This is a genomic window from Pseudomonas sp. CCC4.1 (assembly GCF_035019225.1).
Classification (GTDB): Bacteria; Pseudomonadota; Gammaproteobacteria; order Pseudomonadales; family Pseudomonadaceae; genus Aquipseudomonas; species Aquipseudomonas bubulae.
Genome location: NZ_JASJWL010000014.1, coordinates 1 through 88189 on the forward strand (window position 1 = coordinate 1; position 88189 = coordinate 88189).

Here is an 88189-nt window from a genome sequence, read left to right on the forward strand (position 1 = left end):
AGATGTGTATAAGAGACAGGAGCAGGCTCGCTCCCACAGTTGAAGTTTTCCCGTAGCAGCGGGTTACTTGGCCCTTGAGCTGCAGGCGAAGCCGTCGGGGCCAGCCGTTTGCGTGCAGGCGCGTTCGGCGGGCAGGTTTTTCACCGGCTCGCGCAAGTGGTTGCGATTTTTGCCGTCGCGCTCCAGGTCAAAGGCGTCATACAACTTGCCAGCCGCGGTGTAGCTGCGCACCTTCAGCCTTGAGTCCTGTACGTCGACCGTCTGGTACAGCTGGGTTTCTTCAGCACTGCGATCCGGTTGCTGCCGGGCCCGGTCATTGAGGCCATACATCTTCGAACCCGCTACCGAGACCATATACACCGGTCCCTGAATCTTGCCGCCGGCTTGTGCGGCTTTGGACGCAACACGCCCGGCCTCGTTGCTGACACGGCTGTAGCAGTGATCATGGCCCTGCAACACCAGATCCACCGCATAACGCTCGAACAGCGGCTTCCAGGCAGTTTTCAACGGCTCGGTATCTTCGGGGCGGGCGCAGGTGTAGACCGGCTGGTGAGTGACCACGATATTCCAGCGTGCGGGGCTGGTTTTCAGGCTCTGCTCAAGCCAGCGGGTCTGTTGATCAAGGGTGCCCATATCGAGCGCCGAGGTGCCATCAAGGACGATAAACCGCACACCCTGATAGTCGACAAAGTAGGTGGTGTCTTTGAGCCCATCAACACCGTTTTGCGGCAGGGCGAACTGGCGGCTCCAGTGCGGCCCGAGAGTGCGGGTTTCGCTGCCGTCGGGGTTGAGGCCGTCGAGGTATTCGTGGTTGCCGGCGGCCACTAGCTGGGGAATCATCCCGTAATTGAAACCACCTGCCTGGTTCCATTCGCCCCATTGATCGTCGTGTACCAGGTCTTCGCGTTGCGACACCAGGTCCCCGGCATGCACGATCAACGCGGGGTTGGCCACGCTCTGCAAGGCCTGGCGAATGCTGCGCGAGGCCAGTGACAGAATGTCGTTCTGCACATCGCCCATATAAATAAAGTTGAACGGCTTGAAACTCTTGGTCGCAGTGTGGAACTGCAACCACTCACTCCAGCCGTCGCTGCCCTTGACCCGGTACACATAGGCCGTGCCCGGCTGCAGGTCGTGCAGGCGTACCTGGTGGAACAACGCCGCGCCGTTCTCGTTGTCCAGGCTGATGCTTGTGCCCTGGACCTCATGCGCCGCCTTGGCCAGTTGCGGGCCATCGAGGGCAGGAGCCAGTTGCAGCTGGCTGGTCTGCTGGCGGGTATCGGTGCGGAATGTAACGGCCATTTCTCTGGCAGGATCGGCCCCGGGGGTCAGCACGATACGGTCGGCCAGGCCACTGGCGGCATAAGGCGCGCCGGGGGAGTGGGGCAGCGGCGTGTCGGGGGCGGCGCAAGCGCTGTTGATCACGGAAAAAAGCGCGAGGGCCAGTAATGTGGGGCGAATCATGGGGGCTCCTTGAGGGCTGAATGCCCGTCAAGGAAACAAAGCCCCATGACACCGGGATGACGGCGGGGGTCGATTTGGCTCAGTCACAAGTCGCTTTGCGCGTGGCTTGTGGCCCGCAGCGGGGTAAACGTTGAGGCGAAGGGGGTCGTTTGAGATCACCCCTTCTGCGCCATTTCTGTAGATACTCTGTTGCCGGTCAACCCTCCCTGTGGGAGCGAGCCTGCTCGCGAAAGTCGTTCGCGAGCAGGCTCGCTCCCACAGTTAAAATTCCCTTCAGAACTAGCGGCTTGCCTGCATCGCGGGCAAGCCCGGCTCCCACACATTCTCCTCCCGTGATGGTTGTGCCGCGCTGGATGCCGCCACGCGACCAATCACCAGAATCGCCGGGCTCTTGAGTTCAAACGCCTGAGCATCTTTCTCCATCGCCGTCAGGTCGCTGCGGCATTCGCGCTGGTGGGGCAGGGAGGCATTTTCGATCATGGCCACCGGCATGTCCGCCGTCATGCCGCCCGCCAGCAATTGTTCGCGGATCTCGCTCAACTTTGCCACCCCCATATACACCACCAGCGTGGTGCCGCTTTGCGCCAGCGCCTGCCAGTTCACCTGGCTGTCATCCTGGGTGTGTGCCGTCACCAGCGTCACCCCACGGGCCACGCCGCGCAGGGTCAGGGGGATAGCGCATTGCGTCGCGCCAGCCAGGCCGGCCGTGATGCCATTGACCAGTTCCACCTCAATCCCGTGTTCACGCAACCACTGTGCTTCTTCACCGCCACGGCCGAAAATGCATGGGTCGCCGCCCTTGAGTCGAACCACGCATTTGCCGTGGCGGGCATAACGCAGCATCAGGCGATGAATAAACGCCTGTGGAGTCGAACGGCACCCTCCGCGTTTGCCCACCGAAATCACCCGCGCAGCGGGGCAATGCTCCAGCACCGCGTCATTGACCAGATCGTCAATCAATACGACATCTGCTTCGCGCAGGGCGCGCACGGCCTTGAGCGTCAGCAGTTCGGGATCACCCGGCCCTGCGCCCACCAGCCAGACTTTTGCACTCATTGTGATTTCCTCACGGGTTAATGGCGACCGGCTGCGCCTGGGCAGTCAGCAAGCGCTTGATTTGCGGGACACAGGAGCCGCATTGCGTCCCGCAGCCCAACGATCTTTTCAGTCCCTGCAAGTCCAGCCCTTGGGCGATGCCAGCCTCAATCACGCTCTGACTGACGTTCTTGCAATTGCACACAATCGAGTTGCCAGCGGTCGGGGCGTTGGCGTTGCCCGGTGGCGCGCTCAGTGGCGCCAGCAGCCAGCGGCGCAATTGCTCGTCGGCGCGGCCTTCCTGCCACAGGTTTTGCAGCCAGTGCCGTGCCAGGGTTTCGCCCGCCAGACGAATCGCAGTGATGCTTCCGTGCTCGATGCGCACCCGCTTGCCAATGGCGCGGCGCGGGTCGTCGTAAGCCAGTACCGGCCCCTCGTTGAGCCCCAGGCATTGATCAATCTCGCGTAGCAGTTGCGGATCGGGTGCGCTGGCGCTGGCGGCACGGATCAGTAACGCAGGGCGCTCGCGGCCAGTCAGGCTGAAACTGACGTACGAAAATGTTTCGCAGAGCTGGCGCAGTGTCTCGAAGTTCTGTTGAACATCACCCTCGATCAGGGCGAAAAGGTGCCAAGGTAATTGCGCCGGTTCCAGGCGCACGGCGCTGTGTTTGAGTTCCGGTTGTTTGGACAGCGGGTCAAACGCTGGCACGGTCAAGGTGTTGACCCCGCCCTTGAGGAAGCGGTCACCCCAGTGCATCGGCAAAAACGCCTGCCCCGGGCGCACGCTGTCGTCGCTGCTGACTGGAACAATCACGGCGCCGCGCCGACTCTTGAGGCTGACCAGATCTCCGGGCTGCAGGCGATGACGGCGCAACTCGTCCGGGTGCAGGCTCAACACCGCTTCGCTGACGTGACCGAACAATTGCGCGGCCGTGCCGGTGCGGCTCATACCGTGCCATTGGTCGCGCAGGCGACCAGTGATCAGCGTGAGGGGGAAGCGTGCGTCGCGCTGCTCCTTGGCGGCGCGGTAGGGCTCGGCCACGAACTGCGCACGACCGGTGGCGGTAGGGAATACCGCGTCCAGATACAGCCGCGTAGTGCCTTCACGGGCCCCTATCGGGAAAGGCCACTGTTGCGGGCCGATGGCATCGAGCACTGCATGGCTGATACCCGACAGGTCCAGATCACGGCCAGAGGTCAGGTGCTTGTATTCGTCGAACACCTGGGCTTCAGTTTCAAATGCAAACAGGCTGCTGTGCTCGGGACGCAGATGTTTTTCCAGGCGCTGTGCGAAATCCACCGTAATTGCCCAGTCTGAACGGGCTTCGCCTGGTGCCGGGATGGCTTTGCGTACATGGGAAATACGCCGTTCAGAGTTTGTCACTGTGCCGTCCTTTTCTCCCCAACTGGCGGCGGGCAACAGCAGGTCGGCGAAGGCCGCGGTTTCGGTGGTGTGAAACGCCTCTTGCAGCACCACAAACGGGCAGGCCTGCAACGCCGCCCGCACGGCAGTCTGGTCCGGCATGGATTGCGCGGGGTTGGTGCAGGCGATCCACACGGCCTTGACCTTGCCGCTGGCCATTTGCTCAAAGAGTTCGATGGCGCTCAGGCCGGTGTTCTGCGGCAGTTGCTCAACCCCCCAGTAAGCGGCGACTTCGGCCCGGTGTTCGGCATTGGCCGCATCACGATGGCCGGGTAACAAGTTGGACAGGCTACCGGTTTCGCGCCCGCCCATGGCATTGGGCTGACCGGTAAGCGAGAACGGTCCTGCACCCGGGCGGCCGATTTGCCCGGTGGCCAGATGCAGATTGATCAGGGCGCTGTTTTTCGCGCTGCCGGCGGTGGACTGGTTCAGGCCCATGCACCACAGCGATAAAAAACTTGGCGAGGTGCCTACCCATTCGGCGCATTGCTGCAGTTGCTCGACGCTGATGCCGCACAATTGCGAGACCATCTGCGGGGTGTAATCGCGCACCAGGCTTTTCAGCTCGGGCAGGCCCTGAGTGTGGGCCTGGATAAAGTCGCGATCGACCCAGTCTTCCCACAGCAATAAATGCAAAATTCCGTGAAACAACGCGACGTCGGTGCCCGGTAAAATTGCCAGATGCAGGTCGGCCAGATCGCAGGTATCGGTACGCCGCGGGTCGATAACGATGACTTTCATCTGCGGACGTCGGGCTTTTGCCTCCTCCAGGCGGCGAAACAGTACCGGATGTGCGTAGGCCATATTGCTGCCGACGATCATCACGCAATCGCTCAGCTCCAGGTCTTCATAGCTGCAAGGCGGCGCATCGGCGCCCAGGCTTCGTTTGTAGCCGACCACGGCCGAGGACATGCACAGCCGCGAATTGCTGTCGATATTGTTGGTGCCCACCAGCGCCCGGGCCAGTTTGTTGAAGGCGTAGTAATCCTCGGTCAGCAACTGCCCCGAGATATAAAACGCCACGCTGTCGGGGCCGTGCTCGGCGATGGTGGCGGCGAACACATTGGCCGCGTGATCAAGGGCGCTGTCCCAGTCGATGCGACCACGGGCCAGTGCCTTGCCCAGGCGCAGTTGCGGGTACAGCGCGCGGGCATTGAGGTCGCCGGTCAGGTGCAGGGTCGAGCCTTTGCTGCACAGCTTGCCATAGTTGGCCGGATGCGTCGGATCGCCGCTAACGCCGAGAATACGCTCGCCATCATGTTCGATCAGCACGCCGCAGCCGACCCCGCAGTAGCAGCAGGTGGAGGCGGTGATCTGGCGGCTCATCAGCCTGCGTCCCGCAGGGCCAACTGCACACGGCCATTTTCCACCCGCGCCTGATGGTGGTGGGCGCAACCGATGTCCGGAGCCTGGGCTTCGCCGCTTTGCAGATCGATCTGCCAGTTGTGCAGCGGGCAGGCGACGCGCTTGCCGTAGATCAAACCCTGGGACAACGGGCCGCCCTTGTGCGGGCAGCGGTCGTCGAGGGCGAACACTTCGTCGTCGCTTGTGCGAAAAATCGCGATATCACCCTTCGGTCCGCTGATGATCCGTGAGCCCAGGGTGTTGATTTCTTCAAGTGAACAGATATCGAGCCAGTTCATGCCGGCACCTCCAGATTGTTCACGGGGATGACCTCGAACTCCTTTTTCAGCAACGGCTGCACCAGGCGCTCTTTCCACGGGTCTTGCTCAAACGACAGGGAAAACTGCAGGCGATCATTGAGCGCCTTGCGCCGTTCGGGGTCTTCAAGCACAGCCTTTTTGATGTGCTCCATACCGACCCGTTGCAGGTAATGCACGGTGCGCTCGAGGTAGAAGGCCTCTTCGCGATACAACTGTAAAAAGGCACCGTTGTACTCGCGGACTTCTTCAGCCGTTTTGAGCTTGACGAAGAACTCGGCAACCTCGGTTTTGATCCCGCCATTACCGCCGATATACATCTCCCAGCCTGAGTCCACGCCGATAATTCCTACGTCCTTGATGCCTGCTTCCGAACAGTTGCGCGGGCAACCGGACACTGCCAACTTCACCTTGTGCGGCGACCACATATTGAACAGATCGTGTTCCAGTTCGATGCCCAGTTGCGTCGAGTTTTGCGTGCCGAAGCGGCAGAACTCGCTGCCCACACAGGTCTTTACCGTGCGGATGGATTTGCCGTAGGCATGCCCCGAGGGCATGTCCAGATCCTTCCACACGCCCGGCAGGTCGTGTTTTTTTATCCCCAGCAGATCGATGCGCTGCCCGCCGGTAACCTTGACCATCGGCACGTTGTACTTGTCGGCCACATCGGCAATACGCCTCAGCTCGGAGGGGTTGGTGACGCCGCCCCACATCCGCGGAACCACCGAGTAGGTACCGTCTTTTTGAATGTTTGCGTGAGCCCTTTCGTTTATTAGCCGTGATTGCGGATCATCGCGGGCCTCTCCCGGCCAGGTCGAAATCAGGTAGTAGTTGAGCGCCGGGCGGCAGGTGGCGCAGCCGTTGGGCGAGCGCCAGTTCAGGTAGCGCTGGGTGTCGGCGATGGTCAGCAAATGTTGCTCGCGAATGGCCCGGCGGATTTGTCCGTGGTTCAGGTCGCTGCAGCCGCAGATGGCTTTTTCGCTTTTGGGTTTGACGTCTGCCGCGCCCCCCACGGTGTTGATCAGAATCTGCTCCACCAACCCGGCGCATGAACCGCAGGAGCTGGCCGCCTTGGTGTGCTTTTTGACCTCATCAACGCTGAACAGCCCGTGCTCTTGAATAGCCTTGACGATGGTGCCCTTGCACACGCCATTGCAACCGCAGATTTCGGCGGTGTCGGCCATGCTCATGGCCTTGTCCTGGCCCTGATGGCCGACATCGCCTATGGCATTTTCACCAAACATCAAATGATCGCGGATCTCACCGATGGCGTGATTCTCACGGATTTGCCGGAAGTACCAGCCGCCGTCTGCGGTGTCGCCGTACAGGCAGGCACCCACCAGAATGTCGTCCTTGATCACCAGCTTTTTGTAGACCCCGCCGATCGGGTCGCTGAGGGTGATGATTTCAGTGCCTTCACCGCCCATAAAGTCGCCTGCCGAGAACAGATCGATGCCGGTGACCTTCAGTTTGGTCGACGTGACCGAGCCCTGATAGCGGGCAAAACCCAGTTGCGCGAGGTGGTTGGCGCAGACCTTGGCCTGCTCGAACAGTGGCGCCACCAGGCCGTAAGCGATGCCGCGATGGCTGGCGCATTCGCCGATGGCGTAAATGCGCGGGTCGTAGGTTTGCAGGGTGTCGTTGACGAGAATGCCGCGATTGCAGGGGATGCCCGCCTGCTCGGCAAGCTCGGTATTGGGCCGAATACCGGCAGCCATCACCACCAGATCTGCAGGGATGATCTCGCCGTTCTTGAACTCCACCGAGCCCACCCGGCCATTGCCAGCATCGTGCAGGGCATTGGTCTGTTCGCGCAGGCGAAAATGCAGGCCGCGTGCTTCAAGAGCATTTTGCAGCAGTTGGCCGCTGATCGGGTCGAGTTGGCGATCCAGCAGCCATTCGCCGATATGCACCACGGTCACATGCATGCCGCGCAGCATCAGGCCATTGGCTGCCTCCAGCCCCAGCAGTCCGCCGCCGATGACCACCGCGTGTTTATGGGTTTTGGCGGTATCGATCATCGCCTGGGTATCGGCAATATCGCGGTAGCCGATCACACCGTCCAGGGTGTTGCCGGGGATCGGCAGGATAAAGGGCGTAGAGCCGGTGGCAATCAGCAGACGGTCGTACTCGGCTTCGGTACCGTCTTCGGCGATAACCCGGCGCCTGGCCCGGTCGATCTGCACCACCTTGCGGTTGAGCAGCAGCTTGATGTTGTTGTCCAGGTACCAGTCCAGATCGTTGAGCACTATCTCCTCGAAGGTCTGTTCCCCGGCCAGAACGGGCGAGAGCAGGATACGGTTGTAGTTGGCGTGAGGTTCGGCGCCGAAGACCGTAATCTCGTACAGCTCGTTGCTCAGTTTGAGCAACTCTTCCAGGGTGCGAACCCCGGCCATGCCGTTGCCGATCATCACCAGTTTGAGTTTTTTCATCAGGTTCTCCGCGAGCAAGGCCGGCCTTCTGGGGGGGCATTGCGGCCTTGTTCGACACATTGTGCAAAAACAAAAAAAGGCGTCCCGCTAGTTGCCTAGCGAGGACGCCTTTGTCCTTGTCCCGTTCTCTCGGGAAACCTGGTATTCGTCGTTGAAGACCGGGTTTTATGTTTGATGGATTAGCTAATGCAGTGGTTGTGCCAAGTTGACAAGAGCCCGTGTTTACACGATGTCTGGATATTCGCGGGGTGTTTTTGTGCACCGATGCAATGCGCCTCGCCCGTTATTGGGGCGCCGCTTGCCCTGTAGCGAACACCTTTATGGGTGAGACAGCAAAAATATCAGCACCAGATTTATCAACAACGACACTGATGCCACCGTCCGCCATACCTTTAACGGCTCGCGCTCCAGCAAGGGCCGGGGGCGCACGCTCAAGCTCTGGCGCTCACCCTGCTCCAGTTGTAGCAGCCATTCTTCGGCCGTTTCAAAGCGTTGCGCCGGATTGGCGGCAACCCCGCGCTCAAGGTTATGGGCAATCCACTCCGGCAGATCGGGTCGATAACGACTGGCGCTGACAGGCATACCAAAGCGCGGACGCTGAAATGCTTCGATTTCTCCGTAGGGGTAATGCCCGGTCAGCAGGTAATACAACGTCACGCCCACGGCGTAGAGATCCTGTCCGGGGCTGGGTTTTTCGCCGCGAAAGGCTTCCGGGGAGAGATAACTGGGTGTGCCGGGCAACGTTGATGGCAGATCCTCCGACAGACCGGGGCAGTAGGCCAGCCCAAAGTCCAGCAAGCGCAATTCACCGTCGTCACCCAGCAACAGATTGTGCGGTTTGATATCGCGATGAAAAATCTGCCGTCGGTGTAACAGGCCCACAGCTCGCAACAGGCGCTCGGCCAGATCCAGCCATTGTGCCAGGGGCAGAGGCCCGCGCTTGGTATAGAGATTTTCCAGGGTGGTGCCTGGATATTCACGCATCACGTAGTACAAATGCTGACGCTGGCTGGCGGGGTGCACCTCGGGGAAATGACGACCCGCCACGCGCTTGAGGAACCATTCTTCCGATAGCAGCGCTTGCCCTGCCAGGTGATCGTCGTGCAGATGGGCCGGCAGGGTTTTCAGTAGCCAGGGCTGTTGCTGCGCATCCCGCACCCGGTAGAGCAGTGATTGCTGGCTCTGGCCAACATGGCTTTCGACCTGCCAGTTTTCAAAGTGTTGCCCCGGTTTGAGCGCGGGCGGTAGTGGCCATTGCTGCAGTTGCGCCAGGGCGTCGCCGATGGCGCTTTCCCCCAGAGCGTCGACCCTCACCAGCAGAGCGCTGGCATTGTCCTGACTGCCTGCCCGATGCGCGGCATTCACCAGCGTGCTGGCGGCGCTTTGCAGGTCGGGAAGATCACGCAACAGGGCGGCTATGGCGGTATCGCCCAGGGTCGACCATATACCGTCACTAAGCAGCACAAAGGTCTCGCCCTGTTGCAGTTCACCGTCCAGAAAATCCACCACCAGATACTGATCCAGCCCCAGCGCCCGCTTGAGCACATGCTGCATACCCGGCTGGTCCCAGACGTGGTCTTCACTGATGCGCTGCAAGGTTGTGGCGTGCCAGCGGTAGACCCGGCAATCACCCACATGGGCCAACGTAAAACGCCTGCCGCGCATGACCACAGCACTTACCGTGGTCAGCAGCGGTTGCCCGCCGCCATTGGCGCGCAGCCAGCTATTTTGCGCTTGCAGCAAACGCTCCAGTGCCTGGGCGACGCTCCAGGTCTCTGGTGTGGCGTAGTAGTCCAGCGCCAGTGCCTGCAAGGTCGAACGGGCGGCCAGGCCGCCATCGGCGCATTGGCTGACGCCATCGGCAATGGCAAATAAATGCCCCTTGCTTGCCGCCAGCATGGGCACAGGCGTGACCTCGCGCAGTGCGTCCTGATTCTCTGCGCGAGGGCCGATGGCGCTGGCGTGGGCGAAACTCAGTTGCAGACTCATCGCAGTCTCACACTCGGGCAGCGGTCACGGCAGCCGAGCCCCACGTTGTTCTCCAGCGGCGCTTGACCCCGTGCAGGCCGAACCAGGCCAGTACGCCAAGGCTGGCAAATAACCACAAGGCCAATTGATAGCTGCCGGTGCTTTGTTTAATCGCGCCCATGCCTGCTGCGAGGGCGAAACCACCAATGCCGCCTGCCATGCCGATCAAGCCCGTCATAACGCCAATTTCACGACGAAAGCGCTGAGGCACCAATTGGAAAACTGCCCCGTTACCTGCACCCAATCCCAGCATTGTGCAGACGAAAAGCGCCAGTGCTGCATAGGAGCTTGGCAGGTTGAAACCTACGGCGGCGATGCTGATGGTCGCCAGGGTGTACATCCCCAACAGGGTACGAATACCGCCGAAGCGATCCGCCAGCGCACCGCCCAGCGGCCGCATCAAACTACCGCCAAACACACAGGCCGCGGTGTAGTAGCCGGCAGTCACCGGGCTTAGTCCGTATTGATCGTTAAAATAGCCGGGCAGGGCGCTGGCCAGGCCGATAAAGCCGCCGAACGTCACGCTGTAGAAAAACATGAACCACCAACTGTCGCGGTCGCCCAGGGCCTTGAAGTAATCACTCATGGACTTGGCCACGGGCCGTTCCGGGGCGTTTTTGGCCAACCAGGCAAACACGAAAATGCACAGCACCAGCGGGATCAGGGCAAAGCCGAACACATTGCTCCAGCCATAGGCCGCTGCCAGCACCGGGGCCAGTAGCGCAGCGAACACCGTGCCAGAGTTGCCTGCACCGGCGATGCCCATTGCCTTGCCCTGGTGTTGCGGTGGATACCACTGCGAGGCCAGCGGCAACGCAACGGCAAACGAGGCGCCAGCCATGCCCAGAAACAGTCCCAGCAAAAGAGCCTGCTCGTAGCTGTGAATACCGTGCTTCCAGGCCACAAACAGCGCACCAATAACAATGACCTGACCGATCAGCCCGGCGGTTTTGGGAGACAGGCGATCAGCCAGCAGGCCCATCACAAAGCGCAGCACGGCGCCCGCGAGGATCGGCGTGGCCACCACCAGCCCACGCTGTTGCGTGGTCAGGTGCAGGTCGGTGGCGATTTGCACGGCCAGTGGGCCGAGCAGATACCAGACCATAAAACTCAGGTCGAAATACAGAAACGCCGCGAACAGGGTTGGAGTATGGCCGGACTTCCAGAAGCTTGAATTCATCGCGCACCTCAACGGTTGATCGTTTTTAGAAGAAGAGTTGCGATGGGGCGCCGTAACGGCCGCACCACCGGCCCCGGTCGCTGGGGCCAAAACGAAAAAACGCCGCTGCCGGATCCGCCATGGGCGAATCAGGGGAGCGACGTCTCTGTCGTAGATGGGGCAACCGCCGTTGGTTACCGGTAAGGATTGCTTAGCGAAAACTGTGCCAATTGAGGAGGATCATGGGTCAACCCAGAAGCTCACTCATGGCTATGATCTGTTCCGCCACCTGTATCAGTTTTTGTTGGCGGCTCATGGCCTGGCGGCGCATCAGGGTGTAAGCCTCTTCTTCGTTGCAGCTTTTCATCTTCATCAGCAGACCCTTGGCCAGTTCGATGCGCTTGCGCTCGGCCAGTTGCTGGTCGCGGGCATGCAGTTGGGCGCGCAGGGCTTGGTCGCTCTCGAAGCGAGCCATGGCCACATCGAGAATTGGCTGCAAGCGCTGTGCGTGAATGCCTTCGACAATGTAGGCGCTAACCCCTGACTTGATCGCCTGACGCATCACGCCGGGGTCGTGCTCGTCGGTGAACATGACAATCGGTCGTGGTTGGTCCCTAGACACCAACACCACTTGCTCCATCACATCGCGGCTTGGCGACTCGGTATCGATCAGGATCACGTCCGGGCGCACCGTTTCGACGCGAGCAGGCAGGTCGATGGTCAGGCCCGATTCATCGATTACCTCAAATCCGGCTTCACTCAGCGCGGCTTTCAGGCGGCCGACTTTTTTCGCCGTGTCGTTGATCAGCAAGATACGCAGCATGGGGGTGGCTCCGGTCAACGACGGGCAGCAAGAGGAGCGCGGGTGCTCATGGCATGCAGCGCAAAGCTTCGGGCATAGCCTGCGGGATCCGAGCCGTCCCACACCTTGCCATCGAGCAACTGGCTGCTGCGCATGTTTGCGGCACCTGCCGGCACGTTAACGGCGTTGGCCGCGTCGCGGTACAGGGCCAATTGCTGAACCTGACGGGCAACACCGAGGTAGTCCGGGTCTTCGCGCAGCAAGCCCCAGCGGCGGAACTGGGTCATAAACCACATGCCATCGGACAGGTACGGCAGGTTGACCTCGCCGTCACCATAAAAACGCAGGGCGTGCGGGTCTTGCCAGTGCTTGCCCAGGCCGTCGTTGTAGTCGCCGAGCAGACGCGGCGCGATGCACTCTACGGGTGCATTCAGGTACTCGGGGGCGCTCAGCAACTGCGCGGTACTGCGCCGGTTTTCGTCGTTCTGCTCGATAAAGCGGCTGGCTTCCAGGATCGCCATCACCAGCGCCCGGGCGGTATTGGGGTACTGCTCGACAAACGCCCGGGTACAGCCCAGGACTTTTTCCGGGTGATCGGGCCACAGCGCCTGGGTGGTGGCGAGGGTAAACCCCATATTCTGTGCAACCGCGCTGGCAGCCCACGGCTCGCCGACGCAAAAGCCGTCAATGCGACCTGCCAGCAAGTGCGCAACCATCTGTTGCGGTGGTACCACTACGCTGTTGACGTCTTGCAGCGGATGAATGCCCTGACTCGCCAGCCAGTAATACAGCCACATGGCATGAGTGCCCGTGGGAAAAGTCTGGGCGAAGGTCAGTTTCGATCGACTTTGGTGCACGTGTTGTTGCAGCGCCTCAGGACGGGTCACGCCCAGGGCCTGTAAACCGTGGGAGAGGTTGAGGCTCTGGCCGTTTTGGTTAAGCCCCATGAGTACGCTCATGTCGGTGGCCGCCACGCCGCCAATGCCCAGGTGCACGGCGTAGATCAGCCCGTAGAGGCTGTGGGCGGCGTCGAGCTGGCCGTTGACCAGATTGTCCCGCAGGCTGGCCCAGGACGACTGGCGCTTGAGGTTCAGCGTCAGCCCGAAGGGCTGGGCGAACCCTTGAGTGGCGGCCACCACCACCGAGGCACAGTCGCTTAGGGCCATAAAACCAAGGTTGATTTCGGTTTTTTCCGGGGCATCGCTGCCGTTGACCCAGGCCAGAGGGCCGGCGAGTGATTCGTTCATGGGAGGCAGCACCTTGGCAAAAGCATACTGCGAGGGTGCAAGGCATATGCCAGAGGTGTTGACCCAGTTGAAAACCTGGATTTTACAGGGCTTTGGATTTGCGCTTGCCTTTAATGGGGTGGCTTACTTCAAGCGGTCTTGCGCCTTGCGATACGCGGTCTCGTGTTCGCGCTTGTCAACGGCGACGACGAACACCACAACCTCTTGATCAATGACCTGATAGATCAGTCGGTAACCCGCGCTGCGTAACTTGATTTTGTAGCAATCGGGCAGCTTGCGCAGCCGGTTGGCTTCAACGCGGGGGTTGAGCAACACCTCTGACAGTTTGCTCTTGAATTGCTGCCTGACCGGTCTGCGAGCTTGTGCCATTCCTTGAGTGCGCGCTGGTCAAACTCAAACTCAAGATCAAAGGTCATCCAGTGTTACCTTGACCCTTTGTGGTGCCGCCAGGCGTTCGCGCACAGTGTTGATGAGGGCTTCGTCTTCTTCGGTTACCAGCATGGGGCGAAAGGGCAGTTGGCCGCGTTCGGCTACGTACTGAAATGCCTGGCGGACCAGTTCAGAGGGGGTGACACCCAGGCGCTCAAGTTCCTGGTAAGCGCGGGCTTTGAGTTCATCGTCAATGCGAATGTTGATGGAGGCCATGGCTTTGACTCGTGTAATGACGTTTGTCATTACGCTGACCTCTGCCCGTTTCTTTTACAAGTGCCATTGGGCGGTTAAGTGTTCTGCGTTGTTCATATGCGCTCCTGAATTTAAGCCACCAAACCAAAGAAGGGTGGTCAGTTCTGTGAGCCTAGCTAGAGATAATCAGGTGATTCGTACGACGATTCGCTTTCATTCCCGTGAAACATCCGAGCGTAATTCCGCTCGCTTGCGCCTGTCCAAATCGGGGAAGAGTCTCGCTCCACCGCTGCTCAATGGCCGGTTGCCACGTCGTAAAGCGGTTATGCGCGAGCCAGGCAAACAGGTGAATAATTGAAAGGGTTATTAACTTACAACTGAAAAGTTTATAACCATTTAACGCCGCTAACACCGGACATGTTCTATAAAACTGCTCATCTATCGTTAGACTAAAAAGTGATTGGCTGCCCGAGTTTTTATGCCTTTATGATCTGTTCACAACAACTCGTGAAGCAGGAGTGGGGCGATGACTATTCAAGTAAAACCCGTAGCGGGTCGAATTGGTGCACAACTTGAAGGCGTAAAACTGGGCGGTGATATCAGTGGCGAAACATTCGAGTTTATTCATCAGGCCTTGTTGAAATATAAAGTCCTGTTCTTTCGCGACCAGCATTTAAGCGACGCCGAGCACGAAGCATTTTCCCGCCGCTTCGGTGATCAGGTGCCCCACCCGACCGTGCGCTCTGCCGAGCAAAGTTCCGCCATCCTGCACCTGGACGCCAAGGAAACCCGCGCCAACTCCTGGCATACCGATGTGACCTTTGTGGCCAATTACCCGAAAATCTCCATCTTGCGCGGTGTGGTCATTCCACCCTATGGCGGCGACACAGTGTGGGCCAATACCGCATCGGCTTATAACGATTTACCCGAGCCGTTAAAGCAACTTGCGGACAATTTGCGCGCTCTGCACACCAATGTTTATGACTATGCGACGCCTCGCGGTACCGATGAGTCCGGTCTCAAGCGCTATCGCGAACAGTTCACTGCCGAAGTTTATGAAACTGAACATCCGCTGGTTCGCGTTCACCCGGAATCGGGCGAAAGAAGTTTGTTGCTGGGCCACTTTGTCAAAGATATTCAGGGTGTGAGCAGCAACGATTCCAAGCAACTGATTCGCCTGTTCCATGACCGCATTACCCATGTCGACAACACCGTGCGCTGGCGCTGGCAGGAAGGTGATGTGGTGATCTGGGATAACCGCGCCACCCAGCATATTGCGATCAACGACTACGGCGATGCCCCGCGCATCGTACGTCGCACCACCATCGACGGCGATGTGCCGGTGGGTGTCGACGGCCGCCTGAGCCAGGCGCTCAAGCCGACCCCGGACACCCGCTCGCCGAAAACCGAAGCCGACAAAAAACACCTCGCCGCCTGACGGGCCGCGCCTTATTGCTTCAAGGAAGACCTGCCCATGGCCACATTCAAAGTAAATGCCCTGTTGCGCAAGACCCGCATTGCCGCCGTGCTGGCGGCGGTCATGGCTGTTCCGCTGGCCGAGGCCGATGTGTTGCGCGTCGGTGTGGCGAGCGCCGGTGGCGGTGATCCGGTCACGTTCAGTGGCTCGCCGCTGGGCATCGTGCGTAACCAGCAACTGCTGGAAAAAGCCTTCGCCGGCACCGGCACCGAGGTGCAGTGGTTCTTCTTCAAAGGCGCTGGCCCTGCGGTCAACGAAGCGTTGTCCAACCAGCAGCTGGACTTCGCCTATCAGGGTGATCTGCCGGCGGTGGTCGGGCGCTCCAACGGGCTGGACACCAAACTGCTGGCAGCACTGGGGGTGCGGGCCAACCTGTATCTGGCGGTGCCAAAGGGCTCTGACATCAAGACCATCGAAGACCTCAAAGGCAAGAAGGTCGCGGTGTTTCGCGGCACCAACGGTCATCTGGTGTCGATCAACCTGCTGGCAGCGCACGGCATGAGCGAGCGCGATATCAAGGTGATCAACCTCGATGCCGGCAGTACCCAGGCAGCCCTGGTTTCCAATGGCGTGGATGCGGCCTTCGGTGGTCGTGAGCTGTTCAAGCTGCGTGACAAGGGCCTGATCGACATCGTTTACGACAACCCTGCCCAGGATGTGCGCTACACCCGTCAGACCGCCTTGGTGGTGCGCGGTGCCTATGAAAAAGAGCACCCGGGCAATGTGCAAAAAGTCGTCGATACCCTGGTGGATGCGGCGAAATGGGCGTCCGAAGACAGCCATCGTGATGAGGTGTTCAGCGAGTGGGCCAAGAGCAATGACCCGGTGGACTCACTGCGCGCCGACTTTACCGGGGTGAGTTTGCGAGACCGGAATTCGCCGCTGATCGACACCTTTCTGGTGAGTCGCTACCAGGCAGTGGCAGAGCAGGCCAAGGACGAAAAGCTGATCCGCCGCCCGGTGAGTATCGAAGGCTGGTTTGAGCCGAACTATTTGCAGACCGCGTTGAAAGCCAAGGGCCTGGAGAGCTTCTGGACGGCCTATGGCGTGGATGGCAAACAGCCCGCCGGCAATGCGGTAGCGGGCAAGTAACTGCATACCCTTATGGGGATACCCCTGTGGGAGCCCACAGGGACTCCGTTTTTTGTAGTAGCAACAAAGGAGCCAGGCATATGGCCAGGGCACAGACCGTCATACCGCAGCAGTACGCACCGGCGCTACCCAAGGGCAACGTCAAGCGTTTGCCACCGGCCCCGGCACGCCCGGTACGCAAGGTCGAAGTGCCGCGCACCTCGGCCTGGGCCACGACCCTGGGTGACCGGAGCTTGCCCTGGCTCTTGCCGCTGACCCTGCTGGGCCTGTGGTATCTGGGGGTTGAGCAGGGCTGGCTGTCAGAGCAGGTCTTGCCGCCACCAGCCTATGTTTACGAAACCCTGTCGGATCTCTTTGCTTCTGGCGACCTGTGGATAAATGCTGCCGCCAGCCTGCAGCGGGTAGTCGTCGGGTTTGCCCTGGGGGGCGCTATCGGTGTGGCGCTGGGGCTGGCGATGGGGTTGTCGAAAACCGTCGAGGATTATCTGCTGCCCACCTTCAATGCCATTGTGCAAATCCCGGTGTTGGGCTGGTTGCCGTTTGCCTTGTTGCTGTTCGGCATCGGCGAGCCGCTCAAGTACGTGCTGATTGCCAAGGCGGCGATGGTGCCGATCACCCTATGCACCTTGCAGGCTTTCCACCAGGCGCCCAAGGGCTTGCTGGAAGCAGGGCGGGCCTATGGTTTCAGCCGCTGGCAGAGTGTGGTGTTTATCGTGTTGCCGGCGGCTATCCCGACCCTGTTTACCGGCCTGCGCCTGGGCTTCACCAAGGCCTGGCTGTCGCTGGTAGTGGTTGAGCTGGTGGCGTCTAGCGAAGGGCTGGGTTACCTGATTGTCTATGGTCGCCAACTGTTCCAGCTGGATCTGGTGATGGCCGCCGTGGTGGTGGTCGGGGCGATCGGCCTGGTGATCGACCGTGGTTTTGATTATGCCGAGCGCCGCCTTAATCGTGGCCGCGCACCGGTAGCGGGGCGCCTGTCATGAGCAGCGCATTGGCTATCAGTCATGGCAGCAGCCGTCGCTATCGCGGCTGGGTGTTGCCGATCAGTGCCGTCGCCCTGTGGTGGCTGGCTTCGCATATGGGCTGGAGCCAGTCCGGGCTGCTGGTTTCACCGGAGAAAGTGGCGGCCACGGCCTGGGACCAGATCGCTTCGGGCAAGTTCTGGCGGGCCATCAGCGCCAGCCTGACGCGCAACCTGAGCGGCTTTTTTATCGGCACCACCCTGGGCCTGGTGCTGGGTTGCCTGCTGGGCCTGTCGCACTATTTCGAGCGTTTGGTCGGCCCGAGCTTCAACACCTTCAAACAGATTTCGCTGTTCGCCTGGATCCCCCTGATCTCGGTGTGGTTCGGCCTGGGCGATGTGGCCAAGGTGGTGTTTTTGTCACTGGCGGCCCTGGTGCCGGTGGTGGTCAATACCTGCGACGGCCTGCGCAATGTGCCGCCCAACCTGCTGGAAGTGGCGCGGGTCTACCGCTTCAGCCGTTGGCAGACCATCGTCGGAGTCATGCTGCCCGCCGCCTTGCCCTCGATTTTCACCGGGCTGTATCTGGCGCTGGTGTACTCGTGGCTGGCGACCATCGGCGCCGAATATCTGCTGGTGTCGGGGGAGGGCATCGGCAACACGCTGATCGATGGCAGCGAGCATTTCATGATGGACCTGGTGCTGTTCGGCATGGTGGTCATCGGCCTGGTGGGCTGGAGCCTCAATGCCCTGGCCCGAATTTTTGAGCGACGCATGCAACGCCTGTACGGCATTGAACCGCGTTGATCGGCACTTTCAAAAGGATTGCAGCATGCTCAATAACAGCCTGACCCTGGAAAACATCAGCAAGCGCTTTGCTTCGCGCCCCGGTAGCAGCAGCCAGTTGCAAGTGCTGGACAATATCCAGCTGGATATCGCTCCCGGCGAATTTATCAGCATCGTCGGTGCCAGCGGTTGCGGCAAGTCCACCCTGCTGCGCCTGATTCTGGGCCTGGACGAGGAGTACGAGGGGCGCATCCTGCTCAATGGCCAGCCCATCGACGGCACGGGGCTGGAGCGCGGCATCGTGTTTCAGGATCACCGTTTGTTCCCCTGGCTCAACGTTGAACAGAACGTTGCCGTGGCGCTGAAAAACTCGCCGCTGAGCACAAAGGAAAAGCGCGACACCGTGCGCGAACATATCGAACTGGTGGGCCTGCAGGACTTTATCGACGCCTACCCGCACCAGATTTCCGGCGGCATGGCCCAGCGTGTGGCGATTGCCCGGGGGCTGGTCAACCGCCCCAGCGTGCTGTTGCTCGACGAACCCCTTGGCGCCCTCGATGCGCTGACCCGGGCGCGCTTGCAGGGCGAGCTGCAAAACATCTGGGCCAAGGAAAAAATCACCATGATCCTGGTGACCCACGATGTGGATGAGGCTGTGTTTCTCGGTGATCGCGTGGTGGTCATGCAGCCCAACCCTGGGCGTATCCGGCGCATCCTCGATATCGACCTGCCGCGCCCGCGCAACCGCAGTGACAGCCGCTTTATCGCCCTGCGCGACGACGTGCTGAGTGACTTCGCCGAATTGCATTGAACCCCTGCCACCTGAATTCAGAGAACAGAACATGTCCGAACGTCAGCTCAGCCTCAACCTGTTTATCTACCCCAACGGCCATCACGAAGCCGCCTGGCGCCACCCGCAGTCAGTGCCGGAGTCGTCCATGGACATTGGCTACTACCAGCAGCTGGCGTTACGCGCCGAGCGCGAAAAGCTCGATGCGATTTTCTTTGCCGACTCGCCGTCACTGGCCGAAAGCGGCCGCGAAGGCCTGCGCATCCGCTTCGAGCCGGTGACCTGGCTGGCAGCCATTGCGGCGGTTACCCAGCGCATCGGCCTGATTGCCACGGCCAGCACCACCTACAGCGAACCTTACAACCTGGCGCGTTCGTTCAGCGCGCTGGATCACCTGAGCAAGGGCCGTGCGGGCTGGAACATTGTCACCACCTCAATGGCTGCCGCAGCGGCCAACTTTGGGCTTGATGAACACCCTTCGGCCCATGATCGCTACGCCCAGGCCGAAGAGTTCGTACAGGTGGTCGGTGACCTGTGGGACAGCTGGGAAGACGATGCGCTGGTGCTGGATAAAACCGCCGGGGTATTTGCCGACAGCGGCAAGGTGCACTCGATCAACCACGTCGGCGCTTACTATAAGGTCAAGGGCCCGCTGAACTCGCCGCGTTCGCCCCAGGGGCGACCGGTGCAGGTGCAGGCCGGTTCATCCGAGGATGGTCGTGATTTTGCCGCCAGGCATGCTGAAGCCATCTTTACCGCGCACCAGACACTGCAAAGCGCCACGGAATTTGCCAATGACATCCGCGCCCGGGCGAAAGCCGTGGGCCGCGACCCGCGCCAGCTGAAAATTCTTCCGGGCATCAGCCCGTATATCGCCAGCACCGAAGCCGAAGCGCAGCGCAAGTTTGATGAACTCAATGAACTGGTATTGCCCCACGTGTCCCTGGGCCAATTGCGGCGCATGTTGGGTGTGGACTTGTCGGGTCAGGATCTGGACGCCCCGTTTCCGCGCCATCTGATCAACTTCGAAGGCGTCGAAAGCCAGTCCAGCCGCTTCAAGCTGATCATCGATATTGTCGACCGCGAAAACGTTACCTTGCGCCAGCTGATCAACCGCCTGGCGGGGGCGCGCGGGCATTGGGTGCCGGTGGGTACCCCGGTGCAGATTGCCGACTTGATTGAGCAGTGGTTCCGCAGCGGTGCGGCGGATGGTTTCAACGTGATGCCGCCGGCATTCCCCGATGGTTTTGACGTCTTCCTCGATGAAGTGCTGCCGATCTTGCGCCAGCGCGGGTTGTTCCGCGGTGAGTATGCGGGCAGCACCTTGCGCGAACACTACGGCCTGACTCGCCCGGAGTCGCGCTACACCCTGAAAACCGCCTGACTCCCCCCACCCTAGTGGGAGCGAGCCTGCTCGCGAAGCAGGCCTTGATGCCTTCGCGAGCAGGCTCGCTCCCACAATTCAAAACCCACAAGGAGCGGGCATGAACCCGATCAACAACAGAAGAGCATTCCTGCGTAGTTGCGCGGTATTGGGTGCGGTCGGCGCTGCGGGCATTCTGCTGCCCGGCTGCGAAAAAAAGGACAGCGGCGCTAAAAGCGCCGCCGTGATCAAGAGCCGCGCCGATCAGGTGGTGGACTTCAAATACCCCGACAACCCCTCATTCGATCTGGTCTATGTCGCCGACTCCCTCGGCTATTTCGAAGGCTCGCGGGCACGGCCCAAGTACATCGGCCGTATTGCCGCGCCCCAGATCATTCCATTGACCGGCACCGGCGAAATAGACTTCGGCGCGCGCATGGTACCGCTGGTGATTTCAGCCATCGCCAGTGGTCTTGACCTCAAGGTGGTGGCCGCCGGCGGCAAGACCCTGCAAGAGGCTCCGCACATGAAATACTTCGTGCGCGACGACTCCGGCATCGTCAAACCCAAAGACCTGGAAGGCAAGACCGTAGGCTTCAACAGCTTTGGCGCCTGCGCCGAATTTGTCACCAAAAAGTACCTGCGCGAGCAGGGCGTCAATGTCGACAAGATCAACTGGGTGGTGGTGCCGGACAACCAGGCCGAGCAGACCCTGGCCACCGGCAATATCGACATTGCAATCATTCATCCGCCATCGTCCGGCGGTGCCGAGCATAACCCGGCATTGCGCAAGCTGTGGAGCGACTACGATCTGGATGGCGGATTGGGCGGCATGGCGCCCTACAGTGTGTATGGCAAGTTCAGCCGCGAGAACCCGGAGGCTACCCGCGACGTTGTAAACGCGATCGCCCGCGCGGCCAACTGGGTCAATGCCAACCCCGACGACGCGCGCAAAATTACCTCCGAGCGTATCGGCATGAAGCTCGAGCTGGTGGAGCGCTTTGCCTATGTCGATGACCTGGTAGTGACCGAGCCGCCGATTCAGTACTACATCGACATTCTCGAAAACGAAGGCAAGATCAAAAAAGGTTCGATAGGGGTCAAGGATGTCTACACCAACGACTTCAACCCGTTCGCCCGGGGGCATGCCTGATGCCGGAACACAAGATCGTCGCCCGTGACCTGAGCATGGAGTACCGGGCCTTGAATGATGCGGGACGAGAGGAGCGGGTGCCCGTGCTGGAGGGGTTTGACCTGCAGCTACGCGAGGGCGAGTTCCTGTCCATCCTCGGGCCTTCGGGCTGCGGCAAGTCGACCTTTATGAATATCCTTGCAGGGCTTGCGCACAAGACCGGCGGCGACCTTCTGGTCGATGGCCGGCCCCTGCAGGGCATCAACCGTAACCAGGGTGTTGTGTTCCAGGGCTATGCATTGCTGCCCTGGCGCACGGTGCTCGACAACATTGCCGTGGGCCTGGAGATCCGCGGGGTGGCCAAGGCCCGGCGGCTGGAAACTGCCCGCGAATACCTGGAGCTGGTGGGCCTCAATGGCTTCGCCTCGCGCTACCCTCACGAGTTGTCCGGCGGCATGCGCCAGCGCGTAGCGATTGCCCGCTCGCTGGCCTACAACCCGGATGTGCTGCTGATGGACGAACCTTTCGCCGCCCTCGACGCGCAAACCCGCGAGACCCTGCAGAGTGAGTTGCTGCGCATTTGGGATACGCACAAAAAAACCATCGTGTTTATTACCCACAGCCTGGACGAGGCGATTTTCCTGTCGGACCGGGTGGCGGTGATGACCCAGCGCCCGGGGCGGATCAAGGAGATCTTCGACATCGACCTGCCGCGCCCGCGCCAGCCGGAATTGCGTAATACCCAGGCCTTTGTGCACTACCGCCAGCGTGCCTGGGAAGCCCTGCGCGACGAGGTCACAGACGTGGCCCGTGAGCCCGTTGCGGCGCCAGTGCCTCAGAACTGGCAGAGCATCGCGACCCTGGGTGGTTATCGGATTGGAGTGTAAACATGGGCTTTAAATTGACTTCACGGCGGGTGATCGAAAGCTCGGTGGGTATTGTCCTGTTCCTCGCCCTCTGGGAGGCCTTGCCGCAATTGGGCGTGGTCAACCCCGGCTACCTGAGCCCGCCATCGGCGGTGCTGGGTGCGGTGCTGGACCTGGCCAGCAGTGGCGATCTGATCAAGCACTTGCAGGCCAGCCTGTTTCGTTCCTTTGCCGGACTGCTGCTGGCGATTGCCTGCGGTGTCAGCCTGGGGTTGATAATGGGCTGGTTTGCACGGGTCGAGCATGTGCTTGATCCGTTGTTGCAGTTCTTCCGCCAGACCTCGGCGCTGGCATTGTTTCCGGTGTTTATTCTGTTTCTGGGTATCGGTGAACTGTCGAAAATCGCGATCATTTTCTGGGCGTCGTTCTGGCCGATCCTGTTGAGTACCATCAGCGGCGTTAAGCAGGTCGACGGGTTGCTGATCAACTCGGCGCTGTCGATGGGCGCGAACCGCTGGTTTCTGTTTACCAAAATAGTGCTGCCGGCGGCGTCGCCGTCGATCTTTACCGGGATTCGTCTGGCGGGTGCGTATTGCATCACGGCACTGGTGGCCGCCGAGATGATTGGTGCTCATTCCGGGTTGGGCTTCCTCACGCTGAACTCCCAGGAGGTGTTCCAGATTCCCAGCATGTACGCAGGCATTTTGCTGCTGGCGGTGGTGGGTTTGCTGCTCAACTTTTTGCTGGCCTTGCTGGAACGGCGCTTTACCTACTGGCGCCGGGGCTTGCGCCACGGTGGTTAGGTGGCTGGCAGCAGTGGTGGTTGGCGCTGTGTCGCTGGTCGCCTGGCAATGGCCATTGGCACCGGGTGAGATGCCTCGTGGGCCGCTGTTGCAGGCAGCCGAACAGCGCCAGGTCTTGCGTGTGGGCGTACGCAGTTACCCACGGCCGAGCCTGGGGCAAGAGGCGCTGGTGGCTGAGCCGGATGAACTGGACAGTCAGTTGGCCGAGGCCCTGGGGGCTTACCTTGGACTGAAGGTGCAGTTGCAGGCATTGCCGCAGAGTGGCCCGTTGAGTGACGGCCACCTCGACCTGGTCATTGCCGGCAGTCTGAAACTGCCGGTCGAAGCTGACCGGGTGGCGAGCTTGCGGGATTTGCCGGTGCAGTACCGTGCGGGGGCGTTGATTGGCTTGCGCAATGCTCCCGCCCGTCCTGTGCGCGGGCAAAGCGTATGCCTGGCGATGGGTAGCCCGTGGGCGCAAACCCTGCAGCAACAGGGCGCCGAGCTGCGCACTTATGTGTCGTCGATCCGTGCCGCGGTGGCGTTTATGGCGGGCGAGTGCAACCTGCTGGCTGAAGAGCGCAACAGCTTGCAGGCGCTGGCACAGGCGCCGGACTGGCGCTTCTATGCGCTGTTACCGCAAACCTTGAAGGCAAGCAGCGACCTGCGGGTTTACCTGCCCGTAATCGACAAGCAGAGCCGCGCGTTGATCAATGCGGCACTGCGCGACTGGCAGGCCCGTGGCGGCCAGAACCGTGCATGGGAGCTGCGCAGCAATGCGTTGCTGGTGGACAGCCTGAAGATCGGCGACGGGCTGGTGTGTCACTGAGCGATATCACGCCACGGTGGGAGCGGGCTTGCTCGCGATGCAAACGGTGAGGTCTGTCAGGCAAACCGCGTCGATACCATCGCGAGCAAGCCCGCTCCCACAGGGTTTACTCCGCCACACCAATGCGCCATTGCGCCGGTGGCGGTGTGGCGTTCACCGCAAAATCCCCCACGATGCGACTCTTGTAAATACGCGGGTTATGCGACGACAGCGTGCGCGCATTGCGCCAGAAACGGTCCAGTCCCAAGGGCTTGAGGGTGGCCGATGCACTCAGTGCATCAAACAGATCGCCACTGGCCTTGATGATCAAGTCCGAGACTATGGTTTGCGACTGCGCCACTTCCAGTTCGGCAATATTCACGGCGTGGCTCAGGGCGTGTTCATCATTGCTCAAATGGGCCTGATGGACTCGCTCCAGCGCCTGGAAGTTCTGCGCTGCAATAGCGCCGGCGGCATAGGCCGCGCTGCGCAGGTTGCCCACCACTTGCAGCACTTGCGGGTCGTGGGCCACGCGCGGTGCATTGCCGCTGCTGAAGCTGCGGGTGCGCCTGGCCACATGCCCGGCAGTTTCGTCGGCCAGCGCGCGGCCAATCCCGGTCAGGGTTGCCGTGTGCACAGACTGGAAAAAAGCCGGTGAATAGCGAAAGCGGTTTTCAGCCAGAATCACATTGAGCGGATCCACCGGCACTTCGCGAAAATGCGCGGTGCCGCTGGCGGTCAACGTCTGGCCGAAACCGTTCCAGTCGTCGATGATTTCCACCCCCGGATCATTGGTGCGCACCGTCACCGATACGCGCTGTTCATCCGGGTTGTTGGCGCTGACATCGACCCAGTCGGCATACAGCGCACCGGTGGTGTAGAACTTGCTGCCACTCAATTGCCAGTGGCCGCCGTGAAGGCTCAGGCGGGTGCCGAATTCAAGCTGTTTGGCATTGCCCACTTCGCCGGACGCCGGGCTGACGGTTTCGCCACGACCCAGGCGCTCCAGCCACACGCCCTGATACTCAGGGTCGCGACTATTGAGCAGGTTTTCACAAAAACCGAAGTGCCCGCGCAATGATTGCACCAGGTTTGAATCGGCCTCGGCCAGTTCGATCAGCAGGTTGAACAGTTCCGGCAGGCTGGCGCCGGCACCACCATATTCCTTGGGCACGCGCAGGGTGGTGAAGCCTGCCTCCTTGAGCCATTGCAACTCCTGGAGCGGCAAGCGCCGCTCCAGTTCGCGATCTACGGCTCCTTGACGAATCTGCGCAAAGACCGGCCGATAACGGGCCGCCAATGCTTCGTATCGCGCCGACGGGACGGCGCCCCAGGCAGAGTCAATTTGCGACATGTCGTGCTCCTTGGCGTTGAGCGGATTACCAGCCGACGGCAAAGCGCAGGCCGGATACAGGTTGAGGGGCCGGTTCCGGCGCAGCGGCGCCGGGTATCGCCGCCAGCAGGCGACGGGTGTAGGGGGGCCGGGGTGAATGCCAGAGGGTTTGCGGGGTGGCCTGTTCGACGATTTGCCCTTGCTCCATCACCAGAATCCGGTCGGCGAAATAGCGCACTACCGACAGGTCGTGGGAGATAAACAGATAGGACAGGCCCAGCTCTTCGCGCAGCTCCACCAGCAGGTTGAGGATCTGCGCCTGGGTCGAAACATCCAGCGCCGATACCGGTTCGTCGCAGATCACCAGCCGCGGCTTGAGGATCAACGCCCGGGCAATGCCGATGCGCTGGCGCTGGCCACCGGAAAACTGATGGGGCAAGCGCGCCAGGCTGCTGCGCGCCAACCCCACGGCATCGAGCATTGCGAAGCGGGCCTGCTGGCGTTGGCCCGGGTCGGTCTGCCCGTGCAGGCGCTGCACCCGATCGAGAATGCTCTCCACGCTGTGGCGCGGGTTAAGCGCCGCGTAGGGATCCTGAAAAATCATTTGCACCTGACGGCGCCAGCCTAGCAGCGACTCGTCCTTGAGGCTGGCGATATCGCGTCCGTCGAATTCGATTGTGCCACTGCGTGCGGGCAGTAAACGCAGCAGGGTGCGACTGAGGGTCGACTTGCCGCAACCCGACTCGCCCACCAGGCCCACGCTCTCACGCTCGCCCACTTCAAGGCTGATGCGGTCAAGTACGGTGCTGTTGCCATAGCCGGTGGTCAGGTCGCTGACCTTGAGCAGCGCCGGGTTGCCCGTGGGTGCCCTAGGCTGGCGGCCCGGCGCGTAGAGGGTGGACTTGACGCCATAGCGGGTGGCCTGCTCCGACTGGCGCTCGACATTGATTTCAGCCAGACGGTTACTCAAGTAATGCTGCTTATGTTCAGCCCCCAGCGACGCCTGCAGCAGGCCGCGACTGTAGGGGTGTTGCGGGTGCTCGATCAGGTCGCGGGTCGACCGGCTTTCCAGGGCGTGGCCATCGTGCATCACGATGACCCGATCGGCGTGCTGACCGACCACGCCCAGATCATGGGTAATCAGCAGCAGACCCATGCCCAGCTCGCCCCGCAAACGAGCCAGCAACTCAAGGATCTGCGCCTGCACGCTGACATCCAGCGCCGTGGTCGGCTCGTCGGCGATCAACAGTCGGGGCTGGCAGGCAATCGCCATGGCGATCACTACCCGCTGGCGCTGGCCGCCCGACAAGTGCTGTGGGTACTCACGTAAATGCGCTGCCGGGCGCGGCAATTGCACCAGGGCGAACAGTTCTTCGGCCCGCTGCCAGGCCTGGCGCCGGGTCAGGTCAGTGTGGGTCAGCAGGATTTCGCTGACTTGCTCACCCAGGGTGAGTACGGGGTTGAGGCTCGACAGCGGGTCCTGAAAGATCATCCCCAGGGCATTACCCTGCAACTGGCGCATTTGCCGCGGCGCCATGCCTAGCAGGTCGCGACCCTCGAACAGTACCTGACCGCCCAGCCGGGCGTTGTCCGGCAGCAGGCCCATCAGGGCCAGGGCCGTGGTGGATTTACCGCATCCGGACTCACCCACCAGCGCCAGTGTCTCGCCGGCTTGCAGGGTGAAACTCAGGTCTTTGACGGCATCGGCGTTGTCGTAGCTCACGCGCAAACCGCGTACGTCCAGCAGGCTCATGGGATATACCGTCGCAGGCGAGGGTTGAGGGCGTCATTGAGACCGTCGCCCAGAAGATTGAGGGCCAGCACCACGAAGATGATTGCCAGCCCCGGCAGGGCGGTGAGGTACCAGCCGCTGGCGATCTGCTCGCGGCCACTGCCGAGCATGGCGCCCCAACTGGCCTGATTCGGGTCGCTCATACCGAGGAAGGCGAGCCCGGCTTCCACCAGAATCGCCTGGGCAATCAGGATCGAGGTGGTGACCACCAGCGGCGCGAGGGCGTTGGGCAGGATTTCACGCAGGATGATCGAGCTATTGCCGAAGCCCAGGCTGCGCGCGGCAGTCACAAAGTCGGCTTCACGCAGGGTACGGAACTCGGCGCGTACCAGGCGTGCCACCGTGGGCCATGAGGAGATACCGATCGCCAGCGCGATAACCCCCAGCGTTGGGTTGCCGATGGCCACGATCACGATCACCAGCAAAAAAGACGGCACGGTCTGGAACACTTCGCAGAGGCGCATCAGCACATCCCCCAGCTTGCCGCCGTGGTAGCCGGCCAGAGCCCCGACCAGCCCGCCGATCAGCACGCTGATCAGGGTGGCGCTGGCGGCAATCAGTAAAGACCCGCGGGCCCCGTGGGCGATCCCGGCAGCTACGTCGCGGCCCAGTGAGTCGCTGCCCAGAAAGTAGCCCGGATCGTCGCCGGGCCACAGCATCGGCATGGCGACCATATCCAGCGGGTCACCGGGGTAGAGCGTGCCCGCCAGCAGTGCCAGGGTCAGCACCAGTGCCAGCATGGTCGCGCCAATCAGCGCCGAGGGATTGCGCAACAGGGCCGTCCAGACGCTTTCGCTGTAGCCGGTCGGAGCGTTTGGCAGTACGGCAGTGGTCATGGGGCAGCTCCTTTTCAGTCGGCCTGGATACGGGGGTCGAGCCAGGCTTGCAGCAGGTCGACGGCGATATTGATCACCACCACCAGCATCGATGACAGCAGCAGGATGCCCAGCAGCAGGTTGTAGTCACGGGACATCACCGCCTCGAGGGTGAGACGGCCCAGGCCGGGCCAGCCGAACAGGGTTTCGGTGACGGCGGCGCCGCCGAGCAGGGCGGCGAAATGCAGCCCGGCCAGGGTCGAAACCGGCAGCAGGGCATTGCGCAGCACATGCCGCGACACCACTCGCCATGGCGCCAGGCCCTTGGCCCGTGCGGTGCGCACGTAGTCCTGACGTTGCACTTCGAGCATCGCGGCACGGGTCAGGCGGGCATACAGGGCGATATAGAACGTGGCCAGCGCCAGCACTGGCAGCACGGCGTGCTGCAGGCGGTCGAGCAGCCAGGCCGTGCCGTGCAGATCGAGGCCCAGGGTCTGAAAACCGTTGCTGGGCAACCAGCCGAGCTTGACCGAAAACAGCAGCACCGCCATCAAGCCGATCCAGAACCCCGGCGTGGAATACAGCAGCAACACCGCCAGTGACAACACGCGGTCAGGCCAGCGACCGACCCAGGTGGCCATTGCCGTACCGGCGGCGATGCCAATGGCGAGCGCCAGCCCCAATGCGCCGACCATCAGCACCAGGGTATTGGGCAGGCGATCGAGTACCAGGTGGCTGACTGGCAGGTTGAAGCGTGGCGACAGGCCGAGGTCCAGATGGGCCAGTTGGCCGAGGTAGCGTTGCAATTGCTCCAGCAGGCTCAAGTCCAGGCCAAAATGGCTGCGCCACTGCAGCAGGGTTTCGGCACTGGCGCCGCCGGACTCACCGGCCAGCACATCCACGGCGTCACCGGGGATCAGCCGCAGCAGCAAAAAATTCAGCAACAGGATGCCGACTACGGTGGGGATGGCCTGCCACAAGGTGCGCCGTGACAGGCGCCACATTCTGCGCCGTTCAAGCATGGGCGCCTCCGGTGTCAGCCAGGCTGATATTGGCCAGGCTGCTGTCCAGGCCGTTGGCGTCATCTTCGAAACCACTGACCCGGGCGTTGTACACCGAGACCTGTTGCTGCATGACCAGGGTGATCGAAGGCACCTCTTCAATCACGATCTTCTGGAACGCCTTGAACAGCTCGCCGCGTTTTTGTTCGTCGGTCTCGACCGCGGCGCTTTCCAGCAGGCGGTCGACTTCGGGATTGTTGTAGTGGGTGCCATTGGAAAACGGCACGCCCTGGCGAAAATTCTTCGACCAGAACAGGCGTTGCACACCTACCGTGGGGTCATACAGGGTGCCCATGCCGACCACGGCAAAGTCAAAGTCGCGGTCGGTGTAGATACGTTTGATATAGGTGGGAAAATCCTGGGCGCGCAGTTTCACTTCGATGCCAATGCGTGCCAGGGCACTGCGCACATAGGTGGCAGTGCGGCTGTAGCTGTCGCCGTAGGGCAGCGGGTCGAGGGTCAGGCTGAAACGCCAGGTGCCTTTTTTTACCAACCCGGCCTTGTCCAGCAATGCATTGGCTGCCTCGGTGTCGAAGGGATACGGATTGGGGCCCTCGTAGACGTAGTTGGCGAAGCTTTTCGGGATCGGTGAATAGCTGGCTTCGGCGTAGCCGTAGTACACCACCTTGCGGATCACTTCGCGATCGAGGGCATGGGCAATTGCCTGGCGCACCTCGAGGCGAGACAACAGCGGGTTATCGAGGTTGAACTCGAGCATGGTCGGGGTAATGGTGTAGCGATAGCCGCGGGTGGTGGCTTTTAAACGGCCGGATTTGGTCAGGCGCTCCAGCTCGCTTAGCGGCACCGGGCTTTGCCCGCCTGCATCCAGCGTGCCGTTTTCAAACGCGGCCAGGCGCGCGGCACCGTCGGGGATGACTTTGAGGATCAGCGTATCGACCACCGTTGCCGCCGGGTCCCAGTAGTTCGGGTTGCGTTCGTACTCGATAAAACTGCCGCGCTCCCAGCGCTTGAAACGGAAGGGGCCGGTGCCCACCGGGGCGTTGTTGTGCAGATTGCTCAGCGGGTCGCCCGAGGCATACAGGTGCTTGGGCAGGATCGGCGTTTCACCGCCGGCAAAACCGCGAATCAAGTACGGCGCCGGCTTGCTCAAATGAACGATGGCAGTGTGGTCGTCGGGGGTGTCGACCCGCTCCAGGTTGGCAAAGGTACTGGAACCCCGGGGGTGAAAACGCTTGATCAAGTCCAGGGAGAACGCCACGTCGGCCGAGGTGAACGGCTCGCCGTCATGCCATTTGACGCCTTCGCGCAGGATGAAGCGGTAGCTCAAGCCATCGGGCGCGGCCTCCCAGGCGGTGGCCAGTGCAGGGCGGGCATTGAGGGCTTCATCGTAAGTCAGCAGCCCCTCCAGTACCTTGCTGCTGGCGGTGACGCTGGTACCGGCGGTGGTGTTGAAAGAGCTCAGCGAAGGCGGCTCGGGATTGATCAGCAAGTTGAACACCCGGCGTCCGCTGACGGCCTGCCCCGTGGCATCGGCCAGGGCAGTGGGCAGGAACGGCACGCTGGCGCCGAGCGCGGACAGGGCAGACAGGCCAACAACAAATTGACGACGGGTAAAGGGCATGGCGGTCTTCCTGGGGTGGGTTAGCGGCGCAGGCCGGCCTGGCGCAAAAGGGGCAACACGCGCTCGCCAAACTGTTCAAGGTCGGGGGCAAAGTCGAAGAAGCTCAGTTGCAAGCCGTCGATACCGGCCTCTTTGAGGCGGATGATGTCGCGCACCACGGTCTCGGGGCTGCCGACCAGCTGGATATTGCCGCCCACATAACGCTCGGCCGGTTGATGGCCGCGCCAGGCATGGGCATCACTGGCTTCACGGGCATGGCCCTCCAGTGCACCGGGGTCACCTGCGGCCGTGATCGCGGCGTGGACTTCCCAGGCTTCGGCATCGCTGTCGCGGCAAATCACCAGCGGGTTGATCAGGGTGCGCACCTGACGGCCATAGCCACGGGCGGCGTGTTTGATGCGCTGCAAATGCTCGGGCAGTTTCTCCAGCGCGTTTTCGATCTCGGCACTGCCGGGGCTGGTGGTGAACACAATGTCGGAATGCCGTGCCGCGAAGTCGATACCGGCGGGTGAGCCGGTGGCGTTGACCAGCACCGGACGGCCAAAGGACGGTTTGACGCTGACATAGGCCTCTTCGAGCTTGTAATGATCGCCGCTGAAATCGACGTTGTCCGGGCTGTGCCACAGTTCCTGCACCACGCGGATAAATTCGTCGGCCTGGCGGTAACGCTGATCGTGCTCGATGGGGGCCTGACCGAAGCGCCGGTGTTCGCGATGACGATGCCCGGTCACCAGGTTCAGGCCCCAGCGGCCCTTGCTGATATGGTCAAGGGTGGCGCCGAACTTGGCCAGGTGCAGTGGATGCCAGGGGCCATAGAGCACATGCAGGGTAGAGATCAGCAGGATGCGCGAGGTCACCGACGCCAGCGCTGCCTGAGTGATAAAGGCATCCAGTGATTCGTCGTGGTAGCGGATATCGCCCCCGTAGCCGCCCTTGCCCAACCATTCAGCGAGGGCAAACACCAGGTCAAATCCCAACTCTTCGGCGCGCAGGGTCAACTGACGGTTGTAGTCAAAGGTCCAGGTGGTACTGCGTGGCAGTGCCGAAGGGCTCCAGCCACCGGACTGCACCGGCAGGAACAGGCCCAGAAACAACGGTTGTTCAAAGGCACGGGACAGCGGGCTTTGAGGAAAATCCAGAGGGGAGGGCTGACGTGACAAGGCGAAGGCTCCAGGCAGGGGATAGGAAAACGCGGGCTATTCCTGCACTTGCGCAGGGCTGGTCAGCAGGTAGGCGACGGCTTCGCTGTTGTGCGGGTTGCGATACCGGTGGGGCCGTTCGGCGCGAAACAGGATCGAGTCGCCAGCGTGCAGCACAACCAGTTCGTCATTGATTTTCAGCTCCAGAGTGCCCTCGGCCACCAGCAGGTGGTTTTGCACGCCATGGGGGGTGCCGGGCACTCTTTCCTCGGCCTGGGGCCCCAGGCGCAGCTCGTTGAACGTCACCAGGGGGGCGGCGTGCTCAGGGGGCAGGGCGCGGCGTATAACCATGCCGGCGCCGTCGGGGTCGAGGAACTCGGCGATGGACACCTTCAGTGCGGCGGCGACTTTGCTCAGCACCTTGACCGAGGGGAAGCTGCGGCCCGCTTCGATCTGCGCAATCATCGCGCGGCGCACACCACTGGCATGGGCCAGTGCTTCCAGGGACAACTGGCGCTTGTCGCGCAAGCGCTGCAGGTTGTGGCTGATACGTTTGGCGACAGGATCGTCGCCCTGTGGATCACGCTCGGGCAAGCTGAAGGGAACGCTGCCGCTGCTGTCGAGAAAACCGGTAGGGATATTCATGGGCGTGAACCTGCAAGTGAGGTGAATGCAGGTGAATTGTCAGGGCCATGGGGGCGACGGCTCATGATGATTCCTTTTCATGCGGTCCGAAAAGTCATGAGATTACCGAGGGTTTTTTAGATCCATAAATAATTAATTCCGACGTTTAAAGACCCGTTTTGAATAAGAGATACCCTGACAAAACCGCTCTATGGTTATGCCCCGTTGGGCGTTGACCGCCAGAACACGGCTGACTACTGTTTGCGCCACTTGATTTCACGATCACCACGCAGGGAGTCAGCATGAGCGACATTCAATACCGCAACCTGGGCCGCAACGGCGTGAAGGTTTCGCCCATTACCCTGGGCACCATGATGTTCGGCGGGCAGACCCCGGACGACGTCGCCCGGCGCATCACCGACCGCGCTTTCGAGCAGGGCATCAACTCCATCGACACCGCCAACGGCTACAACGACGGTGCCTCGGAAGCCGTGGTGGGCCGTTTGATCGGTGATCGTCGTCAGCACTGGGTACTGGCTACCAAGTTCGTCAATCCCAACCCGGGCGGCAGCGGGCCGAACAACAGCGGGGCCTCGCGCCAGAACGTGATTGCCTCGGTGGACGCCAGCCTCAAGCGCCTCAACACCGACTATATCGACCTGTTCTACCTGCACCGCGAAGACCACGACACCCCGGTGGACGAAACCCTGCGCGCGCTGGATGACGTGATCCGGGCGGGCAAGATCCGTGGCTACGGTTTGTCCAACCACCGCGGCTGGAAACTTGCCGAATTCAGCCGCAGCGCCGACCTGCTGGGCATCCAGCGTCCGAGCGTGAGCCAGCCGCTGTACAACCTGGCCAACCGTCAGATCGAAGTCGAGCACCTGCCGGCGGCGGAGCATTACGGCATTGGCGTGATTTCCTACAGCCCGTTGGCGCGTGGCGTACTGACGGGCAAGTACGACCCCGATCAGGCCCCTGGCCAGGACACCCGCGCCGGGCGCAACGACCCGCGCCTGCAGCAAACCGAATGGCGCCCCGAGTCCCTCAACCTGGCCCAGCGCATTCGTGACTATGCCGAAGGGCAAGGCATTACCGCAGGCCAGTTCGCTTTGGCCTGGGTGCTGAATAACCTGTTGATCACGTCGGCCATTGCCGGGCCGCGAACTGAGCAGCAATGGGAAGACTATGTGCCAGCGTTGAACTACAGGTTCACCGCGCAGGACGAAGCCTTTATCAATGATCTGGTGGTCACCGGGCACTCGACGACACCGGGCTACAACGACCCGAGCCATCCGTTTTTCGGACGCAAGTCGCGGGTGTGAAACCCCGGCTGTCAGATATAAAAACGCCTTCGGGCGTTTTTTTGTGAGCGCGATAAATCCGCCCTCAGCCCAGACCCTTGGGGCTGCGGATTTTAAATAAAACTAATTATTTACCACCTTTGCCCTCGACTTGAGCCATAGCCTTTTTGCTCCATTTCGTTAAACAGGCCAGGCGCCATGACCCATGTGCATCACCACACGCCGTCACTGACGGCGGTTGACCCCAGGGGCTTGAGTGTACGCAGGGTGCAATACCACCGTCTGAGTGCACAGCAGAGCCCCCGGGCGCGGATTCACGAAACTGTCTTTGGCGCCACCGGTTTTGTACTCGGGCAGTGGGACCCGCGATTGGGGGCGTCGCGTCGTCATGGGGCCACAGTCGCGGCCAATCAACGCCAGATTTCCAGCCTTTCAGGGCTGGCGTTGCGCACTGACAGTGTCGATAGCGGATGGCACATCACTCTGTTTGGCGTCGCGCAGCAGATGCGCAAAACCTGGAACGGGCGCGGGCATCAGCAGTGTTTTGACTACGATGCCCAGTCCAGGCTTGTGGCCGTTCATGAACAGCGCAGTGATGAGCCCCACGCCCGATGTCTTGAGCGTTTTACCTACGGGGCGGCCGATTCAGCGGACAGGGCGCGGAACCGATGCGGCCGTCTGGTCCGCCATGATGACCCGGCTGGCAGCGTCATCAACGAACAGTACGATTTGACCGGCGAGGCAAACAGCCAGTCGCGGCGTTTCTGCCAGGCCCCTGAAGCGCTCGACTGGCCTGAGCCGCAAGCGTGGCGCGATCGACAATTGGAGGCTCGGCATTACCTGACGGCCTGGCATCGCAATGCGCTGGGTGAACTGCTCGGGCTGCGTGATGCCAGGGGGAACCGGCAGCGCCTGGAATATAACGTTGCAGGGGAACAGGTAGGTGTTGTCCTGCTTACGGCAGGTGGCAAGTCAAAACTGTTGGTGGATGAGCTGGTCTACAACGCCGCCGGGCAAGTGACGAGCGAGCGGGCAGGCAACGGTGTTGTCACCCGGGCTACTTACGCTGACGATGATGGCAGTTTGCGACGGTTGCAGGCCAGTCGCGGGGGGGCACAGGGTGGCATCTTGCAGGATCTGACCTACACCTACGACCGGGTAGGCAATGTGACCCATGTGGTGGATGGCGCTCAACCGACCACCTGGGCCAGCAACGCGATGATCCAGGCTTCGAGCACTTTTACCTACGACACCCTCTACCAACTGGTCAAAGCCAGCGGACGAGAAAATGCGCGCCACCCCGGTGGCGCCAGTACCCCTGCGGCGGTGCTCTTCGACACAACGGACACGCAGCAATGGCGCAACTACACGCGGCACTATCAGTACGATGCCGGCGCCAACCTGGTACAGATGCAGCATGTACCTTCTGCCGGCCAGGGCTACACCCGGCGTATGTCCGTGCCACAAACCAGTAACCGCAGCCAGATGATTGAGCCCGGTTCTCTGCTGGCTTCAGGCGAGGCGTTTGATGCCTGTGGCAATCAACGGGTGTTGGTGCGTGGTCAGGCCCTGGAGTGGAATGTGCGCAATCAACTGTGCCGTGTCACCAGCGTGCAGCGCACCAACGGTGAGAATGATGAAGAAGCCTACGTCTACGACGGTCAGGGGCAGCGGGTTTTCAAGCGTAGAACGACCCGGGCCGCAAACCTCACCCATGTGGATGAAGTGCGTTATTTGCCGGGGCTGGAGCTGCGCCTCAACCGGGCCACGGGAGAGCGCTCAAGTGCCTTGACGCTGCAAGCAGGCCGCACCGGGGTGCGTTTACTTGCCTGGGAGCAGGGGTTGCCCGATGGGGTCGAGAATGAGCATGTGCGCTTCAGCCTTTGCGATCACCTGGGCAGCGGCGTACTGGAGCTTGATGAGCGCGCGGCACTGCTCAGCCAGGAGGGTTTTTACCCGTTCGGGGCGACGGCATGGTGGGCGGCGAAAAGCGCGCTTGAAGCCACATTCAAGACCCTGCGTTACTCGGGCAAGGAACGCGATGCGTCCGGGCTTTACTACTACGGTTTGCGTTATTACGCGGCCTGGCTCCAGCGTTGGATCAGTGCAGACCCGGCAGGGACCATCGACGGCTTGAATGTTTATGCCATGGTCGGTAACAACCCGATAAATCGGATAGATCCTGATGGGCGGGAAGAAGATCTACCCCAACGCTATCGGGTCGTTGCCGGTCTGAGCCTGATCGTCATTTTTACCGCCCTTGGCTATGCCTTGGGCTGGCTGTTTAATGCTGCTCAAGCCGTTGCAGGACTGGGGGCAGTGGCAGGCTCGGCACTCTTTGCCTTGAACCGGTATCTGGATTTGGCCGAGGCGCAACAGCCAGCACCAGGCCTCACGGATGCGCAGGAATATGAGCTGGCGCAAAGCGTCACGGAAAAAGCCCTGGAGTTTGCCCGGGACATGGCGCTGAGCCCTGAAGAAACAGTCAAGCTGGTCAACTTTTTTTACAGCCAGCACAGTCAGGTTCTGCAGAGCACAGGTGTGGCGTTGGCGGTTTACCCCACCGTGCGTGGTGACCTATACGGATATGTCGTGGGCGTCGAGTATCGGGAGCGTTTGCGCGCTGTAGTGGCATCAGGGCGGCCACCCACCCGTGAGCTGAGGCATCTTGGCGTTCGCAGTCTGTTGCTTCGTGCCCACCGGGAACCACAGGCCGCAGGCCCCTCGAGCGCCACGGGGACACCCGAGGCAACGGCCATGACCCGATTGCCCGGTAAAAGCGCGGCCGCAAAAAAACAGCCCCTGCAAAGCGCGAGGCCGGTCGCCGCTGCGCTCCCGCCCCCTCGTTCGCCTGCCGCCCTGACGATCGATGATTCAGCGGTGACACCTTTGCCAGCGGGCTCTGCGGGAATCAGTATTGCCCTGACCTTGAGCCATTTGCGCGAGGGGCGTTTGCGGTCGATTAACTGGCACCCCCACAGCGATCGATTAATGTCCGCTGACCTTATTGGCTATAACAACAGCCGCAGGCGAGGCGCCTGGCGCCTGATGTTCGAGCGCACGGGGAGCGCTGCCTACCGCGTTGTGGGGATACGAAATCCGCACTGAGGCACATACCCTTTTGAGCGGGTGCTGTGTTTGTCGGCAGCGGGGCTGGCCAGTTGGTTCAACTCGGTTCCTTCAGACAGTACCGGCTTGGCACCTCGCCCAGCACCCGGCGAAAAACGCTGGTGAAAGCGCTCGGGCTGCTATAGCCCAGATCGGTCGCCACTTGCGTAACGGCCTCGCCATGGCCAAGGCGCACCACCGCTGCCAACAGGCAGGCTTGCTGGCGCCATTCGACAAAACTGATGCCGGTTTGCTGGCGAAACAGGCGGGTAAAGGTACGGCGGCTCATGCCAACCTGCCGGGCCATATCATCAATCCCGATATCCAGCGACGGCTGCTCCAGCAGTGTGCGGCAGGCCCGCGCCAGCCTGGGCTCACCCGGTAGCGGCGCATTGAGCGAAAGGGGTGGCATCTCGGCTATTTCGTGGAGCAGCAAATTCATCAGCAGCCCCTCTCTGCGGGTTTCGTCATAGAGCGCCGGAATATCCGTGGCCTGGATCAATAACTGGTGCAGCAGCGGCGATATGCCGAAAACCTGACAATGCGCCGGCAGGCCAAGACGCACAGACGCGGGCTCGCGGATATAGGTGTTCAGCAGGGTCACCGGGCCGTTCATGCTCATTTCGTGGGGTACCCCTGCCGGTACCCAGATGGCCCGTTGCGGCGGTACCACCCAGTTGCCTTGGTCGGTAAACACCGTGATGACACCGCAGGCGGCATAGGCAAACTGCCCGCGGTTATGCCTGTGCAGGGCAAAGCGCTGCCCGTCGGCATAGTCAATGGCCGTGACCACAGCGTCGCGGGGGATATTTTCGCAGGTGTCGGATTCAAATTCGCTCATGGCCCGAATTTAATGATCTTTGACCTGATAGTGCAAGCGGGCCGATACGGCAAGTGTGCATAGTGGCATTTTGGTTGGTGCATGACGCCGCCCGCCTTGCCACTGGAAGCCCCCCACCTATGCAAAAGAAACATCTGATCCTGGCCGTGCTGGTGACGGCCGTTTGGGGGCTGAACTTCCCCATCACTAAACTGGGCCTGGCAGCTATCGATCCGCTGTTGCTAACAGCGCTGCGTTTTACCCTTGCGGCGTTGCCGTGGGTATTTTTCGTCAAACGGCCGCCGATTGCCATCAAGTGGCTGGCTGCTTATGGCTTGATTTTTGGAGTGGCCATGTGGGCCCTGATCAATCTGGGTATTGAATGGGGCGTGCCCCCAGGAACCGCTGCGCTGCTGATCCAGTTCAGTGCTTTTTTCACCTTGGGCTGGGGGGTATTGCTGTTTCGCGAGCGTCTGGGCTTCGGCCAGATACTGGGGATGGGGCTGGCACTGTTGGGGTTGATCAGCATCATTGTGGCCAGCCCCGGCCGGGGCACGACCCTGGGTTATGGCCTGTTGCTGATCAGTGCTCTGAGCTGGAGTATCGGCAACGTCATTATCAAACAGTCGAAAGTGCGGGAGATGTTCGCCTTTGTGGTGTGGGCCAGTGTGTTTGCGCCGCTGCCGCTGTTGGCTCTTACCTGGCTTGCCCACGGATCTGCGCCTTTTACCTCTTTAGTCACCCACTTTGAGTGGGTGGCGTTGTTTTCCCTGTTGTTTCAGGTCTACGCGGCGACGCATTTCTGTTACTGGGGCTGGAATCTGTTACTTCGCGAGTACCCGGTATCCAGGGTGGCGCCGCTGTCCCTGCTGATTCCGGTTTTCGGGATCGCAGGTTCGATGCTGATGCTGGGGCACAAGATTGGGTTCAATGAAGGGCTTGCGATTGTGCTGATATTGGCGGCGCTGGCAGTGGGGTTTGTAAAAGGGCCGGGTCTTAGTCCGAGATTTCAGTTACCGGGATGGCCTGGTCGTCAGAAGTCTGCGCGGCGCTTTTCTTCTCTCGACGATCGTTGATCCATTTGCCGACCTGTGCCGGGAACTCGGCGGGTGATTTACGGCCGACCTTTCGGGCAAGATCAAGAATGGTTTGTTGGGCCAGGGCCTCTTCCATGCGCTTTTGTGCCGTCATCATCGCCGCGTGAACCGAACAGTGGCCGTCCAGCGCCCAGGCAGGCGGCGAGCCTTCGAAGAGTGCGCAGCGGCCACGAATTTCCCGGCAATCGAAAATAAGCTTTTGGCCGTCGATAGCGTTGACGATATCGAGAATGCTGATTTCGTCAGCAGGCCTGGCCAGTTTGAATCCGCCGCGCACGCCTTCCGTGGCCACGACCAGTTTGGCCTTGGCCAGCTTGGTGAAGATCTTCGCCAGATAGTCCTGAGGTACGCCTTGCAACTCTGCAAGATCACGCACGCTCGCCTCACGGCTTTCGCCGCCATCGCCTACCAAAAAGAGCAGGCAGTGAATGCCGTACTCAACGCCCGCGCTGTAAAGAGACATCAAAATCTCCGACTGAATTAGTCGCATATTTTAGCAGTGATCAGTCAGGCGAGCAACGCTCCTTGGGCGTGACAGCAGTGGCATGGACCCCAAATAAAGATTGCTCTCTGTAACTACGACTAATATAGTCGCCGTTATTGAGGTTCGGTGGTGATCGTCATTCGGGGTTGCTTTGCTCGGGCTTCTCATCAGGGGATAAAAAATGAAACAGCAGATTCTGATTATTGGCGCAGGCTTCGGTGGCATGTGGACCGCTTTGAGTGCAACGCGGCTGTTGGATATTCACGGCCACAACCAAGTCGAAGTGACCGTGCTGGCCCCCCAGGCCGAGCTGCGCATACGCCCGCGTTTTTACGAGCCTGAAGCGCACCGGCTGGTCGCGCCCATTGGCGAGCTGCTCGACGCGGTAGGTGTCACCTTTATCAAGGGCGCTGCAGAGACCATCGACGTGCAGCAAAAACATGTGGTTTACACCGATGCTGCAGGCGCCAGACAAATTCATCAGTACGACAAACTGGTCCTGGCTACTGGCAGCGGCCTTGCGCTGCCTGACACCCAAGGTGTGGCGCAATACGCCTTCGACGTGGACCAGATCGAGCAAGCCATACGCCTGGAAAACCACCTCAAATCCCTGGCAGAACTACCACCAAGCCGTGGTCGCAACACGGTGGTTGTGGCGGGCGGAGGCTTCACCGGCATTGAAACGGCAACCGAAATGCCGGCCCGTCTGCGCGCCATACTGGGCGAGCATGCAGACATGGAAGTGATCATCGTGGATCGGGGTGAAAAAGTCGGGGCTTCACTGGGCGCCGAAATCAGCCAGTCGATCGCCGAAGCCAGCGATGAGCTGGGGGTGACCTGGCGCTTGAAATCGTCTGTGGTAGCGGTCGACGAGCAAGGCGTAACCCTGGGTGATGGTCAACGAATCGAAGCGAAAACAGTGATCTGGACCACCGGTGTACGGGCCAGCTCGCTGACGGCGCAAATCCCGGGGGAGCGTGATGGGCTTGGGCGTCTGCATGTGGACGCGCACCTTCAAGTCATAGGCCAGCAAGACATCTTCGCCACCGGCGACGTGGCTTATGCCGCCACGGATGACCTGGGCAACCATGCCCTGATGACCTGCCAGCACGCCATCGTCCTGGGGCGCCATGCGGGCAATAACGTTGCTGCGCAGATACTGGGCGTAGCCCCGGTTGCCTACAGCCAGCCCAAGTACGTTACCTGCCTGGACCTGGGTGGCTGGGGAGCGGTCTACACCGAAGGCTGGGATCGCCAGGTCAAGTTGACCCGCCAGGAAGGCAAATCGTTGAAGACACAGATCAATACGGTGTGGATCTACCCGCCGGCTGCCGATCGCGATGTAGCCTGGGCGGCAGCGGACCCATTGATTCCGATTGCCTGAAATATCAGGGCGCTTAACCCTGCGCGCTTTCGGTGGCCGGGCGCAGGATATCGCGGCACCCCAGCTCGTGGCTGATATCCATGCGCCGATGGGCAATACGCCAGCCGTCTGATGTTGAAACCCAGCGATCCTGATATTCGGCCAGCGATTCATAGGTCAAGCCTTGCATATTGCCGGCGCCGCGATGGGCTGCGCGGACATAGATGCGGCTCACGATAGTTGAATCGCTGGACTCGACCAACAGATTGCCGAGCAAGTGCTGGGAAGGCCCGCAGCCCTCAAGGTGCACGCGGATCATGGCCACAATCGGCCCGCGACCTTGAAGCTGATGCAAACCGCCATAGTCGGCAGTCGCTTCCTTGAGGAACACATCATCCATGGCAGCCCAGTCGCGCTGATCACAAGCCCGTGCATAGCGAGAAAGGACTGCATTGAGCTCGCGCTCAAGCAGCAATTGTTTGATGTCCATCTTGTCCCCTCTATTTCAGTCTGCCGGTTGGGTTGGCGCTGAGCTGATGCTCGGCCTGACTGGGGGAGGGGCTCATCGTTCGTTTGGACTATTTGTGGGGCGGGGTCATGGGGTTGGTCATCGCATGCCTCGATATGCCTAGTACGCCTCGACTGAATGGCTGTGCGAGTTTATCAGGCCATTGCAACATTAATTGATCTGGCATGCAGATAAGCGTCAACGCCTATGGTTGCAGCAGGCGGCGGGAATGAGCTGTTTTACAGCCCTTGAATTCACGATGCTTTATTTCCGTGTGCCCCCTCAGTTTCAATTGTCGGATATGGTACAGGATAGGATACATTGAGGGTGTGGATAGGGGCAGAAAGTGGCGGATAGCCAGAAACAAGAAAGCCCGCACGGGGCGGGCTTCTTGAGGTGTTGCTCAGACTGTCTGGGACAGGTCTGGACAGCTATTTGGTGGAGCCGGGGGGATTTGAACCCCCGTCCGCCAGTACTCCGCTGTCGGTACTACATGCTTAGCCGTTTCTATTAAGTTAACCCTCAGCGACCCGAAGGGCAGGGTGCTTTGGGCGAGTTGTGTAAGTTTTAGCCGATTCGTCCACAACGTACTGCACGGCGATCCTGTTCTATATGACAATCACTTCAGGTTTACAGGCATCCCCTAGTGATTGCTGGACCCGAAGGTACCAGGAGGATGGCTAAGGCAGCTTACGCTGCGAGAGCTTGACCCTCGTAGGTTTCGTCATTGGCAACTATAAGTAGTTGCAACAGTGGATTTACGAGTTCTGTTACCAACTCGGCATGCACCTAGAGTTTCGCAACCGGCGTCGAATCCTAAACGGCCCCGATGCCTGCTGTATATAACCAGCAAGCTAGCGGAGTCTACGCCTTTCTGACGCAGAAGGCCAACCCAAAGGGGTTACTCACCACCTTTGTTGTTGTTGGCAATGTCCTGGAGCACCTGGGTGGTCAGTGAAACGCAGGCCTGAGTGCCTTCTTTGGTGCCTTTGGATTGTTCTTCCTTGGCCTGGGCAACGGTGCTGTCGATGTTGTCTTGTAAGTCGGAGCTGATTTCGCCAGAGCTGGCTACGGCGTCGTTGATCTTTTGCAGGTTGATCTGGCAAAGGTCGTCTGCCGCAAACACCGGGGAGGCCAACATCACTGCGGATATAAACAGACCAGCAAGAGCGGTACGCTTCATGGGGAAAACTCCTTGTGCACAGGGTAGGCCCGGTGTTTCCAGGCTCGGTTTTATGCCCCAAACATTGGGGCCTTAAGCCAATTGACTATAGCCACGCTCGGGAGTTCTGCCTGGGTCAGGCCATTAATTTCTGGTTTTTTTTGTGCCCGAAAGTAGAGCGAATATTTGATTTGGTGGGAGCGGGCTTGCTCGCGATGGCATCGACGCGGTGTATGGGTCACACCGCAGCGATCCTGTCGCGAGCAAGCCCGCTCCCACATTTTCAGGCCTGGGCGCTGGTGACGCGGTCTACCAGATACACCAGGCCGTGATAATCAATCCCGCCATGCTGGCTCAAGCCAATTTCACAGGTTCGGCTGGTGGAGATCCCTTCGCTGCAATATTGCACCGCGTCTTTCAAAGTGCGCAGTGAGTGGGCGTTCAGCTCCGGGGTGGTAAAGCCTTTGTCACCGGCAAAGCCGCAGCAATGGATACCCTCGGGGATCACCACGTCGGTGCTGCACAGCCGCGCAATATCGATCAGGGCCTGGCTTTCGCCCAGGTGCTGGGTGCTGCAGGTGACATGCACGGCAATCGGTGCGGTTTGCGGGGTAAAGGTCAACTTGTCCACAAGGTGGGTGCGGATAAAGCGGACCGGGTCGTACAGGTCGAGGCGACTTTCCCCCAGGTCCTGCACCAGACGCAGGGTGCAGGGGCTGGTGTCGCAGTAGATCGGGTCAAGCCCGCCACGGCTGGCATGCAGCAGTGCGCCGATCAGTTCCTGGCGTTTGTGTTCGGCCTGTTCGTTGTAACCTTTCGACGCAAACGGCTGGCCGCAGCACAGGCTGTCCATATTGTCGGGGAACACCACCTGGTAACCGGCTTTTTCCAGCAGGCCGCGGGTTTTGTCCAGCAACGACATTTGTTCTTTGTCTCCTGCCGCCGGGCCCATGACCCGCGACACGCAAGCCGCCAGGTACACCACCCGCGGGCGGGCATCCTTGACCGGCGGGGTAAAACGGATCGCCCGCTCTGGCTGGGGCATGGCGTTGGTCCACAAGGGCACGCGGCCTTTGCTGGCCTTGCTCAGGGCCGATGAGAGTTTTGCCAGTCGCGGCGCCCCCAGCAGCATGCGCGCACCATTGGCCACGTGCAGGGTAAAACGTGCCCCCTGCAGTGCTGTGGTGAAGTGACTGGCCAGCCAGTCAGCCGTTTTCACACTGTCAGCGCTGCGTGCCCGGAGTTTTTTCACCAGTTCGCCGGTATTGATGCCCACCGGGCAGCGTTGCGCGCATAAACCGGTGGCTGCGCAGGTATCGATGCCTTGATAGGCGTAGGCCTTTTCCAGCTCAGCGGTGTCGATACCGGCGCGCTTTCTGGCTTGAATATCCCGCCAGATCACAATCCGCTGCCGCGGGCTCAGGGTCAGTCCCTTGGACGGGCACACCGGTTCGCAAAAACCGCACTCGATGCACTTATCCACAATCTCGTCCGCCGCCGGCATTGGCTTGAGGTGCTTGAGGTGGATATGCGGGTCTTCGCTAAGCACCACGTCGGGGTTGAGAATGCCCTGCGGGTCGAGCAAATGCTTGAGCGCCCACATCAACTGGTAAGCATCGCTGCCCCATTCCAGCTCAACAAAGGGCGCCATATTGCGCCCGGTACCGTGCTCGGCCTTGAGCGAACCGCCAAATTCCACGGCCACCAGTTGCGCCACGTCATCCATAAAGGCCTGGTAGCGCGCCACTTCCTCGGGGTTGTTGAAACCCTGGGTAAAGACGAAGTGCAGGTTGCCCTCCAACGCGTGGCCAAACAGGATCGCTTCGTCGTAGTGGTGCTTGTCGAACAGCTCGATCAGGCGGTTGACGCCGATGGCCAGTTGTTCAACGGGGAAGGTCACGTCTTCGATGATCACCGTGGTGCCGGTTTTGCGCACCGCCCCGACGGCCGGGAAGGTGTCTTTGCGGATCGCCCACAGCTTGGCGTTTTCTTTAGGGTCTTCGGTGAAGTCGACCTGTTTTTCAACCGGGAAATCGACCAGCGAGGCCATGATTTGCGCCAGTTGTTCGTGCAGCAAGGTCTGGGATGCAGCGCGGGACTCGATCAATAGCGCGCAGGCATTGGCCGACAATTGCTGTACGAAAGCCGGCATGCCGGGTTTGTCCTGCACCGAACGCAGGCTGCGACGGTCGAGCAGTTCCACGGCAGACACGGGCTGGCTTTTAAGCACGGTGACGGCGTTGCAGCAGGTCTCGACATCCGGGAACACGATCAGCGCCGAAGCCTTGTTCGGGTGGTCGATCACGGTGTCGTAGGTCACCGCGCTGATAAAGCCCAGGGTACCTTCGCTGCCCACCAGCAGGTGGCTGAGGATATCCAGCGGGTCGTCGAAATCCACCAGGGCATTAAGGGACAGGCCTGTGGTGTTTTTCAGACGGTATTTGTGGCGGATTTTTGCAGCCAGTTCAGCGTTGGCGCGGGTTTCGCGAGCCAACGTCCCCAACTGCTCGAGCAATGGCCCGTGGCTTTGGCGAAAGGCGGCGATGTTGGCGGCATCTTCGGTGTCGACCCGGGTACCGTCGGCCAGCACTACGCGCAGGCCCGCCAGGGTGTGGTAGGTGTTTTGCGCGGTGCCGCAACACATGCCGCTGGCATTATTGGCGACGATGCCGCCAATTTTGCAGGCGTTGATCGATGCCGGGTCTGGGCCGATCTTGCGTCCGAACGGGGCCAGCCAGGCGTTGGCCTGGGCGCCGATCACTCCCGGTTGCAGGCGGATTTGCCTGCCCTGGCCGCGGATTTCCTTGCCGTTCCAGTTGTCGCCGAGCACGATCAGCACCGAGTCGCTGATGGCCTGGCCAGAGAGGCTGGTGCCTGCTGCACGAAAGGTCACCGATACCTGGTCGCGACGGGCCAGGCGCAACAGTTCGACCACTTCATCTTCGGACTCGACGCGAATCACCAGCTTGGGGATCAGTCGGTAAAAGCTCGCATCGGTGCCGAACGCCAGGGTCGACAGCGCATCGGTAAAACGGCGGTCCTGGGGGATCAGTCGCTCGGCATCACGCATAAACGCGGCGGGCAGGCTCATGCATCCTCCAGAATCAGTACGATCAGGTCTTTGGGACCGTGGGCGCCGTAGGCCAGCACTTGCTCGATATCGGCGGTTTTCGACGGGCCGGACACCAGTAACGCATTGGTCGGCATGCCGGCGGTCCAGTTCATTTCACGCTGCACCTGATAAAAGTTGTCGCGGATTTCGCTGGCCTTAAGCAGGGCAAAATGCACCGGCGGCACCAGGCTCATCAGCCGTGGTTCTTCCGGGGTTGGCCACATGATCAGGCTGCCGGTGGCAGCAATTGCCCCCAGGGTGGTGGTGAGGCTGGCCGGTGTATCGTTGAACAGTTCGGCTTTCCACGCTTCTACCGGACGGTCGTAGGCTTTAAGTGCTGGCAACCCGGGGTTTTGTGCCCAGTGTTCGCTGACCTTTTGCCCGTGCGCTGTAGTCGGTGCGATCAGCAGGCTTGGCAACTGACGGTCGGTGACCAATTGCGCGAGCAATGCAGGCCAACCTTGCTCGGTACTGAGGTGGATTTCAGTGTGGACCGCTTCCATCAGCTTGCGCAGTTGCGGGATACGTTGCTCCGGGGTGTAGGTCCAGGGCTCTGTGACCAGCACTTCGTCAAAATTGTCAGGCACCGGTGTGGTGCCCGTCAGGCTTTTACGCAGTTTATTGAGGATGTTTTGCTTGGCGCTCATCGTGTTTCTCCCGACTTTTTCGCCAGATGCTCGCGGGCCATATCGTGCAGCGAACGGGCGGCGGGTTTGGGCGCGCTGTGGTTTTGCGTCCACGGGCCTACCTTGCTCGGCGTCAGGGCGCGCAGACGGGTAGCGGCTTTCAGGAAGGTGCGGTAAAGCGCGGGTGAGCTGTTGAGCTTGGCCCACATATTCCAGATCAGGCGCTCTTTACGCGAATACTTGCTGCCCTGACCACGCATGATGCGCGGTACGGTATCGGGGGCTTTGACGTTCTCTTCACGCAGGCGCCGCAGCAGGGCCGGGATCGGGATTTTTACCGGGCACACTTCGCCACAGGCACCGCACAGCGACGAGGCGCTCGGGTGATCCGGGACTTTGTTCAAGCCCACCATATGTGGCGTGATGATTGCGCCAATGGGGCCGGGATACACCTCACCGTAGGCATGACCGCCAATGCGGGTGTAAACCGGGCAGTGGTTCATGCAGGCACCGCAGCGAATGCAGTTGAGTGTCTGGCGCAATTCGCTGTCGGCAAACGCCTGGCTGCGACCGTTATCGAGCAGCACCAGGTGCACTTCTTCAGGGCCGTCCAGCTCGCCGGGTTTGCGTGGGCCGGAAATCATATTGACGTAGGTGGTGATGGGCTGGCCAAGGGCCGAGCGGGTCAGCAGGGATACCAGCGGTACAACGTCGCGCAGGTTCTCGACCACTTTCTCGATGCCGGTAACGGCAATATGCACCGGCGGCACCGTGGTGGACATGCGGCCGTTGCCTTCGTTTTCCACCAGCAGCAGGGTGCCGGTTTCAGCAACGGCAAAGTTGACGCCAGACACGCCGATGTCCGCTTCAAAGAATTTCTGGCGCAGTACGCGGCGGCCGATCTGGATCAGTTGATCCACGTCCTTGGTGTATTCCACGCCGAGTTTTTCGTGAAACAGGTCGGCCACTTGCCCGGCGTTCTTATGGATCGCGGGCATGATGATGTGGGAGGGTTTTTCGTTGTCGAGTTGAACAATATATTCGCCCATGTCGGACTCAAGGCATTCAATGCCCTGGGCGCCGAGTACATGGTTCATCTCCATCTCTTCGCTGACCATCGACTTGCCTTTGATCACCTGTTTGGCGGCGCGCCGGCGGGCGATGGACATGACGATTTGATTGGCTTCGTCGACGGTTTCAGCCCAATGAACCTGCACGCCATTACGGGTCAGGTTGGCTTCCAGTCGTTCCAGCAGGTCAGGCAACTTGGACAGGGCGCGGGCGCGGATGGCGTTACCCAGAGCGCGCAAGTGCTCGCGCTCATGGGCGTCGCTGAAGGCAACAGCGCGCTTGGTCATCAGAGAATCCATTGCACTGCGGAAGTTGTTTCGCAGTTGCTTGTCACCCAGGGCTTCGTGGGCGCGCTCGCGGAAGTCTTCTTCGACCGCGACGGTAGGGATCAGGGTGCTGGCGCTCATTGGCCACCTCCGGTGCGCTGCCACAGGAAACTGGCCAGATGCTGGCCGCGCAGTGATTCCTTCTGTTTTTCCAGCGAGCCGTTGATGTTCATCAGGCAGCCGCAATCGGCGGTGAGCACTTGATGGGCGCCGGTATCAATCAGGGAGCGGGTTTTGTCAGCGACCATGGCGCCGGAAATATCCGGCATGCGTACGCTGAAGGTCCCGCCAAAACCGCAGCATTCACTTTCGTGGCTGTGGTCGATGCGCTCCACATTGCCCAGTTGCGCGAGCATTTCGCGGCCGTGCAGGTGGGTGTTCATTTCGCGGCGGGCCGAGCAGGAGGTGTGCAGTGCGACCTTGACCGGGGCGCCGTGGTCCTTGAAGCGGACCTTGCACACAAACAGCAAAAATTCGGTGAGTTCAAAGGTGCGTTCAGCCAGGGCGTGAACCTTTTTCAGGGTGTCGGGCTCGTCCTTGAACAGGTCTTCATAGTGTTCGCGCAGCATGCCGGCGCAGGAGCCGGAAGGCACGACGACCGGGTAGTCTTCGGCGAGCAGGGCCAGTTGCGCACGGGCCACTTCCCGGGCCTGCTCGGTGTAACCCGAGGTGTAGGCCGGTTGACCACAGCAGCTCTGGCCTTGGGGATAATCGACGTCGATACCTTCGCGCTCGATCAGGTGGATGGCGTCCATCCCGGCTTCGGGGAAGAACAGATCGACCACGCAGGTGCCGAACAGGTAGACCTTGCGCGGTTTTTGCGCGGGGTATTGGCGGGGTACAGGCAAGGGCGGGGCGACACGGGTCGCATTCGGCACGGCGTTGTAAAAAAGCTCGCTCATCAGGCGTCTCCGGGTGGTCCCGGTTATGTGTCCACCGAGGTGGACCGGGTCGTGAATTACTGACGCCGGGGCTGTGCCCCGGCGACATTAACGTGCAGTAACCATAGCGCTTATCAGTGAACCAGCATGCCGGTGAACCAGTAGGCCTGGGCCAGGGTGATCAGGCCGACGATGGTGGCGAAAAACAGACTGTGCTTGAGGGTGAAGCGGAACAGGTCCGATTCTTTGCCCACCAGGCCGGTCGCCGCACAGGCGACAGCGATCGATTGCGGGGAAATCATCTTGCCGGTCACGCCGCCACTGGTATTGGCAGCCACCATCAGGGTGTCGCTCACGCCGATCTGGTGCGCGGTGGTGGCCTGCAACGAGCTGAACAGGGCGTTGGACGAGGTGTCGGAACCGGTCAGGAACACGCCCAGCCAACCGAGGAACGGCGAGAAGAACGGGAACGCGGCGCCAGTACCTGCCAGTACCAGGGCCATGGTCGAGGACATGCCCGAGTAGTTGGTGACGAAGGCGAAGGCCAGCACCATACCGATGGAAAGAATCGGCCAGCGCAGTTCGTAGAAGGTTTCTTTTAAAGTGGTCAGACCAGTCTTGATGTCGATCTTCAGTATCAGCATCGAGATCAGTGCCGAGAAGAAAATCGCCGTGCCGGTGGCCGAAATCGGATCAAGTTTGAACACGGCGGCAATCGCGGTCGGCGCGTTGACGATAGGGGCGGTCTTGATCACCAGTTGGTCAAGGTGCGGGATCGCGAAGTTGAACACCCAGCCGTACATCGAGCCGCCGGCAGAGAACATCGCCTTGAACGGTTTGAGGGTCCAGATGGTGACCAGCACGGTAAGGATCAGGAACGGTGACCAGGCTTTCAGAATCTGCATCAGGCTGTAAGGCGAAGCCATCAGGTTGGTCGGTTTACCGAAACCACCTGCGCTCGCGGTAACAATTACGTCAGAGCTAACTCCAGCAATTCGTGCACCTGCGGTACGTTTTGGCTGCCAGACTTTCAGAAACAGGGTCAGGCTGACCAGGCTGGCCAGGGCCGAGGTGATGTCCGGCAGTTCCGGGCCAATGTAGTTGGAGGTGTAGTACTGGGTGATGGCGAAGCTCAAACCGGCCACCAGGGCTGCGGGCCAGGTTTCACGCACGCCGCGCAGGCCGTCCATCATGAATACCAGCCAGAACGGCACGAACAGCGACAGCAGTGGCAGCTGGCGACCGGCCATGGCGCCGATCTTGAACGCGTCGATACCGGTGACCTGACCCGCCACGATGATCGGGATACCCAGGGCGCCAAACGCGACCGGGGCCGTGTTGGCGATCAGGCACAGGCCAGCGGCGTACAGCGGGTTAAAACCCAGGCCTACAAGCAGTGCTGCTGTAATCGCTACCGGCGCACCGAAACCGGCTGCACCCTCAAGGAAAGCACCAAAGCAGAAGCCGATCAGCAGTACTTGCAGGCGCTGGTCGTCGGTGATCGACAGCACGGAGCTGCGGATGATTTCGAACTGGCCGCTTTTGACGGTCAGTTTGTAGAGGAACACCGCGGCAACGATGATCCAGGCAATTGGCCACAGGCCATAGGCAAATCCGTAGCCCGCTGCTGCGAAGGCCATATCGACAGGCATCTGGAAGGCAAAGATGGCCACCAGAATCGACAGGGCAAGGGTGATGCTGCCGGCGACGTGACCTTTGAGACGGAACACGGCCAAGGCGAGGAAGAAGAATACGATCGGGACGACGGCCGCGAGAGCGGACAGGCCGAGGCTGCCGAGCGGGCTGTAGAGCTGTTGCCAGGTTTGCATATGGGGTGGCCCCTAATTGTTATTGGTCGATGCTGCAGACTGTGTTTGGTATATTGGTATTACCAATTTACAATCACTGTTGGCTAGGTTAAAAGCCTTATGAGGCATGTGTCAATTTGCCGCCTCACAAACTTTCGTCGGGGTGTTCGTTGTCCGGGCATCTGATGGGGTTTTTAGCGGTGTTTCTGATGGGTGTATGCGTGGCGCCAATCGGCGAGAATAGCGGCCCCCGGCGCGTGGTCGGGAGGGTGGAGAGCAGTTATGGGGTTTGATCAGATCCGGCAGCGCCGTTTGTCGGACGATATTGTCGAGCAGCTCGAGGGCATGATCCTCGAGGGCACGTTGAAGTCAGGTGAGCGCTTGCCTGCCGAACGTGCGCTGGCGGAGCAGTTTGGGGTGTCGCGCCCTTCGTTGCGGGAGGCGATCCAGAAATTGTCGGCCAAGGGGCTGCTGGTCAGTCGCCAGGGTGGCGGCAATTATGTGGCAACATCCCTGGGCTCGACCTTTAGTGATCCTTTATTGCAACTGTTGGAAAGCAACCCTGAAGCGCAGCGCGATCTGCTTGAGTTCCGTCACACGCTTGAGGCTTCGTGCGCTTTTTACGCGGCATCGCGTGCCACCGAGATGGACCGTGAGCGGCTGCGGCTGGCTTTTGAACGGTTGCAGGACTGTTATGCACGGGTGGATGAAGTCAGTCGCGCAGAAGAGGGGGAGGCCGATGCCAACTTCCACCTGGCCATTGCCGAAGCGAGCCATAACGCGGTGTTGCTGCATACGATTCGCGGGTTATTCGACCTGCTCAAGCGCAACGTGGTGACCAATATTGGTGGCATGTACAAGCAGCGCAGTGAAACGCGCGACATGCTGATCAGTCAGCATCGCGAGTTGTATCTGGCGATTATCGAGGGCAGGGCGGAAGACGCCCGGGAAGTGGCGAGCCGTCACCTGGTGTATGTGCAGGAAGTGCTGGAAGAAGTGCGTCAGGAAGTTCAGCGCATGGCGCGGGCCGAGCGGCGCAATGGCTTGTAATTGTTGATGCAAACCCTGTGGGAGCGGGCTTGCTCGCGATTCATGCAACTCGGTATATCAGGTATACCAAGTCGATTCCATCGCGAGCAAGCCCGCTCCCACAAGAGCTGAGGCAGCATCAAGGCAGTTGCTCCCACGAGTGCAAGGGCTGAAGAACTAGTCTTCCTTGCCCTTGTTGCGCACCGCACGTTGCAGCTCGCGATCGGAATCGCGCTCACGCTCGGTATGACGCTTGTCGTATTCCTTCTTGCCTTTACCCAGGGCAATTTCGCACTTGATCAAGTGCTTGCTCCAGTAAAGCGAGAGGCAGACGCAGGCGTAACCCTTCTGCTGCACCGAGGCAAACAGCTTTTCCAGCTCGCGCTGGTTAAGCAGCAGTTTGCGGCTGCGCGTTGGGTCGGCAATAACGTGCGTGCTGGCTGTCGTCAGAGGTGCGATATGGCTGCCGAGCAACCATGCTTCACCATCCTTGAGTAGCACGTAGCTGTCGACCAGCTGTGCCTTGCCTGCACGCAGACTTTTTACTTCCCAGCCGGCCAGGACCAGACCAGCCTCGAACCGATGTTCGATGAAGTAATCGTGTCGCGCTTTTTTATTCTGCGCGATGGTCCCTGTTGGGTGTTTCTTCTGTTTAGCCATAGGGGCAGCATTATAGGCAGTTGCGAGCGTGTCGGCTACGGGCACCTGCGTGCTTGAGCACGTAGGGTGATTCCCGGACAATGCGCCCTCTTTTTTTAGTGGTTGGGCGTAGTAACGATGTCGACAGACAAGGTTTCTGTCCACGGCAGTTGGGCAAGCCGTTGGGTCTTTATTTTCGCTGCGACCGGTTCTGCCGTGGGTTTGGGCAGTATCTGGAAATTCCCTTACATGGTTGGCGTCTATGGCGGCGGCGCGTTTGTGTTGGTGTTTTTGGCCTGTATCGCGCTGATCGGTGTGCCGGTGATGCTGGCTGAAACCCTGATCGGGCGGCGTGCCCGGCTGAGTCCGGCGAATGCCTTGAAGGTGTTGGCGGTCGAGGCGGGGCACTCGGGGCGTTGGTCGTGGGGGGCTTTTGCCGGGATGATCACTGCGCTGCTGATTTTGTCTTTCTATAGTGTGGTGGGCGGCTGGTCGCTGGATTACATCATCAATATGGGCAAGGGCGATTTTCAGGGGGCGACGGCCGATCAGGTCGGCCAGTACTTTGGTGATGTGATTTCCAATCCCTGGCGCCTCACTTTTTGGCATACCGGGTTTATGTTGCTGTCTGCGTATGTGATCGCCAAGGGGGTGGTGGCGGGGCTTGAGCGCAGTTTGCGGATCATGATGCCGCTGCTGTTTGTGCTGCTGCTGGTACTGCTGGGTTACAGCATGACCACCGGGCACTTTATGCAGGGCGTACATTTCATGTTCGACTTCAACCCCGATCGCGTACTCGACGGGTTGCTGGCCGCAATGGGCCATGCGTTCTTTTCCCTGAGCGTGGGCGTGGGGTCGATCATGATTTATGGCGCATACATGCCCAAGAATGCATCGATCTCGGGCACCGTAGTCGGGGTGGCGCTGATCGACACTTTTGTCTCATTGCTCGCCGGGCTGGCATTGTTTCCAATTGTATTTGCGTCGGGGCTCAACCCTGGCGAAGGCCCGGGCCTGATGTTCGTGACCTTGCCGTTTGCCTTCGGTAACGTGGCCTTTGGTCAGTTGATGGGCGTGGTGTTTTTTGTGCTGGTGGCAGTCGCTGCCTGGAGTTCGGCCATTTCGTTGCTTGAGCCAATGGTGGCGTACCTGGTGGAGCGCACCAGGGTGCGGCGCTTGTGGGTCACTTTCTGGCTGGCTTTCAGTTGCTGGTTTGTTGGCCTGGGCACGGTGTTTTCGTTCAATATCTGGAAACAGGCGAAGTTTTTCGTGAACGAAGATTCCGGTTTTCATCTCTATCAATGGGGCGCGGCCAGCGGTCTGGACTTCTTTGGTGTCGTCGATTTCTTCACCTCGCGTATCATGCTGCCTTTGGGCGGCCTGTGTTTTGTGGTCTTTGCAGGCTGGATCATGGGGCGCGGCGCGGTTCGTGACGAATTGTCGATGCGCAGCCCGGTGATGTTCGCCCTGACTCTTTTTTTGATGCGCTATGTGGCGCCACTCGGCATTCTGATTGTGTTTGCCGCCCAGCTGTGGAAGTAACGCTGACATGACTACCCATATCCAACGCTCTGCCTTGTTGCCTTATCCAGCCCAGGCGCTTTATGACCTGGTAAACGATGTGGCGAGCTACCCGCAGTTTTTGCCGTGGTGTTCGTCTGCCGAAATCCTGGAAAGCACTGAAGTGCTGATGCGCGCCAGCCTGGGGGTGGCCAAGGGTGGCCTGAGCCAGCACTTTGTCACCCGCAATACCCTGGTGCCCGGGCAGTCCATCGAGATGAACCTGGAAGAAGGTCCTTTTACCAAGCTGCACGGCCTGTGGGTGTTCAAACCTTTGGGTGACAAAGCGTGCAAAATCAGCCTGGACATGACCTTTGATTACGCCGGGGCCATCGTCAAGGCCACTCTGGGGCCTTTGTTCAATCAGGCGGCCAATACGCTGGTGGATGCTTTTTGCCAGCGCGCCAAGCAGTTGTATGGCTGAGCCGGTGATTGAAGTTGAGGTGGTTTATGCCGCGGTCGATCGCCAGTGCCTGCTGACCGTGGTTGTGCCGCAAGGCACGACGCTGCGGGCAGCGGTATTGGTGTCGGGCATGGGGCGCGAATTTCCCGAGGTTGACCTGACTAATTGCCCGGTGGGGATTTTCGGCAAGCAGGTGGCTGATCCTGATACCCGGGTGCTGCAGGCAGGGGATCGTATCGAGATGTATCGAGCGCTGCTGGCCGACCCCAAAGAGATTCGCCGTCAACGTGCGGCCAAGGCTGCCGAGGCCAAGCGCCTCAGTCAGCCCTGACAGCTTTCTTGCAGGCAACAAAAAGCCCGGCATGCCGGGCTTTTTTGTACCGGGCGCTTATTGCTCGGTGGTATCCAGAGGTTCTGGCGTAGGAACCGGTACGGTTTCAACACCGTCTACGTCCTTCTGGATTTGATCAAGCAATGAACCAGGCTTGGCTGGAACTTCGCTCTTCTCGGCTGGAGCTTGAGTCGCCGGTTCGGTCACGTCTGTGCCGCCGGTTTTGCCGAGAATGGCTTCGTCGCGGCTGACGCCAGGCTTGAAGTCACCTGACAGGCTCACGAGCTGGTCGTTCTGGTTGAAGAACACACTGATGCGTTCCTGTTGGCGTTCTCCGCCGCCGGGCTGCAGGCTATACAGATAATCCCAGCGATCAGGGTGGAATGTATCGGTCAGCAGGGCATTACCCATGATAAACCGCACTTGCCGGCGGGTCATTCCCGGGCGTAACTGGTTTATCATGTCCTGCGTGACGACATTGCCCTGTTGGATGTCGATTTTGTAAACCCCGGGGAATGAACAACCGGCGAGTGCGAGCAGTCCCACAAAGGTGAAACTGGTTAGCAAGAGCTTGGTGTTTTGCATCGGTGGGCGACTTCCACTATCTTGGCTGGGACAACGTAAACGCCGATCATACCCGTATTAAGAGAAGCTGCGAAGCGGCTTCCGCGAGAAAGCTAACCATGGTTGAAAATAGCGAACTACGTAAGGCCGGACTTAAGGTGACTCTGCCACGAGTCAAAATTCTACAGATGCTTGACTCTGCAGAGCAGCGTCACATGAGCGCCGAGGATGTTTACAAGGCACTTATGCAAGCAGGCGAGGACGTAGGTCTGGCCACGGTTTACCGTGTTCTGACCCAGTTTGAGTCAGCTGGGCTGGTGATTCGCCATAATTTTGATGGCGGTCATGCTGTCTTTGAATTGGCTGATGCTGACGGCGGCCACCACGACCATATGGTCAACGTGGACAGCGGTGAAGTGATCGAGTTTTTCGACGAAGACATCGAAAAACTGCAGCACGCCATTGCAGCCAAGCACGGTGTTGAGTTGGTGGATCACAACTTGGTGCTGTACGTGCGCAAGAAGGCCAAGTAAGAGCATGTCACGCGAATTACGGTTCGCGAAACGATCGAAGGCGGCCCAAGGGCCGCCTTCGTGCTTTCTGATATCGGTTATTTCATGACCGTTCGTCGTTAAGCTGCAAGATTTTTTGCAGTGATCACCATCTTTTTGGCGTGGGCCAGGGATTCCTTGGTCAGGTCGATACCGCCAAGCATGCGGGCGACTTCTTCTACGCGCTCTTTTTTGCTCAGTTTGGCCACGGCCGTGCGGGTGGTATCGCTCTCGCGAACCTTATGGACAAACAGATGTTGATGGCATTGCGCTGCCACTTGCGGCAAGTGAGTGACCGTCAGCACCTGGCCGCGTTCGCCCAGGCGGCGCAGCAGTTGCCCGACGATCTCGGCAGTGGGGCCCCCAATGCCCACGTCCACTTCGTCGAACACCAGGGTCGGTACGCGGGAGGTTTGTGCGGTGATGACCTGAATGGCCAGGCTGATACGCGACAGTTCGCCGCCCGAGGCCACTTTGGCCAGGGCTTTGAGCGGTTGGCCGGGGTTGGCGCTCACCAGCAGTTCAACGTGTTCGAGGCCGAAGGGCGCCGGGTCGCTGCTGGCTTGCGGGCGCAGTTCGATCACAAAGCGGCCGCCAGGCATGCCCAGGCGCTGGATCTCTTCTTCGACGGCACTGCTCAGGCGTGTCGCGGCCAGGTTGCGCAAATTGCTGAGTTCGCGGGCACACTCTTGATAGTGGCGGGTATAGGAGGTCAGCTCATTGGCCAGACGCTCGACATTTTCATCATTGGCGTTGAGTGTTTCGAGCTCATCCAGCAGTTTTTGCTGCAAGGCGGCCACTTCGGTGGGTTGAACCCGATGTTTGCGTGCCAGGGTATAAATGGTGTCGAGGCGCTCCTCGAGATACTGCAGGCGGCCCGGGTCGGCGTCGAAGTGGTCAATAAAGCGGTTGAGCTCGCCGACGGCCTCTTCGACCTGAATCTGTGCGCTGGCCAGCAGGTCGGTGGCTTCGCCCAGTGAGCCGGAGTTGCTGTTGATGCTCGAAAGCCGGTTGAGGCTGGCCGTCAATGCATTGAGCACGTTGCCGGAATCGCTTTCGCTGCATTGCTCGACTACCTGGCGGCAGATGGTCAGCAGGGTTTCGGCGTTGGTCAGGTTTTTATGTTCCTGCTCCAACTCTTCCAGTTCGTTTTCTCCCAGCGAGAGTGTCTCCAGCTCTTCAAGCTGATAGCTGAGCAACTGATGGCGCGCGCGCTGTTCGTCGCCGGAGTTGGACAGGTGCTCAAGCTCTTGTTTGGTCTGGCGCCAGCGTTGTGCAGCCAGTTGTACCTGGCGGGCCAGGTCGGTGGCACCGGCGAACTCGTCGAGCAGGCGACGATGGGTATCGGGCTTGAGCAGCGACTGGTGTTCGTGCTGGCTGTGGATATCGATCAGCAGCTCGCCCAGGACCTTGAGGTCGCCCTGGGGGCAGGGCGTGCCGTTGATATAGCTGCGCGAGCGGCCTTCGGCGGTGATGACCCGGCGCAGGATGCACGGGCCGTCGCCTTCAAGGTCGCGCTCGGCCAGCCAGGCACGGGCTTCGGGGATATCCTGCAGGTCGAACGTGGCCAGGATATCGGCCTTGTCGGCCCCGGGGCGCACGACGCCGCTGTCGGCGCGGTCGCCCAGGGTGAGGCCCAATGCATCGAGCATGATCGATTTGCCGGCACCGGTCTCGCCAGTGATTACACTCATCCCGCGATCCAGTTCCAGATCGAGATGTTCAACGATGGCGTAGTTGTGTACGGACAGGTGCACCAGCATGGGAGCTGCTCCAAAACGTAATGTCTGGTTATTTATACAGTGTTTTGTTTCGTGCTGACAATGGCTGTGTTTAGTTCGATTTGCTTGTTTTATTCGGGTTCTTAGCTCGTTTGGTTTTTTCGGCAGTGGGAGGGTGGTTCGCCAAACATGCCTTTTATGGGTTTTTGGCTCTTGAACCTGAGAATTGCGACCCCATATACCTTGGCACAAGCGCGAGTCGAGCTCGCGGACGAAGTTTGAAAGGAGAAATCTATGGCAGACGAACAGACTATGGATACGCAGAACCAGGAAGCCGAAGTAGCTGGCGAAGATCTGGCAACCCGCGTGCAGGTGCTTGAAGAGCAGCTGGCAGCCGCTAACGATCAGGCTCTGCGCGTAGCTGCCGATCTGCAGAACGTTCGCCGCCGCGCCGAGCAGGACGTTGAGAAGGCTCACAAGTTTGCACTGGAAAAATTCGCTGGCGACCTGTTGCCGGTGATCGACAGCCTGGAGCGCGGTCTTGAGCTGTCCAGCCCGGACGATGAAAACATCCGTCCGATGCGTGAAGGGATCGAGCTGACCCTGAAAATGTTCCAGGACACCCTGAAGCGCTATCAGCTGGAAGCCATCGACCCGCACGGCGAACCCTTCAATGCCGAGCATCATCAGGCGATGGCAATGCAGGAAAGCGCAGACCTGGAGCCAAACAGTGTGCTCAAGGTGTTTCAAAAAGGTTATCAGCTCAATGGTCGCTTGCTGCGCCCGGCTATGGTCGTAGTCAGCAAGGCGCCAGCGCCGGTTTCGCCATCGATTGACGAGCAGGCTTGAAATCGGCCACAAGGCCCCCATTTAGAAGTCAAGCGTTAAGCAGTGCCGCAGTTGGTCATTACTGCTGCGGCAACAAAATTCAAATTTAGGGAGAGTAAACATGGGCAGAATTATCGGTATTGACCTCGGGACCACCAACTCGTGTGTGTCGGTTCTGGAAAACGGTAAAGCAAAAGTTATCGAAAACGCAGAAGGCGCGCGTACTACGCCGTCGATCGTTGCGTACGCCAATGATGGCGAAATTCTGGTTGGCCAGTCGGCCAAGCGTCAGGCAGTGACCAATCCGCATAACACCCTGTACGCGGTGAAGCGTCTGATCGGTCGTCGTTTTGACGAAGAAGTTGTACAGAAAGACATTCAGATGGTTCCGTACAAGATCGCCAAGGCTGACAACGGCGACGCCTGGGTTGAAGTGAACGGCCAGAAAATGGCTCCGCCACAAATCTCGGCTGAAATTCTGAAGAAAATGAAGAAAACCGCCGAAGACTACCTCGGCGAGCCAGTGACTGAAGCGGTAATCACCGTTCCGGCCTACTTCAACGACAGCCAGCGTCAGGCGACCAAAGACGCCGGCCGTATTGCGGGTCTGGACGTAAAACGCATCATCAACGAACCAACCGCAGCTGCTCTGGCTTACGGTATGGATAAAGCGAAAGGCGACCACACTGTCATCGTTTATGACCTGGGTGGCGGTACTTTCGACGTGTCGGTCATTGAAATTGCCGAAGTGGATGGCGAGCACCAGTTTGAAGTGCTGGCAACCAACGGTGACACGTTCCTGGGTGGTGAAGACTTTGACATCCGTCTGATCGACTACCTGGTTGACGAGTTCAAGAAAGAAAGCGGCATGAACCTTAAAGGTGACCCGCTGGCGATGCAGCGTCTGAAAGAAGCTGCGGAAAAAGCCAAGATCGAACTGTCTTCGAGCCAGTCGACTGACGTGAATCTGCCTTACATCACTGCAGATGCCACCGGTCCTAAGCACTTGAACGTGAAAATTTCGCGCGCCAAGCTGGAATCGCTGGTTGAAGACCTGGTTCAACGCACCATCGAGCCTTGCCGCATCGCGCTGAAAGACGCCGGTATCGACGTTGGCGCAATCAACGACGTGATCCTGGTCGGTGGCCAGACTCGTATGCCGCTGGTACAGAAGCTGGTAACCGAGTTCTTCGGCAAGGAAGCACGTAAAGACGTGAACCCGGACGAAGCTGTTGCAATGGGTGCTGCTATCCAGGGCGCGGTATTGGCCGGTGATGTTAAAGACGTTCTGTTGCTGGACGTGAGCCCGCTGACTCTGGGTATCGAAACCATGGGTGGCGTAATGACTGCCCTGATCGAGAAAAACACCACGATTCCTACCAAGAAATCGCAAGTGTTCTCGACTGCAGACGATAACCAGGGCGCTGTGACCATTCACGTGCTGCAAGGCGAGCGTAAGCAAGCTGCACAGAACAAGTCGTTGGGCAAGTTCGACCTGGCTGACATTCCACCTGCTCCACGTGGCGTGCCTCAGATCGAAGTGACCTTCGACATCGATGCCAACGGCATCCTGCACGTAAGTGCAAAAGACAAGGCGACTGGCAAGTCTCAGTCGATCGTGATCAAGGCTAACTCGGGTCTGTCCGAGGAAGAAATCGCTCAGATGGTTCGCGATGCCGAGATCAACGCTGAGGAAGACCGCAAGTTCGAAGAGCTGGCAGCTGCACGTAACCAGGGCGATGCACTGGTTCACTCGACTCGCAAAATGATCGTCGATGCTGGCGATAAAGTGACCGAGGAAGAGAAAGCTGCAATCGAAGCTGCTGTAGTTGCACTTGAAACCGCTGTTAAAGGCGACGACAAGGCGGCTATCGAAGCCAAGGTTGAAGAGCTGTCCAAGGTATCGGCTCCGGTTGCACAGAAAATGTACGCCGAGCAGGCGAACCCGGCAGACGCAGCGGCCAAGCCAGCTGATTCGGCTGAAAAAGCGGACGACGTTGTCGACGCTGAGTTCGAAGAAGTAAAAGACAACAAGTAATCAGCTTGTTTGTCGCCCGGTTGACCGCGTTTGCGCGGTGACTGGTAGGATGTCGCCGCGCGGGAGCTTGCTCCCGCGTTGGCGTGTCTGGAGTACCGAAATTTTTACAGCATGCGACAAAGTCGAATGCTGGCGGTTTGGTCTGGATCTTTTCTGTTTTCCGGCCTGAAGTAACCGCTCCTGGCGGCCAATGCATTGGCTGTTAAACACAAACCTATATCGTTGAAAAGACGTGAGTCGGGTCTGATCCTTTTCGGGCTTGGCGGGTTTGGCGAGGCTCGGGAGGGTTTTGTCGAACGTCCTTGAGAGTGCAAAGAATTATGGCAAAGCGCGACTATTACGAAATTTTGGGTGTTGAACGCACCTCGACCGAGATAGAGCTGAAAAAGGCTTATCGTCGCCTGGCGATGAAGCATCACCCGGACCGTAATCCGGATGACAAGGCTTCGGAAGAATTGTTCAAAGAGGCCAACGAGGCTTACGAGGTTCTGTCGGACTCCAGTAAACGTGCTGCTTACGATCAATACGGTCATGCCGGTGTTGATCCACAAATGGGCGGCGGCGGTGCAGGTTTCGGCGGTCAGAACTTCTCCGATATTTTCGGTGATGTGTTCAGCGACTTCTTTGGCGGTGGTCGTGGCGGCTCCCGGGGTGGCGCTCAGCGCGGTAGCGATTTGCGCTACACGCTGGAGCTGGATCTGGAAGAAGCCGTACGCGGTACTACGGTCAATATCCGCGTTCCTACACTGGTCAATTGCAAACCATGTGACGGTTCGGGCGCCAAGAAAGGTTCTTCGCCTGTGACCTGTACCACCTGTGGCGGTATTGGTCAGGTGCGCATGCAGCAGGGTTTCTTCGCGGTTCAGCAGACTTGCCCGCGCTGCCACGGTCAAGGCAAGGTGATTTCTGATCCGTGCGAGAGCTGCCGTGGTGAAGGCCGCGTAGAAGAATACAAAACCCTTTCTGTGAAAGTGCCGGCTGGTGTTGATACCGGTGACCGCATTCGTCTGTCGGGCGAAGGCGAGGCGGGCGTGCAGGGTGGGCCTACGGGTGACCTGTATGTGGTGATCGATGTGCGCGAGCACGCGATTTTCCAGCGCGACGGCAAGCATCTGTTCTGTGAAGTACCAATCAACTTTGCCGACGCTGCGCTGGGTGCTGAAATTGAAGTGCCGACACTGGATGGTCGGGTCAAGCTGAAAATCCCGGAAGGCACACAAAGCGGCAAGCAGTTCCGTTTGCGTGGCAAGGGTGTGGCCCCTGTACGGGGTGGCGGTGCTGGCGACTTGATGTGCCGTGTGGTGATCGAAACCCCGGTCAAGCTGAGCCGCCGTCAGCGTGAGCTGATGGAAGAGTTCCGCACCACGCTGGAAGGTGACAGCAGTCACTCGCCGAACGCCACTGGCTGGTTCGAAGGCGTAAAGCGTTTTTTCGGCGACCTGTAAGGAGCGGTAGATGCGACGTATAGCTGTGATGGGCGCTGCCGGGCGCATGGGCAAGACCTTGATCGATGCGGTGCAGCAGCGTTCGCCGCTGTGCGGGCTGACGGCGGCCATCGTGCGTCCTGGCAGCTCCCTGGTGGGGGCTGATGCCGGTGAGCTGGCTTCTATCGGGCGCATCGGCGTGCCGTTGTCCGAAAGCCTGCAAGCGGTCGCGGCTGATTTCGACGTGCTGATCGACTTCACCTTGCCTGAAGTGATGCTCGCCAACCTGGCGGTGTGTCGCAAATTGGGCAAGGCCATGGTCATTGGTACGACGGGGCTGAATGCCGAGCAGAAGCAGTTGCTGGTCGAGGCTGGCCAGGATATTGCGATTGTCTTTGCTTCCAACTTCAGTGTCGGCGTCAACCTGTCGTTCAAGCTGCTGGATATGGCGGCGCGGGTGATGGGTGAGGATGCCGATATCGAAATCATCGAAGCTCATCATCGGCACAAAGTCGACGCGCCTTCGGGTACCGCGATGCGCATGGGTGAGGTGATTGCTGATGCGCTGGGTCGTGACCTGCAAAAGGTTGCGGTCTATGGTCGTGAAGGCCATACCGGTGCCCGTGAGCGCGAAACCATCGGTTTTGCCACGGTGCGCGGCGGTGATGTGGTGGGTGATCACACGGTCTTGTTCGCCACTGAAGGCGAGCGCCTGGAAATTACCCACAAGGCATCCAGCCGCATGACCTTTGCCAAGGGTGCTGTTCGTGCTGCTCTCTGGCTGCAAGGGCGCGAGCCTGGCCTGTATGACATGCAGGATGTGCTCGACCTGCGCTGAGTAACCTCTGTAAAATCGGGCTGTTGGCGCGCCAGTAGCCCGATTTTTAACCGCTAAGCGATGTTCTGTCGCATTCCCCTGTCTTTTAGACTCTTTAGCGGTAGACCAAAAAAGCCTTTTTCTGTAAGCTACAGCTTTAGTGTGTCCACTAAAAGCGCGCAGATAATTCGATGAAGAAGCGGGGTGACGTGTCCATACGTCACTCCGCTTTTTTACAACCTGCGATCGCCCTTTCAGGCTTTATTTACGGGAGGTCTTCTTGACTAAGCAAGCCATACTCGCCCTCGCTGATGGCAGCATTTTTCGCGGCGAAGCCATTGGGGCCGACGGTCAAACCGTTGGTGAGGTGGTGTTTAACACCGCAATGACTGGCTACCAGGAGATCCTGACGGATCCTTCCTACGCTCAGCAAATCGTGACCCTGACTTACCCGCATGTTGGCAACACCGGTACTACCCCGGAAGACGCCGAGTCTGATCGTGTCTGGTCCGCAGGTCTGGTAATTCGTGATCTGCCGCTGGTTGCAAGCAACTGGCGCAACACCATGTCGCTGGCCGACTACCTGAAAACCAACAATGTTGTGGCTATCGCCGGTATCGACACTCGCCGCCTGACGCGCATCCTGCGTGAGAAAGGCGCGCAGAACGGTTGCATCATGGCGGGCGACAACATTTCTGAAGAAGCTGCCATCGCAGCGGCCCGCGGCTTCCCGGGCCTGAAGGGCATGGATCTGGCGAAAGTCGTCAGCACCGAAAAAGCCTACGAGTGGCGCTCCAGCGTCTGGAATCTGGCTACCGACAGTCACCCGACCATCGAAGCCAGCGAGCTGCCTTACCACGTGGTCGCTTATGACTACGGCGTAAAGTGGAACATCCTGCGCATGCTGGTTGAGCGCGGCTGCCGCGTGACCGTGGTTCCGGCACAGACTCCGGCCAGTGACGTTCTGGCACTCAACCCGGATGGCGTGTTCCTGTCCAACGGCCCGGGTGACCCTGAGCCTTGCGACTACGCGATCACAGCAATCAAGCAAGTGCTGACCACCGAGATTCCGGTTTTCGGTATCTGCCTGGGTCACCAGCTGCTGGCCCTGGCCTCCGGCGCCAAGACCGTGAAAATGGGTCATGGCCATCACGGTGCAAACCACCCGGTTCAGGATCTGGACACCGGTGTTGTAATGATCACCAGCCAGAACCACGGTTTTGCGGTAGACGAAGCGAGCTTGCCAGCCAATGTGCGCGCCATCCACAAGTCGCTGTTCGACGGCACCCTGCAAGGTATCGAGCTGACCGACAAAAGCGCTTTCAGCTTCCAGGGTCACCCTGAAGCAAGCCCTGGCCCGAACGACGTTGCACCGCTGTTCGATCGCTTCATCAATGAGATGGCCAAGCGCCGTTAATTAGCCTCCTTTTGCAGCGCCCTGTGGCGGCCCCGAATTTCGGTGGCCCCCAGGGGGCTTCAGGAACCTGATTGACAGCTTGCCGACTGACCTGCGGATTTGAGTGACAAACCCATGCCAAAACGTACAGACATAAAAAGCATCCTGATTCTCGGCGCTGGCCCGATTGTTATCGGCCAGGCGTGTGAATTCGACTACTCCGGCGCCCAGGCCTGCAAAGCCCTGCGCGAGGAGGGTTACCGCGTCATCCTGGTGAACTCCAACCCTGCCACTATCATGACCGACCCGGACATGGCTGACGCCACGTACATCGAGCCGATCAAGTGGCAGACCGTTGCCAAGATCATCGAAAAAGAGCGTCCGGATGCACTGCTGCCAACCATGGGCGGCCAGACAGCTCTGAACTGCGCACTGGACCTGGAGCGCGAAGGCGTGCTCGAGAAGTTCGGCGTAGAAATGATCGGCGCCAACGCTGACACCATCGACAAAGCTGAAGACCGTTCGCGTTTCGACAAGGCCATGAAGTCCATCGGCCTGGATTGCCCGCGCTCCGGTATCGCCCACACCATGGAAGAGGCCAATGCGGTCCTCGAGCGACTGGGCTTCCCGTGCATCATTCGTCCGTCCTTCACCATGGGCGGCACCGGTGGCGGTATTGCTTACAACCGTGAAGAGTTCGAAGAGATCTGCACCCGTGGTCTGGACCTGTCGCCAACCAAAGAGCTGCTGATCGACGAATCCCTGATCGGCTGGAAAGAGTATGAGATGGAGGTTGTCCGCGACAAAAAAGACAACTGCATCATCGTTTGCTCGATCGAAAACTTCGACCCGATGGGCGTGCACACCGGTGACTCGATCACCGTTGCTCCGGCACAGACCCTGACGGACAAGGAATACCAGATCATGCGTAACGCCTCGTTGGCGGTACTGCGTGAGATCGGCGTTGAAACCGGCGGTTCCAACGTTCAGTTCGGTATCTGCCCGGACACCGGCCGTATGGTCGTGATCGAAATGAACCCGCGTGTATCGCGTTCGTCGGCGCTGGCATCGAAAGCCACCGGCTTCCCGATCGCTCGTATCGCTGCCAAATTGGCGATCGGTTACACCCTGGACGAGCTGCAAAACGAAATCACCGGCGGCGCTACGCCTGCGTCCTTCGAGCCGTCCATCGACTACGTTGTGACCAAGCTGCCGCGCTTCGCTTTCGAGAAGTTCGCCAAGGCTGACGCCCGTTTGACCACACAGATGAAATCTGTGGGCGAAGTCATGGCCATCGGCCGGACTTTCCAGGAATCCCTGCAAAAGGCCCTTCGCGGTCTGGAAGTAGGTGTCAGCGGTCTTGATCCAAAGCTGGACCTGAGCAACCCGGAAAGCATGGCCGTGCTCAAGCGCGAGCTGACCGTGCCGGGCGCCGAGCGTATCTGGTACGTGGCTGACGCGTTCCGCGCCGGCATGACCGTTGAAGATATCTTCGGCATGAACATGATTGACCCTTGGTTCCTGGTACAGATCGAAGATCTGATCAAGGACGAAGAAAAAATCAAGACCATGGCCCTGTCGTCGATCGATCGCGACGCCATGTACCGCTTCAAGCGCAAGGGCTTCTCCGACGCGCGTCTGGCCGTTCTGCTGGGTGTGACCGAGAAGAACCTGCGTCGCCACCGCCACAAGCTGGAAGTGTTCCCGGTCTACAAGCGCGTTGACACCTGCGCAGCCGAGTTCGCTACCGACACCGCCTACATGTACTCCACCTACGAGGAAGAGTGCGAAGCCAACCCTTCGGATCGTGACAAGATCATGATTCTGGGCGGTGGCCCGAACCGTATCGGCCAGGGTATCGAGTTTGACTATTGCTGCGTTCACGCCGCTCTGGCGCTGCGTGCCGACGGTTACGAGACCATCATGGTCAACTGCAACCCGGAAACCGTTTCCACCGACTACGACACTTCGGATCGTCTGTACTTCGAGTCCGTCACCCTGGAAGACGTGCTGGAAATCGTGCGTGTCGAGAAGCCAAAAGGCGTGATCGTCCAGTACGGCGGCCAAACCCCGCTGAAACTGGCGCGTGCCCTGGAAGAAGCCGGCGTGCCGATCATCGGTACCAGCCCTGACGCGATCGACCGTGCAGAAGACCGTGAGCGCTTCCAGCAGATGGTTGAGCGCCTGAACCTGCGTCAGCCGCCTAACGCTACTGTGCGCAGCGAAGACGAAGCCATTCGTGCCGCTGGCAAGATCGGTTACCCGCTGGTTGTTCGTCCTTCCTACGTGTTGGGCGGCCGTGCGATGGAAATCGTTTACGAAGAAGACGAGCTCAAGCGCTACCTGCGTGACGCAGTGAAAGTGTCCAACGACAGCCCCGTGCTGCTGGACCACTTCCTCAACTGCGCCATCGAAATGGACGTGGATGCTGTCTGCGACGGTACTGATGTAGTGATCGGCGCAATCATGCAGCACATCGAGCAGGCTGGCGTTCACTCCGGTGACTCCGCTTGCTCGCTGCCGCCGTACTCGCTGCCGCTGCACATCCAGGACGAGATGCGCGAGCAGGTCAAGAAAATGGCTCTGGAGTTGGGCGTTGTCGGCCTGATGAACGTGCAATTGGCTCTGCAGGGCGAAGATATCTACGTGATCGAAGTGAACCCGCGTGCATCGCGTACCGTTCCTTTCGTCTCCAAGTGCATCGGTGTTTCCCTGGCGATGATCGCAGCTCGCGTAATGGCCGGTAAAACCCTTAAGGAAATCGGTTTCACCAAAGAAATCATTCCTAACTTCTACAGCGTGAAAGAGGCGGTCTTCCCGTTCGCCAAATTCCCGGGTGTTGACCCGATTCTCGGCCCTGAGATGAAGTCCACCGGTGAAGTGATGGGCGTGGGCGATACCTTCGGCGAAGCGTTTGCCAAGGCCCAGATGGGTGCAAGCGAAGTGCTGCCGACTGGCGGTACTGCTTTCATCAGCGTGCGCGACGACGACAAGCCGCTGGTGGCCGGCGTTGCCCGCGACCTGATCAACCTGGGCTTTGAAATCGTTTCGACCGTTGGCACTGCCAAGTTCATCGAAGCAGCAGGCTTGAAAGTACGTCGTGTGAACAAGGTGACCGAAGGTCGTCCGCACGTTGTCGACATGATCAAGAACGACGAAGTAACCTTGATCATCAACACTACCGAAGGACGTCAGTCGATTGCTGACTCCTATTCCATTCGCCGCAACGCGCTGCAGCACAAGATCTACTGCACCACGACTATTGCTGCTGGCGAAGCGATCTGTGAAGCGCTTAAATTCGGTCCTGAAAAAACCGTACGTCGCTTGCAGGATCTACACGCAGGATTAAAGGCATGATCAAGTACCCAATGACGGTCCAGGGCGCCAAAGCCCTGGAAGAAGAACACGCACATCTGACCAAGGTTGTCCGTCCCAAGCTGAGCCAGGATATCGGCACGGCGCGTGAGCTGGGCGACCTTAAAGAAAACGCTGAATACCATGCTGCCCGTGAGCAGCAGGGTATGGTTGAGGCGCGTATCCGTGACATCGAAGGCCGCATGCAGAACGCGGTGATCATCGATGTAACGACTATTCCTCACACCGGTAAAGTGATTTTCGGTACCACGGTCGAGATCGCCAACGTTGAAACTGACGAAAGCGTGACCTACCAGATCGTTGGTGAAGATGAGGCTGACTTCAAGCTCGGAAAGATCTCCGTTGGTTCGCCACTTGCCCGTGCCTTGATTGCCAAGGAAGAGGGTGATGTGGTGGCGGTGAAAACACCGGGCGGCGTCATTGAGTACGAAATTGTCAAAGTAAGTCACATCTAAGAAGAGCGCCCGCCGTGTGCGGGCGCACTTTTTTGGCGGTCGGCCCGGGTGTTCCGGGTTGGCGGCCTGTGGTTGTTGCACACAGAATTGTTTGCCGGTGCTGGCCGCAATGCGGTTGGCAGCGAAGCTGTTGAAGTGGCATGGAGCAAGTGGGGAAGTAGTGCGTTGGGCGTCTCTGGCTGCCTGATGCGTTGCGCGGGCAGTGCTTGCATGACTCTCGGGCTTTGGCCCTGGAAGAGTTTCAGGGCGCGCCAGGCGCACCCTTGACCCTTGTCTACATCACTTGAAACGGTGGATGTTCGACAGTTGCTTGTTTACATTGACGTTCTTGCGGTACAGAAGCGCCATTTTGCCGATAACCTGTACCAGTTCCGCTTTGCCGGCCTTGCACAGTTCTGCAATGGCCTCCAGGCGGGATTCGCGATCCAGAATGTTGACTTTGATTTTAATCAGCTCGTGATCGCCCAATGCGCGTTCGAGTTCGGCTAAAACACCTTCAGTCAAACCATTGTCAGCCACAGTCAAAACTGGTTTCAGATGGTGGCCAATGGATTTGTACTGTTTCTTCTGCTCTTGAGTGAGCGGCATAATCTGACCCCTGTGTCTGATCTTGTAAAAAGCGGCGGCCAGTTTACCCGAGCGAGTCCCAGACCGCCCAGTTAATCACGACCCGTTTAAAATTTTTGAGGTGGCCCGTGGCCCGTTCCAAGACTAGCCTTAACTGGCTGAAAGAACATTTCAACGACCCGTACGTCAAAATGGCGCAAAAAGACGGGTATCGCTCCCGTGCCAGCTACAAATTGCTGGAGATCCAGGAGCGCGACAAGCTGATTCGTCCCGGTATGACCGTTATCGACCTGGGTGCAGCCCCGGGTGGCTGGTCGCAGGTGACCAGTCGTCTGATCGGTGGTCAGGGGCGTTTGATTGCTTCCGACATCCTGGACATGGACAGCATCCCTGATGTGACCTTCATCAAGGGCGACTTTACCGAGGACGCCGTGCTTGCTCAGATCCTCGAGGCCGTCGGAAATACACAAGTAGACCTTGTGATTTCAGATATGGCCCCCAATATGAGTGGATTGGCAGCTGTCGACATGCCGCGGGCGATGTTTCTGTGCGAATTGGCACTGGATCTTGCCGGTCGCGTCCTGCGTCCAGGTGGTGATTTTCTGATTAAGGTTTTCCAGGGGGAAGGCTTCGATCAGTACCACAAGGACATTCGCAAGCTGTTTGACAAGGTACAGATGCGCAAGCCGTCCTCGTCGCGAGACAGGTCCCGCGAGCAGTATTTGCTGGGGCGCGGCTTCCGCGGTGTTGAAGGTTCGGCCAGTGATGAACGTCTGTAACAAGGGCGATAGATTTTTTTGAATCGCTTTACAGATCTGGCATAACGAATATTGTGTAGGCAAAGTTTCACAAAGGGTTACAGACGGAGCCTGCAAGGGTTGTAGGCAATGTAGTAAGTTATGCCGGTGAATATCATGCGAAGCACGCTTCAGTAGCGGGGCTTGTGCTTCAGAGGGTAGCTAATTGAACGATATGGCAAAGAATCTGATCCTGTGGTTGATCATCGCCGCTGTCCTGGTGACAGTGATGAACAACTTCTCCAGTCCAAACGAGCCACAAACCCTCAACTATTCCGACTTCATCCAGCAAGTTAAGGATGGCAAGGTCGAGCGCGTTGCCGTGGATGGCTACGTGATTACCGGCAAACGCAGCGATGGCGATACCTTCAAAACCATCCGTCCGGCGATTCAGGACAACGGTTTGATCGGCGACCTGGTGGATAACCACGTCACCGTTGAAGGCAAATTGCCTGAGCAACAAAGCATCTGGACCCAGTTGCTGGTTGCGAGCTTCCCGATCCTGGTGATTATTGCGGTCTTCATGTTCATGATGCGCCAGATGCAGGGCGGTGCCGGCGGTAAAGGCGGCCCGATGAGCTTTGGCAAGAGCAAGGCGCGGCTGCTGTCGGAAGACCAGGTCAAGACGACCCTGGCTGACGTGGCAGGTTGCGATGAAGCCAAGGAAGAAGTGGGCGAGCTGGTTGAGTTCCTGCGCGATCCGGGCAAGTTCCAGCGTCTGGGCGGGCGTATCCCTCGCGGCGTACTGATGGTGGGTCCGCCAGGTACGGGTAAAACCCTGATCGCCAAGGCGATTGCGGGTGAGGCCAAGGTACCGTTCTTCACTATTTCCGGTTCCGACTTTGTTGAAATGTTCGTGGGCGTTGGTGCAAGCCGTGTTCGTGACATGTTTGAGCAGGCCAAGAAGCACGCGCCTTGCATCATCTTTATCGATGAGATCGACGCTGTCGGCCGTCACCGTGGTAACGGTATGGGCGGCGGTCATGACGAGCGCGAGCAGACCCTTAACCAGTTGCTGGTTGAGATGGACGGCTTTGAGATGAATGACGGCATCATCGTGATTGCCGCCACCAACCGTCCTGACGTGCTTGACCCTGCGCTGCTGCGTCCAGGTCGCTTTGACCGTCAGGTGGTGGTTGGCTTGCCGGACATCCGTGGTCGCGAGCAGATTCTCAAAGTACACATGCGTAAAGTGCCAATGGGCGACGACGTCCAGCCGGCTGTTATTGCACGTGGTACCCCGGGCTTCTCGGGTGCCGACCTGGCCAACCTGGTCAACGAAGCTTCCCTGTTCGCGGCGCGTACCGGCAAGCGTGTTGTTGAAATGAAAGAGTTCGAGCTGGCCAAGGACAAGATCATGATGGGCGCCGAGCGCAAATCGATGGTCATGTCCGATAAAGAAAAGCGCAACACGGCCTATCACGAAGCGGGTCACGCTATCGTTGGTCGCGTAGTGCCTGAGCATGATCCGGTCTACAAGGTGTCGATCATTCCTCGTGGCCGCGCCCTGGGCGTGACCATGTTCCTGCCGGAAGAAGATCGCTACAGCTTGTCCAAGCGTGCGCTGATCAGCCAGATCTGCTCGCTGTATGGCGGCCGTATCGCTGAAGAGATGACCTTGGGCTTTGACGGTGTGACCACCGGCGCTTCCAACGACATCATGCGAGCCAGCCAGATTGCCCGCAACATGGTGACCAAGTGGGGCTTGTCCGAGAAGCTCGGCCCGCTGATGTATGCCGAAGACGAAGAGTCCTATCTGGGTCGTGGCGGTGGTCAGTCTGCAAACGTGTCGGGCGAGACAGCCAAGCTGATCGACTCGGAAGTGCGCAGCATCATTGATCAGTGCTACAACACGGCCAAGCAGATCCTGACCGAAAATCGCGACAAGCTGGATGCAATGGCTGACGCGTTGATGAAGTACGAAACGATCGATGCCGATCAGATCGACGACATCATGGCGGGTCGTCCGCCACGTGAGCCGCGTGACTGGGAAGATGGCAACTCGGGTACCCCGACTGCCCCTACGCTGGATAAAACCGAGCGCCCGGAAACACCTATCGGCGGCCCTGCTGCTGATCAATAAGGCTTGAAATGACTTCTGTTCAGTCCTCAACCCGGTTGCCTTGCGGCAACCGGGTTCTTGATTTGGCCCATACGCATGTTATGGGCATCCTCAATGTCACCCCTGATTCCTTTTCCGATGGCGGCCGCTTTGCTGCCCTGGATGCAGCTCTGCGCCATGCAGAGGCGATGGTGCAGGCGGGTGCAACCCTGATTGATGTTGGCGGTGAGTCAACGCGCCCCGGAGCTCCTGTGGTATTGCCGCAGGAAGAGCTCGACCGGGTTGCTCCTGTTGTCGAGCGAATTGCCCGGGAACTGGATGTGATTATTTCGGTCGATACATCCGCGCCAATCGTCATGACCGAGGTTGCGCGCCTGGGAGCAGGGCTGATCAATGATGTGCGCTCGCTGCGCCGTGAAGGGGCCTTGCAGGCCGCTGCGGCGACAGGCTTGCCGGTATGCCTGATGCATATGCTCGGTGAGCCTGGAGACATGCAGGACAACCCGCATTACGAAGACCTGGTGGGCGAGGTGTCGACGTTTCTCGCTGACAGCATGGCGCGTTGCGCTGCTGCTGGCATTGGGGCCGAACGCATCGTGCTCGATCCGGGCTTTGGTTTTGCCAAGACATTGCAGCACAATTTGAGCCTGTTCAAGCATATGGAGGCCTTGCATGCGCTGGGTCGGCCTTTGCTGGTGGGCGTGTCACGTAAAAGCATGGTCGGGCAGACACTGAACCGGCCAGTTGCAGGGCGTCTCTATGGCAGTCTGGCGCTTGCAGCATTGGCGATGACCAAGGGTGCGCGCATTCTGCGCGTCCATGATGTTGCCGAAACAGTTGATGTGGTACGGATGATCGCAGCGGTAGATTCCGCCGACTAAGAATGATGGAGCACTTATGACAAAGAAGTATTTTGGCACCGACGGTATTCGTGGTCGGGTCGGCGTTTATCCGATTACCCCTGACTTTATGCTCAAGTTGGGTTGGGCAGCGGGCATGGCGTTTCGCAGCAAGGGCGCTTGCCGGATCCTGGTAGGCAAGGACACCCGCATCTCGGGTTACATGTTTGAGTCGGCTCTTGAAGCGGGCTTGTCGGCTGCCGGGGCTGATGTGATGTTGCTGGGGCCTATGCCGACACCGGCCATTGCCTACCTGACACGTACCTTCCATGCGGAAGCGGGTATCGTGATCAGCGCTTCGCACAATCCCCACGACGATAATGGCATCAAGTTCTTTTCCGGCGAGGGCACCAAGCTGCCTGACGACGTTGAACTGATGATCGAAGAGTTGCTGGATGCGCCGATGACCGTTGTCGATTCCGACAAGCTCGGCAAGGTCTCGCGGATCAATGATGCGCCGGGCCGTTATATCGAATTCTGTAAAAGCAGCGTGCCAAGCAGCACCAAATTCAGCGGTATGAAGATTGTTCTCGATTGCGCCCACGGTGCTACCTACAAGGTTGCGCCAAGTGTGTTCAAGGAGCTGGGTGCTCAAGTCGTTGTTCTGTCGGCGCAGCCTGATGGCCTGAACATCAACGAAAACTGCGGTTCGACCCATATGGGTCAGTTGCAGGCTGCCGTGGTGGCTGAAGGTGCGGACCTGGGTATTGCTTTTGATGGCGACGGCGATCGCGTGTTGATGGTTGACCATACCGGTGCTGTGGTCGATGGCGATGAGCTGTTGTTTATCATTGCCCGTGACCTGCACGAGCGTGGCAAATTGCAGGGTGGCGTTGTCGGTACGCTGATGAGCAACCTTGGCCTTGAGTTGGCATTGGCTGATCTGGGTATCGAGTTCGTACGCGCCAATGTGGGCGACCGTTACGTTATCGCGGCCCTGCAAGAGCGTAACTGGCTGGTAGGTGGCGAGAACTCCGGGCATATCGTGTGCTTCCACCACACCACCACCGGCGATGCGATCATTGCTGCGCTGCAGGTGTTGTTGTCCTTGCGTCGTCGCGATGAAAGCCTGGCCCAGTCGCGTCAGGCGCTGCGCAAGTGCCCGCAAGTGTTACTGAATGTTCGTTTTGCCGGTGGCGTCGACCCTGTCGAGCACCCGGCGGTGAAGGAGGCGTGCGCGCGAGTGACGGCTGCCATGAATGGCCGTGGTCGTGTGTTGTTGCGCAAGTCCGGAACAGAGCCTTTGGTGCGCGTGATGGTCGAAGGCGATGACGAAAACATGGTTCGCGGCTACGCCGAAGAGCTGGCAAAACTGGTAAGTGAAGTTTGTGCCTGATTCGGCTTGCCAGCTTTGATTTGGTTGGGTAACATCTGCGCCCACTTTGACCGACGAGGTAAAGCATGCGTCGCACTATGGTAGCTGGTAACTGGAAGATGCACGGTACCCGCGCCAGCGTCGCTGAGCTGATCGACGGTCTGCGTGGTCTGGTCCTGCCAAACGATGTTGATGTTGCAGTTTTTCCGCCTCAGCTGTTTATTGATCGTGTTATCAATGGCTTGCAAGGCGCAGCGATTTCGGTCGGTGCTCAGGATGCTGCAGTGGAGTCGGGGCAGGGCGCGCTGACTGGCGAGATTTCCTCTAGTCAGTTGGCCGACGCAGGTTGCAAGCTGGTGCTTGTGGGGCACTCCGAACGCCGCCTGATACTGGGTGAGCAGGACGAGACACTCAATCGCAAGTTTGCAGCGGCCCAAGCCTCAGGCTTGACGCCAGTGTTGTGCATAGGGGAAACCCTGGAGCAGCGCGAAGCGGGGCAAACGCTGGAAGTGGTAGAGCGTCAGCTGAATGCCGTGATTGACGAGTTTGGCATTGATGCTTTTGTAAATGCCGTGATTGCATACGAGCCGGTCTGGGCCATTGGCACCGGGCTGACCGCATCACCACAGCAAGCGCAAGATGTGCATGCGGCCATTCGCGCACAGCTGGCGCAAAAGAATTCTGAAGTGGCACAAGGTGTGCGGCTTCTATACGGCGGCAGCGTGAAGGCGGCCAATGCGGTCGAACTGTTCAGCATGCCGGATATCGATGGGGGACTCATTGGCGGGGCTTCCCTGAATGCAGATGAGTTCGGTGCGATCATTCGTGCCGCAGGAAACTGAAAATGCTGGATAACGTCGTAACTGTGTTTCATCTGTTGACAGCATTGGGTGTAATTGCCCTGGTTTTGCTGCAACAGGGCAAGGGAGCGGATGCTGGAGCATCTTTCGGCGCAGGTGCATCAAATACTGTGTTCGGAAGCCAAGGTTCCTCTACCTTTCTTAGTAAGTTTACTGCTATACTTGCCGCAGGTTTTTTCATAACCAGCTTGGGGTTAGGTTACTTTGCTAAAGAGAAGGCTGAACAGCTGACTCAAGTAGGTTTGCCAAATCCAGCGGTGTTGGAAGTTCCAGTGCAAAAGCCGGCTTCAGATGATGTTCCGGTGCTTCAAGAGCAAAAGTCGGCAACTCCTGCGACTGACGTACCTCCAGCTCAAGAGCAAAAGTAAAACGGGTTTCATGATGTAAACGTTGTATTGCCGAGGTGGTGGAATTGGTAGACACGCAACCTTGAGGTGGTTGTGCCCATAGGGTGTAGGGGTTCGAGTCCCCTTCTCGGTACCAATTATCAAGAATGCCCGCAGTAGCGGGCTTTCTTGTATGTGGAAGGTTGGATTGACCCGTCACGGGATCAACCGTATACTTCCGCTCCAGCTTTGTCGCGGGATGGAGCAGTCTGGTAGCTCGTCGGGCTCATAACCCGAAGGTCGTCGGTTCAAATCCGGCTCCCGCAACCAGTTTCAGCGGAGCCCCTTTTCAGGGGCTTTTTGTTAGCTGGACACTTTATAGCGTCGGTATTCAACGACGTTTCAGAGATGGGCGCTTCGCCCATTTTTTCATTTTGCACAGCATGCACAAACATGCACTAGGGGGTTCAGGTGTCGAGCAAGCTAGAACAGTTGCAGGACTTGTTGGCCCCGGTGGTCGTGGCCCTTGGCTATGAATGCTGGGGTATTGAATTTTCGGCTCAAGGCCGCCATTCAATGTTGCGTGTGTATATCGACAAGGAAGGCGGCGTACTGGTGGATGACTGCGCTATCGTGAGTCGTCAGATCAGCGGCGTTCTGGATGTCGAAGATCCTATCGCTGTTGAATACACCCTTGAAGTTTCTTCTCCTGGCATGGAACGCCCGCTGTTCACCCTTGAACAGTTTGCCCAATTTGTCGGTGAGCAAGTGAAGATCAAGCTGCGCTCGCCTTTTGAAGGGCGACGCAACTTTCAGGGCCTTCTGCGCGGCGTAGAAGAGCAGGACATCGTGGTGCAGGTTGAAGACCATGAGTTCCTGTTGCCGATCGATATGATCGACAAGGCCAACATTATTCCCAGTTTTGACTGAGACGCGGATCCCGCGGATCCAATGGCTTGCGAAAGGCGAGGCGTACGATGAGCAAAGAAGTACTGCTGGTTGTTGAGTCGGTGTCCAATGAAAAGGGCGTACCGGCAAACGTTATTTTTGAAGCGCTGGAGCTGGCTCTGGCCACCGCTACTAAAAAGCGTTTTGAAGACGAAGTCGAACTGCGTGTGGAAATCAATCGCCACACCGGTAACTATGAGACTTTCCGTCGCTGGACTGTGGTCGAAGACGAAGATCTGGATGATCCAGCATACGAGTTGGCTGTAGACCAGGCCCAGGCGAAACAGCCAGGCGCGAAAGCCGGCGATATTATCGAAGAGAAAATCGATTCTATCGAATTCGGTCGAATTGCTGCACAGACGGCCAAACAGGTCATCGTGCAAAAAGTTCGCGAAGCCGAGCGTGCTCAAGTAGTCGATGCCTATCGTGAGCGTCTGGGCGAAATCATTTCCGGCACCGTTAAAAAGGTGACCCGCGACAATGTGATCGTTGACCTGGGTAACAACGCTGAAGCGTTGCTGGCCCGTGAAGACATCATTTCGCGTGAGACTTTCCGTGTTGGCGTACGCCTTCGCGCATTGCTCAAGGAAATCCGCACTGAAAACCGCGGTCCTCAGCTGATCCTGTCGCGTACAGCGCCAGAGATGCTGATCGAGTTGTTCCGCATTGAAGTGCCAGAAATCTCCGAAGGCCTGATCGAAGTGATGGCGGCCTCCCGCGATCCTGGATCACGCGCTAAAATAGCCGTTCGCTCGAAAGACAAACGCATTGATCCGCAAGGTGCCTGCATTGGTATGCGCGGTTCGCGTGTCCAGGCAGTGTCCGGCGAATTGGGCGGAGAGCGAGTGGATATCGTCCTTTGGGATGACAACCCGGCGCAGTTCGTGATCAACGCAATGTCGCCAGCAGAAGTGGCGGCTATTATCGTCGACGAAGATGCCCATGCAATGGACATCGCCGTTGGCGCAGACAATCTGGCCCAGGCGATTGGTCGCGGCGGTCAGAACGTACGTCTGGCCAGCCAGTTGACCGGCTGGACCCTGAACGTGATGACCGAATCGGACATCCAGGCCAAGCAGCAAGCAGAAACCGGCGATATCCTGCGCAACTTCATCGAAGAGCTGGAAGTTGATGAAGACCTGGCGCAGGTACTGGTTGATGAAGGCTTTACTAGCCTGGAAGAGATTGCCTACGTACCGGTGGAAGAAATGCTCAACATCGATGGCTTTGACGAAGATACCGTCAACGAGCTTCGCGCTCGCGCCAAGGATCGACTGTTGACTAAAGCCATCGCTACTGAGGAAAAGCTGGCAGACGCCCATCCGGCCGAAGACCTGCTCTCGCTTGAGGGTATGGACAAGGATTTGGCGATGGAACTGGCGGTGCGCGGCGTAATTACCCGCGAAGACCTGGCCGAGCAGTCTATTGACGACCTGCTCGACATCGACGGCATTGACGATGATCGTGCCGGCAAGTTGATCATGGCCGCCCGAGCCCATTGGTTCGAGTAATTAGGCGCGGCCTGAGGAGAGAAATGCATGACGCAAGTCACGGTGAAACAACTGGCCGATGAGGTCAAAACACCGGTTGAGCGCCTGTTGCAGCAGATGCGTGAGGCAGGTCTGCCGCACAACGCCGCCGAGCAGAATGTAACCGATAGTGAGAAGCAGGCTCTGCTGACTCACCTTAAAAGCAGCCACAAGGCTAAAGTGGAAGAACCGCGCAAGATCACTTTGCAGCGTAAAACCACCAGTACCCTGCGTGTAGCTGGCAGCAAAAGCATCAGCGTTGAAGTACGCAAGAAGAAAGTCTTCGTACAGCAAAGCCCGGAAGAAATCGAAGCCGAGCGCAAACGTGAGATGGATGAACGTCGTGCAGTAGAAAATGCCGCACGTCAAAAGGCTGAAGAAGAGTCCAAGCGTCGCGCCGAAGAAGAAGCGCGCCGCCAGCCTGCATCTGCTCCTGTTGCAGCACCGGCTCCGGCCGCTGCAGCGCCTGCACCTGTGCAAGCCGCAGCGCCAGCACCGGCTCCAGCCGCTGATGCACGCAAGCGTGACGAACAGCGTCGCCCGGACAAACCACGCGCAGACGATAACAATCGTCGCGGCAGTGGTGACGGCGATCGCAAAAACGCTCCGCATCGTGCCTCGGTTAAAGAAAAAGCACCGACTCCACGTGTTGCTCCGCGCACTTCCGACGAAGAAAGCGACAGCTTCCGTCGCGGTGGTCGTGGCAAGGGCAAGCTGAAGAAGCGCAACGCTCACGGTTTCCAGAGCCCAACCGGCCCTGTAGTTCGTGACGTGCAGATTGGCGAGACCATCACTGTCGGCGATTTGGCCGCACAGATGTCGGTCAAGGCTGCCGAAGTCATCAAGTTCATGTTCAAGCTGGGTACTCCAGCAACCATCAACCAGGTACTGGATCAGGAAACTGCCCAACTGGTTGCTGAAGAACTGGGCCACAAAGTGACTCTGGTCAGCGACAACGCCCTGGAAGATTCCCTGGCCGAGTCCCTGAAGTTCGAAGGCGAGTCGTTCTCCCGTGCACCGGTTGTGACCGTAATGGGCCACGTTGACCACGGTAAAACGTCCCTGCTCGACTACATCCGTCGTGCCAAGGTAGCGGCTGGCGAAGCCGGTGGTATTACCCAGCACATCGGTGCGTACCACGTTGAAACCGAGCGCGGCATGGTCACGTTCCTCGATACCCCGGGTCACGCTGCGTTTACCGCAATGCGTGCTCGTGGTGCCAAGGCGACTGACATCGTGATTCTGGTTGTGGCTGCAGACGACGGCGTAATGCCGCAGACCATCGAAGCCGTTCAGCATGCGAAAGCCGCTGGCGTGCCTCTGGTTGTTGCAGTGAACAAGATCGACAAGCCAGGTGCTGACCTCGATCGCATTCGTAGCGAACTGTCCGTTCACGGCGTGACGTCGGAAGAGTGGGGTGGTGACACTCCGTTTGTTTCGGTCTCGGCGAAAATGGGTACCGGCGTTGACGAATTGCTCGAAGCCGTACTGCTGCAAGCTGAAGTTCTGGAACTCAAGGCAACTCCATCGGCTCCTGGCCGTGGCGTAGTGGTTGAGTCCCGTCTGGACAAAGGCCGCGGTCCTGTTGCTACCGTTCTGGTTCAAGACGGTACCCTGCGCCAAGGCGACATGGTACTGGTCGGTTCCAACTACGGCCGCATCCGCGCCATGCTCGACGAGAACGGCAAGCCTATCAAGGAAGCCGGTCCATCCATCCCTGTCGAGATTCTCGGCCTGGACGGTACGCCAGATGCTGGCGACGAGATGAGCGTAATGACCGACGAGAAGAAGGCACGTGAAGTTGCCCTGTTCCGTCAAGGCAAGTTCCGCGAAGTGAAACTGGCGCGTGCTCACGCAGGCAAGCTGGAAAACATCTTCGAGAACATGGGCCAGGAAGAGAAGAAGACGCTTAACATCGTCCTCAAATCTGACGTCCGTGGTTCGTTGGAAGCTCTGCAGGGCGCTCTGAGCGGCCTGGGTAACGACGAAGTGCAAGTGCGCGTAGTGGGCGGCGGTGTCGGTGGTATCACCGAGAGCGACGCTAACCTGGCACTGGCCTCCAACGCTGTACTGTTTGGCTTCAACGTGCGTGCCGATGCCGGCGCTCGCAAGATTGTCGAGCAGGAAGGCCTGGACATGCGTTACTACAACGTCATCTACGACATCATCGAAGACGTCAAGAAAGCCCTTACCGGCATGCTTGGCAGCGACGTTCGGGAGAACATCCTGGGTATCGCTGAAGTCCGTGACGTGTTCCGTTCGCCTAAGTTCGGCGCGGTTGCAGGTTGCATGGTGCTGGAAGGTGTTGTTCACCGTAACCGTCCAATCCGCGTACTGCGTGAAGACATCGTTATCTACGAAGGCGAGCTGGAATCCCTGCGTCGCTTCAAAGATGACATGTCCGAAGTGCGTGCCGGCATGGAATGCGGTATCGGCGTCAAGAGCTACAACGACGTTAAAGTCGGTGACAAGATCGAAGTGTTCGAGAAGGTCCAGGTTGCTCGCAGCCTCTAACTCGCGAGCCTCAAGAGCGAGGACGAGCCCGCGCATGCAAATGCGCAGCGCTCGGCCTGGACTCTAAACGCAACGCCCGGTCCGGCTTCTGTCGTGCCGGGCGTTTGCCGCTTTCAGACCGCATGGGTTTCCCATGGGTGAGTAACAGGTAACAAGACATGGCAAAAGAATATAGCCGTACCCAACGTATTGGCGATCAGATGCAGCGCGAGCTGGCACAGCTGATCCGTCGTGAAGTCAAAGACCCGCGCGTGGGCCTGGTCACCATTACTGCTGTTGAAGTCAGCCGTGACGTCGGTCACGCCAAGATCTTCATCACCGTGATGGGTCAGGACAGCGCTGAAGATATCGCCCAGAGCATCAAGGTGCTGAACTCGGCAGCGGGTTTCCTGCGCATGCAACTGGCGCGTGAAATGAAGCTGCGCAGCGTTCCGCAGTTGCACTTCCACTACGATGAAAGCGTCGTGCGTGGTGCTCATCTGTCCGCCTTGATCGAGCGTGCAGTGGCTGAAGACAATCAGCACCCTGAAACCACTGCTCCCGAAGACACCAAGGAGTAACCGGTGGCTCAGGTCAAGCGTATCCGTCGTAACGTCAGCGGCATCATCCTGCTGGACAAGCCACTTGGGTTTACTTCCAATGCGGCCCTGCAGAAAGTTCGCTGGCTGCTCAATGCCGAGAAGGCAGGGCACACCGGTAGCCTCGATCCATTGGCCAGCGGTGTATTGCCGCTGTGCTTTGGCGAAGCCACCAAGTTTTCGCAATACCTGCTCGATTCCGACAAGGGTTATGAAACCCTGATGCAATTGGGCAAGACCACGACCACGGCAGACGCTGAAGGCGAGGTTTTGCAGACTCGCCCGGTGACCGTTGGTCGCGCCGATATTGAAGCTGTTTTACCCAATTTTCGTGGGCAAATCAGCCAGATACCGCCGATGTACTCTGCGCTCAAGCGTGACGGACAGCCGCTTTACAAGCTGGCCCGTGCAGGCGAAGTGGTGGAGCGTGAACCGCGTTCTGTTACTATTACCCGCCTCGAATTACTGGCCAGCGAAGGCGACACTGCGCGCCTGGCCGTCGACTGCACCAAAGGCACCTATATCCGTACCCTTGTGGAAGATATCGGTGAGCAATTGGGGTGCGGGGCATACGTTGCAGAACTGCGTCGTACCCACGCCGGACCTTTCAGCCTGGCCCAGACGGTTACCCTGGAAGAGCTGGAGGCGGTGCATGCCGAAGGCGGCAATGAAGCGGTTGATCGCTTCCTGATGCCATCGGACAGCGGTTTGCTCGACTGGCCATTGCTGCACTTCTCGGAAGCCAGCTCGTTTTATTGGCTCAATGGCCAACCGGTGCGTGCTCCGGATGCTCCGAAGTTCGGTATGGTGCGGGTACAGGATCACAACGGTCGCTTTATCGGTATCGGTGAAGTGAGCGAAGACGGGCGTATTGCGCCGCGTCGACTGATTCGGTCGGAATGACCGGAACCAGGCTGCATCGGGTGTAGTATTACCGGCGCAGACTGGAATGAGGGTGGCTGTTATTAGGCACGGTCACATCTCACATTTAAATACGAGGATTTGTCCTCGGCCTATTGGATCTGTCTTGTTCGCAAGCAGGCCCTAATTGAAAGGAAAGCCAAATGGCACTTACAGTTGAACACAAAGCAGAAATCGTAAAAGACTACCAGCAAGCTCCAGGTGATACAGGTTCTCCAGAAGTGCAGGTTGCACTGCTGACCTTTAACATCAACACGCTGCAAGGTCACTTCAAAGCTAACAGCAAAGATCACCACTCCCGTCGTGGTCTGATCCGCATGGTAAACCAGCGTCGCAAGCTGCTGGACTACCTGAAAGGCAAGAACGTTGAGCGTTACAAAGCGCTGATCGCTCGCCTGGGTCTGCGTCGCTAATAGCGATGTTGCTAGAGGCTGGTTGTCTGTCGTGTGTCTGCGGGTTTCCCGCAGTCTCATGGCAGGCTTCCAGCCTCAAGTTTTATCTGGACTACCCGGATTCTTACGAAAGCTTGCCTATAGGGCTGTTTTCGTAAGCATCTTGAGTCGGGCCAATACCCGATGTTGCATATGACTTTCGCAAGAAACCCGTTCCCCAAGAGCCACAAAGAAGGTAGGACACCGTGAACCCGGTTATCAAAAAATTTCAGTTCGGTCAGTCGACCGTTACTCTCGAGACTGGCCGTATCGCCCGTCAGGCTTCCGGCGCAGTATTGGTCACCGTTGACGACGACGTCAGCGTGTTGGTGACTGTAGTCGGTTCCAAGCAAGCGGATCCAGGCAAGGGCTTTTTCCCTCTGTCGGTTCACTACCAGGAAAAAACCTACGCCGCGGGTAAAATCCCTGGCGGTTTCTTCAAGCGTGAAGGTCGCCCTTCCGAGAAAGAAACCCTGACGTCGCGTCTGATCGACCGTCCGATCCGTCCGCTGTTCCCAGAAGGTTTCATGAACGAAGTGCAGGTTGTCTGCACCGTTCTGTCCACCAGCAAGAAAACCGATCCGGACGTCGCTGCGATGATCGGTACTTCGGCTGCCCTGGCCATTTCCGGCATCCCTTTTGATGGTCCGATCGGCGCTGCCCGCGTTGCTTACCACGAAAGCACCGGTTACCTGCTGAACCCGACTTACGAGCAACTGGCCGCTTCGAGCCTGGACATGGTTGTTGCCGGTACTTCGGAAGCCGTATTGATGGTTGAATCGGAAGCCAAAGAGCTGACCGAAGACCAGATGCTGGGCGCTGTACTGTTCGCCCACGACGAATTCCAGGTGGTTATCCAGGCTGTCAAAGAGCTGGCTGCCGAAGCTGCCAAGCCAACTTGGGACTGGGCTGCTGCCCCGGAAGCGACCGCACTGCTGGGCGCTATCCGTGCCGAGTTCGGTGAAGCGATCTCCCAGGCTTACACCATCACCGTCAAGGCAGACCGTTACGCGCGTCTGGGCGAGTTGAAGGATCAGGTTGTTGCCAAGCTGTCCGGTGAAGAAGGCCAGCCTTCTGCCAGCGAAGTTAAAGCTGCATTCGGTGAAATCGAATACCGCACCGTTCGCGAAAACATCGTTAACGGCAAGCCGCGTATCGATGGTCGTGACACCAAGACTGTTCGCCCTCTGAACATCGAAGTTGGCGTTCTGCCGAAGACCCACGGTTCGGCCCTGTTCACCCGTGGTGAAACTCAGGCGCTGGTTGTTGCAACTCTGGGTACTGCCCGTGACGCGCAACTGCTGGACACCCTGGAAGGCGAGAAAAAAGACCCGTTCATGCTGCACTACAACTTCCCTCCGTTCTCGGTAGGTGAGTGTGGTCGCATGGGTGGCGCTGGTCGTCGCGAAATCGGTCACGGCCGTCTGGCCCGTCGTTCGGTTCAAGCCATGCTGCCTGCTGCCGACGTGTTCCCGTACACCATCCGTGTTGTATCGGAAATCACTGAATCCAACGGTTCCAGCTCGATGGCATCGGTTTGCGGTGCTTCCCTGGCACTGATGGATGCCGGTGTGCCGATGAAGGCGCCGGTTGCCGGTATCGCCATGGGTCTGGTTAAAGAAGGCGAGAAGTTCGCAGTTCTGACCGACATCCTGGGTGACGAAGACCACCTGGGCGACATGGACTTCAAGGTAGCCGGTACCGCCAAAGGTGTTACCGCGCTGCAGATGGACATCAAGATCAAGGGCATCACCGAAGAAATCATGGAGATCGCTCTGGGCCAGGCCCTGGACGCTCGCCTGAACATCTTGGGCCAGATGAACCAGATCATTGCCGTATCGCGCAACGAGCTGTCGGCCAACGCTCCGACCATGATCGCGATGAAAATCGACACCGACAAAATCCGTGACGTTATCGGTAAAGGCGGCGCGACGATCCGTGCAATCTGTGAAGAAACCAAGGCTTCGATCGATATCGAAGACGACGGTTCGATCAAGATCTTCGGCGAGTCCAAGGAAGCAGCAGAAGCCGCGCGTCAGCGCGTTCTGGGCATCACCGCGGAAGCCGAGATTGGCAAGATCTACGTGGGCAAGGTTGAGCGTATCGTCGACTTCGGCGCATTCGTAAACATCCTGCCGGGCAAAGACGGCCTGGTTCACATCTCCATGCTGAGCGATGCTCGCGTTGAGAAAGTGACTGACATTCTGAAAGAAGGTCAGGAAGTGGAAGTACTGGTACTGGACGTGGACAACCGCGGCCGTATCAAGCTGTCCATCAAGGACGTCGCTGCTGCCAAGGCTTCGGAAGCTTAATCGCTCTCGACACCTGCTTTGAAAAAGGACCCTTCGGGGTCCTTTTTTTATGCCTGGAACAAAGTCAGCACCATAGGGCCATAGGCCACGAGTCGAAAGCCGCAACTTGCATGCAGAATTAACCGGCGCCATGCATTTTGCACGACGGGGCAATTTTGGCTATTTTGTAAGTTGTTGATTTATATAGGTTTATTTGTTTTTAAAAGTTGGCACGCGGCCTGCAATAGTACTGATAACCCTGCTGCTGCAAGACGGCGCAGATTCTAAAGAAGACAGGAGTTACTCGTATGAAGAAGTTCGCTATCGCTGCCGCAACTGCCACCGCTCTGACCCTGACTATGGCCAATGCTGCATTTGCTGCCCAGGCGACCACCCAGGCACCCATGGTGGTGGCTGCAGGCGAAGTAACCAAAGCCAAGGAAGCTACTTCTGATACCTGGATCACTACCAAAGTAAAAGCTGACCTGGTCACTGAAAAAGGCATTCCGGGCACGGACATCAAGGTAGAAACCAACAAAGGCGTTGTTTCCCTTTCCTCGATGGTACCGGTGACTGAAGCGCAAAAAGAGATTGCTGTTGCGATCACCAAAAAGATCAAAGGCGTTAAAGCTGTATCGGCTGATGGCCTGAAAGCGGAATAAAGCACCCTTTCTCGTAGAACCGGGGGAACAAGGTTCTGGCAGGTGATTGAAGCAGTACGCCTGCAGGCATTGTTAAAAAGGTTCATGCGACGGCCACACGGATGTGGCCATTACAGCCCCCGGCGCTTGCGTCGGGGGCTGTTCTATTTGGGATTGGGTCTATTTGGGATTGGGGCTACGAAAATCCGCGTAGCAGCTGCCGAACGCAGCCTCGTGCCTTCGGCAGCTGCTACAAATCAGCGACGTTGTGCATTATTCGCTATCCAGATGCAGTGGCGAGATTACCCGGCCGTCGCTCTCGGCTTGGCCCAGGGTGGCATCGATAAAGTACACGCGGTCATCCGCCAGCCCGCCCTTGTCCACCAGGTAGTCCTTGATGCTGCTTGCACGGTCTTGCCCCAGCTGACGCAACAACACTTCGCTTTTGCTCCAGAAGTCGATCAGTGCCGCGGTCATTTTGGCCGCGCGCTCGTCACGGCTCAGGTCTTTCCATTCAGCAGGCGGTTGCTGCTTGAGACGCGTGCGGTAGATACCTTCAAGTAACGGGCCTTTCTCATCGTCCGGCACGGTGAGCAAGCCGGCGCTGGCCGGTACTTTGTCGCCACGGCGCTGGAGGATCTTGTAGTAGGTGTACTGGAACTCGCGCTCAAGACGTTCCTTGGCGATCAGAGGGCCATCGCTGCTCTGTGCGGCCGTACCTTCGATCTCCAGGCGTAAGGCCGGGCGTTCTTTCAGGGCCTGGGCCAGTGTGGTCAGGGCTTTTTGTGCCTCAGGGCTCAGCTCGCTTGATCCTGGGGCGAATGACACGGTGCCCAGGTCCTCGGCTCCACCGCCGCTGATCAGCCCGCCAATGAACTTGAAGGGCGCCTGGGCGGCACGCAGCACCAGGTTGCGTACCGTTTGCCAGATAATCGGCATCACGCTGAACTGCGGGTTGTTGAGGTCGCCACTGATGGGCAGTTCAATGGATATCTTGCCGTCCGTGTCCTTGAGCAAGGCAATCGCCAGTTTGATCGGCAGATCCACGGCGTCCGGGCTGTCGACCTTTTCCCCCAGCTGCAATTGTTCGACCACGAGTTTGTTCTCGGCTTTGAGCTGGCCGTTGGTGATCAGGTAATGCAGGTCGAGGTTGAGACGACCCTTGCGGATGCGGTAACCGGCAAACTTCCCGGAGTAGGGGGTCAATGTGGTCAGTTCGACACGCTTGAAGCTGGTGGCGATATCCAGGCTGGCCATCGGGTCAAACGGGTTGACGCTGCCCTTGATGGTCACCGGCGCATAACGGTCGACCTTGCCTGCAATATTGACCGGGGCAGGTTTGGGGTTACGGCTGTCGATGGTGCCAATCAGGCCGTTGAGCTGTTGAACCGCGGTCTGGAAGTTGGGTGTCAGGCTGAAGTCGGCGAAATTGGCTGAACCATCGTTGATCGCAATTGCGCCGATGTGAATGCCCAGCGGTTTTTCCTTGCTGGCCGTGCCTTTGGCCGACGTACTGCCTGCAGGTTGCGGGATCAGCAGGTCATCGATATTGGTGGTGCGGTCATCGTTGATCATGAAGCGCACATAGGGCTTTTCGAAATTGACCCGTGCAAGCGAGAGGCTATCGCCGTGCTGGTACTTCAGATCCTCCAGCACCAGTTTTTGCCACTTCAGGAAGTCGCGGTTTTTCAGGGTGTCCAATGTGTGCAGTTGATCGATCTGGGCGCGGCCGGCCACGGTAAAGGCCAGGGGGTCGGTGCTTTTCAGATCAACCGCCAGGTCGCTGCCAAGCATGCCGCTACGCAGCTCAAGGCGGATAAACGGGTCGATATAGGCCTGGGCGATACGCAAGTCGATATCTTTGGTGTTGACCTTGAGCCTGGCGCTTACCGGGCTCAGGCTGACGTCGCCGCTGGCGGTGAGTTTGCCTTGCTTGCCCACGCCGGTGTCGAGGTTGAGGGTGAAAGGAGAACGGTTCAGGCTGTCGAAGTTTTTCAGGTTCAGGTTCAGCGGGCCGACCTCCAGCTCCACCGGGGTTTTGGGCTCCTTGTCGGCAAGGTGGATGCGATAGTCACGCAGGTCGACATCCTTGAGCAGCACGGCCCAGGGTTTGCTCGGCGCCACCGGGGCCGGTTTCGGTGCTTCGACGGTCACCACTTCTTCGGTTTTGGTCGATGGTTTGTCGGGCTGGCTGGCAAACAGCTTTTGCCAGTCAAGCTGGCCGTTTTTTTCGCGGGCGGCCCAGGTTTCGAGGTTCTGGCTGTTGATCTTGCCGACCACCACTTCCTGTTTGGCCAGGTCGACGCTGGTGTCGCTGACATCCAGGCGCTCCAGACGCACCAGCGGGCGGCCATCGGGGGCATTGATCTTGAGCGGTGCGATGCTGGCCGTGGCATTGCTCAGGAGCATTTCGGTTTCTTTGGACAGGTTCAGGGTGTAGTCGGTGCTGAAATTCAGTACGCCATCTTCCAGGGCCAGCGGTAATGCATCGCGCACATAGGGCCACCAGACTTTCATCTTGCCGTCGGTGACTTTCAGTTTGCCGGTCGAGGTGATGGGTACCAGGCTCAGGGTGCCGGTCCAGTCGATCCGCCCGCCTGCAGGGCCTGCGGCCACCAGGGTCATATCGGCGTTGTCATCGGGCAGGGTGCTGAGGTTTTTCAGCTCCAGGTCCATCGAGTCATAGAGGAATTCGATGGGCTCGCTGGGACGCATATCGGTGAAGTGCAGGTAGCCACCCGCCAGCTTGATGTTGTCGATACGCAGCGGGAACGGCTTGCTCTCGGGATCGGCCGGGGTGGGCTCGCTCTCGGGCAGCTTGAACAGTTGTGTCAGGTTGAGCGTACCGTCCTTGTTGAACAGCAGCTCGGTTTTCGGTTTATCCAGCTGCACGTCGGCCAGGTGCAGGGCTTTTGTCCACAGGCTGTCGGCTTGCAGATTGGTGTACAGCCGCTCGAAGCCGACCTGTTCCTTGCCCGGTTCGCCGACTCTGAACCCCCACAGGGTCAGCTCAAGGCTGAAGGGGTTGAACTCCAGCCGGTCGAGTCTGGCGGGCACCGTGGCGTAGTTGGCCAGTTGCTGGTTGATGATGCGCAGGCCGATGCCCGGCAAGATCAGGAACCCAAGCACGCTGTAAAGTGCGATGGCAATCAGCACGGCGCCAAGGGCGCGGATCAATCCTTTGAGCATGTGGGGCGTCGTCTATAGCAGTCGGAAGTGCCTTGGAGTATGGCACGCGTTTCTGGTTCCGAGACGAACGCCGTATTGGGAGAATGGATTAAAACTGAAGGATCAGGGTTTTCAGCGGTGGCTGCTGATCCAGGGACGGGAAATCGCTGGCCGGACTCATGACCTGCCAGTCGCGAACCGGGCGGCCAGCTTTCTCGGCGCAACGCAAAACCTGCTCGCGCCAGTCGTCCATGCTGACCTTTGCCAGATTGTTGCAGCAGATCAATACGCCGTCTGGTGCGGTGGTCAGTACGGCCGGCTTGAGCAGGCTTTGGTAGTCGCGCAGCAGATCGACCGTGCCGAAGGCACTCTTGGCCCAGGCAGGCGGGTCGAGCAGCACGAGGTCGTATTCACGCTGATCCATGCGCGGGTAGGCAGGCAGCTTGTGACGACGCTGAATGATTGGCAGACCGGCCAATTGGCGGATGGCCGCGAAATAGTCGGACTGTACGAATTTCATTTTTGGCAGTTCAGGGTTCAGCAGGCCGTTTTCGCGACCAACCGCCAGATTGCCTTCGGCGAAATCGAGGTTGCAGACTTCGCTGGCTCCACCTGCAGCGGCACTCAGGCCAACACCACAGGTGTAGGAGAACAGGTTGAGCACGCTTTTGCCGGCACTGTGCTGCTTGACCCAGCCACGGGCGTTGCGCAGGTCGAGAAACAACAGCGGGTCTTGCCCGGCATGGCGGCCGCGCACCCGGTACTTGAGGCCCCATTCGTGGCCGACGGTGTCTTCAAGGGCGGCGTCTTCGGCGCGGTACACGGTGTCTTCGCGGTCGATACGCGAGTTGCCCTGGGAGCGGTCGTTGTAGACCAGCAGCAGGTCGAGGCCCAGGTGGCGATTGATGGCTTCGTGCAGTTGCAGCAAGTCATCGCGCTCAAGACGTTGATGAAAGCTTTGTACCAGCAGTTGCGGGCCATAGCGGTCGATGGTCAGGCCGCCGGCGCCTTCCTGGCTGCCGTGGAACAGGCGATAGCAGTCGGTGCCCTGGGCGTGCAGTTCGGCCAACAGGTCGTGACGATTATCGAGGGCGGCGCGCAGCGCCTGATTCAAGGAAGACATGCATTGCGCCTTGGGGGACAGATAAGGCGCGGCAGTTTAGCAGAATAGGGCTGGTGATTATTGCTGCGTTGCTCTTGTAGCCGCTGTGGGAGCGAGCCTGCTCGCGAAGGTCGTTCGCGAGCTGTCTCTTATACACATCT

At 59.2% G+C, this 88189-nt stretch carries 72 protein-coding genes, 2 tRNA genes, 1 other RNA gene and 1 pseudogene; 42 read left to right on the forward strand and 34 right to left on the reverse strand.

Features of this window, described 5'->3' with window-relative positions:
* Positions 1-63 precede the first annotated feature (63 nt).
* The 11 genes and pseudogenes from QN377_RS08195 to QN377_RS08245 all read right to left on the reverse strand — a co-directional run bounded on the left by QN377_RS08195 (position 64) and on the right by QN377_RS08245 (position 13896).
* Positions 64-1464, reverse strand: coding sequence for a purple acid phosphatase family protein (locus QN377_RS08195; RefSeq protein WP_153328210.1), 1401 nt, complete (start codon positions 1462-1464; stop codon positions 64-66).
* A gap of 279 nt (positions 1465-1743) precedes the next feature.
* Positions 1744-2520: a uroporphyrinogen-III C-methyltransferase gene (cobA, locus tag QN377_RS08200; RefSeq protein ID WP_095018734.1), complete on the reverse strand. Its 777-nt coding sequence runs from the start codon at positions 2518-2520 to the stop codon at positions 1744-1746.
* 10 nt (positions 2521-2530) lie between these two features.
* Positions 2531-5248, reverse strand: a complete 2718-nt coding sequence (locus QN377_RS08205; RefSeq protein WP_095018735.1) for a nitrate reductase — start codon at positions 5246-5248, stop codon at positions 2531-2533.
* Positions 5248-5565, reverse strand: a complete 318-nt coding sequence (gene nirD, locus QN377_RS08210) for a nitrite reductase small subunit NirD (protein ID WP_095002498.1) — start codon at positions 5563-5565, stop codon at positions 5248-5250. Before nirD ends, QN377_RS08205 begins: the two co-directional genes overlap by 1 nt.
* Entirely contained in the window at positions 5562-8015 is a 2454-nt protein-coding gene (nirB, locus tag QN377_RS08215) for a nitrite reductase large subunit NirB (protein WP_095002499.1), read from the reverse strand. The genes nirD and nirB overlap by 4 nt, the downstream gene beginning before the upstream one ends.
* 318 nt (positions 8016-8333) lie before the next feature.
* The gene (locus QN377_RS08220) at positions 8334-10004 is read right to left on the reverse strand and encodes a bifunctional protein-serine/threonine kinase/phosphatase (RefSeq protein WP_095018736.1); all 1671 of its coding nucleotides are present in this window, start codon (positions 10002-10004) and stop codon (positions 8334-8336) included.
* A gap of 7 nt (positions 10005-10011) precedes the next feature.
* Positions 10012-11223 carry a nitrate/nitrite transporter gene (locus QN377_RS08225; RefSeq protein WP_095002501.1) on the reverse strand — a complete coding sequence of 404 codons (1212 nt, stop codon included), beginning with the start codon at positions 11221-11223 and terminating at the stop codon, positions 10012-10014.
* A gap of 226 nt (positions 11224-11449) precedes the next feature.
* Positions 11450-12025, reverse strand: a complete 576-nt coding sequence (locus QN377_RS08230) for an ANTAR domain-containing response regulator (RefSeq protein ID WP_019827366.1) — start codon at positions 12023-12025, stop codon at positions 11450-11452.
* Positions 12026-12039: 14 nt separating this feature from the next.
* Positions 12040-13251, reverse strand: coding sequence for a CmpA/NrtA family ABC transporter substrate-binding protein (locus QN377_RS08235; RefSeq protein WP_095002502.1), 1212 nt, complete (start codon positions 13249-13251; stop codon positions 12040-12042).
* Positions 13252-13374: 123 nt separating this feature from the next.
* Positions 13375-13667 (reverse strand): annotated as a pseudogene (locus QN377_RS08240) (type II toxin-antitoxin system RelE family toxin).
* Entirely contained in the window at positions 13657-13896 is a 240-nt protein-coding gene (locus QN377_RS08245; RefSeq protein ID WP_095002587.1) for a type II toxin-antitoxin system RelB/DinJ family antitoxin, read from the reverse strand. The pseudogene QN377_RS08240 and the gene QN377_RS08245 overlap by 11 nt, the downstream one beginning before the upstream one ends.
* A 505-nt stretch (positions 13897-14401) precedes the next feature.
* Between QN377_RS08245 and QN377_RS08250 the strand changes: the two genes are divergently transcribed.
* The 10 genes from QN377_RS08250 to QN377_RS08295 all read left to right on the forward strand — a co-directional run bounded on the left by QN377_RS08250 (position 14402) and on the right by QN377_RS08295 (position 23953).
* The gene (locus QN377_RS08250; protein WP_095002503.1) at positions 14402-15313 is read left to right on the forward strand and encodes a TauD/TfdA dioxygenase family protein; all 912 of its coding nucleotides are present in this window, start codon (positions 14402-14404) and stop codon (positions 15311-15313) included.
* A 36-nt stretch (positions 15314-15349) separates the two neighbouring features.
* Positions 15350-16444 carry an ABC transporter substrate-binding protein gene (locus QN377_RS08255; protein ID WP_095002504.1) on the forward strand — a complete coding sequence of 365 codons (1095 nt, stop codon included), beginning with the start codon at positions 15350-15352 and terminating at the stop codon, positions 16442-16444.
* An 80-nt stretch (positions 16445-16524) separates the two neighbouring features.
* Positions 16525-17427, forward strand: a complete 903-nt coding sequence (locus QN377_RS08260) for an ABC transporter permease (RefSeq protein ID WP_095002505.1) — start codon at positions 16525-16527, stop codon at positions 17425-17427.
* Positions 17424-18212 carry an ABC transporter permease gene (locus QN377_RS08265; protein WP_095002506.1) on the forward strand — a complete coding sequence of 263 codons (789 nt, stop codon included), beginning with the start codon at positions 17424-17426 and terminating at the stop codon, positions 18210-18212. Before QN377_RS08260 ends, QN377_RS08265 begins: the two co-directional genes overlap by 4 nt.
* A gap of 25 nt (positions 18213-18237) precedes the next feature.
* Entirely contained in the window at positions 18238-19002 is a 765-nt protein-coding gene (locus QN377_RS08270; protein ID WP_095002507.1) for an ABC transporter ATP-binding protein, read from the forward strand.
* 31 nt (positions 19003-19033) lie between these two features.
* A complete protein-coding gene (locus QN377_RS08275; RefSeq protein WP_322212324.1) occupies positions 19034-20365 on the forward strand; it encodes an LLM class flavin-dependent oxidoreductase in 1332 nt (443 codons plus the stop codon).
* Positions 20366-20465: 100 nt separating this feature from the next.
* Positions 20466-21497: an ABC transporter substrate-binding protein gene (locus QN377_RS08280; RefSeq protein WP_095002509.1), complete on the forward strand. Its 1032-nt coding sequence runs from the start codon at positions 20466-20468 to the stop codon at positions 21495-21497.
* The gene (locus tag QN377_RS08285; RefSeq protein ID WP_322212327.1) at positions 21497-22363 is read left to right on the forward strand and encodes an ABC transporter ATP-binding protein; all 867 of its coding nucleotides are present in this window, start codon (positions 21497-21499) and stop codon (positions 22361-22363) included. Before QN377_RS08280 ends, QN377_RS08285 begins: the two co-directional genes overlap by 1 nt.
* Positions 22364-22365: 2 nt before the next feature.
* On the forward strand, positions 22366-23145 hold the full coding sequence (locus QN377_RS08290; RefSeq protein WP_095018739.1) for an ABC transporter permease: 780 nt from the start codon (positions 22366-22368) through the stop codon (positions 23143-23145).
* A gap of 28 nt (positions 23146-23173) precedes the next feature.
* The gene (locus QN377_RS08295; RefSeq protein ID WP_254925893.1) at positions 23174-23953 is read left to right on the forward strand and encodes an ABC transporter substrate-binding protein; all 780 of its coding nucleotides are present in this window, start codon (positions 23174-23176) and stop codon (positions 23951-23953) included.
* Positions 23954-24059: 106 nt separating this feature from the next.
* Here the strand turns inward: QN377_RS08295 and QN377_RS08300 are convergent, their stop codons facing one another.
* Genes QN377_RS08300 through QN377_RS08330 form a run of 7 tightly spaced genes read right to left on the reverse strand, consistent with a single transcriptional unit; the run spans position 24060 to position 32299 of the window.
* Positions 24060-25286 carry an acyl-CoA dehydrogenase family protein gene (locus QN377_RS08300; protein ID WP_095018741.1) on the reverse strand — a complete coding sequence of 409 codons (1227 nt, stop codon included), beginning with the start codon at positions 25284-25286 and terminating at the stop codon, positions 24060-24062.
* Between the two features lie 25 nt (positions 25287-25311).
* A complete protein-coding gene (locus QN377_RS08305; RefSeq protein ID WP_095018742.1) occupies positions 25312-27018 on the reverse strand; it encodes a dipeptide ABC transporter ATP-binding protein in 1707 nt (568 codons plus the stop codon).
* Positions 27015-27893, reverse strand: coding sequence for an ABC transporter permease (locus tag QN377_RS08310; protein WP_095018743.1), 879 nt, complete (start codon positions 27891-27893; stop codon positions 27015-27017). Before QN377_RS08310 ends, QN377_RS08305 begins: the two co-directional genes overlap by 4 nt.
* Before the next feature lie 14 nt (positions 27894-27907).
* A complete protein-coding gene (locus QN377_RS08315) occupies positions 27908-28894 on the reverse strand; it encodes an ABC transporter permease (RefSeq protein WP_095002516.1) in 987 nt (328 codons plus the stop codon).
* Positions 28887-30515 (reverse strand): ABC transporter substrate-binding protein, encoded by a 1629-nt coding sequence (locus QN377_RS08320; RefSeq protein ID WP_095018744.1) that lies wholly within the window; start codon positions 30513-30515, stop codon positions 28887-28889. Before QN377_RS08320 ends, QN377_RS08315 begins: the two co-directional genes overlap by 8 nt.
* A gap of 20 nt (positions 30516-30535) precedes the next feature.
* A complete protein-coding gene (locus QN377_RS08325; protein ID WP_095002518.1) occupies positions 30536-31675 on the reverse strand; it encodes an LLM class flavin-dependent oxidoreductase in 1140 nt (379 codons plus the stop codon).
* A gap of 36 nt (positions 31676-31711) precedes the next feature.
* Positions 31712-32299 (reverse strand): helix-turn-helix domain-containing protein, encoded by a 588-nt coding sequence (locus tag QN377_RS08330; protein ID WP_095018745.1) that lies wholly within the window; start codon positions 32297-32299, stop codon positions 31712-31714.
* Positions 32300-32580: 281 nt separating this feature from the next.
* On the opposite strand from QN377_RS08330, the gene QN377_RS08335 reads away from it, so the two are divergent.
* Together QN377_RS08335 and QN377_RS08340 are read left to right on the forward strand one after the other, a co-directional pair.
* Positions 32581-33603, forward strand: a complete 1023-nt coding sequence (locus QN377_RS08335; RefSeq protein ID WP_176464292.1) for an aldo/keto reductase — start codon at positions 32581-32583, stop codon at positions 33601-33603.
* 177 nt (positions 33604-33780) lie between these two features.
* Positions 33781-36690, forward strand: coding sequence for an RHS repeat domain-containing protein (locus tag QN377_RS08340; RefSeq protein ID WP_095018746.1), 2910 nt, complete (start codon positions 33781-33783; stop codon positions 36688-36690).
* 58 nt (positions 36691-36748) lie between these two features.
* Here the strand turns inward: QN377_RS08340 and QN377_RS08345 are convergent, their stop codons facing one another.
* The gene (locus QN377_RS08345) at positions 36749-37531 is read right to left on the reverse strand and encodes an AraC family transcriptional regulator (RefSeq protein WP_095002521.1); all 783 of its coding nucleotides are present in this window, start codon (positions 37529-37531) and stop codon (positions 36749-36751) included.
* 119 nt (positions 37532-37650) lie between these two features.
* Here QN377_RS08345 and QN377_RS08350 point away from each other — a divergent pair, with 119 nt between their 5' ends.
* Positions 37651-38586, forward strand: a complete 936-nt coding sequence (locus QN377_RS08350; RefSeq protein ID WP_095018747.1) for an EamA family transporter — start codon at positions 37651-37653, stop codon at positions 38584-38586.
* Here QN377_RS08350 and QN377_RS08355 read toward each other — a convergent pair.
* Positions 38507-39070 (reverse strand): RrF2 family transcriptional regulator, encoded by a 564-nt coding sequence (locus QN377_RS08355; protein WP_095002523.1) that lies wholly within the window; start codon positions 39068-39070, stop codon positions 38507-38509. The genes QN377_RS08350 and QN377_RS08355 overlap by 80 nt on opposite strands.
* A 202-nt stretch (positions 39071-39272) precedes the next feature.
* On the opposite strand from QN377_RS08355, the gene QN377_RS08360 reads away from it, so the two are divergent.
* Entirely contained in the window at positions 39273-40475 is a 1203-nt protein-coding gene (locus QN377_RS08360; protein ID WP_153328215.1) for an NAD(P)/FAD-dependent oxidoreductase, read from the forward strand.
* A gap of 13 nt (positions 40476-40488) precedes the next feature.
* Here QN377_RS08360 and QN377_RS08365 read toward each other — a convergent pair whose 3' ends face one another.
* The 8 genes from QN377_RS08365 to QN377_RS08400 all read right to left on the reverse strand — a co-directional run bounded on the left by QN377_RS08365 (position 40489) and on the right by QN377_RS08400 (position 49969).
* A complete protein-coding gene (locus QN377_RS08365; RefSeq protein ID WP_095031928.1) occupies positions 40489-40944 on the reverse strand; it encodes a nuclear transport factor 2 family protein in 456 nt (151 codons plus the stop codon).
* A gap of 454 nt (positions 40945-41398) precedes the next feature.
* Positions 41399-41790: a transfer-messenger RNA gene (ssrA, locus tag QN377_RS08370) on the reverse strand.
* A gap of 73 nt (positions 41791-41863) precedes the next feature.
* Positions 41864-42145 carry a hypothetical protein gene (locus QN377_RS08375; RefSeq protein WP_095002535.1) on the reverse strand — a complete coding sequence of 94 codons (282 nt, stop codon included), beginning with the start codon at positions 42143-42145 and terminating at the stop codon, positions 41864-41866.
* Between the two features lie 262 nt (positions 42146-42407).
* Positions 42408-45215 (reverse strand): FAD-binding and (Fe-S)-binding domain-containing protein, encoded by a 2808-nt coding sequence (locus QN377_RS08380; protein WP_095018763.1) that lies wholly within the window; start codon positions 45213-45215, stop codon positions 42408-42410.
* Positions 45212-45883: a LutC/YkgG family protein gene (locus QN377_RS08385; RefSeq protein WP_095002537.1), complete on the reverse strand. Its 672-nt coding sequence runs from the start codon at positions 45881-45883 to the stop codon at positions 45212-45214. Before QN377_RS08385 ends, QN377_RS08380 begins: the two co-directional genes overlap by 4 nt.
* Complete coding sequence (locus tag QN377_RS08390; RefSeq protein WP_095002538.1) at positions 45880-47340, reverse strand: LutB/LldF family L-lactate oxidation iron-sulfur protein; 1461 nt, start codon at positions 47338-47340, stop codon at positions 45880-45882. The genes QN377_RS08385 and QN377_RS08390 overlap by 4 nt, the downstream gene beginning before the upstream one ends.
* Positions 47337-48161 carry a (Fe-S)-binding protein gene (locus tag QN377_RS08395; RefSeq protein WP_095018764.1) on the reverse strand — a complete coding sequence of 275 codons (825 nt, stop codon included), beginning with the start codon at positions 48159-48161 and terminating at the stop codon, positions 47337-47339. Before QN377_RS08395 ends, QN377_RS08390 begins: the two co-directional genes overlap by 4 nt.
* 113 nt (positions 48162-48274) lie before the next feature.
* On the reverse strand, positions 48275-49969 hold the full coding sequence (locus QN377_RS08400) for a lactate permease LctP family transporter (RefSeq protein WP_095002540.1): 1695 nt from the start codon (positions 49967-49969) through the stop codon (positions 48275-48277).
* A 261-nt stretch (positions 49970-50230) separates the two neighbouring features.
* On the opposite strand from QN377_RS08400, the gene QN377_RS08405 reads away from it, so the two are divergent.
* Positions 50231-50998, forward strand: a complete 768-nt coding sequence (locus tag QN377_RS08405) for a GntR family transcriptional regulator (RefSeq protein ID WP_016783458.1) — start codon at positions 50231-50233, stop codon at positions 50996-50998.
* A gap of 156 nt (positions 50999-51154) precedes the next feature.
* Here the strand turns inward: QN377_RS08405 and smpB are convergent, their stop codons facing one another.
* Positions 51155-51637 (reverse strand): SsrA-binding protein SmpB, encoded by a 483-nt coding sequence (gene smpB, locus QN377_RS08410; protein WP_048383611.1) that lies wholly within the window; start codon positions 51635-51637, stop codon positions 51155-51157.
* A 117-nt stretch (positions 51638-51754) separates the two neighbouring features.
* Here smpB and QN377_RS08415 point away from each other — a divergent pair, with 117 nt between their 5' ends.
* From QN377_RS08415 to QN377_RS08425, 3 genes are read left to right on the forward strand one after another with little or no spacing between them, the layout of a single operon-like run.
* Positions 51755-53158, forward strand: coding sequence for a sodium-dependent transporter (locus QN377_RS08415; RefSeq protein ID WP_095002541.1), 1404 nt, complete (start codon positions 51755-51757; stop codon positions 53156-53158).
* A 7-nt stretch (positions 53159-53165) separates the two neighbouring features.
* Positions 53166-53600 carry a type II toxin-antitoxin system RatA family toxin gene (locus QN377_RS08420; RefSeq protein WP_095002542.1) on the forward strand — a complete coding sequence of 145 codons (435 nt, stop codon included), beginning with the start codon at positions 53166-53168 and terminating at the stop codon, positions 53598-53600.
* Positions 53593-53910, forward strand: coding sequence for an RnfH family protein (locus QN377_RS08425; protein WP_095018765.1), 318 nt, complete (start codon positions 53593-53595; stop codon positions 53908-53910). Before QN377_RS08420 ends, QN377_RS08425 begins: the two co-directional genes overlap by 8 nt.
* Before the next feature lie 57 nt (positions 53911-53967).
* On the opposite strand, the gene QN377_RS08430 is transcribed toward QN377_RS08425, so the two are convergent.
* Entirely contained in the window at positions 53968-54495 is a 528-nt protein-coding gene (locus tag QN377_RS08430) for an outer membrane protein assembly factor BamE (RefSeq protein ID WP_016783453.1), read from the reverse strand.
* A gap of 98 nt (positions 54496-54593) precedes the next feature.
* Here QN377_RS08430 and fur point away from each other — a divergent pair, with 98 nt between their 5' ends.
* Complete coding sequence (fur, locus tag QN377_RS08435) at positions 54594-55007, forward strand: ferric iron uptake transcriptional regulator (RefSeq protein ID WP_029611724.1); 414 nt, start codon at positions 54594-54596, stop codon at positions 55005-55007.
* Between the two features lie 98 nt (positions 55008-55105).
* Here fur and recN read toward each other — a convergent pair whose 3' ends face one another.
* On the reverse strand, positions 55106-56788 hold the full coding sequence (gene recN / locus QN377_RS08440; RefSeq protein WP_095018766.1) for a DNA repair protein RecN: 1683 nt from the start codon (positions 56786-56788) through the stop codon (positions 55106-55108).
* A gap of 252 nt (positions 56789-57040) precedes the next feature.
* On the opposite strand from recN, the gene grpE reads away from it, so the two are divergent.
* The 7 genes from grpE (at position 57041) to greA (ending at position 67079) form a co-directional block, all read left to right on the forward strand.
* Positions 57041-57595 (forward strand): nucleotide exchange factor GrpE, encoded by a 555-nt coding sequence (grpE, locus tag QN377_RS08445; RefSeq protein ID WP_095002545.1) that lies wholly within the window; start codon positions 57041-57043, stop codon positions 57593-57595.
* Between the two features lie 100 nt (positions 57596-57695).
* Positions 57696-59612, forward strand: a complete 1917-nt coding sequence (dnaK, locus tag QN377_RS08450; protein ID WP_095002546.1) for a molecular chaperone DnaK — start codon at positions 57696-57698, stop codon at positions 59610-59612.
* A 320-nt stretch (positions 59613-59932) separates the two neighbouring features.
* The gene (gene dnaJ, locus QN377_RS08455) at positions 59933-61057 is read left to right on the forward strand and encodes a molecular chaperone DnaJ (protein WP_095002547.1); all 1125 of its coding nucleotides are present in this window, start codon (positions 59933-59935) and stop codon (positions 61055-61057) included.
* A gap of 10 nt (positions 61058-61067) precedes the next feature.
* Positions 61068-61874, forward strand: coding sequence for a 4-hydroxy-tetrahydrodipicolinate reductase (dapB, locus tag QN377_RS08460; protein WP_095002548.1), 807 nt, complete (start codon positions 61068-61070; stop codon positions 61872-61874).
* A gap of 259 nt (positions 61875-62133) precedes the next feature.
* Positions 62134-63270, forward strand: a complete 1137-nt coding sequence (gene carA, locus QN377_RS08465) for a glutamine-hydrolyzing carbamoyl-phosphate synthase small subunit (RefSeq protein WP_016783446.1) — start codon at positions 62134-62136, stop codon at positions 63268-63270.
* 114 nt (positions 63271-63384) lie between these two features.
* Positions 63385-66606 (forward strand): carbamoyl-phosphate synthase large subunit, encoded by a 3222-nt coding sequence (gene carB / locus QN377_RS08470; RefSeq protein WP_095002549.1) that lies wholly within the window; start codon positions 63385-63387, stop codon positions 66604-66606.
* The gene (gene greA, locus QN377_RS08475) at positions 66603-67079 is read left to right on the forward strand and encodes a transcription elongation factor GreA (RefSeq protein ID WP_016783444.1); all 477 of its coding nucleotides are present in this window, start codon (positions 66603-66605) and stop codon (positions 67077-67079) included. The genes carB and greA overlap by 4 nt, the downstream gene beginning before the upstream one ends.
* A gap of 279 nt (positions 67080-67358) precedes the next feature.
* Here greA and yhbY read toward each other — a convergent pair whose 3' ends face one another.
* Positions 67359-67667: a ribosome assembly RNA-binding protein YhbY gene (gene yhbY / locus QN377_RS08480; RefSeq protein ID WP_003439595.1), complete on the reverse strand. Its 309-nt coding sequence runs from the start codon at positions 67665-67667 to the stop codon at positions 67359-67361.
* A 107-nt stretch (positions 67668-67774) separates the two neighbouring features.
* Here yhbY and rlmE point away from each other — a divergent pair, with 107 nt between their 5' ends.
* The 16 genes from rlmE (at position 67775) to QN377_RS08560 (ending at position 83779) form a co-directional block, all read left to right on the forward strand.
* Positions 67775-68425 (forward strand): 23S rRNA (uridine(2552)-2'-O)-methyltransferase RlmE, encoded by a 651-nt coding sequence (gene rlmE, locus QN377_RS08485; protein ID WP_016783443.1) that lies wholly within the window; start codon positions 67775-67777, stop codon positions 68423-68425.
* Positions 68426-68618: 193 nt separating this feature from the next.
* Complete coding sequence (ftsH, locus tag QN377_RS08490; RefSeq protein WP_016783442.1) at positions 68619-70526, forward strand: ATP-dependent zinc metalloprotease FtsH; 1908 nt, start codon at positions 68619-68621, stop codon at positions 70524-70526.
* 8 nt (positions 70527-70534) lie between these two features.
* Positions 70535-71386 carry a dihydropteroate synthase gene (folP, locus tag QN377_RS08495; protein ID WP_095002550.1) on the forward strand — a complete coding sequence of 284 codons (852 nt, stop codon included), beginning with the start codon at positions 70535-70537 and terminating at the stop codon, positions 71384-71386.
* Positions 71387-71402: 16 nt separating this feature from the next.
* Positions 71403-72740, forward strand: coding sequence for a phosphoglucosamine mutase (glmM, locus tag QN377_RS08500; protein WP_095025609.1), 1338 nt, complete (start codon positions 71403-71405; stop codon positions 72738-72740).
* Between the two features lie 65 nt (positions 72741-72805).
* The gene (tpiA, locus tag QN377_RS08505) at positions 72806-73561 is read left to right on the forward strand and encodes a triose-phosphate isomerase (RefSeq protein ID WP_095002552.1); all 756 of its coding nucleotides are present in this window, start codon (positions 72806-72808) and stop codon (positions 73559-73561) included.
* A 2-nt stretch (positions 73562-73563) separates the two neighbouring features.
* Positions 73564-73947: a preprotein translocase subunit SecG gene (gene secG, locus QN377_RS08510; protein WP_003439612.1), complete on the forward strand. Its 384-nt coding sequence runs from the start codon at positions 73564-73566 to the stop codon at positions 73945-73947.
* Between the two features lie 29 nt (positions 73948-73976).
* Positions 73977-74062, forward strand: a tRNA-Leu gene (locus QN377_RS08515).
* 96 nt (positions 74063-74158) lie between these two features.
* Positions 74159-74235 (forward strand) — tRNA-Met (locus QN377_RS08520).
* Between the two features lie 141 nt (positions 74236-74376).
* Positions 74377-74835, forward strand: a complete 459-nt coding sequence (gene rimP, locus QN377_RS08525) for a ribosome maturation factor RimP (protein WP_016783438.1) — start codon at positions 74377-74379, stop codon at positions 74833-74835.
* Positions 74836-74882: 47 nt separating this feature from the next.
* Positions 74883-76364 (forward strand): transcription termination factor NusA, encoded by a 1482-nt coding sequence (gene nusA, locus QN377_RS08530; RefSeq protein ID WP_016783437.1) that lies wholly within the window; start codon positions 74883-74885, stop codon positions 76362-76364.
* Positions 76365-76391: 27 nt separating this feature from the next.
* Positions 76392-78896, forward strand: coding sequence for a translation initiation factor IF-2 (gene infB / locus QN377_RS08535; RefSeq protein ID WP_095002554.1), 2505 nt, complete (start codon positions 76392-76394; stop codon positions 78894-78896).
* A gap of 158 nt (positions 78897-79054) precedes the next feature.
* Positions 79055-79456 carry a 30S ribosome-binding factor RbfA gene (gene rbfA, locus QN377_RS08540; protein WP_016783435.1) on the forward strand — a complete coding sequence of 134 codons (402 nt, stop codon included), beginning with the start codon at positions 79055-79057 and terminating at the stop codon, positions 79454-79456.
* A gap of 3 nt (positions 79457-79459) precedes the next feature.
* Entirely contained in the window at positions 79460-80377 is a 918-nt protein-coding gene (truB, locus tag QN377_RS08545; RefSeq protein WP_095018769.1) for a tRNA pseudouridine(55) synthase TruB, read from the forward strand.
* A 161-nt stretch (positions 80378-80538) separates the two neighbouring features.
* A complete protein-coding gene (gene rpsO, locus QN377_RS08550; protein WP_016783433.1) occupies positions 80539-80808 on the forward strand; it encodes a 30S ribosomal protein S15 in 270 nt (89 codons plus the stop codon).
* Between the two features lie 224 nt (positions 80809-81032).
* Positions 81033-83138, forward strand: coding sequence for a polyribonucleotide nucleotidyltransferase (gene pnp, locus QN377_RS08555; RefSeq protein ID WP_095002556.1), 2106 nt, complete (start codon positions 81033-81035; stop codon positions 83136-83138).
* A 287-nt stretch (positions 83139-83425) separates the two neighbouring features.
* The gene (locus QN377_RS08560; RefSeq protein WP_095002557.1) at positions 83426-83779 is read left to right on the forward strand and encodes a BON domain-containing protein; all 354 of its coding nucleotides are present in this window, start codon (positions 83426-83428) and stop codon (positions 83777-83779) included.
* Positions 83780-84031: 252 nt separating this feature from the next.
* Here the strand turns inward: QN377_RS08560 and QN377_RS08565 are convergent, their stop codons facing one another.
* Both QN377_RS08565 and QN377_RS08570 read right to left on the reverse strand, forming a co-directional pair.
* Entirely contained in the window at positions 84032-86947 is a 2916-nt protein-coding gene (locus QN377_RS08565; protein ID WP_095020684.1) for a DUF748 domain-containing protein, read from the reverse strand.
* An 88-nt stretch (positions 86948-87035) separates the two neighbouring features.
* Entirely contained in the window at positions 87036-88049 is a 1014-nt protein-coding gene (locus tag QN377_RS08570) for a class I SAM-dependent rRNA methyltransferase (RefSeq protein WP_095002559.1), read from the reverse strand.
* Positions 88050-88189: the final 140 nt, after the last annotated feature.

Excerpts from the sequence above, each read along its gene's own strand:
- QN377_RS08235 (WP_095002502.1), bottom strand. The coding sequence starts at position 13,251 with ATGAACGAATCACTCGCCGGCCCTCTGGCCTGGGTCAACGGCAGCGAT.
- QN377_RS08340 (WP_095018746.1), top strand. The coding sequence starts at position 33,781 with ATGACCCATGTGCATCACCACACGCCGTCACTGACGGCGGTTGACCCC.
- rbfA (WP_016783435.1), top strand. The coding sequence starts at position 79,055 with ATGGCAAAAGAATATAGCCGTACCCAACGTATTGGCGATCAGATGCAG.
- infB (WP_095002554.1), top strand. The coding sequence starts at position 76,392 with ATGACGCAAGTCACGGTGAAACAACTGGCCGATGAGGTCAAAACACCG.
- QN377_RS08420 (WP_095002542.1), top strand. The coding sequence starts at position 53,166 with ATGACTACCCATATCCAACGCTCTGCCTTGTTGCCTTATCCAGCCCAG.
- QN377_RS08270 (WP_095002507.1), top strand. The coding sequence starts at position 18,238 with ATGCTCAATAACAGCCTGACCCTGGAAAACATCAGCAAGCGCTTTGCT.
- QN377_RS08315 (WP_095002516.1), bottom strand. The coding sequence starts at position 28,894 with ATGCTTGAACGGCGCAGAATGTGGCGCCTGTCACGGCGCACCTTGTGG.
- QN377_RS08390 (WP_095002538.1), bottom strand. The coding sequence starts at position 47,340 with ATGAGCGCCAGCACCCTGATCCCTACCGTCGCGGTCGAAGAAGACTTC.
- recN (WP_095018766.1), bottom strand. The coding sequence starts at position 56,788 with ATGCTGGTGCACCTGTCCGTACACAACTACGCCATCGTTGAACATCTC.
- QN377_RS08330 (WP_095018745.1), bottom strand. The coding sequence starts at position 32,299 with ATGAATATCCCTACCGGTTTTCTCGACAGCAGCGGCAGCGTTCCCTTC.
- greA (WP_016783444.1), top strand. The coding sequence starts at position 66,603 with ATGATCAAGTACCCAATGACGGTCCAGGGCGCCAAAGCCCTGGAAGAA.
- folP (WP_095002550.1), top strand. The coding sequence starts at position 70,535 with ATGACTTCTGTTCAGTCCTCAACCCGGTTGCCTTGCGGCAACCGGGTT.
- QN377_RS08365 (WP_095031928.1), bottom strand. The coding sequence starts at position 40,944 with ATGGACATCAAACAATTGCTGCTTGAGCGCGAGCTCAATGCAGTCCTT.
- fur (WP_029611724.1), top strand. The coding sequence starts at position 54,594 with ATGGTTGAAAATAGCGAACTACGTAAGGCCGGACTTAAGGTGACTCTG.
- QN377_RS08195 (WP_153328210.1), bottom strand. The coding sequence starts at position 1,464 with ATGATTCGCCCCACATTACTGGCCCTCGCGCTTTTTTCCGTGATCAAC.
- ftsH (WP_016783442.1), top strand. The coding sequence starts at position 68,619 with ATGGCAAAGAATCTGATCCTGTGGTTGATCATCGCCGCTGTCCTGGTG.
- glmM (WP_095025609.1), top strand. The coding sequence starts at position 71,403 with ATGACAAAGAAGTATTTTGGCACCGACGGTATTCGTGGTCGGGTCGGC.
- QN377_RS08570 (WP_095002559.1), bottom strand. The coding sequence starts at position 88,049 with ATGTCTTCCTTGAATCAGGCGCTGCGCGCCGCCCTCGATAATCGTCAC.
- QN377_RS08300 (WP_095018741.1), bottom strand. The coding sequence starts at position 25,286 with ATGTCGCAAATTGACTCTGCCTGGGGCGCCGTCCCGTCGGCGCGATAC.
- QN377_RS08310 (WP_095018743.1), bottom strand. The coding sequence starts at position 27,893 with ATGACCACTGCCGTACTGCCAAACGCTCCGACCGGCTACAGCGAAAGC.
- QN377_RS08205 (WP_095018735.1), bottom strand. The coding sequence starts at position 5,248 with ATGAGCCGCCAGATCACCGCCTCCACCTGCTGCTACTGCGGGGTCGGC.
- QN377_RS08280 (WP_095002509.1), top strand. The coding sequence starts at position 20,466 with ATGAACCCGATCAACAACAGAAGAGCATTCCTGCGTAGTTGCGCGGTA.
- dnaJ (WP_095002547.1), top strand. The coding sequence starts at position 59,933 with ATGGCAAAGCGCGACTATTACGAAATTTTGGGTGTTGAACGCACCTCG.
- cobA (WP_095018734.1), bottom strand. The coding sequence starts at position 2,520 with ATGAGTGCAAAAGTCTGGCTGGTGGGCGCAGGGCCGGGTGATCCCGAA.
- QN377_RS08385 (WP_095002537.1), bottom strand. The coding sequence starts at position 45,883 with ATGAGCGCCAAGCAAAACATCCTCAATAAACTGCGTAAAAGCCTGACG.
- QN377_RS08375 (WP_095002535.1), bottom strand. The coding sequence starts at position 42,145 with ATGAAGCGTACCGCTCTTGCTGGTCTGTTTATATCCGCAGTGATGTTG.
- QN377_RS08250 (WP_095002503.1), top strand. The coding sequence starts at position 14,402 with ATGACTATTCAAGTAAAACCCGTAGCGGGTCGAATTGGTGCACAACTT.
- QN377_RS08560 (WP_095002557.1), top strand. The coding sequence starts at position 83,426 with ATGAAGAAGTTCGCTATCGCTGCCGCAACTGCCACCGCTCTGACCCTG.
- QN377_RS08220 (WP_095018736.1), bottom strand. The coding sequence starts at position 10,004 with ATGAGTCTGCAACTGAGTTTCGCCCACGCCAGCGCCATCGGCCCTCGC.
- carB (WP_095002549.1), top strand. The coding sequence starts at position 63,385 with ATGCCAAAACGTACAGACATAAAAAGCATCCTGATTCTCGGCGCTGGC.
- QN377_RS08345 (WP_095002521.1), bottom strand. The coding sequence starts at position 37,531 with ATGAGCGAATTTGAATCCGACACCTGCGAAAATATCCCCCGCGACGCT.
- QN377_RS08565 (WP_095020684.1), bottom strand. The coding sequence starts at position 86,947 with ATGCTCAAAGGATTGATCCGCGCCCTTGGCGCCGTGCTGATTGCCATC.
- QN377_RS08290 (WP_095018739.1), top strand. The coding sequence starts at position 22,366 with ATGGGCTTTAAATTGACTTCACGGCGGGTGATCGAAAGCTCGGTGGGT.
- nusA (WP_016783437.1), top strand. The coding sequence starts at position 74,883 with ATGAGCAAAGAAGTACTGCTGGTTGTTGAGTCGGTGTCCAATGAAAAG.
- smpB (WP_048383611.1), bottom strand. The coding sequence starts at position 51,637 with ATGGCTAAACAGAAGAAACACCCAACAGGGACCATCGCGCAGAATAAA.
- QN377_RS08245 (WP_095002587.1), bottom strand. The coding sequence starts at position 13,896 with ATGGCCTCCATCAACATTCGCATTGACGATGAACTCAAAGCCCGCGCT.
- tpiA (WP_095002552.1), top strand. The coding sequence starts at position 72,806 with ATGCGTCGCACTATGGTAGCTGGTAACTGGAAGATGCACGGTACCCGC.
- QN377_RS08255 (WP_095002504.1), top strand. The coding sequence starts at position 15,350 with ATGGCCACATTCAAAGTAAATGCCCTGTTGCGCAAGACCCGCATTGCC.
- QN377_RS08320 (WP_095018744.1), bottom strand. The coding sequence starts at position 30,515 with ATGCCCTTTACCCGTCGTCAATTTGTTGTTGGCCTGTCTGCCCTGTCC.
- yhbY (WP_003439595.1), bottom strand. The coding sequence starts at position 67,667 with ATGCCGCTCACTCAAGAGCAGAAGAAACAGTACAAATCCATTGGCCAC.
- dapB (WP_095002548.1), top strand. The coding sequence starts at position 61,068 with ATGCGACGTATAGCTGTGATGGGCGCTGCCGGGCGCATGGGCAAGACC.
- QN377_RS08225 (WP_095002501.1), bottom strand. The coding sequence starts at position 11,223 with ATGAATTCAAGCTTCTGGAAGTCCGGCCATACTCCAACCCTGTTCGCG.
- QN377_RS08400 (WP_095002540.1), bottom strand. The coding sequence starts at position 49,969 with ATGCAAACCTGGCAACAGCTCTACAGCCCGCTCGGCAGCCTCGGCCTG.
- QN377_RS08395 (WP_095018764.1), bottom strand. The coding sequence starts at position 48,161 with ATGAGCGAGCTTTTTTACAACGCCGTGCCGAATGCGACCCGTGTCGCC.
- QN377_RS08260 (WP_095002505.1), top strand. The coding sequence starts at position 16,525 with ATGGCCAGGGCACAGACCGTCATACCGCAGCAGTACGCACCGGCGCTA.
- QN377_RS08285 (WP_322212327.1), top strand. The coding sequence starts at position 21,497 with ATGCCGGAACACAAGATCGTCGCCCGTGACCTGAGCATGGAGTACCGG.
- QN377_RS08415 (WP_095002541.1), top strand. The coding sequence starts at position 51,755 with ATGTCGACAGACAAGGTTTCTGTCCACGGCAGTTGGGCAAGCCGTTGG.
- dnaK (WP_095002546.1), top strand. The coding sequence starts at position 57,696 with ATGGGCAGAATTATCGGTATTGACCTCGGGACCACCAACTCGTGTGTG.
- QN377_RS08335 (WP_176464292.1), top strand. The coding sequence starts at position 32,581 with ATGAGCGACATTCAATACCGCAACCTGGGCCGCAACGGCGTGAAGGTT.
- nirB (WP_095002499.1), bottom strand. The coding sequence starts at position 8,015 with ATGAAAAAACTCAAACTGGTGATGATCGGCAACGGCATGGCCGGGGTT.
- QN377_RS08355 (WP_095002523.1), bottom strand. The coding sequence starts at position 39,070 with ATGTCTCTTTACAGCGCGGGCGTTGAGTACGGCATTCACTGCCTGCTC.
- QN377_RS08430 (WP_016783453.1), bottom strand. The coding sequence starts at position 54,495 with ATGCAAAACACCAAGCTCTTGCTAACCAGTTTCACCTTTGTGGGACTG.
- QN377_RS08380 (WP_095018763.1), bottom strand. The coding sequence starts at position 45,215 with ATGAGCCTGCCCGCCGCGTTTATGCGTGATGCCGAGCGACTGATCCCC.
- secG (WP_003439612.1), top strand. The coding sequence starts at position 73,564 with ATGCTGGATAACGTCGTAACTGTGTTTCATCTGTTGACAGCATTGGGT.
- QN377_RS08360 (WP_153328215.1), top strand. The coding sequence starts at position 39,273 with ATGAAACAGCAGATTCTGATTATTGGCGCAGGCTTCGGTGGCATGTGG.
- QN377_RS08230 (WP_019827366.1), bottom strand. The coding sequence starts at position 12,025 with ATGCTGCGTATCTTGCTGATCAACGACACGGCGAAAAAAGTCGGCCGC.
- QN377_RS08305 (WP_095018742.1), bottom strand. The coding sequence starts at position 27,018 with ATGAGCCTGCTGGACGTACGCGGTTTGCGCGTGAGCTACGACAACGCC.
- QN377_RS08350 (WP_095018747.1), top strand. The coding sequence starts at position 37,651 with ATGCAAAAGAAACATCTGATCCTGGCCGTGCTGGTGACGGCCGTTTGG.
- QN377_RS08265 (WP_095002506.1), top strand. The coding sequence starts at position 17,424 with ATGAGCAGCGCATTGGCTATCAGTCATGGCAGCAGCCGTCGCTATCGC.
- nirD (WP_095002498.1), bottom strand. The coding sequence starts at position 5,565 with ATGAACTGGCTCGATATCTGTTCACTTGAAGAAATCAACACCCTGGGC.
- QN377_RS08425 (WP_095018765.1), top strand. The coding sequence starts at position 53,593 with ATGGCTGAGCCGGTGATTGAAGTTGAGGTGGTTTATGCCGCGGTCGAT.
- QN377_RS08405 (WP_016783458.1), top strand. The coding sequence starts at position 50,231 with ATGGGGTTTGATCAGATCCGGCAGCGCCGTTTGTCGGACGATATTGTC.
- rpsO (WP_016783433.1), top strand. The coding sequence starts at position 80,539 with ATGGCACTTACAGTTGAACACAAAGCAGAAATCGTAAAAGACTACCAG.
- QN377_RS08275 (WP_322212324.1), top strand. The coding sequence starts at position 19,034 with ATGTCCGAACGTCAGCTCAGCCTCAACCTGTTTATCTACCCCAACGGC.
- grpE (WP_095002545.1), top strand. The coding sequence starts at position 57,041 with ATGGCAGACGAACAGACTATGGATACGCAGAACCAGGAAGCCGAAGTA.